The following is a 112,514-nucleotide window of genomic DNA, read 5'->3' on the forward strand; positions in this document are numbered from 1 at the left end:
CGACCGCCTCAACGCACTCATCACCCAAGCAGCCGCATGAACCCCAATGTTGCACTCACCACTTGACATCAGACGCCGAATGTGTGCGGGTAATCCACGTTCGGCGCAAGAAAGGTCAAGCGTTCAGCGGGCGGCTGAAAACGCGCGCAGCGACTCGACCTGCGCGGTATCCAGCGACGGGCGCACCGCCTCGCGTGCGGCCGCGACGTCTGCGGCGGTGACGTCGGCGGCGTCGATGGAGCGCCGCATCGCGGTCAGCGCCGCCTCCCGCAACAACGCGACGCAGTCGGCGGCGCTGTAGCCCTCGAGATCGGCCGCCAGCGCATCGAGATCGACAGCCTGCTCGCCCTCCGAGGCCAGTGGAACGGACTTACCCGCGGTACGCAGGATTTCGCGACGGGCCTCGGCGTCGGGTGGTTCGACGAAGACCAGCTTCTCCAGCCGGCCCGGACGCAGCAGTGCCGGGTCGATCAGGTCGGGTCGATTGGTCGCGCCGACCACCACCACGTCGCGCAGCGGTTCGATGCCGTCGAGTTCGGTCAGCAGCGCGGCGACGACGCGGTCGGTGACGCCGGAGTCGAAGCTCTGACCGCGCCGCGGTGCGAGCGCGTCGATCTCGTCGAGGAACACCAGCGACGGCGCCGAGTCGCGGGCGCGCCGGAACAGTTCGCGCACGGCCTTCTCCGAGGAACCGACCCATTTGTCCATCAGCTCGGCGCCCTTGACGGCGTGCACCGACAACCGACCCGAACTGGCCAGCGCCCGCACCACGAACGTCTTCCCGCAACCGGGCGGGCCGTAGAGCAGTACGCCGCGGGGCGGCGCCACGCCGAGCCGCGCGAAGGTGTCGGGGTGCTGCAGCGGCCACAGCACCGCCTCGGTGAGCGCCTGCTTGGTGTCGGCCATGTCGCCGACGTCGTCGAGCGTCACCGAGCCGACCGACACCTCTTCGGTGGCCGACCGCGACAGCGGGCGGATGACGGTGGTCGCCCCCATCAGATCGTCCTGGACGAGGGCGGGTGGCTCACCGTCGGCGCTGGCGCGCGCCGCCGCCCGCAGAGCGGCCTCGCGGACCAGTGCGGCTAGGTCGGCCACCACGAATCCCGGTGTTCGCTCAGCGATCTCGCCGATATCGAGATCCTTGGCCGGCACGTCGCGCAGCAGCACCTCGAGTAGTTGCCTGCGGATGGCGCCGTCGGGCAGGCTCAACCCGAGTTCGCGATCGCACAAATCGGGTGCGCGTAACCGGGCGTCGACGTTGTCGGGCTGCTGCGACGTCGCGACGAACGCGACGCCGCGGGTGGCGACCGCATTGCGGAGTTCGGCCAGGATCAGTGTGGCCACCGGCTCTGCGCTGGCCGGCAGCAGGGCGTCGATGTCGGTGATCAACAGGACTCCGCCTCCGTTGCGGACGGTGGCCACCGCCGACGCCACGCTCGCGATCCGGTCCTCGGCGCGCAACGAGCCCACCTCCGGTCCGTCGAGTTCGACGAGTCGGCGGTCGGCGCAGACGGCGCGCACCAGCGCCGCTTTGCCGACGCCGGCCGGGCCCGACACCAGAACACCGAGATTTGCTGTGGCTCCGAGGGTTTCAAGTAGCTCAGGCCGGTCGAGCGCCAGCTTGAGCCATTCGTCGAGGCGCTGGGCCTCGATTTGTGAACCCTTGAGGTCGTCGACGCTCAGTGCCGATTTCGACTTCTCCGGCGCGGTCACCACCACGTGACCCGCCGAAGCGTCTGATGCCGGAGCGACGGATCCCTCCGGTGAGCCGTCACCCCAGCAGACTGCTGAATTCGGTTGCACGCTCACCGGTCCGGCGGGATCGGTGGCGGTGACCGTCAGCAGTTCGGAGGTCCAGGTGATGCCGACCGACGACGCCAGCGCCGCGGTCGCGCGCGAGGACGGGATGTCGGGGCCCAACTCCCGCGGCAGCAGCGACACCGTGTCGCCGACCGTCATCACCTTGCCCAGCAACGCCTGTCGCAGCGTGGCCGGCGAAATCGACTGGCTGGCCAGCCTGGAGCCCGACAGCGTCACCGACCGCGCGCCGTAGACGGTGACGGGTGCGACGAGCACGCTGGTGTCCTCCCGCAGACCGGCATTCGACAGAGTGACGTCGTCGAGCAGCGCGGTGCCCGCGGGAACACCCGCGGATGCCTCGGCGGCCACCGCGGCGGTGGTCCGCGAACCCGTCAGCGACACGGCATCCCATTCGCGGATACCCAGCGCGGCAATGGCTTCCGGATGCAGGCGAACAACACCCCTGCGCGAGTCGAGCGCCGAGGTGTTCAACCGTGCGGTCAGTGTGAGGTGCGCCCGGGGAGCCGGGCGTTCGGACTGCAGTTCAGTCATGTCGTGAGCCGGGTCTGCGCAGGCCCAGGCGCATCACCGACCGGCGGTGCGGCTGGCCCCGGCGGATGGCCCGCCGGGCGGCGCGCTGCTGGCGTGGTTTGTCGTCCCACACCTCGGGGTGCGCGGCAAGGAATCGGCGGGTGCGGATGGCGAACGGGATGTGCAGGACGTAGGCGGCGATGATGAGCAGGATGACCAGGTAGCCGTAGAGGATCGCGGCGGCGACGCCGATCGCCACGAGCGCCAGCAGCGGCGCGACCATGTTGGGCGGCACCGAGAACGTGTGGATCTTGCGCATCGGGATCGTGCTCACCACCAGCGCCGAGACGCCGAGCATCCAGATCACGACGGCGGGTTCGGAGGTCCACCAGCCGTCGCCGAACTGCATCTTGGCGGCCAGCGGACCGATCGCGCCGATCGCCCCTGCCGGGGCCGGCATGCCGACGAAGTACTTCTTCTCGTAGTCGGGTTTGTCGACGTCGAGCATCGCGTTGAACCGGGCCAGGCGCAGCACGATGCACACCGCGTACACCAGCACCACGATCCAGCCGACCTCCGACTTCGACAGCAACGTGCCGTAGACGATGAAAGCCGGTGCGACGCCGAAGTTCACGGCGTCGGCGAGCGAATCGATCTCCTCGCCCATCCGTGAGGTCGCCCCCAGCGCGCGTGCGATGCGACCGTCGAGCGCGTCGAGTATCGCGGCGACGGCCAAAAAGGCCATCGCCTCGGTCGGCCGGTCGTCCAGCGCCATCTTGACCGCGCTCAGCCCAAGGCAGATCGCGGCGACCGTCATCGCGCTGGGCAGGATGCGCAGGCTGACGACGGAGCGCTTGATGCGGGGGCGGATCATGCCGGAGCCGCCCGGCCGGCGACATCGGGTTTCAGCTCGGCCAATACCGTCTCGCCCGCCAACGCACGCTGCCCCACGGTCACCAGGATGCGCGACCCGGCGGGCAGGTAGGTGTCCAGCCGCGACCCGTAGCGGATCAGCCCGTAGGTCTGCCCGATCGCCAGTTCGTCGCCCGCCTTGGCCTCGCACACGATGCGTCGCGCCACCAGGCCGGCGATCTGTACGGCGATCACCTCGGCGCCGTCGGGGGTGCGGATCAGCACGCTGTTGCGCTCGTTGTCCTCGCTGGCGGCTTCCAGCTCGGCCGAGCCGAACAAGCCCGGGCGGTGCTGGACCGCAACGACCTCACCGCTGATCGGGGCCCGCTGCACGTGCGCGTCGAAGACCGACAAGAAGATGCTGATGCGCGGCAATGGCGTTGGGGGCAAACCGAGTTCGGCCGGTGGCGGGGCCTCCTCGATCAGGCAGATCAAACCGTCGGCGGGGGCGACGACCAGACCTGGCCGGGTGGGAGGCACGCGCGGGGGGTGGCGGAAGAACGCCGCGTTGGCGGCGGCCGATGCCAGTCCGGCGCCGCGCAGCCACCGGTTCCTACTCCCGAGGGCGGCCAGCGCCAGGCTCGCGCCGACGAAGGGCAGCCCCGCGGAATGCATCGGGGGGATCGTGGTACGGGCCAGCGCCAAAAGCCGCGCGGGGCCGGATTTCAGGTCGGGGCGTCTGGCCATCGTCCCGCGATTCTACGGGCCGCGTCGATGCCGTGGCATTCACCGTCCGCCGCCGAAACTGAAGATGTGCGCGATGAAACGCCGCAATTTCGTGCAGAGCCTCAGCTTCGGCGCGTAAAGAGGGGAAGGAACAGCTCAGGTCAGGTCCCACACCTGAACCGTCGACCCGGCCGAGAGCGCGTCGACATCCTCGGCGATCTCCAGCAGACAGTTCGCCGAGGCCAGCCACCGCAGGTGGTGCGAGGCGGGCGGGCCGTAGCTGGTCACCGTCTGAGCGGCCGCGTCCAGCACGCCACGGCGGAATTGGCGTTTCCCGCGCGGCGAGGTGAGGTCCTCGGTCAGCACGGCGCTGCGGCGGGGCCGGGCGGGATTGGGAAGGCCCATCGCAGCGCGCAACGGCGCACGCAGGAACACCTCGAACGAGACCAGCGCGCTGACCGGGTTGCCGGGGAGTGTGACGATCGGGATGTCCCGGTCCGGCGTCGGGGGGGAGCCCGGTGCGGCGATGACGCCACAGCCCTGCGGCATGCCCGGTTGCATGGCCACCTTGACGAACTCCACGGCCCCTTTGAGCGCGTCCTTGACGACCTCGTACGCACCCGCGCTCACCCCACCCGTCGTGATGATCAGGTCGGCGTCACCGGTGTGCTCCGCGAGGGCCGCGCGGAACGATTCGACGTCATCGCCGGTCATGGGGGAGGCCACCACGTCGGCCCCGGCATCGCGCAGCGCCGCGGCGAGCATCACCGCGTTCGATTCGTAGATCTGCCCGGGCTCCAGCGGGGTGCCGGGTGCGACGAGTTCGGTGCCCGTCGACATCACCAGCACGCGCTGTCGCGGTATCACCGTCAGCTCGGCGAGACCCAGCGCGGCGGCCAATCCGAGCGCGGCCGGTGTGACGACCTGTCCCGCGCGCAGCACGGCCGTGCCGGCCGTGACGTCCTCACCGGCGCGCCGGATGTGCTGGCCGTTTTTCGCGGCCGCGCGGATCTCCACGGTGTCGGTTGCGGCGTTCGTCTTTTCCACGGGCACCACCGCCGTGGCGCCGGACGGCAACATCGCCCCGGTCATTATCCGGTGCGCCGTACCGGGTTTCAGTGTCAGGATGTCGGTGCGCCCGGCCGGGATGTCCTCGGCTACGGGCAGGTTGATCGGGCTTTCGGGCGTTGCCGATGCCACGTCGTCGGCCATCACGGCGTAGCCGTCCATCGCCGAGTTGTCGAAGCCCGGCAGCGACAACGGCGCGACCACGTCCTCGGCGAGCACGAGTCCGAGAGCGTCCGCGATGGGAACGCTGACCGGTGGGCGGGCTTTGATCAACGCGGCGACGACGCGCTGATGATCCTCGACGGTCCGCATCAGACGGGGTACGTGACGCCGGTCAGTTCCTCGGACAAACTCCACAACCGGCGTTGAATGTCTTCGTCGTGCGATTGTGCGCTCGAGGCAACGAGTTTCGGGTGACCCTTCACCTCGCCGAGCCCGTCCGGTCCGTAGTACTGCCCGCCCTGAACGTTCGGGTCCGTGGCCGCGCGAAGGGTCGGCAGCGCACCCTTGTCCGCGGGTTGGGTGAAGATCCTCCACACGACGTCCGGCACGTAAACCGGTATGTAGCGCATCAATTCGGTGTCCGAGAAGCCGGGGTGGGCGGCGGTCGCGACGGTCGGTGCACCTGCGGATGCGAGGCGCCGTTGCAGTTCGTAGGTGAACAGCAGGTTGGCCAGCTTGGACTGCCCATAGGCTTGCACCCGGTTGTAACCGGTTTCGAAGTGGGGGTCTTCGAAGCGGATTCGAGCCATGATCCGGTGGCCGACGCTGCTCACCGTCACGACGCGCGACCCGTCGACGCTGCGCAGGTTGTCGAGCAGCAGGCCCGTCAACGCGAAGTGGCCGAGGTGGTTGGTGCCGAACTGCATCTCGAAACCGTCTTCGGTGGTCTCGCGGCTCGGCACGTACATCACGCCTGCGTTGTTGATCAGCAGGTCGATGCGCGGGTGCGCGGCGCGCAGCTCGTCGGCGGCCTTGCGCACGCTGTCCAGCGAGGACAGGTCGAGCTCCTGCACGCTGACCACGGCGTTGGGGGTCGACTTCCTGATGCGCTCGACGGCCTCGTTGCCTTTGTCGAGGTTGCGCACCGCGAGCACCACCGCAGCGCCCTTGCCGGCCAGCGCGGCCGCGGTGTCATACCCGAGCCCGCTGTTCGCCCCGGTCACGATCGCGGTCCGCCCGGACTGGTCCGGAATGTCGGCCACGGTCCATTTGCTGCCCATGACGATCAACATACTCAGCGGCCGATGGACTCGCGGTTACCTAGGCTGGACGCCTGATGACCGAGCCCGTGGATTTCCTGGACCCCGCGAACAAGCCGAGCCGCAAGGCGCCACTGGTATGGGCGATCGGTGCGGCGATCCCGTGGTCGTTCCTGGTGCTCGGCCAAGTGGTGTGGTTCGCGGTGGACCCGCGCTCCTGGTGGGTGCATGCGCTCGCGGCGGTGGGCTCGCTGCTCGGCATCCTGATGTTCGTCGTGGTTGTCCCGTGGTGGCGATACCGGGTTCACCGGTGGGACATCGACCCGCGGGCGGTGTACACCCGCACCGGTTGGTTGACCCAGGAACGCCGCATCGCGCCGATCTCTCGCGTGCAAACCGTCGACACCGAACGCGGTCCGCTGGACCGGTTGTTCGGGCTCGCCAACGTGACGGTGACGACGGCGTCGTCGGCGGGTGCGGTCCGCATCATTGCGCTGGACGCCGATGTCGCCGACGCGGTCGTCGCCCGGCTCACCGACATCGCCGCGCTCGGCACCGAGGATGCGACGTGACGAGCCCGACGCCGCCCGTCTGGGGCTATTCACCGCCTGCCGAGGAGTGGCACCGCCTGAGCCCACGGATGCTTTTGGTGCACCCCGTGCACGAGGTGGTTCGCCAGATCCCCGTGCTCGCAGGCACGCTGGTGCTCGGGTCGGCGACCGGGAACCCGCTCCTGGCCGTCGCGGTGCTGGCGATCACCGTCGCCGTCGGCCTGGCGCGCTGGTTCACCACGACGTATCGCATCGGGCCGAACGACGTGCAACTGCGCACCGGCGTTCTCCAGCGCAAGGTGCTCTCGTTGCCGCGCAACAGGATTCGGTCGGTGTCGACCGATGCCCGCCTGCTGCACCGGTTGTTGGGGCTGACAGTGCTGCGGGTCAGCACCGGGCAGGAGGCCAGGGGCGACGCCGCGTTCGCGCTCGACGCCGTTCCCACCGAGCAGGTCGGACGGCTGCGGGCGCTGTTGCTGGCCGAATCCCTTGCCGTCGAGGAGGACAAGCCGTCGACGCCCGGCCGCGTGCTGGCTCGGTGGACGCCGTCCTGGTTGCGCTACAGCCCGCTGAGCCTCACCGGGCTGGCGATGATCGCCGCCGCGGTCGGCGTGGTGTATCAGGTGGGCGTCGACAGCGGCGTTCATGAATCCGGCCTGGCCGACGAGTGGCTCGACACGGCCAGAGGTCTCGGGACGGCGGCGGCAATCGCGCTCGGCGCGGCGGTCCTTCTGCTGGCCTCCGTCGTGCTCTCGGTGCTGCAGTCGTTGTTGACCTACGGCAACCTCGAACTGCGCCGGGACCTCGAGGTGCTGCACCTGAAGTACGGGCTGATCCGCGTCCGCGAACACACCTTCGACATGCGCCGCCTGCGCGGCGGCACGCTGCGGGAACCGTTGCTCGTGAGGCTGTTCGGCGGCGCCCGCCTCGACGCGGTGATGACCGGCGTCGGGGGTGAGGGCGAGTCGTCGTTGTTGTTGCCGCCGTGCCCCAAGCGCACCGCCGACGAGGTGTTGACCGGTCTGATCGAACACCCCGACGCCGTGACCGGGCCGCTCCGGGCACACGGCCCCGTCGCCTCCCGCAGGCGCTGGACCCGGGCGATGGCGCTGCCCGCGGCGGCGACGGCCGCGCTGCCGGTGGCGCCGACTCCGATGTGGGTGTGGATGCTCTGGGTTGCGCTCACCGTATGTTGCGCGCTGCTGGCGTTCGACCGCGCACGGTCGCTGGGGCACCGGGTGGGGAACGGGTGGTTGGTGGCGCGCACCGGCAGCGTGCAGCGCCGTCGCGACTGCATCGATGCCTCGGGCATCATCGGATGGACCGTGCGCCAGACGTGGATGCAGCGGCGTGCCGGGGTGGCGACACTGGTCGCCGCGACGGCCGCCGGGGTCAAGCACTATCAGGTGATCGACGTGCCCGCGGCGCTGGCGTGGTCGATCGCGGCGCAGGCATCGCCGTGGGTGACCGACACGGCATGGGCACGTCGATAGCCCGACCGCCGGTCTCGCAGCACCCGCCGGATGATCGAGGGCGAGAAGAGTTTCGTCGGCGGGTCAAGCATCCCGAGGACGCGAAGGAATCGGAGCGTGACCGCCTCGTCCGTTTCACACGCCGTCAACACCCGGTCCAGGTACGCGTTGCTCAGCCGTATCGACAGCGGCACGGTCCCTTTGACTTCGGGCAACGCCAGATCCGATCCGACAGCGGTCTGCCAGGCGATGCGGATCGGCTTGACGCTGGACCGGAAGAAGCGGCGAGCCAGATTCCTGTCGCCGCGTTGCAGGCAGTCGCGCAGCACGGTGGCCTCGACGGCCGCAACGGTCATGCCCTGCCCGTAGATCGGATTGAAGCTGCACACCGCGTCCCCGAGCACCAGCAGCCCCTCGGGTAGGCGGCCCAACTTGTCGTAGCGGCGCCAGCGGTTGGACGGCACGCGGTAATTCACCACCGGCCCAAGCGGTTCGGCGTCCGCGAGGGCCGCCAGCACGCTTGCCGGCACGAAATCGGCCACGAAGTCCCGCATTTCATCGGCCGAGTCCGGCACGGCTTGACCCGCCATGGCGCCGATCGCGAACATCGTCGCGCCGTTCTCGTAGCACGCGGTCGCGAACATCCTTGGCCTGCCGTGCTCCGGCATGAGCGCGATGAAGTGCTCCGCGATCGCGCCGGGCCTGATGCGCACGGGCTGGCAGGCGTAGGCCAACTGCACGACCACCTCGGCCACCGGCGGCCGGTCGTAGCCCAACTGCTCGAGGAACAGCGGTGTGCGGGAGCCACGCCCGGTCGCGTCGACGACGAGGTCGGCGTCGAGCATCGACACCTCGCGGGTATCACGGTCGATCACGTCGACACCCGTGACCCGGCTGCGGTCCGGGGCCGCCGCCAGGGACACCACGTCGTGGTGCTCCACGATCGTCACGTTGGGGATCTCGCGCATGCGCCGCAGCACATGCCAATCCAGAAACGGCCGACTCTGGAAGTAGAACGGCATCGAGTCGGGGGACGGGCAACGGCCCGATTGCACGAGTCGATGGCCACCGGGCGTAAAGCAGAGCCTGGAGTAGTCACCGTCCCACCTGATGGCACCGTCTTCGACGAGTTCATCGAGGATGCCCGGCAACAACTCCTCGAGCACCTGAGCCCCGCGCGCGAGCAGGGCGTGGATCAGCCTGCCCTGAGGGACTCCGCGCCTCGGCGTCGGTCCGGTCGGCAGCTCGTCCCGCTCCACCACGGTCACCGTCTGGTAGCTGTCTGCGAGCACCCTGGCGGCCAGCAGGCCTGCCATGCTCGCGCCGAGAACCACCGCTCGTTCGCCTACGACTGGCATCGCCCACCCCTCACGTCGACATCCGTGGCCGGTATCGGCCCTGGTAAGGAATAGTTTTCGACGACCGCTCGCGGCGCACTAGCGTAGTCGACTACTCGAATCCACCGAGGCTCCACGATTTGCGCTGGCGCATAGGCCGTTTACTGTCGGGCCATGGCTATCGGTGGGGTGCTGTTCGACATCGATGGCGTGTTGGTGACCTCGTGGCGCCCGATCGAAGGCGCGGCCCAGACTGTCGCGACGTTGAACGACAACCAGATCGCCTGCGCGTACCTGACCAACACGACAACCAAGACCCGGGGCCAGATCGCCGAACTGCTCTCCGAGGCGGGGATGGCGGTCCGGCCCGACGAGGTCATCACCGCCGCGGTCTTGACCGCCCAATACGTGCGCGATCGGTATCCGGATGCACGCTGCTTCCTGGTCAACAGCGGGCAGATCGCCGAGGACATGCCCGGTATCGACATCGTGTACTCCCACGAGTACAGCGGCCCGCGCGCACCGGAGACCCCAGACGTCATCCTGCTCGGCGGTGCGGGTCCGGAGTACAGCCACCTGACGCTGTCGTGGGTCTACGACTGGATGGCCCACGGGGTGCCGGTGGTCGCGATGCATCGCAGCACCGCATGGACGACGACGGACGGCTTGCGCGTGGACACCGGCATGTACCTGATCGGCATGGAGGAGACCTCTGGGCGCAAAGCCACAGCGGTCGGCAAGCCCGCCCCGGAGGGCTTCCTCGCGGCGGCCAGCCGGCTCGGGGTGGAACCCGACGAGATGTACATGATCGGCGACGATCTCAACAACGACGTGCTGGCAGCGCAGGTGGTCGGTATGACCGGCGTGTTGGTGCGTACGGGCAAGTTTCGGCAGGATACGTTGGATCGTTGGGCGGCAGACGAATTCGCGATGCAACCGAATCATGTGATCGACTCCGTGGCCGACCTGCCGCAGCTTCTCGGACTGTAGGGGCCATCGATGTGGGAGCGGGTGCAGCAGATGTTGCTGCAGCGGGGTATCAACACCTACCTCGAACTGGTGCTGTGGATCACGCTGATCTACATCGTGATCGGAGTCGTGTATGCGGCGTTTCACATCGAGCTGATCGGCCAGCTCGAGGCGGCGCTGTCCGGCGACTTCACCATCTTTGCCAACATCGCGGCCCTGGTCGTGGCCGTCGCGCTCTGGCCGCTGCTGTTGATCAGCTCTTGGGTGTGTGGGGTGGCCGGGTGCGGGGTGTTCTGACGATGACTTCTCGGGCTCGTCGCAGTCTGTATCGACATGACAGAACAACGCGTCCACGCGACCACAACCGTCCACGCCCCGATCGAGACCGTGTTCGAGGTGCTCGCCGACCCGTCGACGCACCAGGCGATCGACGGCACCGGATGGGTGCGCGAGCCGCTCGACGGTGAACCCCTGTCCGAGGTCGGCCAGGTCTTCCGGATGGGCATGTACCACGACAACCATCCCGAGAAGTACTACGAGATGGCCAATCGGGTCGAGGTTCTCGACCGGCCGCGTGCCATCGCCTGGCAGCCGGGCCAGGGTCCCGAACAGCGCGGATACCTGATGAACGGCACCGAACTCCAGTGGGGCGGGTGGATCTGGCGATACGACCTCGAAGCGGCGGGGCCGGCGCAGACGGCGGTCACGTTGACCTACGACTGGTCGAACGTGGCGCCGCACCTGCGTGACATCGAGTTCCCGCCGTTCGAGTTGCAGCACCTCGACAACTCGCTGAAGAACCTCGCCTCGATCGCCGAGTCACGCACCTAGGCCCACGCGGGCGTCAGGCCTGCAGGGAGCGGACGGCCTCGATGCGGGCGCGCAGCTGATCGGTCGTCGCCGCCGCCACCGCCGGACCACCGCAGATCCGGCGCAACTCCTTGTGGATCCAGCCGTGCGGTTTGCCGGTGCGGTGATGGGCGATGGACACCAGCGTGTTGAGTTCCTTGCGCAGTTCGCGCAGCTGGCCGTGGGTGGAGACCCGCGGCACCTCGCCCGAGGCGGTCTGACGGGTCAACTGCTCTTCCTGCCTGCGCCGCAACAGGTCCCGCATCTGGTCGGGAGCGAGCAGGCCCGGGATGCCGAGGTAGTCGGCCTCGTCCTCGCTGCCGACGGCCGCCGCGGTGCCGAACGAGGAGCCGTCGAAGATCACCTGGTCGAGTTCGGCGTCGGCCCCCAACATCTCGAAGCCGTTGTCGAGCCCGCCCGGCTCGTCCTTCTTCTTGTTGGCGTCTTCGAGGGCCGCGTCGTCCCACTCGCCTTGGGACTCGCGGTGCGGCTTGCCGAGCACGTGGTCGCGCTGTGCCTCCATCTCGCTGGCCAGGTCGAGCAGCGCGGGCACCGACGGCAGGAAGATGCTCGCGGTCTCGCCGGGGCGGCGGGACCGGACGTAGCGGCCGATCGCCTGCGCGAAGAACAGCGGGGTCGACGCCGACGTCGCGTACACGCCGACCGCCAGTCGCGGCACGTCGACACCCTCGGAGACCATGCGCACCGCCACCAGCCAACGATTCGTGCCCGCCGCGTATTCGGCGATGCGGTCCGAGGAACCGGGATCGTCGGACAAGACCAGCGTCGGCGCCTCGCCGGTCAGCGTCGTCAGCACCTTGGCGTAGGCGCGGGCGGCCTTCTGGTCCGACGCGATCACCATGGCGCCGGCATCGGGCACACCGCCGTTGCGCAACTGGGAGAGCCGGGTGTCGGCGGCCTGCAGCACCGCAGGAATCCACTCACCGTTCGGGTCGAGCACCGTGCGCCAGGCCCGCGCGGTCTGCTCGGCGTTGAGCGGTTCCCCGAGACGCGCGGAGTACTCCTCACCGGCGCTGGTACGCCAGCGGGCCTCGCCGGAATAGGCCATGAACACCACGGGCCGCACCACCCCGTCGGCGAGTGCATCGGAGTACCCGTAGACGTGGTCGGCCCGCGAGCGCAGCACCCCGGTGCCGTCGGGTTCGTAGGTGACGAACGGGATCGGGCTGTCGTCGCTGCGGAACGGTGTGCCGGTCAGCGCCAGACGGCGGGTGGCGTCGTTGAACGCCTCGCGCATGGCCTCGCCCCAGCTCTTCGCATCGCCGCCATGGTGGATCTCGTCGAAGATGACGAGGGTGCGGTAGTTCTCGGTGCGCACCCGGTGCCGGGTGGGGTGGCTGGCCACCTGGGCATAGGTGACGACGACGCCGTGATACTCCGACGAGTGGTGCGCGGCGCTGTTGGAGAACTTGGGGTCCAGCGACAGGCCGAGCCTGGCGGCGGCCAGAGCCCACTGGATCTTGAGATGCTCGGTCGGCACGACGACGGTGACGCGCTCGACGGTGCCGTCGGCCAACAGCTCGCCGGCCACGCGCAGGGCAAACGTCGTCTTACCCGCACCCGGGGTTGCCACGGCGAGGAAATCACGCGGTTTGGCGCCAAGATACCGCACCAATGCCCGACGCTGCCAGCCTCGCAAAGCCTGGGTGTCGGGCGCCGTGTCTGCCCGCACCCAAGACTCCTCACTGATCGGACAGCAGCCTAACGCAACGGATTACAGCCGCGCATCTCTGTGTGGCGTGTCGCCGGACAGCCGGTGTGTCGAGCGTGATCGTCGGACTTGATCCGCCGCGAAGCGCCCGGCGGACGACGGCGCGTCGCGATCCGGAGGGGACGTCCACAGCAAACCCGCTGCTTGTCCCGGCGCGAGGTGGGTACTCTCCGCCAACCATGTCGGCAACCCCCGTTACCCCCGGCGACGACATCGACCCGTGCGTCCGTGTCTTCGGTACCCGCGTACACAACTTACGGGGCGTCGACGTCGCCGCGCCGCGCGACGCGCTGGTGGCGTTCACCGGCATCTCGGGTTCGGGCAAATCGTCGCTGGCATTCGGCACCATCTACACCGAGGCGCAGCGAAGGTACTTCGAGTCGGTCGCTCCCTATGCGCGGCGATTGCTGCTGCCGACCGGCGCGCCCAAGGTGGACGACATCACCGGACTGCCCCCCGCCGTGGCGCTGCAGCAGCGCAGGGGGTCGGCCACCTCACGGTCCACCGTCGGCACCGTCACGACGCTGTCCAACCTGTTGAGGATGCTGTTCTCCCGTGCCGGAACGTATCCGCGCAACGCCACCGAACGACTCGACTCCGATGCGTTCTCTCCGAATACGGCCGTCGGCGCCTGCCCGAAGTGTCACGGCCTCGGCCGGATCCACGAGGTGACCGAGCAGACGCTCGTGCCGGACCCGTCGTTGACCATCCGCGAGGGCGCCGTCGCGGCGTGGCCGGGCGCCTGGCAGGGCCAGAACCTGCGCGACATCCTCATCACGCTGGGGTTCGACATCGACAAGCCGTGGCGCAAACTGCCGAAACGCCAACGTGATTGGATCTTGTTCACCGACGAGCAGCCCACCGTCGAGATCGATCCGGGTCAGCATCCGGTCACGGCGGACTACTACTACAACGGAACGTTCTCCAGCGCGGAACGTCACGTCCGGCACACGCTGGCGAACTCGCAGAGCGCGACGATGCGCCGGCGCGTCCTGCAGTTCGTCGACAGCGTCGAATGCGGCGTGTGCCGGGGATCGGGGCTGCGACCCGAGGCGCTGAAGGTGACCTTCGCGGGTCACACCATCGCCGACTACGTGGCGATGCCGCTGGTCGAACTCGCCGATGCGCTGCGACCGACCGCGTCGCGCACCGATGCCGCGCCCGCCTTCGAGTCGACCGCATCCGGTGAGCACACCGAGGTCGCCACGATGATCGCCGCCGATCTGGTCGCGCGCATCCAGGTGCTCGTCGATCTCGGGCTCGGCTATCTGACGCTGAACCGTCGCACCCCGACGGTGTCCCCCGGTGAACTGCAGCGGCTGCGGCTGGCCACGCAGTTGCGAGCCGGATTGTTCGGGGTGCTCTACGTGCTGGACGAGCCGTCGGCCGGGCTGCACCCCGCTGATGCGGAGCCGCTGCTCGATGTGCTGGATAGGCTTCGGCGAGCGGGAAATTCGCTGTTCATCGTCGAACACGACATGGACGTCGTGCGCCGGGCCGACTGGATCGTCGACGTGGGACCCGGCGCTGGTGAGTTCGGCGGGCGCGTGCTCTACAGCGGTCCCGTCGACGGCCTGGAGGACGTCGACGAGTCGATCACCCGGCGCTACCTGTTCGGCGACGAGGCGGCCGAACCGCGGACACCGCGCGAACCGTCATCGCGGCTGCGACTGCGCGGCATCTGTTTTCACAATCTGCGCGACGTGGATGTCGACGTGCCGCTGGGCGTCTACACCGCGGTCACCGGCGTTTCCGGATCGGGCAAGTCGACGCTCGTTGTGAAGGTACTCGGGGATGTGGTGAATCGTCATCTGGGCCGCGCGGTGGGCCTGGCCGAAAGCGACGGCGACAGCGACGATTCCGACGCCGAGATCGTCGACCTGGATCACGATGCCAGCATCGGGGTGACCGCCGAGGGCGTGGAGGTGATCGACCGGCTGGTCGCCGTCGACCAGCGACCGATCGGGCGCACCCCGCGCTCGACGCTGGCGACCTACACCGGCCTGTTCGACGCCGTGCGACGGGAATTCGCCGCGACGCCGGCGGCGCGTCGCCGCGGCTGGACGGCTGGCCGGTTCTCGTTCAACGTCGCCGAGGGCCGATGCGAGACCTGTCAGGGCGAGGGCTTCGTATCGGTCGAATTGCTGTTTCTGCCAGGCACTTACGCCACCTGCCCGACCTGCGGAGGCGCCCGCTACAACGAGGCCACGCTGCGGGTGCGCTACCGCGACCACACCATCGCCGACGTCCTGGCGATGACCGTCGACGAAGCCTCACAGTTCCTCGAGGACATCCCCGGTGCGTCCCGGAGCCTGGCGACGCTGCGGGAGGTAGGGCTCGGTTATCTGCGTCTGGGGCAGCCGGCCACCGAACTCTCCGGCGGGGAAGCCCAACGCATCAAGCTGGCTTCGGAACTGCAGCGACCCCGGCGTGGTCGCACGCTCTATGTACTCGACGAGCCGACGACGGGTCTGCATCCGGCGGATGTGGACCTGCTCGACGCCCAGCTGCATCGCCTCGTCGACGCGGGTAACACGGTGGTGGTGGCCGAACACGACATGCGGATGGTCGCCGGAGCGGACTGGGTGATCGACCTCGGACCGGGTGCGGGCCACGACGGCGGCCGCATCGTCGCTGCGGGCACACCGCGGCAGGTGAGTCAGGCGAAGGGCAGCCGCACGGCGCCGTACCTGGCCGCACGCCTGGTCACTCGATGAAGAAGTTGTCGTTGCGGATGAACCACTCCCGGCGCTCCTCGTCCGTCAAATCACCCAGGGCGGCGAAACCCTCGAAATAGTGCTCGCGCGGCGCCCCGGGAGCGAACAGGATCAACAGCGACGTCGGAGCGTCGGCCTCGTTGCGGAAGCCGTGAATGCCGCCGGGCGGCACATAGAAGAAGTCGTTGGGACTGCCGTCGAACCAGTCGGCGCCGTCGTAGAGCCGCACCGTTCCCGACAGCACGAAGAAGGCCTCGGAGATCGCGCGGTGAAAGTGCGGTCCCGGCCCGCCGCCGTTCGGTGCGATGTCGACGCGATACAGCCCGTAGTCGCCGCCGGTCGCTTTCTGGTCGGCGAGGTAGTGGTACTTCACGAGACCGAACGAGTCGTAGTCGGCAGGCTCGTCGCCGCGTCGCACCCAGGCACTGGCCTCCGGTTCGGGCGCGGTGTAGCGCGGAGGCGGGTAGGGCGGCACCTGCCGGGGATCGACGAGCGACATCCCTGCCCACCCTGCCACCGTCCGACCGTCGCGGGTACCGGATACGTGACGCCGGTGATGACGACCGCGGTACGCGCGGCCCGATTCCGAACGTGGGAATATACGGAACGCACGCCCCGTGTAGCTGGGATTCCCGAGGTGATGACGTGAGTGTGGCCGACCGACCGCTGCGTGCTGACGCCGCGCGAAATCGCGCCCGCGTTCTCGAGGTCGCTTACGACGCCTTCGCGACCAGCGGCCTCGCGGTGCCGATCGACGAGATCGCTCGGCGCGCGGGCGTCGGCGCGGGCACGGTGTACCGCCACTTCCCGACCAAGGTGGATTTGTACCGCGCGGTCGTCGAGAACCGGATCGAGAGCCTCATCGCCGAGGGCCGAGCCCTGATCGAGGGTGTACCTCCGGGGGAGGCGCTGTTCGTCCTGCTGCGCTCGCTGGTGCTGCGTTGGGGAGCCGCCGATCGGGGCCTGAAGGACGCCATGGCGGGCGAGGGTATCGACGTCGCGGAAGTCATCCCGGAGACCGAGCGGGCCTTACTCGAATTCCTCGGCGGGCTGCTCGAGGCGGCTCAGAATGCCGGGACCGCGCGGCGCGATGTCGATGTGCGCGACGTGAAGGCGATCCTCGCCGGCTGCTTCGCGATCCAGGACGCCGACCCCGAGCACGCCGAGCGGCTCACCGAGGTGGTGCTGGACGGCCTGCGAGCGGCCTGAACGCCTCGCATACGATCTTGCACTCGCCATGCCCGAGTGCTAGAAAGGCAATTGGCACTCGCGACCGGCGAGTGCTAGGTCGGGACGGTGAGGCAACGGGCCGCATCCGCGGAGCACACCCGAGCCGTCCGTCGCGGGCACTGCACCCGACCGCAGACGTGCCATCCCCAATCCGGAGGAACACTTCGCAATGGCCAAGACAATTGCGTATGACGAAGAGGCCCGCCGCGGCCTCGAGCGGGGCCTCAACAGCCTCGCCGACGCGGTAAAGGTGACGCTGGGCCCCAAGGGTCGCAACGTCGTCCTGGAGAAGAAGTGGGGCGCCCCCACGATCACCAACGATGGCGTGTCCATCGCCAAGGAGATCGAGCTGGAGGACCCGTACGAGAAGATCGGCGCTGAGCTGGTCAAGGAAGTCGCCAAGAAGACCGACGACGTCGCAGGCGACGGCACCACCACCGCCACGGTGCTGGCCCAGGCGCTCGTGCGCGAGGGTCTGCGCAACGTCGCGGCCGGCGCCAACCCGCTCGGCCTCAAGCGCGGCATCGAGAAGGCCGTCGAGAAGATCACCGAAACGCTGCTGAAGTCGGCCAAGGAGGTCGAGACCAAGGACCAGATCGCCGCCACCGCCGCGATCTCCGCCGGTGACACCCAGATCGGCGAGCTGATCGCCGAGGCCATGGACAAGGTCGGCAACGAGGGTGTCATCACCGTCGAGGAGAGCAACACCTTCGGCCTGCAGCTGGAGCTCACCGAGGGCATGCGCTTCGACAAGGGCTACATCTCGGGTTACTTCGTCACCGACGCCGAGCGTCAGGAAGCGGTCCTCGAGGATCCGTACATCCTGCTCGTTTCGTCGAAGGTGTCGACGGTCAAGGACCTGCTTCCGCTGCTGGAGAAGGTCATCCAGTCCGGCAAGCCGCTGCTGATCATCGCCGAGGACGTCGAGGGCGAGGCGCTGTCCACCCTGGTCGTCAACAAGATCCGCGGCACCTTCAAGTCCGTCGCCGTCAAGGCCCCGGGCTTCGGTGACCGCCGCAAGGCGATGCTGCAGGACATGGCCATCCTCACCGGTGGTCAGGTCATCAGCGAAGAGGTCGGTCTGTCGCTCGAGACCGCCGACGTCTCGCTGCTGGGCAAGGCGCGCAAGGTCGTCGTCACCAAGGACGAGACCACCATCGTCGAGGGCGCCGGTGACTCCGACGCCATCGCCGGCCGCGTGGCCCAGATCCGCGCCGAGATCGAGAACAGCGACAGCGACTACGACCGCGAGAAGCTGCAGGAGCGCCTGGCCAAGCTGGCCGGCGGTGTTGCGGTGATCAAGGCAGGCGCTGCCACCGAGGTCGAGCTCAAGGAGCGCAAGCACCGCATCGAGGACGCCGTCCGCAATGCCAAGGCGGCCGTCGAGGAGGGCATCGTCGCCGGCGGTGGCGTGGCCCTGCTGCAGGCCTCCCCGGCGCTGGACGAGCTCAAGCTGGAGGGCGACGAGTCCACCGGCGCGAACATCGTCCGCGTGGCGCTCGAGGCTCCGCTCAAGCAGATCGCCTTCAACGGCGGCCTGGAGCCCGGCGTGGTGGCCGAGAAGGTTCGCAACTCGGAGAAGGGCGTCGGCCTCAACGCCGCGACCGGCGAGTACGAGGACCTGCTCAAGGCCGGCGTCGCCGACCCGGTCAAGGTGACGCGTTCGGCGCTGCAGAACGCGGCGTCCATTGCGGCGCTGTTCCTGACCACCGAGGCTGTCGTCGCCGACAAGCCGGAGAAGGCGGCCGCTGGTCCGGCCGACCCGACCGGCGGCATGGGCGGCATGGACTTCTAAGTCCCGGTCATCAAGGAAAAGCCCGGTTCCTCTGCCGAGGGGCCGGGCTTTTTCGTGTCATCGCCTTCGTGGGTCATCGCCTTCGTGGGTCATGGCCTTCGTGGGTTATGGCCGAACGTGGGTTACCCGCACGCGTTTTCGCGCCGACCGTGACACAAGCCCACACTCGGCGGGGTGTCGGCGACGGTGGCTACTTCTTGAGCGGCACGCAATCGTGCAGACAGTCCGGGCTGGTCGACGGCGACTCCGGCGTGGCCTTGCGATGCAGAACCGCGCGCGTCGGTCGGACCGACAGCGACTCGCCCTCCCGGTGCGCCCGGCCGTCGACGATCAACGAGTATCCACCGGGCTCGCTCGGCGGCCAGACGATCGTGACGTCGCCATGGCTGGCGGTGTTCTCCCGCGTGTGCCGACCGACCGTGCCGACCTCGAGGCTGCCGTCGCGCAACACCGGGTCGACGGCGACGGTGTGTGCGCGATAGTCGTCGCCGACGGAGATCAGATAGGCGAAGCCGAAGTCGGACAGCACGTCGGTCAACCGGTCGAGATCCACCTTCACGCTCATAGGCCGAGGATACGTCCGCGCGGCGGCGCGTTAGGTTCATGTATGCCTTTACCGCCGCCTTCGCTCACCACCACCGCCGTCGTCACCGGGGCCTCCGCGGGCATCGGCGCCGACATCGCCCGCGAACTGGCCGCGCGCGGTCACGGCGTCACGCTCGTGGCCCGGCGCGAAGACCGGTTGCGCGACCTCGCCGCCGAACTCGCCGACAAGGTCCGCGCCGAGACCGTCGCATGCGACGTCGCCGACCCCGACGCCCGCTCGGTCCTGTTCGACCAGATCGCCGACCGCGGCCTCACCGTCGACATCCTCGTCAACAACGCGGGGATCGGCACGATCGGGTCGGTGACGAAATCGCCTGTGGCCGATGAGATCGCGCAGGTACGCGTCAACGTCGAGGCCGTCATCGACCTCACCACCCGCGCCGTCCAGCAGATGGTGCCGCGTGGGCGCGGCGCGATCCTCAACGTCGGGTCCACCGCCGGGTACCACCCGTTCCCCGGCCAGGCGGGTTACGCAGGAACCAAGGCGTTCGTCAAGACCTACACCGAAGGTGTGCGGGCCGAACTGGCGGGCACCGGCGTGACCGTCGCGATGCTGGCACCCGGGCCGGTGCGCACGGAGTTCCTCCAGGCGGCGGGCATGGACGAGCGCAAGTTCGCCGCGGCGTTCCCGAAGTTCATGTGGATGCCGTCGCGCGAGGTGGCCAGGATCGGCGTCGACGCGCTCGAACGCGACCGCGGCACCGTGATCGCGGGACGCCAGAACGTGCTGAGCACCCGTCTGCTGCAGGCGCTTCCGCGCCAGTTGCTGCTCAGGACGCTCAGTCGGCAGCACCCCGGGTTGCGCCGGGATCGCTCAGCGGCCTGACAACGGCCAGCGCCGCATCCACGCCTCGACCGGCAAGGCCATCCCGTTGCACAACGTGCAGATGGTGCGATACCAGCCGACCGCGACCAGCAACTCCATCCGCTGCTCGTCATCGAGCTCGTCGCCGAGGGCATTCCACGTGTGCTCCGACCAGGTGCCGGTTCCCTCCACCTCGTCCACCGCGCCGATCAGCACCCGCTCGAAGGCGCTGAAGCCGGAATCGTCGTCGAGAACCAGTGCGTCACACTCGCGTTCGCTGACGCCGACGAGGGGGCCCCAAAACGCCGCCTGGCCACCCCATTCGTATTCGCACCGCAGCAGCGCGCAGATCCGCAGGATCGCGATCGTGCGCAACCGCGGCGGCAGGCGCGCGTCGATGTAGAGCGACTCACCCAGCTTACGAAGCCGCGCAGCAAGGTTCGGGTGACGTTGCAGGCAGCGCACCAGCAGCAGCGGCTCATAGGTACGGTCGGGATGCCCCCACCCGTTGATGCCTTCGGCGTCGTCCTCGCTCCACGGGGGAGCAAGCGGCGCAACGCGACTCATGCAGTAGGCGTCGGCCGACGCCCGCGGATCAGCTTGCCGGGACGCGCGGCGGTCGGTGTGCCGTTCTCGGTGATGATCTCGCCGGACACGACGGTCGCGACGTATCCGTCGGCGCCCTGGTCCAGGCGCCGGCCGCCCGCAGGGAGGTCGTAGGTGATCACCGGCCGGTGCAGGCGCAGCGCATCGTGGTCGATGACGTTGAGGTCGGCCTTGTAGCCGACGGCGATGCGCCCGCGGTCGGCCAGGCCGGCCACCCGGGCGGGCACCGAGGTCAGCTCGCGCACCGCCTCGGCCACCGACAGCCGACCGGCCGCGCGATCGCGTGACCAGTGCGTCAGCATATACGTGGGAAAGCTTGCGTCACAGATCATTCCGTAGTGCGCGCCGCCGTCGCCGAGCCCGAGCACCACATCGTCGCGACGGATCAGGTCCGCGACCGTGTCGAGGGTGCCGTCGCGGAAGTTGGCCAGGGTCACCAGAAGGATGGCGTGACCGTCGTCGTCGAGCAGCCGGTCGTAGGCCTCCTCGAGCGGGCTGACACCGCGGGCCCGGGCACGGCTCGCGATGCTGTCGGACCGCGGCGGTTCGTAGTTCGGCGGATCGCCGAGCGGGAACATCCACTCGAACGCCTGCGCCGCGAACATCAGCGGGTGGCCCTCACCCGCCGGTTGGTCCGACAGAATCCGTTGCCGCACTTCGGGTTTGCGCATCTCTGCGACGCGTTCGGCCAACGGCAGCGAGGCAAGTTCCCGATAGCTGGGATACATCACGAACGGATTGCCCGACAGCTCGAGGCCGAGAACCAGCCCGATGGGCCGGGGAAAGATCTGCGCGGTGATCTCGCCGCCGTCGATGTTGGCCTTCTCGACCATGGTCAGCGCGTCGAGGAAGAACGGGTCACCGGCGTTGCCGATCGCCAAGGTGAACGTCACGGGGAGGCCGACCTCGGCGGCGACCTCGAACACCGTTCGCAGTACGGGCTCGTAGTCGCCGGCCACCAGGTCCGGCACGAACTGGATGAGCCCGCCGCCGGCGTCGTCGATTCCGCGGGCGATCGCCTCGATCTCGGCGCGGTCGGCGTCGTAACTGGGAATCGGCCGACCACTCTGGGTCTTGTGCAGCGTGAACCGCGACGACGCGAAGCCCAGCGCGCCGGCCTGAACGGCTTCGGCGGCCAGCTTGCGCATCATCGCCAGATCCTCGGCGGTGGCCGGTTCGCGGTCGACCCCCCGCTGCCCCATCACGTACACCCGCAGCGGCGAGTGCGGCAGCAGCGCCGCGACGTCGATGTCCCTGCGCCGTTCCTCGAGCGCGTCGAGGAACTCCGGGAACGTCTCCCAGTGCCAGGGCAGGCCGTCGACCATCACCACGCCGGGGATGTCCTCGACGCCGGCCATCACGTCGACGAGCACGTCGTGGTCCTCGGGTCGGCACGGCGCGAAGCCCACCCCGCAGTTTCCCATCACCACGGTGGTCACGCCGTGCGCCGATGACGGGGTCAGCCGGTCCGACCAGATCGCCTGGCCGTCGTAATGGGTGTGCAGGTCGACGAACCCGGGGGTGACCAGGAGGCCCGTGGCGTCGATCTCCCGCGTGCCGGGCTCGTCGACCGCCCCGACGGCGGAATCATCTGCGCGGTTCACCGCGGCGATGATGCCGTCGGAAACCGCCACGTCAGCGACGTAGGGTTCACCGCCCAGACCGTCGACGATGGTGCCGCCCCTGATGACGAGTTCATATGTCATACATCGAATCTACGATGAGCCCGTGATCGACCACTTCGGAATCAACTGTGCGGACTTCCAGAGATCGAAGGCGTTCTACGACACGGTCCTGGGCGTGCTCGGTTACACCCGCCAACTCGACTATCAGATCGCCATCGGATACGGCAGGGACGGCAAGCCCGACTTCTGGATCGCCGATATGAACGCCGGCGACGCGGCGGGTCCCAACCGCGAGGTGCACTTCGCGTTCCAGGCCGCCGACACCGACGCGGTGCAGGCGTTCTACGACGCCGCGATCCAGGCCGGCGCGGAGTCGCTGCACGCCCCGCGGCTGTGGCCGGAGTACCACCCCGGTTACTACGGCGCATTCGTCCGCGATCCGGACGGCAACAACATCGAGGCCGTCTTTCACGGGGCACGACCTGCGGACTGACGTATACCGTCGGTGGCATGGCTGACTCAGACCTGGCAGTGACCCGCGAAATTCTGCGCGACGCGTTCACGCGGCTCAGTGAGCACGTGGAGAACCTCACCGACGGGCTGACCGACGAGACCGCGTTCTTCCGTCCCACCCCGACCGCCAACAGCATCGCGTGGCTGGTGTGGCACAGCGCCCGTCAGCAAGACGTTCAGCTCGCCGACCTCGCGGGCACCGAGCAGGTCTGGTTACGCGACGGCTGGGTCGACCGGTTCGGGCTCGACCTGCCCCGCGAGGACATGGGTTACGGGCACAGCCCCGAGGAGGTGGGCCGCGTGCGCGCCCCCGCGGATCTGCTCGCCGGCTACGCGCACGCCGTGCACAAGGCGACGCTGGAGTACATCGCGTCGGTCACCGCCGAGGAACTGAGCCGCGTCGTCGACGAGAACTGGGATCCACCGGTGACGGCGAGCGTGCGGCTGGTCAGCATCATCGACGACGGCGCCCAGCACCTCGGCCAGGCGGCCTACATCCGCGGAATCACGTGAGTCGGTGGTGGCCGGCGCTCGCGCTGGTGGTGATGCTGCTGCTCGGCTGGGTGGTCGGCAAATCCTCGACGCCGGTCGACGAGTGGTTCCAGGGCTTCGTCGACACCCCCGTTCGGCGCCTGGCCGTGATCGCCGATACCCGCGTGCTGCTCGCCGTGGCCGTTGCGGTTCTGGTCGCGGCGTGCCTCAAACGCCGTTGGCGGCTGGCGCTGATGACGGTCGTCGCGCCGGTGACCGGAATCGCGGCGGTCCGGTTGCTCAAACCGATCTTCGGCCGGGAGAAGGGAGGGGGACTCGCCTATCCCAGCGGACATCTCACCGCCACCACCATCGTGTGGGGGCTGGCCGTTCTCGTCGCCGGTGCGGCGTGGTGGGTCGTGGTGACCGCGGTCGTCGCCGTGGCACTGGCGATGCTGGGGGTCGCCGTGACCTTCCACTACTTCACCGACGTGTTGGGTGGCGTCCTGCTCGGGTCGGCGGTGGTGGGGGTCGCGGCCGCCCTCGCCCGGCGTGACCGCAGGGGCGCGCGCGATCCGTCGGTGACGGCGGCTGGCTAACTCGGCGCGATGCAACAATTGGCTTATGGCGTTGTCCGATAGGCCTTTGGGTCTGCGCGAGCGAAAGAAGATCCGCACCCGCGCGACGATCCGGCGTGAGGCGTTTCGCCTGATCCGGGAGCGGGGCTACCAGGCCACCACCGTCGAGCAGATCGCTGCGGCCGCCGACATCTCGCCGCGGACCTTCTCCCGTTACTTCCCGACCAAGGAGGCGGTGCTGCTCTCCGACGATCACATCCCGCCCATCATCGATGCGTTCGTCGCCGCACCCGCGGACATGTCGGTCATCGACGCCTACCGGCACGCCGTCGTGACCACGTTCAACTCGCTGACCGCCGAGCAGCGCGAAGAGGCGATTGTGGGGCAGCAGCTGATGTACACCGTGCCCGAGGCGGCCGGCCTGATATACGCCGAATACGTCCGGCTGATCGGCCTGATCGAAGACGCGCTGACCAAACGTCCCGGTGCACCCACCGACTCCCTCGAGCGACGGGTGCTGGCCGGGGCGATCGTCGGTGTTCTGATCGGGGCCTCTCACGGCACCCCGCTGCCCGGGGACCCGATCTCGGACAGCCTGCAGGCGCTCGAGCGGATGATGACGTAGGCGCTCACAAACTTGACACGTGTCAACCCCCGTGCGATCCAGATCACACACGGCGGTTAGCATGGGATTTATGACTGCGACGTCCGACGTTGAGCTGCCCGATACCAGCACCATCCGCAATCCCGCGACCGGCGCCGTCGCGGGCACCGTGCGATGGACCGACCCCGCCGATGTGCCGCGCATCGCGGCCGGCCTGCGCGAGGCGCAGCGGCAGTGGGAGGCCCGCGGCGCGACGGGCCGGGCCAAGGTGCTGGCCCGCTACGCCGTCTGGCTCGGCGAGCACCGCGACGAGATCGAGTCGCTACTGATCAAGGAGACCGGCAAGTCGGCCGTCGACGCGGCGCAGGAAGTGCCGCTGCTGATCATGATCGCGTCGTACTACATCAAGACCATGGAAAAGGCGCTCAAGCCCGAGAAGCGCCCCGCCCCGCTGCCGTTCCTGTCGATCAAGAAGATCGAGGTGCACTACCGGCCCCGCCCCGTCGTGGGGATCATCGCGCCGTGGAACTACCCGGTCGCCAATGCGCTGATGGACGCCATCGGTGCGCTGGCGGCGGGCTGCGCGGTGTTGCTCAAACCGTCGGAGCGCACGCCCCTGACGGCCGAGCTGCTGCTGCGCGGCTGGCAGGACTCGGGGGCCCCCGAGGTGCTGGCGCTGGCGCAAGGTGCCCGCGAGGTGTCCGAAGCCGTGATCGACAACGCCGATTTCATCCAGTTCACCGGATCCAGTGCGACGGGGGCGAAGGTCATGGAGCGCGCCGCCCGCCGGCTGACCCCGGTCAGCCTCGAACTCGGTGGCAAGGACCCGATGATCGTGCTCGAGGACGCCGACATCGACCTCGCCGCGCACGCCGCGGTGTGGGGTGCGTTCTTCAACGCCGGGCAGACGTGTGTGTCGGTGGAACGGGTCTACGTGCTCGAATCCGTCTACGACAAGTTCGTCGCCGCGGTGGTGCGCGACGTCGAGAAGCTGAAGATGGGCGCGGGGGAGGGCTTCGACTTCGGCTCGCTGATCGACGAGACGCAGGTGGCCGTCACCGCCCGGCACGTCGACGATGCGCTCGCCAAGGGTGCGCGGGCGCTGACCGGCGGTGAGCGCCCCGAGGGTGAAGGCAGCTTCTACCCGCCCACGGTCCTCGTCGACGTGGACCATTCGATGCTGTGCATGACGGAGGAGACGTTCGGACCAACGCTGCCGATCATGAAGGTCGCCAGTGTGGACGAGGCGATCCGGCTGGCCAACGACAGCCCGTACGGGTTAAGCGCCGCGGTGTTCTCCAAGGACATCGAGCGGGCCAACGACGTCGCGGTCGAACTGGATTGCGGTGCGGTCAACATCAACGACGTCATCTCGAACCTGATGTGCACGACGGCGCCGATGGGCGGCTGGAAGACGTCGGGTCTCGGCTCCCGGTTCGGCGGGGCGGATGGCCTGCGCAAGTACTGCCGCCAGGAGGTCGTGGTCGCACCGCGTACGAACGTCGGGGCGGGCGGCAACTACTACAACAATTCGCCCAAGGCGCTCAAGCGGATGAACACCTTGATGACGAAGCTGGCGCTGATCACCCCGAAGCGCGCCGCCAAGTAGCGACCTTCGCGCCACCGCGTCGAGGCTACGGTTTCTGAGGCGGCTACTCGCGGTTCGTGTCAGAAACCGCGGTTTCGGGTAGGAGGATCGGCGTGCGCGCGGTGGTGACGGTCTTCTTGTGGCTTGTCACGACGGCGTTGCTGGCCGTCGCCGTCCCGGCCATGTGGGCGCAGCGCAACGTGGTCGACGAGGGCGGATACGCAGCGCTGGCGCAATCAGCCGCCGAGGACCCGCAACTGCAGAAGGCGATGGCGGGGGTACTGGCCACCGAAGTCACGTCGTACCTGGGCGACAACGGCTACGACGTGGACAGCACCGTCATCAGCGGGGTGGCCTCGGCCTACACCGCGAACCCGACGTTCCCCGAACAGTTCGCCCTGGCCAACACCGTCGGTCACCGGTGGATGTTCACCGACGCGGCCCAGCAGGTCGAGGGCACCGACCAGTGGATCCTCGACCTCGGCCCGATGCTCGCCGACGAGTCGTTCCGAAAGACGCTGGGCAACGTCGGCGTCGCCACCCCCGAATCCCTTCCGGTCCCCGTGTCGATCTCGAAGGACTGGCGGCCCGGTCAACTCGAGCGCGTGTCGACGTGGGGACCCTGGGTCGGTATCGGCGCGAGCATCCTCACCGGGGTGTTCGCACTGTTGACGCTCGCGGCGGCCCGCAGCCGCGGCAGAGCCCTTGCCGCCCTCGGTGTTTCCGCGCTCATCGTGGGTGCGGCCGGGTGGGCGGGCCTCGAGATGGCGCGGCGCTCCGTCAACGATGCGTTGAACCGACTGTCGGGCGACATACGACAGGTCGCCGACGTGATGGTGGCCCACGCCGAGGACAGCCTGCACCACTGGCTGAACCTCACCCTGGCCGCCGGCGGAGTGCTCGTGGTGTTCGGCGTGCTCGTGGCGATGCTGGGCGGGTTGCGCCGACGCGACGTTTAGCCCAGCTCGGCATTGCTACCGTCGAGCCATGCCGTTCGTCACCGACATCGTGGGTCCCCAGCGCCCCGTGAAGACGTGGCCGGCCCTCACAGTGGGCGCCCTGCGGCGGACCAGCACCATCGACACCCATGCCGATGGCGTCGCCGGTTCCGATGTCGACCTGAGGGCGCGTGACGTCGTCGTTCGGCGCGGCGCGGTGGATGTGCTCGCCGAGATCGCCGTGCGCGCCCGACTGGTCGACCGCGCCATCGACGAGATCGCGGCCGTTCCGGGCGTCGACCGGCTCGATCTCCTCATCGGAAAGCGAGTAGGTCCCGGCTTCCGGTCCACGGTCGGTGAACTGCTGCCCGAGCAGGTGCGGGGAGCAAGCCTGCTGCACCTGCTCCTCGACGACTGGGTCGGTGCGGCGCTGGTCTCCGGCTACGCGCTGCAGCACGCGACGATCGTCGCGGGTAACGAGGAGAAGCTGCCGCCCGGCACCGTCGATCGCATGGCCGGTATCTGCGCGGGTTTCGCACCCGAGGCGTCACTGGTGGGATATGCGCGACGCCTCGGCACCATCCCGTCGGTGCACGGGCCGCCGGCCCCGCCGATCGACATCGATGGTGTGCATGCCGTCGAACCCCTTCGCGCACACGGGATGCGGAGGTTACGGCGACTCGACCTGCTGCCGGAGCTCCAGGGTGTGGCCCGCTTCGATGCGCACTTCCGCGACTCCCATGTCGACGGTGACGGGGTCGAGACGATCGTGCACGAATACACGCTCGCCGGCGCTGTCGACGTTGCGACGCGCACCATCACCGCGATCAGTGCCGACGTCCGCGTCCTGCCGTGGCAGGAATGCCCGGGCGCGATCGGGAGCGCGCAACGGGCGCAAGGGATGCGACTCGTCGAGGTTCGCGACCGCGTCCGGACAGAGTTCGTCGGCACCAGCACATGCACCCATCTCAACGACACGCTGCGCGCGATCGGCGACCTAGAGACGCTGTTCGACCTGCGCTCAGGGCTCGATGACGTGTGACGGGTCGGGCCGCTTCTCCGGCGGGGCTTGGCTGTAGTCGCCCCATGGGCCGTCGCGCTGCTCAACGGCAGCCCGAACCCCCTGCGCGGCAGCGGTTTCGATGAAGGACAGCGCGTCGGGGGTATTGCGCATCAGTCCGTCGAGGATGCCGCCGAGGGTCTGGGTGGAGGCCAGGCCCATGTTCTCGTAGGCCTGGTTGACGATCAGCTTCTGCGCCTGAAGCTGCGACAGCGGAATCGTGGCCAGCCTCAGTGCGATCTCCCTGACGCGGGCCTCGAGGTTCTCGAACGGCACCGACTCGTTGATGAGTTCGACCGCGGCGGCTTCCTTTCCGGTCAGCGGCTCACCGGTCAACGAGTGCCACTTCACCTTCGCCAGGCTCAGCCGGTACAGCCACATGCCGGTGAGGTAGGCGCCCCACATGCGGGCGTACGGGGTGCCGATGACGGCGTCGTCGCTGGCGATCACGATGTCGGCACATAGCGCGTAGTCGCTCGCCCCGCCCACACACCAGCCGTGCACCTGGGCGATCACCGGCTTGGACGCCCGCCAGATCGCCATGAACTTCTGCGTGGGACCGGTTTCGCGCGCACTGACCATGGCGAAGTCCTTGCCCGGGTCCCAGCGTCCGTCGGTGTTCATCGCTGCGCCCCAGTGCGTGAAACCGCCGCCGAAGTCGTAGCCGCCGGAGAATGCCCGACCAGCGCCGCGCAGCACGATCACCTTGATGGCCCGATCCCGCTCGGCCAGGCCGATGGCCTTCTCGATCTCGTCCGGCATCGGCGGGACGATGGTGTTGAGATGATCGGGGCGGTTGAGCGTGATGGTGGCGACGGGCGGTTCGGCGGCGTAAAGCAAGGTCTCGAACTGCGGCCCGGATTCTGGCGGCGTCATGGCCCGAGTCTGGCAGAGAAGGCACCGGGTAAACGAGGACAGTGACGAAACGAGTGCTCGGTGTTCGTGTCGCCCCGACGCTGCTCGACCTCCGTGCGGCGTCCATCGCGGCCGGGGTGATTTCGCGGCGCCGACCGGTCATCCGGGTCCTGGAAGCCGTGCAGGCCGACTCTCGTACGGTGCAGCGCATGCAACAGCTACGACGCGAATCCGGGCGTGAGCCCGTGGAATTGGCGCTTCCGGGCCGGCGCATGGTGGTGATCCCTGACCCGGAGGACGTGGGAAGGGTCCTCGCGGAAGCGCCCACACCGCTTCACCCCGCGAACACCGAGAAGCGTAAGACGCTGCAGTGGTTTCAGCCGCATGGCGTGCTGATGTCACAGGGACCGATCCGCCAGCAGCGCCGTGAATTCAACGAGGCCGCGCTCGGCAGCGGAGCCGAGGTGCACCGTCTCGCGGAGCCGTTCACGCGCGTCGTCGCCGAGGAAGCGCGCGAGCTGGTCGCAGACGCCGCCGCCCGCCGGAACCGGATTCAGCGCGGTCCATGACGACGTGGTGGCGCATCGTCGCGGACTGGTGCTCGGCGACCGTGCGCGAGACGACGAGCTGATCACCGATGCGCTGATGCGATCACGAAAGGCCGGCAACTGGTCGTTCCTGTCGCCGCCGCACTACCGCGCACGCGCGAAATTCGTCGAGGGACTGTATCGCTACGTCGAAGGCCCTGAGCGGGCGCGCGCAGTCGAGGACGCAGGAGAACCCGACCGGGTTGCGGTGCGGCCTTATCTTCGCGGCTGTGTGCTCGAGTCGGTGCGGTTGTGGCCGACCACGCCGACGATCCTGCGTGACACAACCGAAGACACCCGGTGGGCTGACGGGTCGACCATCGCAAAAGGTGCTGGGCTGATGATCGTCACGCCGGCCTTCCACCGCGACGACGAACTGCTGCCGTTTGCGCATTCGTTCTCACCGCAGATCTGGCTCGACGGGACGGTGCGGAACTATCCACAGCTGGTGCCGTTCTCGGCGGGTCCGGCCGAATGCCCAGGCCGCAATCTCGTTCTGTTGGTGACGAGCACACTCCTGGCGCAGGTGTTCTCTGCATTGGAGCGCGACCTGCCCTCGGAGCCGAAGCCCGTGCCCGAGCGGCCGCTGCCGATGACGTTGAACCAGTTGACGTTACAGTTCGGCGCGCGGCGTGCGAGTCAGTCCGTGTCGTCTTCCGAGCGGTAGGTGAGCTGGAAGGATCCGCCCGCCGCCCAGTACGCCGCCAGATAGGCGAGTGGTGGCAAGAGAAAGAGCGGGATCGACGCGACAACTAGAAGGCAGAATTGAACGAATTGGCGTCGGGCGGGGGAAAAGCCCTGTCGGGCATCCATATGCCCGATGAGAGCGCACATCACCGCCGTGAACGCTCCCAGCCCGATCGTGGCGGCGGTCAGCCCGAGCGCGATGCCGGCGTATCCGACGGCGCACGTCATCACGACTAGCGTCCACCAGAGCTTCGCAGCCGTGAGGTAGTTGTAGTACGAATCGGGGGGTTCGGGTGCAGCCGGGGGCTCACTCCCGTTCTCCAGAGGATCCGGCCGACTATCGGGGATGGTGTAAGCGACGATGCGGTCACCGAGCTTCAGATAAGGGGTGCGAAGGTACGCGTACATCAACGCGAACGCCCCTGCCGCCACCGCGACTAGGCATGCAGAAGCCAACCCATCGTCCAACGTCGCCAGAGCCATAAGGGTGCCCGCCGCCAACCAACTGCACCAATAGAGGCGGCGTGCATGCCGAACCTTCCGAACGAAAGCCGTTGCGAGCATGCCGATAAGGCCGATGGCAACGCCGCCGAAGAACAATAACTCGTAGATCGTCAGTGCGGTGTCATTTGTCAAAGAGGCCTCCGAGGGCCGCGCCTCCAGATTTACCTAACGTTGATCCGACTAAACCGCCCACGATTGCGCCGACGAACGCGCCGCCCGGGCCGAGCACCCACCCGCCTGCCATGCCGCCCGCCGCGCCGACCAGAAAGCCGCCGCCAACACTCCCGGTCGCACCGCCGAAGGCTGAGCCCGCCCCCGCTCCATTACGCCAATCGGAATACGCCACAGCGAATTCCGCCACAGTCCCAAACCCACCGAAGGTCTTGCCGACATTCCCCATCGCCTTCAGATCCGCGGTCGAGTAACGTTCCCAGGGGAGGGCATGCTTCCCGTCGGAGAGCGCACCGTCGACCTGCTTGATCTCGCTGAGCGGTCCCGCTACTTCACCGGCGTGTGCCAGATCGGACATTGTCAACCCGCGAGACATGGCATCGGCAACGTCGGTGGCCGCTTCGCGTGACAATCCTTGGCTTTGCAGACCTTCAATGGTGAGGTCGATGGCCTCGGCCCGCGCTCGCGCCTCTTGTTCGTCCATCCATGACGTTGCTTCATCCGGTGTCATCGGCGGCGCCCAAGGCGAACCTTTCTCGAGTTGCCGCTGCCATTCATGGCGGACGAGGGCTCGTCGCTGTGGATCCGACCCGAGAACCGGATCGCGGGGGAGGCTACCGGGCGGTTGATGCGCTGTCTGGAAATCGTCGAGCCGCTGACCAGCTAGGCGCACAGCAGCCGGGTCGGCGTCAGGGTTGCGGATGGTGGCGTAGTCGCGAAGGCGCGCGGCGGCCGCCTCCTTCTCCGCGGTCATGGGTCCGCCGCTGTCGACGAGCGCCTGATCAGTTGCGCGCTGGCGCGCGTCGTAGTCGTCCGCCTCCCGCTGAGCGGCTCCAGCCCTGTCGACGCCGTCGCCGTCAGCTCGGTCGGTCGCATCGGGCATATAGCCTTCCGCCTGCATGCTCGTCATCGCGCGGGAGAGTTCACCGGCGTATGCGTCGCGCGTTGCGCCGATAGCGCTCAACGCGTCCCTGATCTCTTGCACCGCCATGGCTTCCATCGGCGCCAAGGCATTCTCGTCGAACGTCAGGCCGCTCTGAAGCATGGCCGCATCGATGGCGGTGTCGATCTGCCGGAGAGCTCCTTCGAGCGCACCGATGCTGCCGGCCGCCGACTGCTGGGTTTCGGCCAGGGCTGCGGATATCGACTGAAGTTCGACAGATATGCGGGCCAGATGCTCGCGGTCGAGATCCAAACCCTTGGTGGCGCGTTGCACCTCGGCTGAGTCGTTGATGGGGTGGTCGCCGCCGTCCTCGCGGTCCCACGCAGCCTCGAACCGTTTCTTTGCTTGGTGGAACTCCTCGCTGGTCTCGCCCATGCAGACACCCGCGTTGTAGAACGTGGTCGCGAGATCGCTGATCTCGCCCGGCGCCCCACTCTGAATGGTCTGGTCGAGTTTCCAAGGATCGCCACCTGCCTTGGCGATCAATTCGCCGATATCAAGGTTCCTGAGCTCCATCCGTTCAGGCGGGGACGCCGCTTTGCGCCGACTCCACGGCGATGGCGCATTGTTCATCCTGCGCAATGAAGGCTTGCGCGTCGTTGGGCGCTTTCTCCGCGAGCACCGACAAAGTCGAGGGATGTTTGCGCATCGAATGCGCGTACTTGGTCTGAGCCTGCGTGAGTACCCGGTGAAAGTGCTCGGCGTCTTCGGAATCGCCGAACACCCCCGCGGATAGGGCAGCGGAGCCCAACACATCTGCACCGGGCCGGGCGATCGCCCTCGCGCTAACGGAGAAATCAGCTCCCATCTCCAGAAACGTCGTGTCGACTCTCATCGCGTACTCCCCGTCATCCGCACAATTTTAGGTGGCGCGGGCAGGGGCTCGGCGCACCAGTCTGCGCGAGGATTCATCAAGGGCGGACTGCTCGGATCCGCGCCAGCATGGCCATCACTAGATCCGTGGCGCTACCAGCTGAGTCGGGGGTTCCGTCTGGACTTGGCTCAATGATCGGCACGGTCGCTTCGACGATGCAGTCTTTCGCGACGCCCACGGCTCGCTGGTTGCGGACCGGAACCCCCGTCGGGGAATTCGACGTCAGTTCGTCGACGGACGACAAGACATCAGCAGTCAATTCGACCTTCGTGATCCGGTGTTCCAACGTGTAGGCGACCTGATCCTTGACGACGGTCTTACCGTCGCAGCCGAGCCATCGGTCGGCGAAAGTGTTGAACACTTTCCGTGCCTCGTCCGGCGAATCGAAGGCGGCGGCACCGAAGGTCACTTTCGATTCGGCCGCGTAGGTGACCGCTCGGACCGGTGTGGTCCCATACACCTGCTCCTCGAAGGGCGATACGACTCCAAGACACTGGGTTTCGGTCATCTCACGGCTGCCCGCGACAGTGTTTCGCAGGCGGCTGCTTACAGACGGCGGTTCGCCCATTCTGACTTGGTATCCCGCCGCCCTCGTCAACTCCTGATCGCTGGGCAGCACGGCCGTCAGCCATGCGTATCTGTTTGCCGGCGGGGTGGTCGTGGCAGGCGTCGCCGTGGTCGCCCGATCGGTTCCTGGCTGAATCGTCGGTTCCACAGCGTCGCCGCATCCAGCTATCAGGCTGGCGGACACGACGGCCAAGACACCGCCCACGGCGCTCGTTCGACACCACATCGCGCCGATTATCGCGTCGAGGCGTACCGCGACCGTCGGCGCATCCGACACCGACGCCCCCGATTTAGGCTTGCCTCCCCTCTGACCAGCCAGAAGTGCTATGTTCAGCCTCTCCTAACTTCGAGGTGCTAATGAACCGGTATCTTGCCTGGGCAACCCCCATCGCCGTGGTCGGCCTGATCCTGTCCGGATGCTCGAACGAAAGCTCGTCTTCTGGCAGTGAGACGACGTCGGCCACTGGAACCGCGGCCGAGACCACGAGCGCTGCTCCCGCAGTCGATCCCGCGGTGCTCGACAAAGCCGCGGCCGACTACAAGGCCTACGCGCAGAGCAACATCGACGAACTCCAGCGCGTGGTCAGGGTCTTCACCGATGCCGTGCGCGCCGGAGACCTCAAGGCCGCCCAGGACGCGTACGCGCCGTCTCGCCTGCCGTGGGAACGCATCGAGCCCATCGCCGGCCTTGTCGAGGAGGTCGACGGCAAGATCGACGCCCGCGTGGACGACTTCGCAGGCGTGGACGACCCGAAATTCACCGGTTGGCACCGGCTCGAGTACCTGCTGTTCGAGAAGAACACCACCGAGGGCGGGGCACCGTTCGCCGACCAACTCGACAAGGATGTCGCCGATCTGAAGGCGCAGTTCCCGGCGGTCGAGGTGAAGCCGATCGACGTCTCCAACGGCGCGGCGGAGCTGATCGAGGAGGTCTCCGAAGGCAAGATCACCGGCGAGGAGGACCGCTACGCCAAGACCGATCTCTGGGACTTCGACGCCAACCTCCAGGGGGCGCGCGACGCCGTCAACACGTTGAGTGCGGCTCTGGTGCAAGCCGATCCGGCGCTGCTGGGCAAGATCGAAGCGGGACTCAACTCGGTGTTCGACACGATGCGGCCGCTGCGCCGCGGTGACGGCTGGGTGTTGTTCTGCACCGAGAACGACCCTTACCCGTCGTCGCGCTGCCCCGAGGTCACCGTGACACCTGACGTCATCGACAAGCTCAAGGCCGAACTCGCCGGGCTGTCGGAGAATCTGTCACAGGTGTCGGGAGTGCTGAAACTGAAGTGACCGAAGGCCGCTCGGGTCTATCGCGCCGGGGCTTCATCACCGGCGCGCTGGGCACGGGTGCCGCGGTGGGCGCCGGTGCGGCCCTCGCCGGGTGCTCGAAACAGGATGACGCTGGGCCGGCTGTGCCTGCGGGGGTGCTCGTTCCGTTCGAGGGAACCCACCAAACGGGCATCACCGCACTGCCCATCCCCGAACAGGGGCTGATCGCCTCGTTCAACGTGCTGTCGAAGGATCGCGACGGCCTCAAGCGCACCCTGCAAGAGCTCACCGAAGAGATTCGCGGGCTGATGGCGGGCAGACCGCCCGAAGTGCGCGACCCGGAATACCCGCCCGTCGACTCCGGCATCCTCGGCGAGCAGCCGCCCGCGGACAACCTGTCGGTCGTGGTCGGTGTGGGGGCCTCGCTGTTCGACGAACGGTTCGGGCTGGCGGACCGCAAGCCCAGGGAACTGGTCACGATGCCGTTCCTGGCCAACGACCGGCTGGATCCCAAACTGTCGCACGGTGATCTGTCGATCGTCATCGAAGCCGGGCACAACGACACGGTCATCTTCGCGCTGCGCCAGCTGATGCGTCGCACGCGCAGCGATCTGGTGATGCGGTGGATGGTCGACGGCTACGCCAGGGGGATCGGCGCCGGGAAGGCGTCGGAAGCGGCGACACCGCGAAACCTGTTGGGCTTCAAGGATGGGACGGCCAACCTCGATGTCGACGACGGTGCCGTCATGGACCGTCACGTCTGGGTAGGCCCGCAGGACGGTGAACCGGAGTGGGCGGTCGGCGGCTCGTATCAGGCGATCCGCATCATCCGCATGTTCGTCGAGTTCTGGGACCGCACCCAGCTCGTCGAGCAGGAGGCGCTGATCGGGCGCAGCAAGCTCAGCGGTGCTCCGCTCGGGCTCAGCGGCGAATTCACCGACCCCGACTATCCAGAAGACCCGGACGGCAAGCGAATTCCGCTCACGGCCCACATTCGGCTGGCCAACCCCCGAACACCGGAGACGGACGAGAACCTGATCCTGCGAAGAGGCTTCAACTACTCCCGCGGTTTCGACGGGGCGGGCCGGCTGGACCAGGGTTTGGCGTTCATCGCCTATCAGCGCAGCCTGGAGAAGGGCTTTTTGACCGTCCAGCGTCGCCTCGCCGGGGAACCGCTCGAGGAGTACATCCTTCCGGTGGGCGGCGGGTTCTTCTTCATCCTGCCGGGCGTAACCGGAGCCGACGGATTCCTCGGCGATCAGCTGTTCAGCTGAGCATCGACCATAGGAACTCGTAGATCAGCGCCGAACGGAATGCGGTCTGGGCGTTGTCGGCAGCGCCGGCATGACCGCCCTCGATGTTTTCGTAGTAGTGCACCGGATGGCCCGCATCCTCCAGGGCCGCGGTCATCTTGCGGGCGTGACCCGGATGCACGCGGTCGTCCCGCGTGGACGTGGTGACAAGGACGGGCGGGTACCGGCGATCCGCCAAAATATTCTGATATGGCGAGTATTTCGAGATGAACTCCCAATCCTCGGGATTGTCGGGATCCCCGTACTCGGCCATCCAGGAGGCCCCCGCGAGCAGCAGATGAAACCGTCGCATATCAAGTAGCGGCACACTGCACACCAGTGCGCCGAACAATTCCGGATACCGCGTCAACATCACGCCCATCAACAGACCGCCATTGCTTCCACCCTGCGCACCGAGTTGCTCGACGGTGGTGATACCGCGGGTGACCAGATCGCGTGCAACGGCGGCGAAGTCCTCGTAGACAAGATGCCGGTTCTCGCGCATCGCCTGCGTGTGCCACGTCGGCCCGTACTCACCGCCGCCGCGGATGTTCGCCAGCACATACGTGCCACCACGGCTCAGCCACAGCCGGCCCAACACACCGGCGTAGCTCGGCGTGTTGGCCACCTCGAAGCCGCCGTATCCGCTCAACAGTGTGGGGCCCGGTGCCTGGTTGTGGCGGTGCCCCACAACGAAATAGGGGATCATGGTGCCGTCGTCGGAGGGCACGAAGAACTGCTCGACCTGCAGGTCGGCCGCGTCGAAGAACGACGGCGCGCGTTTGACCTCGGTGACGGCGCCGCCGGCCACACCCCACAACAGCCGCGACGGGGTGTCAAAACCGCTGGAGTCGACGAAGATCTCGTCGCCGTACTCGTCGGCGTCGACCAACACCGTGTTGGTGTTCGGGGGAATCCCCGGAATCTCGGCTCGCTGCCAGGCCCCCGGTGTCACGACCTCGACGTGGCTGACCACATCGACGAGCGTGACGAGGATCAGGCGGTCCCGCGTCCACGCGTAATCCTCCAGGCTGGAGTGCTCATCGGGCTCGAACACCACATGCAGATCCCCTGCACCGTCCAGATATTCGAGGTAGTTCGCGGCGAGTAGGGAACCGGCGCGATAGGTCGTCGGGCCGACGGTCCAGTCTGTGCGCGGCCGGATCAACAGCCATTCGCGGTGCACGGAGATCCCGGCGTCGGTGGGCACGTCGATGGGTATCAATGTCTCGCCGCGCAATTCGTAACGCTCGCGGTTGAAGAAGTCGAACGACCGCGTGATCAGCAACCGCTCGAATCCCGGCGTCGCGTCGTAGCCGCATCCCACGCTGACGTCGGCGGCCTGCCCCTCGAACAGGGTCTGCGCCTCGGTGAGCGGTTGGCCGCGCCGCCAGCGCTTGACGATGCGGGGATAACCGGAGTCGGTCAACGATCCGGGGCCGAAGTCGGTGCCGAGAAGCACGGTGTCGCGGTCCTGCCAGGTGACGCTCGATTTGGCCTCGGGTAGCGCGAAGCCGTCTGCGACGAACTGGCGTGTGGTCATGTCGAATTCGCGAACGACGGTGGCATCGGCGCCACCGCGGGACAATTCGACGAGCGCGAGGGAGAAGTCCGGCTCGAGCACGTCGGCTCCGGCCCACACCCAGTTCTCGTCGTCCTCGTCCGCGAGCGCGTCGACATCGATCAGGACGTCCCACTCCGGCTGCTCGCCGCGGTAGCTGTCCAGCGTCGTGCGCCGCCACAGACCTCGCGGGTGATCCGCGTCGCGCCAGAAGTTGTACAGATGCTCACCCCGCCTGCGGACATAGGGGATGCGCGCGTCGGTGTCGAGTACCTCCAGCGCCTCGCGTCGCATCTGGTTGAAGCGCTCACCGCCGAAGCGCGCGATCGTCGGCTCGTTGTGCTTGCGCACCCAGTTCAGCGCGTCGTCACCGGTGATGTCCTCGAGCCACAGATAGGGGTCCTCATCCACGCGACCCATTGTCGCGGTCCGGTGTCCGAGCGATTCAGCCGGCGTTCCCGTGCCGGGTGTGACGGCCGTCTGGATGCCGACTTGCGGCGGAGTCAATTTTCTGTCCGAATGCGCCGCATCAGCGCCCGGCGTGAGTGATCATGACCGGGTCAACCTTTCGTCTTGCCGAAGGAGGTCGTCATGGCCGACCCGCAGATCGTCGACACCGATGAGGTTCGAGAAGAAGAGGTTCAGCAGGAAATCGACCTGCTGCCGTCCTGATGGCCGACGACTCATCGACCGCTCGACACGTCGGTGAGATCGAAGAACTCGGCTACACCGTCGTCAGGGGAGTCCTCGACGATGCCGCGGTCGACGGTTATCTGAGCGATACGCGTCGGCTCGAGCGTGAACTACCGACGGTGATCGCCAACTCGAACACCGTCGTCAAGGGCTTTCCTCGCCCGGGACAGAAGCCGCACAACGGCGCTGATCACGACTGGGTCCGGATCGACAACCTGCTGCTGCACGGCGCCCGATACGAAGCGCTGCCCACCAACCCGCGGTTGTTGCCGATCATCGAGGGTGTCCTCGGGCGGGACTGCCTGCTGTCGTGGTTCATGACGAGCAACCAGCTGCCGGGGGCGGTCGAGCAGCGGTTGCACTGCGACGACGAGATGTATCCGATTCCGCGGCCGCACCAGCCGCTGCTCTGCAACGCGCTGATCGCGCTGTGCGACTTCACCGATGAGAACGGCGCGACGCGCGTTGTCCCTGGCACCCACCGGCTGGCGGCGATGCCTTCGGAGCCATATCCGCCGAGCACTCCGGTGCAGATGGCGGCCGGTGACGCCCTGGTGTGGAACGGCAGCCTGTGGCACACGGCCGGCGCCAACCGAACGAATAGGCCCCGGCCCGCTCTCACCGTCAACTACTGCGCAGGGTTTTTGCGGCAGCAGATCAACCAGCAGCTGAGCATTCCTCGAGAATTGGTGCGACGGCTGGACCCGCGACTCCGCGAACTCATCGGCTACGGGTTGTTCGCGGGCAAGATGGGTCGGATCGATTGGCGTCCGCCCGCCGATTACCTGGGTTCGGAGGAGCATCCGTTCCTCGACTCGGTTCGCGACCGTTTGGAGCGGCCGCTCACGATCTGACGGTGGGCTGTTCGGGCAGCCGAAAGGCGATGATGAGCGCGACGGCCGTGATGGCGGCTGCGACGGCGATCGTCGCCTGGGCTCCTGTCGACAGTGCCGTCGCGAGCACAGAAGTGTCCGACGAAGGTGTGAGGCGCGAATGCGACGGCATGGCCGCGTCCAGCGCCGAGCGGCCGGCCACCCCGCTGAAGACCGCCGTCAGCACACCCGCGCCCAGGGCGCCGGACAGTAATCGCAGCGCACTCTGAACACCACCGGCAACCGCTGAGTCCTGTTCGGGCACTTCGTAGTACGATATGTTCACCAGGCGCGCGTAGGCGACACCCCAGGCCACTCCATAGGCCACCAGCACCGCTCCGACCGCGACCAGCGGTGTTTCTTCAGAGAGCAGCCCGATCAGCCCGATCAGCAGAAGCGGCAGCGCAGCAAGGGCGTACCTGGCCACCGTGCGGTCATCGAGCCGCTTGGCAAGCGCCGCGGCCGCCGGGCCGCTGAGCACCGCCCCTGCGCCGTAGCAGGCCAGGACGACGCCGACACCCAGTTGGCCGACCCCGAGAACGAACCCCAGGACCAGCGGCAGGGCCAGTTGGAATCCGGTGTCGCCGATGGACATGAACGCAGAACTGAACGTGGCCAACCGAAAAGACTTGTACCGGAACAACTGTGGCGGGGCGATGGTTTGCTGCCGCCGGCGAATGCGTCTGCGTTGCACTGCGACGAAGACCGCTGCGGCAGCGATCGTGACACCGAAAAGCCCGATGGCCGTTTGCACTTGGTCGTCGTAACCGCCTCCGAGGTCCACGGCCAATGCCAGGCTGCCCGCGCTTGCCGCCAGCAGGAGCGCACCGGAGACGTCGATGTCGGCAAGGCGCTTGCGGGGGTTCTCGGCCAGGGTGGCGGCGATTCCGGCGGCGGCCAGCGCGCCGAGTAGCCCCGATCCGAAAAAGGCCCAGCGCCAACTGATCGCGGTGGCTGCCGCCGCGCCACCGACAAGAGGTCCGATCACCGCCGCCAGCCCGATCGCCGCCGCCCACAAGCCGAAGGCGCGCTCGCGCTGCGGCCCGCGTTGCGAAAACAGGGTGTTGAGCACGCCGAGACCGTTCGGCAGGGTCGCCGCCAACGCCAACCCGGACAGCACCCGGCCGCCGAAGAAGGACGGTAGATCCCACGCGATGCCGCTGAGCACGCTTCCCGCGATGAACAGAGCGGTGGCGACGAGCAGCACGAAGCGTCGTCCGAGTACGTCACCGAGCCTGCCGAACAGGACCATGAACGCCGCCGCGGCGGCGAAGTATGCGGTGAACGCCAGGCCGAGATCGGCCACGGACAAACCGAGATCCCGTACCAGCGAGGGGATGACGGCGTCGGCGATCGTGAAATCGCTGATCGCCAACGTCACCGCCAGCAACACGAATCCGTAGCCTGTCGAGGGCCGCGAACCGGACGCGCGGTGCCCGACCGTCGATGACGGATCCACGCGACCATTGTGGAGGCCGCGAGCCACGGTAGGGCCACGCTGGCGCACCGATGTGATCGCGAGCACAATCGGCCATGATGCGAAAGACCGACGGCCCGCCACCCGTCGCCGTCCCCGACGGCGCCCGGCTGTCACAGGTCTCGCCAGATGTCTCAACGAGGAGGACACGATGACCGTTTACGCCCGCCCGGGTGCCGCCGATGCCCTGATGTCGTTCGAGTCGCGCTATGGCAATTTCATCGGGGGAGAGTGGGTGCCGCCGGCCTCCGGTGAGTATTTCGAGAACCCGACGCCGGTGACGGGCCAGCCGTTTTGCGAAGTGCCTCGATCGAACGAAACCGATATCGAGGCGGCGCTGGACGCCGCACACGGCGCGGCCATCGCATGGGGCAAGACAGCCGCGGGGGAGCGCGCCGTCATCCTCAACAAGATCGCCGACCGCATCGAGGCCAATCTCGAATCCCTGGCGCTCGCGGAGTCGTGGGACAACGGCAAACCCATCCGCGAGACGCTGAACGCCGACTTGCCGTTGGCCGTCGACCACTTCCGCTACTTCGCGGGAGCGATCCGCGCGCAGGAGGGTTCGCTGTCCCAGATCGACGACGACACCGTCGCCTATCACTTCCACGAACCGCTCGGCGTGGTCGGGCAGATCATCCCGTGGAACTTTCCGATCCTGATGGCGACGTGGAAGCTGGCCCCCGCGTTGGCCGCCGGCAACGCCGTCGTGCTCAAACCGGCCGAGCAGACGCCGGCGTCGATCCTGTATCTGATGAGCCTGATCGGTGACCTGCTGCCCGCCGGTGTGCTCAACGTCGTCAACGGCTTCGGGTTCGAGGCCGGCAAGCCGCTGGCGTCGAGCAACCGCATCGCCAAGATCGCGTTCACCGGCGAGACCACCACCGGCCGGCTGATCATGCAGTACGCGTCGCAGAACCTGATCCCCGTCACGCTCGAGCTCGGCGGCAAGAGCCCCAACATCTTCTTCTCCGACGTGATGGCCGCGGCCGACGACTACCAGGACAAGGCACTCGAAGGGTTCACGATGTTCGCCCTCAACCAGGGCGAGGTGTGCACGTGCCCGTCGCGCAGCCTGATCCAGGCCGACATCTACGACGAGTTCCTGGAACTGGCCGCGATCCGCACCAAGGCCGTGCGGCAGGGCGATCCGCTGGATACCGAGACCATGATCGGATCGCAGGCCTCCAACGATCAGCTCGAAAAGGTGTTGTCCTACATCGCGATCGGCAAAGACGAGGGTGCGCGTGTCGTCACCGGCGGCGAGCGCGCCGAACTCGGCGGGGACCTGTCCGGCGGCTACTACGTCCAGCCGACGATTTTCGAGGGCAACAACACGATGCGGATCTTCCAGGAGGAGATCTTCGGGCCCGTCGTCGCGGTCACCTCGTTCACCGACTACGACGACGCGATCTCCATCGCCAACGACACGTTGTACGGGTTGGGTGCCGGTGTGTGGAGCCGCGACGGCAACACCGCCTACCGCGCCGGTCGCGACATCAAGGCCGGCCGGGTGTGGACGAACTGCTACCACGCCTACCCCGCGCACGCGGCGTTCGGCGGTTACAAGCAGTCCGGCATCGGACGCGAGAACCACCGGATGATGCTCGACCACTACCAGCAGACGAAGAACCTGCTGGTGTCCTACAGCAACAAGGCGCAGGGATTCTTCTGACCATGTCCCGGCGCGAACGTGGATTACCCGCACACCAAACCGAATTTTCGCGTGCGGGTAACCCACGTTCGGCGCACTCGGCGGCACAGCACTCGTTGCCACAGCCGCCGCAACGGGCATTGATCACCACGGCCGCGGCCGAGTTGTTGGCCAGGTTGCAGGACAAGCACGGTGCGCTGATGTTTCACCAGTCCGGCGGGTGCTGCGACGGGTCGTCGCCGATGTGCTACCCCGACGGCGAGTTCATCGTGGGTGACCGCGACGTGTTGCTCGCGATCCTCGACGTCGGGGGTGGGGTGCCCGTGTGGATCTCCGGCTCGCAGTTCGAGGCGTGGAAGCACACCCAACTCGTGATCGACGTCGTCGAAGGCCGCGGCGCAGGCTTTTCCGTCGAAGCGCCGGAAGGGGTGCGGTTTCTGAGCCGAGGCCGGGCGTTCACCGAGGCAGAGGTGCAGGCGCTGGCCGCCGCGCCGCCTGTCACCGGGGCGGACTTCGAGCGCGGCGTCCGTCCGCCGGCGTCGGTGACGCACATCGTCGGTAACCCAATCGATGCCTGTCCGATACCTGACGCGCCGGGCGGGTGAGCGGGCCGAAGTCGCCGTCCGCGTAGCCTTTCAGGCGTGATACCGCTTCCCCGTGCATGGGTACTGACCAGCGCGTTGCTGGTCGGTACGGCAGTGGGGCTGATCCTGGGGGTCGCCGCCACGCTGGTGATCGACGCCCCCATCCGCCCCGACGTCGTCGTCGCGCTCGTCGTCGGCGTACCCGCCGCGCTCGGCATGCTGGCGATCCTGGTGTCGGGTCGGCGCTGGGTGACGACCGCCGGCGCCTTCCTGCTCGGCGTCGCGCCCGGCTGGTTCGGCGTGCTGGTCACGATCCAGGCGGTGCACGGTGCCTGAGACAACCGAAACGCTGCCCGGCGACCCGACGGAGCCGTACACCCCGACGTTCACCACCGGTGAGTTCCAGGCGGTGATGGGGACGACGGCCGTCGCCGAGCACCCGTCTCAACCAGTGCCGATCCCGGCGCAGCCGGTGGTGGTCCCCGGCAACTACCAGCACCTCAAACGCTGGATGTTCATGCTCGTCGTCCTGGGCGTCTGGGCGGTCGCCGCGATGGCGGGTTGGGGCCTCTACCACTGGTGGTACCACTCGATGGACAAGACGGCCCCGGTCTTCGTCGCGCTGGTCTTCGTGGTCACATCAACGGTGGCGGGCCTGCTTCTCGCGATGGTGCCGGACAGGCCCGTGGTGTCCGCGCTCGCGATCGCGGTGATGTCCGCACCGTTCGGAGCGGTCGCCGGTGCGGCGGTCCTGCACGGTCTTTACTTCTGCGAGTGGGCCGCTCGATGTTTTGCGGGGGTCATCCCCTACTGACACGCGTTTGAGCGCACGCTTCAGCGGCCGGTCGGCTCCCACGTCCGCATCGCCGCCTCCAGGCCCTGATCGTCCAACGCGGGTACCGGCAGCGGTGGGTTGTCGGCGTGGGACCGCATGCCGTCCAACAGGATTGCGACGTATCGACGCCACAGATCGGTGTCGACGTGACCGGCGAACTCGCTGACCATACCGGCGAGCAGGCTGAGCAGAGGCAGATCGGTATTGGAGATCTCGGACCGTAGACGGCCGTCGTTCTGCGCTCGCTCGACGACTCGTACGGCAACCGGGTGAAGACGTTCCTGTGCCGCCACCACGCGCTCGCCGCCATAGGCTTTGCTGAACGCGATTTCGCGCAAGCCTCGGTCGGTGGCGGTCATCGCGCACAACTGCTCGACGAACCACACGAAGCCGTCCCACGGATCGTCATGCCGCAGCGCGGCTTCGGCCAACGCGGTCATCTCATCCAGACCGTCGACGAATATCGCCTCGAGCAGTTCGTCCTTGGTGGCGAACCGCCGGTACACCGTTCCCACCCCCACCCCTGCATGTCGGGCGACGTCATTGAGATTGGGCTCCAAGCCTTTTACGGCGAACAGCTCCCGGGCGGCTTGCAGAACGCGGGTGCGGTTACGTTCAGCGTCTTTGCGCAGCGGGCGCGAGTCCAGCCGCTGCGACCCCGTCTCGCCCACATCCATCCGAACGAGTGTAATGCGCTCCACAGTAAAGCGGATTGACCTTGTCCACTTCGTTCGTTAGCTTGGCTGACTAGCACTGCGCCCCTGAGCCCGGGGTGGTCACAACGCCGGAAGGTCCGCACATTGACTCCCGTCGATCGATCTCCCGCACTACACGTGTGCACCGGTGCCGGCCCGTGGGCGCGACGGTCATGAAACTGGTCACGCGTCTCTGGCTGCCCGCCATGATCGTGATCGCCGTATCCGCGGGCGTTCTCGCTGTGTCGAACTTCCGCGGCGTCTTCGGTGCCGAGCCCGCCTTGAAGACGCCGATCGGCGCCGACACCGCGGAGAAGTTCATCCCGAAGGTCGTGGTCTACGAGGTCTTCGGTTCGGGGGCCGCTGTGGTCAACTACCTGGATCTCGACGGCAAGCCCGTGCGCGCCGGAACCGTGAGCCTGCCCTGGTCGCTGACGTTGGAGACGACAGCGCCGTCGGTGGCACCGAACATCATCGCCCAGACCGACGGGCAGTCCATCGGCTGCCGGATCACCGTGGACGACGAGATCAAGGATGAGAAGACGGCTCAGGGTGTGAACGCTCAGACCTTCTGTCTGGTGAAGTCCGCATGAGCGCACCGGTCGACGACGCGCCGACGGACCGCAACCCGATCGCCCGGCCGAAACGTCCGTGGCTTCCGCGGTTGATCCGCCTTTTCGCTCTGCCGATCATCGTGGGCTGGGTCGTCATCGTCGGCTTCCTCAACACCGCGGTGCCGCAACTGGAAGTGGTGGGCAAGCAGCGCGCGGTGTCGATGAGCCCGCAGGACGCGCCGTCGATGATCGCGATGAAGCGCGTCGGCACCACGTTCGAGGAATACGACACTAGCAGTTCGGTCATGGTGGTGCTCGAGGGCGAGGAGAAGCTGGGCGTCGAGGCGCTCGAGTTCTACGAACAGATGGTGCGGGACCTGCGCGCCGACACCGCACACGTGCAGTACGTGCAGGACCTCTGGTCTGACTCGTTCACCGCGGCGGGCGCGCAAAGCGTCGACGGCAAGGCCGCTTACACCCAGGTGTACATCGCCGGCGACCAGGGCGAGGCCTTGGCCAACGAGTCGGTGCGCGCGGTGCGGGACATCGTCGCCAGACACCCGACACCCCCCGGTGTCGGGGTCTACGTCACCGGCGCGGCGGCCACGACGACAGACCAGAACGCCGTCGGCGACAAGAGCATGCGCACTATCGAGATGCTCACCTTCGGCGTCATCGTCGTCATGCTGTTGGTGATCTACCGGTCCATCGCCACGACGCTCGTGCTGCTCAGCATGCTCGCGATGGGACTGATGGGCGCGCGCGGGTTGATCTCATTCTTGGGCTACCACAACGTCTTTGGCCTGACGACCTTCGCCACCAACCTGGTGGTCACCTTGACCATCGCCACCGCCGTCGACTACGGGATCTTCCTGGTCGGCCGGTACCAGGAGGCACGCCGATCCGGTGAAGACCGAGAATCGGCGTACTACACGATGTTTCACGGCACCGCCCACGTCGTGGCCGCGTCCGGTCTGACCATCGCGGGAGCCACCTTCTGCCTGAACTTCACCCGGCTGCCCTATTTCCAGAGCATGGGTTATCCGATGGCCGTGGCGATGGTGTTCGGCATCGTGGTGGCCCTGACGTTCAGTCCCGCGCTGATCTCGGTGGTCAGCCGGTTCGGCCGGGTGCTGGAGCCCAGGACCAAGTCGTCGACCCGGGCGTGGCGTCGGATCGGCACCTCGACCGTCCGCTGGCCCGGCGCGTTCGTGGTGGTGGCTGTCGCGGCCTGCCTGGTCGGCTTGCTCGCGCTGCCCAGCTACCACACCAGCTACAACGACCGCCTGTATCTGCCCGACGACATCTCGGCCAACGTCGGTTACGCCGCCGCGACCCGGCATTTCTCCGAGGCCCGGATGAACCCGGATGTGCTGATGGTCGAGACCGACCGCGACCTGCGAAACCCGGCGGGATTCTTGATGATCGACAAGATCGCGAAGGCCTTGGCGGACGTCGAGGGAATCGCCCAGGTGCAGGCCATCACCCGGCCCGACGGCAAACCGATCGAGCACACGACGATTCCCTACATGATCGGCCAGCAGGGCGTCGGCCAGCTCATGTCCAACGACTACCAACAGGGCGTCATCGACAACATCATGGCCCAGGCCGACGAGATGGCGCACACCATCGCGTCGATGGAGAAGATGAACGCGATCACCCGCGAACTGTCCGTGGTGTCGCGAAGTATGGCCGACAAGATGGGCGACACGTCCCTGACCCTGCAGGACGTGCGTGACAGCATGGCCGATTTTGATGACTTCTTCCGGCCGATGCGCAACTACTTCTATTGGGAGCCGCACTGTTTCAACATTCCGGTGTGCTGGTCGCTGCGTTCCATCTTCGACAGCCTCGACGGCATCTCGACAATGTCGGACGACTTCCAGGCGATGGTTCCTGATATCAACCGGATGGCCGATCTGACGCTGGAGATGACCGCGGTGATGCCGGGCATGATCCAGTCGATGAAAAACCAGCGCCAGATGATGCTGAACCAGTATCAGGTCCAGAAGGCCCAGCAGGACCAGACCATGGAACAACAGCAGGACAGCGCGGCGATGGGGGAGGCGTTCGACGAAGCCCTCAACGACGATTCCTTCTACGTCCCGCCGGAAGCGTTCACCAACGCCGACTTCATCCGCGGTATGGACCTGATGATGTCGCCGGATGGACACGCCGTCCGGTTCACGATCATCCACCAGGGCGACCCGCTGACCGAGGAAGGCATTTCGCGGATCGAACCGCTCAAGAAGGCCGCGGCCGCGGCGATCAAGGGCACACCGCTGGAAGGTTCGTGGATCTACGTCGGCGGCGCCGCTGCGATGTTCGACGACATGCAGCAGGGCGCCGATTACGACCTGCTGATCGCCGTGACGGCGGCGCTCCTGCTGATCCTCGTCATCATGATGATCATCACCCGGGCGCTGGTCGCCGCCCTGGTCATCGTCGGAACCGTGGCGCTCAGCCTGGGCACCGCATTCGGGATGTCGGTCGTGCTGTGGCAGCACATCATCGGGATCCCCCTGCACTGGATGGTCTTGCCGATGGCGATCATCGTGCTGGTGGCCGTCGGCGCGGACTACAACCTTCTGCTGGTGTCGCGGATGAAGGAGGAAGTGCACGCCGGGCTGCGCACCGGCACCATCCGCGCCATGGCAGGCAGCGGTCCCGTCGTCACCGCCGCCGGGCTGGTGTTCGCCTTCACCATGGCGACGATGGCGGTCAGCGACCTGATCGTCATCGGCCAGGTCGGCACCACCATTGCGTTGGGTCTGATGTTCGACACATTCGTGATCAGGGGATTGATGACGCCGTCGGTGGCCACGCTGCTCGGGCGATGGTTCTGGTGGCCGCTGCAGGTGCGTCAGCGTCCGCGCCCGGCGCCGTGGCCCCAGCCGATTCAACGCGATCCCGCAGGACATGGCGGGCCGTTCGCCGATGCCCATTAGTGTGGGGGCGTGACCCACTATGACGTCGTCGTTCTCGGAGCAGGTCCCGGCGGGTACGTCGCGGCCATCCGCGCCGCGCAGCTCGGACTGAACACCGCCATCGTCGAACCCAAGTACTGGGGCGGCGTCTGCCTCAACGTCGGGTGCATCCCGTCCAAGGCGCTGCTGCGCAACGCGGAGCTCGCCCACATCTTCACCAAGGAAGCCAAGCAGTTCGGCATCAACGGAGAGGCGACGTTCGACTACGGCGTCGCCTTCGACCGCAGCCGCAAGATCGCCGACGGCCGCGTCGCCGGCGTGCACTACTTGATGAAGAAGAACAAGATCACCGAGATCCACGGCTACGGCAAGTTCAAAGACGAGCACACGCTCGAGGTCGACCTGAACGAGGGCGGCACCGAAACGGTCGAGTTCGACAACATCATCATCGCCACCGGGAGCAGTACGCGCCTGGTGCCCGGCACGTCGCTGTCCGAAAACGTGGTCACCTACGAAGAACTCATCATGACGCGCGAGTTGCCGTCCTCGATCGTCATCGCCGGCGCGGGCGCCATCGGCATGGAGTTCGGCTACGTCATGAAGAACTACGGCGTCGACGTGACGATCGTCGAGTTCCTGCCCCGCGCGCTGCCCAACGAGGACGCCGAGGTCTCCAAGGAGATCGAGAAGCAGTTCAAGAAGCTGGGCGTCAAGGTGCTGACCGGAACCAAGGTCGAGTCGATCAAGGACAGCGGCGACGACGTCACCGTGAGCGTCAGCAAGGACGGCAAGTCGCAGGACATCAAAGCCGAAAAGGTGCTCCAGGCAATCGGTTTCGCGCCCAATCTCGAAGGCTACGGGTTGGACAACACGGGCGTTGGGATCACCGAGCGCAAAGCGATCGAGATCGACGACTACATGCGCACCAGCGTGCCGCACATCTACGCGATCGGCGACGTGACGGGCAAGCTGCAGTTGGCGCACGTGGCCGAGGCCCAGGGCGTCATCGCCGCCGAAACCATCGCCGGCGCAGAGACTCTGCCGCTCGGGGACTACCGGATGCTGCCGCGCGCGACGTTCTGTCAGCCGCAGGTCGCCAGCTTCGGGCTCACCGAGGAGCAGGCCCGCGAAGAGGGTTACGACGTCAAGGTCGCCAAGTTCCCGTTCACCGCCAACGCCAAGGCGCACGGGGCGGGTGACCCCAGCGGCTTCGTCAAGCTGATCGCCGACGGCAAGTACGGCGAGCTGATCGGCGGCCACCTCATCGGCCACGACGTCTCCGAGCTGCTGCCCGAGCTGACGTTGGCCCAGAAGTGGGACCTCACCGCCACCGAGCTGGCCCGCAACGTGCACACGCACCCGACCATGTCCGAGGCGTTGCAGGAGTGCTTCCACGGGCTGCTCGGCCACATGATCAACTTCTGAGCACGGGTCGACACATCAGCGTGGTTCAGACATCCAGCACGACGAGGGCGCTCTGGGTCGCCGGCATCGGCGGCTTGGTGATCGGCCATATCCTCTGGCTGGCCGGCATCTCCTTTGCCACCTCGACGTCGGACGTCAGCTCCTGGGTGCTCGTGGTGGCCGCGGTGTCGTTCCTCGTGGGCGGCGCGGTCGGCTGGCTGGGTTGGCGCGCGTATCAGCGCGGCAGCGAGGTGCGGGCGGCGTTCCTGTGTGCGCTGCCGGTCTCCCCGGTGCTGCTGTCGCTGATCGTGCTCGGTATCACGTACCTCTAGTCCGGGAAGTCCAGCGGCACTTTCAAAGTGGTGATCGTCGCTGCCAGCCCGTCGTACTGGGCGGCCAGCATGCAGAACTCGATCAGTTGCGGTTTGGTGAGGTGCCTGGCCAGCACGGCCCAGGTCTCGGGTGAGACGCCGCGGGTGACGACGAACTCGTCGGTGGCGGTGATCAACGCGCGCTGGCGGTCGGTCAACCCCTCGGCGTCGGGACCCTCGAAGATCTTCTTCTGCACGTCCGGGCCGATTCCGCGGGTACGGGCCAGGCGGCGGTGCTGCTGCAATTCGTACTCGCAGTCGCGAAGATGCCCGACGCGCAGGATGACGGTCTCGGCGTCCTGCACCGACAGCTTGCTCAGCATTCCGAGCAGCACACCGCTGTACGGCAGCCACGCCAAGAACAGAAGCCGATGTTGGCCAAGCACATTGAAGAGGCTGAACCGGGGCGCCCTGATCGCCCGGGCGCCGAGCTTGGCGATGGCCCAGTTCACCGGGCCGAGTTCCTTGAATCCACCGGGCGCGATACGGGCCGACTCGGGTGCGCTCATCACAGCGAGTCTACGTGTGGACGCACCATCAGGGTCGACGTACCAGATAGGGCGAGACGGTGCTGCGGTGCTCGTCGATGTCGAGCGCACGGCCCAGGGCGGGGAAGGCGCGCTGCGGGCAGTTGTCGCGCTCGCAGACCCGACAACCGGCACCGATCGGCGTCGACACCTCCCCGGACAGGTCGAGCCCCTCCGAGTACACCAACCGATGCGCGTGGCGCAGCTCGCACCCCAGGCCGATGGCGAACGTCTTTCCCGGCTGGCCGTAGCGCTGCGCGCGCCGCTCGACGGTGCGGGCCACCCACAGATAGTTGCGGCCGTCGGGCATCTGCGCGACCTGCACCAGGATCTTGCCGGGATTGGCGAATGTCTCGTAGACGTTCCACAGCGGGCAGGTACCGCCGCTGGACGAGAAGTGGAAACCGGTGGCGGACTGGCGCTTTGACATGTTGCCGGCGCGGTCGACCCGGACGAAGGACAGCGGCACACCGCGCATCGACGGCCGCTGCAGGGTCGAGAGCCGGTGCGCGATCGTCTCGTAGCTGACCGAGTAGAACGCCGAAAGCCGCTCGACGTCGTAGCGGAAGTTCTCCGCGACACCGTGAAACTGCGTGTACGGCAACACTATTGCGGCGGCGCAGTAGTTGGCCAGGCCCAGGCGCGCCAGCCGCCTCGACTCATCGCTGGTGAATTTGCCCTCGTCCACGAGCTTGTCGATGAGGCCGCCGAATTCCAGGTACGCCAGTTCGACGGCCATCTTGAACACCGTCTGCCCGGACGAGAGATGGTTGTTGAGCTCGAGGGTCCTGGACTCGGGCTGGTAGCGGTGCAGCACCGATTCCCCGAGGTCCATGCGGTGGATGATGCGCACGCCGTGCACCATCGTCAGCCGGTCCGACAGTTGGCGCGCGAGCTCCGAGCGCTGCATTCGCATGCGGATGGTGAGGTCTTCGGCGGCGGTATCGAGTTCGTGCAGATAGTTCTGGCGTTGGTAGAAGTAGTCGCGTACCTCCTCGTGCGGCATGGTGATCGCACCCGAACCCGAGCTGAAGCCGCCGCCTGCGGCGAACCTGTCCTCGGTGGCCGCCGCCAGCCTGGTGGTGGTCAGCTGGTAACGACGGTGCAGGTTGACCATGGCGCGGGCGAGGTTGGGATGCGCGGCCACCATGTCCGCGATCTCGGCCAGGTCGACGTCGATATCGAGGTCACGGTCGAGGGTGACCTCGCGAAGCTCCGCGACCAGACGGGTGTCGTCCTCGGAGGCGAAGAAGGTCGCGTCGACGCCGAAAACCTCGGTGATGCGCAACAAGACGGCCACGGTCAGCGGCCGCACATCGTGTTCGATCTGGTTGAGGTAGCTCGGCGAGATGTCGAGCATCTGCGCGAGCGCCGCCTGGCTGAAGCCGCGTTCGCTGCGAAGTTGCCGAACCCGTGCGCCGACAAACGTTTTCGCCACGTCAACCAGCGTAGCAACGGTGCGAAGGTGCTCTTCGCATTGTTGGCAAATCGACCAGTGTGGCAGGATCGGCGGTCGTGAGTACGAAGCAGGGATCGGGAACGGGCCCGGCGCAGGGCCTGGCCAAGACCATGATGCCCGTCCCTGACCCGCACCCCGATGTCTTCGACATCGAGTGGCCCCTCCGGGTCGCCGACGTGGACCGCGAAGGCCGGCTCAAATTCGACGCCGCGACGCGTCACATCCAGGACATCGGGTCCGACCAACTACGCGAATTGGGTTTTCAGGAGACCCATCCGCTGTGGATCGTGCGCCGCACGATGATCGACATGATCCGGCCGATCGAGTTCCAGGACATACTGCGGCTGCGCCGGTGGTGCTCGGGCACATCGAACCGGTGGTGTGAGATGCGGGTGCGCATCGACGGCCGAAAGGGCGGCCTCGTGGAGTCGGAAGCCTTCTGGATCAACATCAATCGGGAGACGCAGGGCCCGGCGCGCATATCCGACGACTTCCTCGAGGGGCTGCGGCGCACGACCGACGTCGACCGGTTGCGGTGGAAGGCCTACCTGTCGGCGGGGAGCCGTGAGGACGCCGACGAGATCCGCGAGTTCCCGATGCGGGTCAGCGACATCGACATCTTCGACCACATGAACAACGCGGTGTACTGGTCGGTGATCGAGGACTACCTGCACCACCATCCGGAGCTGGCGCGGTACCCGTTACGCGCGACGATCGAACACGACGCGGCGGTCGCGCTGGGCGACAAGATGGAGATCCTCAGCCACACCTATCCGCCGGGTTCGACGGACAAATTCGGTCCCGAGCTGACGGACCGCACTGTTACAACGCTCACATATGCGGTCGGCGACGAGGCCAAGGCCGTCGCATCGATCTTCAACCTCTGATCGCCGCCGGTTTAACAGTACGAGCGTACTGACCTGCGGATATCGGCTACTCATCGGTAACTTCTGAACCGGTCAAGCACATACCCTTCTTCGCAAAATTTGCAAACTTCGGGTGGTGCTTGGCGAAACTTGGCATCCGAAACGGCTGGACCTGCGCTAATGGACTGAGGCATCCTCGTAGTAGCGAAACCGCAAAACCGTGTGGGCGTTAACAAGCCGGGTATGCCGGCCGCGCCGCAGCGATAGTGAACAGATCGAAGGAGCGCCATGTCAACCGTCGGCAAGCCGAAGAGCGCAGAAGAAATCCAGCGCGACTGGGACACCAATCCCCGCTGGAAGAACGTGACCCGCGACTACTCCGCCGAGGACGTCGTCGCGCTGCAGGGCACCGTCGTCGAGGAGTCCACGCTGGCCAAGCGCGGGGCGGAGATCCTGTGGAATCAGCTGCACGACATGGAGTTCGTCAACGCGCTCGGCGCGCTGACCGGCAACATGGCCGTCCAGCAGGTCCGTGCCGGCCTGAAGGCCATCTACCTGTCCGGATGGCAGGTCGCCGGTGACGCGAACCTGTCCGGCCACACCTACCCCGACCAGAGCCTGTACCCGGCCAACTCGGTGCCGCAGGTGGTCCGCCGGATCAACAACGCGCTGCTGCGTGCCGATGAGATCGCCAAGGTCGAGGGCGACACCTCGGTCGAGAACTGGCTGGTGCCGATCGTCGCCGACGGTGAGGCCGGCTTCGGCGGTGCGCTCAACGTCTACGAGCTGCAGAAGGCGATGATCGCCGCCGGCGTCGCGGGCTCACACTGGGAGGACCAGCTGGCCTCGGAGAAGAAGTGCGGCCACCTCGGTGGCAAGGTGCTGATCCCGACCCAGCAGCACATCCGCACGCTGACCTCGGCACGGCTGGCCGCCGACGTCGCCGACGTCCCGACCGTCGTGATCGCCCGCACCGACGCCGAGGCCGCCACGCTGATCACCTCCGACGTCGACGAGCGCGACCAGCCGTTCATCACCGGTGAGCGGACCAAGGAAGGCTTCTACCGCGTGAAGAACGGCATCGAGCCGTGCATCGCGCGCGCGAAGGCGTACGCGCCGTACGCCGACCTGATCTGGATGGAGACCGGCACCCCCGACCTCGAGCTGGCCAAGCAGTTCGCCGAGGGCGTGCAGGCCGAGTTCCCCGACCAGATGCTGGCCTACAACTGCTCGCCGTCGTTCAACTGGAAGAAGCACCTCGACGACGCCACGATCGCGAAGTTCCAGAAGGAGCTCGGCGCGATGGGCTTCAAGTTCCAGTTCATCACGCTGGCCGGCTTCCACGCCCTGAACTACTCGATGTTCGATCTGGCTTACGGCTACGCCCGCAACCAGATGAGCGCGTACGTCGAGCTGCAGGAGCGCGAGTTCGCCGCCGAGGAGCGGGGTTACACCGCGACCAAGCACCAGCGCGAGGTCGGCGCGGGCTACTTCGACCGGATCGCCACCACGGTGGACCCGACCAGCTCGACCACCGCGCTGAAGGGTTCGACCGAAGAGGGTCAGTTCCACTGACATCTCGGTGAGTAAGCCAGGCCCAGTAGGCTCACGAGGCCCAACGGCTTGTCATCAGGCCCCGTCCTTATATTGGGCGGGGCCTGATGTTGTGGAGAGGACGCAATGAGTATCGAACGAGTGGGCGTGGTCGGCGCCGGACAGATGGGCAGCGGCATCGCCGAAGTGTCGGCGAAAGCCGGCGCGAACGTCGTCGTCTACGAGCCGTCCGAGGAACTCGTCGAGGCCGGGCGCAAGCGGATCACCGGATCGCTGGAGCGGGCGGCGAGCAAGGGCAAGCTCTCCGAAGCCGATCGCGATGCGACGCTGGCGCGGTTGAGCTACACGACCAACCTGTCGGATCTGGCCGACCGCCAGCTGGTGATCGAGGCCGTCGTCGAGGATGAGGCCGTCAAGGGCAAGATCTTCGCCCAGCTCGACGAGATCATCACCGATCCCGACGCGGTGCTGGCGTCGAACACGTCGAGCATCCCGATCATGAAAATCGCTGCGGCGACCAAGAATCCGAGCCGGGTGCTGGGGCTGCACTTCTTCAACCCGGTGCCGGTGCTGCCGCTGGTGGAACTGGTCAACACGCTGGTGACGTCGGAGGGGGCGCTCGCGCGGACCGAGCAGTTCGCCAGCGAGGTGCTGGGCAAGCAGGTGGTGCGGTGCAGCGACCGTTCGGGTTTCGTCGTCAACGCGCTGCTGGTGCCGTATCTGTTGTCGGCGATCCGGATGGTGGAGGCGGGCGTCGCCACGGTCGAGGACGTGGACAAGGCGATCGTGGCCGGGCTCTCGCATCCGATGGGGCCGCTGCGGCTTTCGGACCTGATCGGTCTGGACACCATGAAGCTGATCGCCGACTCGATGTTCGAAGAACTCAAGGATCCGCATTACGCGCCGCCGCCGCTGCTGCTGCGGATGGTCGAGGCGGGTCAGCTCGGCAAGAAGTCAGGCCAGGGCTTCTACAGCTATTAGCGCCGAGCGCCGCCCATCAAACGGGGCAGCCGCGGCTCCTGAGCGCCTCGCATACCCGGCGCACTATCTCTTCTCGTCGATACCGTAGGTGACGCGCGCTGACCCGCACGATCAGCCAGCCTTGCGCGGCCAAGAACTCCAGCCGTTCGATGTCTCCGGCGTGAATGTCGGGAGTCGTCCAATGCTGCACTCCGTCGTACTCGACGCCCACTTTCGGATGGCGCCAGCCCATATCGATTCGGCGATTGCCAACGCGAATCTGCGTGGCCGGGCGAGGCAACCCGGCACGGACGAGCAGCAGGCGAAGCTCGGTCTCCTTCGGCGATTCCGCACCGCCATCGACGAGATCCAACGTCGCGCGCAGTTCACGGATGCCTCGTGCGCCGGGATAGCGGTTCGCGATGCCCTGCACTTCGGCGATGGTGCACCCGGTCGCGTTGAGCAGGGCGTCGATTCGCATGATCCCCAGATCCCCCGGCACGCGCCGGCCTAGGTCATAAGCCGTGCGAGCGGGTGTCGTACAGTCGAAACTACCTCGCAGGCAGACCTCGTCATCGGCGAGCGTCCCACTGAAGATGGCGATTCCGCGCGGAGATCGATGGCGTATACGTGCCAGTTCCGCCGGTCTGTCGGGCGGTAGCCAGCGAGTTCCGAACATCGCCGCGGCCGAATGGCCGAATATGGTCGCTTGTCCGCGAGACCAAAGCCAAGCTGCGACGGCGCGGTCTCTCGCGTCGAGTTCCATTCCCGTCGGCGCGTATACGTTGTGGTGCACCTTGAAGTATTTGGTGCGCAGGTTGTGACGTGTCACGATGCCGGCGGCCAGCGCCTCGCTGCCCACGATGAGATGGTCCATATCCCGTTAGATGCGCCAAGCGCCCAAACGGTTCCGCGAGACTGCGGTTTATGACAGAAATCGGCCGAAATTCGTCAGAAACCGCAGTCTCGGCGCTAAGACTCCAGCAGCCGCTTGCGTTCGGCGTCGACATCGAAATCCGCAGGCGGGTAAGCCAAGTCGAGACTTTCGAGCGCACCGATCAGCAATTCGGTGACGGCGAGCCGGCCGTACCATCGGCGATCGCAGGGCACCACATGCCACGGCGCGTAGTCCGTCGACGTGCGATCCAGGACCGCCTGGTAGGCCTCCTGATACCGAGGCCACTCGAGGCGCTCGTCGATGTCACCCGGGTTGTACTTCCAGTATTTCGTCGGGTCGTCGAGCCGTTCGAGCAGCTGCTTGCGCTGCTCCTCGAGGGAGATGAACATCGCGACCTTCACCAGAGTCGTTCCACCGTCGACGAGTTCGCGCTCGAAGGCGTTGATCTCGTCGTAGCGCGCACCCCACACCTCCGGCGGTACCAGGTTGCGCACCCGAACGATGAGCACATCCTCGTAATGTGACCGGTCGAAGACGCCGATGTGGCCCGGCGGCGGCAGTGCACGCCGGATGCGCCACAGGAAGTCGTGCGCCAGCTCCTCCGGTGTCGGCTTGCCGAACGCGGTGTAGCGCACACCCATAGGATTGACCGCTCCGACAACATGCTTGACGATCCCGCCCTTGCCCGCGGCGTCCATGCCCTGCAGCACCAGCAAGACCGAGCGGGCGTCGTCGCTGCCCTTGGAACTGGCGTAGAGCATCTCCTGCAGTTCGGCCAGGCGGTTGCTGCGGGCCGCCTGCACCGGTGCCGCATCGGCCTTGGAGCCGTCGAAACCCGGTGTCGCCGAAGTGTTCAGATCGGACACCTTGTCGCCGTGCCGAAACCGCACCGCGTCGGCGATGGGTGAGGTGACCGCGTCCGAGCTCACCGGTCGTCTTGGGTCGGCGGCAGCATCGGCGACGGGTGTGGCCGGCTACGGAACGCCTCGAGCGACCCGCCCACTTCGACGATGCCGCACAACGCATTCCACGACAGCATGGTCAAGTAGTCGATCAGCTCGTCGGAGCTCATGCGCCGATTCGACATCCACGAGTGCGTCGCCAGCTGAACCCCGCCGACCGTGTGGTAAGCCCACGGCTCGACACCCCCGGTGTCCATACCGGCCTCCTGCATCCGGCGTCGCAACATCACCGCCAACATGCGGGCGATGATCTGCTCACTCGTTGCGACCGCGCGGCTCTTGCTTGCCGAGTTGTTCGCCATCACGAACTCATAGGGTTCGGGTTCGGCGGCCACCGTTTCGACGTAGACCCGGATGACTTCGCGCGTCAGCTCGTACCCGTCCAGGTTCGATGACAGCGCCGCGGCCATGTTCGGGATCAGCGTGGTCTGCGCGAACCGCATCATCACCGCGGTCGTCAGGTCGTTCTTGTCGACGAAGTAGCGGTACAGCACCGTCTTCGAGACACCGATCTCGGCCGCGATCTCGTCCATGCTGACGCCGCTGCCGAGGCGGCGGATCGCCTCCAGGGTGCCATCCACCAGCTCGTTGCGGCGCTCTACCTTGTGCTTGTGCCAACGCCGCTTGCGGCCGTCTGTCTTGACCGCGATCGCTTCGGACTGTTGTGCCACTATCCCCGTGATCCGTTCCGTAGTTCCCCTTGATAGTACGGCTGATCTTGACGTCGCGTGTTGTCGGACCAGGGTGGCGCGCGTCGTAGCGGATGATGGTGGGGTGGCACACAGACTGAGCGCCGGGCGACCCGCCGCGGCGGCTCCGCCCGCTCCGCGGAGAAGCTTCGCCGAATCGTTGGCGGGGGCCGACTCCGTCGCCGATGCGGAGCGTCGCCGTTCGCTGCGGCGCATGAAGGTCGTCGCGCTGAGTTTCCTCATCGGTGCCTCGGTCGTCTTCCTGATCTGCACCTGGGCCCAATCCACCGGTAACGCGCCGGACTGGGTCGGCTATGTGCGCGCGGCCGCCGAGGCCGGCATGGTCGGTGCGCTCGCGGACTGGTTCGCGGTCACCGCCCTGTTCAAACACCCGCTGGGCATCCCGATCCCGCACACCGCGATCATCAAGCGCAAGAAGGACCAGCTCGGTGAGGGCCTCGGCACCTTCGTCCGCGAGAACTTCCTGTCGGCTGAAGTCGTGTCGGCCAAGCTGCGCAACGCCGAGGTCGCCGGTCGGCTGGGCAAGTGGCTCTCCGACCGCTCGCACGCCGAACGCGTTGCCGCCGAAACCGCCACCGTGCTGCGAGTTCTCGTGGAGATGCTGCGCGACGAGGATGTGCAGCAGGTGCTGGACCGGATGATCGTCAAGCGCGTCGCCGAGCCGCAGTGGGGTCCTCCCATCGGTCGCGTGCTGGCCACGCTGTTGGCCGAACACCGGCAGGAGGCGCTGCTGCAACTGCTCGCCGACCGCGCCTTCCAGTGGTCCCTCAACGCCGGACCCGTGATCGACCGGGTCATCGAGCGCGATTCGCCAACCTGGTCCCCGCGCTGGGTGGACCACCTCGTCGGCGACCGCATCCACCGCGAGTTGATGGACTTCACCGACAAGGTTCGACGCAACCCGGACCACGAACTGCGGCGGTCGGCGACCCGGTTCCTGTTCGAGTTCGCCGACGACCTCCAGCACGATCAGGCCACCATCGAGCGCGCCGAGAACGTCAAGGAACAGGTCATGGCCCGCGAGGAGGTCACCCGCGCCGCGGAGACCGCCTGGACGGCGGCCAAGCGCATCCTGTTTGAGTCGGTCGACGACCCCTCATCGACGCTGCGCACGCGGATAGCCGACAGCGTGATGCTGATCGGGGAGTCCTTGCGCGACGACGCCGACCTGCGCGACAAGGTGGACAACTGGATCATCCGGGCGGCCCAGCACCTGGTCGCTCAGTACGGCGTGGAGATCACCGCGATCATCACCGAAACCATCGAACGGTGGGACGCCGACGAGGCCAGTCGCCGCATCGAGCTGCACGTCGGACGCGACCTGCAATTCATCCGGATCAACGGAACCGTGGTCGGCGCGCTGGCGGGTCTGGTCATCTATTCCGTAGCCCAACTTATATTCTGACCTGCGCTAACGAGTGCTTGCAAAAGTTAGCACTCCGTCGTACGGTAGGTGAGTCGCTTACTGGATACCCGATGCGCGGAGGGCTTCGTATGTCGCAGGATGAGAATCTTGCCGTCGTCGTGTCCAACGCTGCGCAGACCGCCGCGCAGGACATCGGCACGTTCATTCGGACGCAGCGCGAGGCCGCTCAGGTATCCGTACGACAGCTGGCCGAGAAGGCCGGAGTCAGCAATCCCTACCTCAGCCAGATCGAGCGGGGATTGCGCAAACCCTCCGCCGACGTGCTCAACCAGATCGCCAAGGCGTTGCGGTTGTCGGCGGAGGTGCTCTACGTGCGGGCCGGGATTCTCGAGCCCAGCGAGAAGAGCGAGGTGCGCGACGCCATCGTCAACGACACGGTGATCACCGAGCGGCAGAAGCAGGTGCTGCTCGACATCTACACGTCGTTCTGTCAGCAGAACGAGGCCGAAGTTGACGAGACAGGTAGCGACACAGAACAGGAGTCGTCGACTGAATAGAGACTCCACTTTCTGAACCCGAACGCAAGCCAACGACATACCTTGAGAAAGGAACACCATGGCCAAGAACACCCCCGCCAAGAACCAGCCCACCCCCGACGACCTCAAGGCGCCGTTGCTCGCCGCCGTCGGTGCCGCCGACCTCGCCCTCGAGCGGGTCAACGAGATCGTCGCCGCCCTTCGTGAGCGTGCCGACGACGCCCGCACCGATTCGCGTAGCCGCGTCGAGGGGACCCGTGCGCGGATCGACCGGTTGCAGGAGGACCTGCCGACGCAGTTCGGTGAGCTGCGCGACCGTCTGAGCTCCGACGAGCTGCGCAAGTTCGCCGAGACCTACGCCGAGGCGGCGCAGACCACCTACAACAAGCTCGTCGAGCGTGGTGAGGCCGCACTCGAGCGCCTGCGCAGCCAGCCCGGCTTCAGCGAGGCCGCCGGCCGTGTCGAGGGCTACACCGACCAGGCCGTCGAGCTGACCCAGGAGGCACTGGGCAACGTGGCCGCGCAGACCCGCGCCGTGGGTGAGCGTGCCGCCAAACTGGTCGGCGTGGAGCTGCCCAAGAAGGCGGACAAGGGTGCCGCGCCGGTGAAGAACGCCGCCAAGAAGGCTCCGGCCAAGGCCCCGGCGAAGAAGACCCCGGCCAAGAAGGCTCCGGCCAAGAAGGCTGCGGCCAAGAAGGTCACCCAGAAGTAAGGACGCGACAGCGGGTCGGAAGGCCCAAAGTCGACCGAGGGGACGTAACCCGCTTAGTCTTGAAGCGTGCAGCTCCAAGGCTTGGTGGGTTACGTCCTCTTCTTTTTGCAGATCGCCGTGCTCGCGACGACGGTGTACGCGTTCGTCCACGCGGCGATGCAACGGCCGGACGCGTATCCGGCCGCCGACAAACTGACCAAGCCGGTCTGGTTGGTCATCCTCGGGGTCGCCGGGTTGCTCGCGCTGGTCCTCGGTTCCGTGCTCGGCCCCGCCATCGCCGCCGTCGCGGCCGGTGTCTACCTGGTCGATGTGCGGCCCAAGCTGCTCGAGGTCCAGGGGAAGTCCCGGTAGTGCGTCGAGTCATCGCGGTCGTCGTCATGGCGGCCGGTTTCCTGGTGCCTGCGCTGGCCGGCCCCGTGGCGTCGGCGAATCCTGCGCCGCCTGCCGACCCGACGACGCCGGCCCCGCCGTTGGTCGATCACGTCGAATGGGCCAAGTGGGGCGATCTGTCGAGTCTGCGGGTGTATCCGACCGCGGCCGGCCGCCGGGCGTCCGGGTTGGCCACCCCGGCTCAGGGCGAGGCGGCCTGGGTCGAGGTGCTCGCGCTCGCCCCCGATGCGGACATCCCGGGTATGAAACCGCAATTCGTCTGTCACTGGGAGTTCGCCGAGTACTACCAACCCGGTAAGACCAGCTGGAATCTCGAGCCGTGGCGCCCCGAGGTCTCCTATGACCAGATGGTGGAGACCGGCTGCAACCCCGGCGGTACCGAAGAGCCGTTCTGATGACTCACAGCTACCGACGCGACGAGGTCGCCGGGCTGGTCGATCACACACTGCTCAAGCCCGAAGCGACCGAGGCCGACGTCGCCGCGGTCGCCGAGGAGGCTGGGGCGCTCGGGGTCTACGCCGTCTGCGTGTCGCCGTCGATGGTGTCGGTCGCCAGACGGTCCGGTTCGCCGTCGCAGGTGGTGTGTGCGGTGGTCGGATTCCCCTCGGGCAAACACCTTTCGGCGATCAAAGCTTCCGAGGCGCGGCTCGCGGTCGAAGCCGGCGCGGGTGAGATCGACATGGTGATCGATGTGGGGGCGGCGCTGCACGGCGACTTCGCTGCGGTGCGTGCCGACGTCGAGGCGGTGCGTACCGAGATCGGGCCCCGCGCGACGTTGAAAGTGATCGTCGAGTCCGCCGCGCTACTTCTGCTCGGCGACGAGCAGACATTGCTGGGTGCCTGCCGGGCCGCGGCGGAGGCAGGCGCCGATTTCGTCAAGACCTCCACGGGATTTCATCCCGCAGGCGGGGCGTCGGTGCGCGCCGTGGAGCTGATGACGACGGTGGGTCCGCAAGTCAAAGCCAGCGGCGGCATCCGGACCGCCGATGACGCGATCGCGATGCTGAACGCCGGCGCCACCCGATTGGGGTTGTCGGCGACCAGGGCGGTGCTCGAGGGCTTTCCGAAAGCCGACCGCCGACAGTAATTTACGCGCCTAATCGAAATTTGCCGTATAGTGACGTCCGCCCCCGACGGCTGGAACCATCACCATCTGCGTACACGGGAAACCGTGGATAGGATCCGATCATGATGACTCAAAGCGGTTTGCTTCGTCGAACGCTGGCCGGAGCGGGGGTGACCGCGGTGCTGGCGATGGGTGCGTTCACCGCCGGCTGCGCCCGGGAAGAGGAACCGGCGCCCGAGACGTCGACCACGACGACGACGACAACCACCACCACTACGGCGCCGCCTCCTCCCGCTACGCCGACGGAGAAGGCGCCGCGCATCGATCCCAATGAGCCGAACCCGTTCTCGCCCACCGTTCATGCGCCGCCGGCTCCCGGTCCGACGCCCGGTCGGCACCGCGGTCCTCACGGCCAGTAGGCCCGGGGCCGCCTTACTGTTCACCGCCGCGCTGCTCATCGCAGCGTCGGGTGCGTGTGCATCGCGCACCCCGGCGGTGATCACCGGCCCCTATGCGGCGTTGCTGGCGAGTTCGACCGACCTGGGCCCCTCACGTTCGGCGGACGCGCAACTCACCGTCACGCTCGGCGGACCGGAACGTCCAGCCGCCTTGATGGGCTGGGCGGACGCGCGCGACCTCTGGGTGCGCTGGCGGCCCGGTGACGCATGGGCGATCGTCGAGGGAACGGCCGGGGATCTCGCGCGGGCGTTCGGGATTCCGGTGCGCGACTACCGGTCTCCGAAGGGCGAGGAGTTCTACGCCTCGCCCGAACAGCCGGCGATACCGGCGGAACTCCGCGACGACGTCACCGCGGTCGGGCGGGTGATGAGCTACACCCCGTACCGCATGAAGCGGCCCGACTTCGTTCCCCTCGACGTGCCCAAGGGCGGGCTGACGCCCGACGGATTGTTGTCGGCGTACAACGCGACGCCGTTGGCGGACGCCGGTTTCACCGGTGCGGGCGCAACGATCGTCATCTTCGCGTTCGACAGCGTCGAGCAGGAGGACCTCGACCTGTTCGCCGATACGTCCGGATTACCGCGCTTCACGCCCGAGATCGTCGGCGGCAAGCCGTCCGAGGTGCACGGTGAGACGGCGATGGATCTGCAAGTGGCGCACGCGATTGCGCCCGATGCGCGGCTTGTGGTGGTCAACGCCCGGCCGACGGTGGAGGGCGACGGCAGCTACGAGAAGCTCGGGAGGCTGTTCGAACAGGTCGACCGTGACTACCCGGGCGCGGTGTGGAGTCTGTCGATCGGCTGGGGATGCGAGGCGTTCGTCACCGCGGCCGATCTGGCTCCGGTCGAGGCGGCCTTGACGGCGGCCCAGCGGCGCGGCACAACGGCCTTCGACGCCAGCGGGGACACCGCCGGTCTGGAGTGCAAAGGCGGAGACCGATGGTCGGCTCCGCCGGGACCCGACGACATCGGTGTCGACGCGGTCGCCTCCCTTCCCACGATGACGTCGGTCGGAGGCACCACGCTGTCGACCGGTGCGCGTGGGCAGTGGCTGGCCGAACACGCGTGGGTGGATTCGCCGCTGTCGCAGGGCAGTAGCGGCGGGGTGGCGAAGTTGTTCGCCCGGCCGGCGTGGCAGGACAAATTGGATGTCGAGCGTGACACCGAGCGCCGCCGGCTACTCCCCGACGTCTCGGCGGTCGCCGATCCTTTCACCGGTGTGCGGTTCATCTACGGCCAGCGCGAGGTCGTCGGCGGCGGCACGTCGCAATCGGCCCCGATCTGGGCGGCACTCACTGTGCTGATGAACCAGTACCTGGTGGCCAACGGTGGACGACCGGTCGGAAACCTCAATCCCGTGCTCTACCAGGTGGCCTCCGGGTCCCGTCTACCCGGCTTCCGTGATGTGATCAAGGGCGGCAACGCCGTCGATCTGGCGGCACCTGGATACGACCTGGTGACGGGCCTGGGCAGCCCGAACATCGAGAATCTCGCACGCAACATCCTCGACCTGCAGAAGACGTCGCGTTGACCGAAGCGTCGCCACGCCGCCGACGCCGGTGGCGAGATCCCTTGACGAGCACCCTGTTTCCGCACGTGTCGACCTCATCGAGGGTGACGCTCGGGACGGCGATGGCAGCCTTGGCGGCCATGCTCGCCGGGTTCGCGGTGCTGCGTTGGCAGGCACCGCTGATCGCGATCGGTGCCGTCGGTGTGGCGCTGGTGTTCGTCGCCTATCTGCGTCAGGCAAGTCACGACGTAGCGGTACGGCAGTTGGTCTTGACCGCAGCGCTGGCCGCGGCGCTCGGTGCCGGGTGGGCGTTGGCAACCGGCGGCATCATCGCCGAGTCTCACGATGTCGCACTCAGCGGCGGTGAGCTCGACCGCGAAAAGCTGTTGACGGGCATCGCGATACCGGTCGGTGGCGCGATCGTGATGCTGATCCCGGCGGCGGTGCTGTGGTTGCGCCGCGGCGTGCCTCGTCGGCCGTTCGACGGTTACGCGGTCGGGGCGTTGAGCGCCGTCGTCTTCACGTCGGCAGCGACGTTGATCAGACTGGTTCCGCAGTTCGCGACCGGTTTCAGGGCCGAAGACCTATGGGTCAGCGCGCTTCTCGTGCAGGCCGGTATCCAGGGGCTCACCCTGCCGTTGACCGCGCTGATGCTCGGCGGGCTCGTCGGCATCGCGCTGTGGGCGGGGCGTCGGAGGATGATCGCCGCGAGTGTGATTGTGACGCTGGCGCTCTACGCGATCATCGGTGTCACCGAGTACACCCCGGTGCCGCACACCGTGCATCTGATCGTGCACACCGCTATCGCCGTGGTCGCGCTGGCTGCGCTGCGTGGTGGGCAGCGTGCCGCGGGCGCAGAGCCGCAGCAGCCGAACCTCGCGGGGGAGGCCGGCCGCGCGCGGGTGCTCGCGACGCTGGGTATGGGCGCGGCCATCGCGGTCACGGCCGGCACGGTGGCGGCCGTGCTCGCCACCCCCGACATCCCGAAGATCGTGTGCCCGCCCGATTGTGGACGGCCCCCGATCGGCGAGCCCATCGAATCCAACCCGCGGTTCTACGCCGCCGACGGGTCGTTCTCCGTCCAATACCCGGGACCCGGTAGCGCGTACGAGGCGACGCTCCTCGACGACGGGGTCGAGCTGGAGTTCACCGGCGGGGACACCGGCATGCTCGAGCTGTTCGGTCTGCGCGCCGAGAACCGGACTCCCAAGCAGGTGGCCGAGGACCTGATCGACGAGTACTACCCGGACGCCACAACAGAATACGAGATCCCCAACGCGATGGTCGGCTATGAGCCCGGCTACGGTGTCGTCGCCGATGACTACCCGCAGGACGCCAGCGGCAGCTTCACCCGGCTCCGGCTGATCGTGATGGTCGCCGTCAAGAACGATGTCGCACTGGTCGCCTCGGCGATCGGGCCATACCGCGAATTCACGCCCGACTTCGGCACGGGCCATCCGTCGGGTGCCAACCTGCAGCTGGCAATCGATATGGGCAAGTATGTCAACAGTTTCCGCTGGACCGGTGGCACCGACTGACGGTCACAGCTCGGCGAAGCAGGGATCCTGCTGACCCTTCGGGATATCGGCGTTGCGCGTCGAGAACCTGCTCACCACACCGTCATCGGTGACCTCCACCGAATCGGCCTTGATGTTCATCGGGTAGTTCTTCGTCAGCTCGGAGGTGAACGCGTCCAACGCCGGCTGCACGGCTTCGCGGGGCAGCGTGAAGCCGAGGCCGGTCAACTCGATCACCTGCAACGAGATTCCACCGTCGACGACCGCCGGCCGGGCCCTGATCGAGCCGAGCGCGCCTTCCAGTTCGATCGTGTCGTCGGACGGGTTGGTGGTGACACCGCTGACGAACGAGCCGATGAGCGGGATCGAATCGGAGATGGTCTGCCGGATGCCCTCCGAGGACCAGTTGATGTCGGCCACCAGTGAGCCGATCGTTCCGCCCGAGGTGGCTGTGTCCTCGAGGCGGACGTCCTCGATGGTCAACTCGACCTTCATGCCCTTGGCGTCGCGGATCTGGTTACCGGCGGTCTCGATGTGGATGTTCGTGTAGTGGCCGGACATGTGCTGGATCAGGAACGGCGGCATGACGCCGAACGATGCGCTCGCCTCGTCCTCGACGACGCATGACGTGACGCCCGCGACGACATTGTTCGCGCGATTGCGTGCATACAGTTCACCGGCGAGCACGCCGGCCAGCACCAGGGCCACCACGATGACGACCACCAGCACGATCGAGAGGGGATCGCGCAGCAGGCTCCGCAGTTTCGACTCCGACGGCGGCGGCTCGCTCGGGCCCGGCTCGTTCGCTCCCCGGGGTCCGGGCGGCGGCCCCTGCGGTGCCGGCCCTTGCGGCGGGGGAGCCTGGTCCTGCTGGGGTGAGGGGACCTGGCCCTGCGGCGGCGACGGCTGGTTCGGGCGGGCCCACGGGTCAGTCACGAGCGCGATTCTGCCTTACCGCGACGAGCAAAGTCCGCGCGGTTGCGCAACACCGCGACCGTCTCGCGCGCTTTGCGTCCGCTCTCGAGGTCGATGTCGGCCACCAGCAATTGCGGGTCGTCACCCGCACCGACCAGGACCTCGCCGGTGGGGGACGCGACCAGGCTGCCTCCCACGCCGGTCGGGCCGAGCGCCGCGATGTCGGGTTCGGGACTGCCCTGGTCGACGGCGGCGACGAAGCCGGCCGTGTCGATCGCGCGGGCCCTCGCCAGCAACGTCCACTGGTCGAGCTTGCCCGGCCCGCTGCCCCACGACGCGTGCACGGTGATCAGCTGCGCACCACGTTCGGCCAGCTCGACGTAGAGCTCCGGGAAGCGGACGTCGTAGCACAGCGTCAGCCCGACGCTCACACCGTCGACCTCGATCAGCACCGGCTCCCGGCCGGGCGCGACCGTCTTGGACTCCTTGAAGCCGAACGCGTCGTAGAGGTGGATCTTCTCGTAGTGCGCGTCGACGTCGTCGCCGACGGCGATCAGCGTGTTCAGAACGCGCCCGTCACCGGACGGCACGAACATGCCCGCGACGACGACGATGCCCGCCCGCTCGGCGATGGCCCGCACACCCGTGGCCCACGGCCCGTCGAGCGGCTCGGCGACCGGTGCGAGCGGCACTCCGAACCGGCACATCGTGGCCTCGGGGAACAGCACCATCCGGGCACCGGCGTCGGCGGCGCGGCGGGTGTAGTCCTCCACGACCGCGAGGTTCGCCGACGGGTCGGTACCGCTGAGGATCTGCGCGAGGGCAATCCGCATACGGCCCAGCCTACGGCGCATCGGCGAAACTACGGTTTCTGACGGAAACAGGGCGAATTTCGTCAAATAGCGCAGTCTCGGCGAAAGGGCCGTCGGCTACGGCCCCCACGCCGGCCGGGGCAACGCGGCGGCCTTTTTGCCCAGCTTGCCGGAGCGCACCTGGGCGGCAAGGCTGTCGAGGATCACCCGCGAGCTCAACAACGCAGTCTGCTCGGCCCAGTCGTACGGCGGTGAGCATTCGACGACCTCGATACCGGCCAGCCCCGGCTCGGACACCATCTTGACCAGGTTCAGCGCCTCGCGCGGCAACAGCCCGCCGGGCTCCGGCCAGCCCGTACCCGGAACGAACCCGGCGTCGATCACATCGATGTCGAAGGACAGGTACACCGCCTTGGCGTCCTTCCACGCGATCTCCAGCGCCATCTCGGCGATCTTCTCGACACCGACCCGCTCGACGTCGCCGACCGTGATCACCGTCGACTGCCGTTCGCGCCCGACCTTGACGCCCGCCCGCGGCGCCTGCCACCCGCCGATACCGATCTGCACCAGGTTGGTGGCGGGAGCGTTCTTGATGTTGGTCGCGTGGAACCACGGTGTGGTGTGCATCCGCTCGTCGAGGTCGGTCTCCTGGGTGTCGACGTGGCGGTCGAAATGGATGATTCCGACGTTGCCGTCCAGGTACGGGGCCATCCCTCGGATGGTCGGGAAACCGATCGAATGGTCGCCGCCGAGCACGACGGGCATCACACCCTTGCTCACCACATGCGCCATGGCCTGGCTGATCTGGTCGAAGGACTTCTCCAGATTTCCGGGAATCGTGAACACGTCGCCGATGTCGACCATGTTGAGTTGCTCGCGCAGATCGACACCGGACTCGTAGTTGTAGGTGCCGAAGAGGTTGGTGGAGCGCCGGATTCCCTGCGGGCCGAAGCGGGTGCCGGGACGGTAGGTGGCGCCCGCGTCGAGCGGGACGCCGAAGATCGCGACCTCGGCGTCGTCGACCTGGTTCACGTCCTCGACGAACGGACACTTGAGGAACGTGCCCCGCTCGCCGGCGAAGTGCGGCAACTCGCCGCGCACGAACGTCGAGATGCGGCGGTCGTTGATCGTCGGGGCGGCTTCGAGGCCGAAGGTCAGGCTGCGTTCGATCTCCTCGCGTTCGCGGCGGTCGGACAAGCGGGCCTCTGCCTGCTGAGCCCAGGCGCCCTCGGCATTGAGGGGTTGGTTGCTTTCTGTCACGGGTGCTCCTGATGTGCCGTCTTGTCGCTGACCGGGTACGGCACACTCGTCCGGGGAGCCGACACGGCTCCTGCGGGCATTGTTGGTCCGAAACCGTCGATGCGCCACTTGAATCGAAACAAAGCGTTAACACGGGACGCGGTCGGCCGTAACGACGCGCGGCTTATCTGGTCGACGACTCACACTCGGCTGTGAGGCGCGCCTAGGGTTCCGCCGCGATCATGCGGGCCTGGTCCGAGAGGCGCAGGCGGACTGCGGCGTCCGTTCCACGGCGGGAGAAAAGCCCGGGAGACTCCATCGCGCATAGGAGCTCCACATGATTCTTCTCGGTGTGGCCGTCAGCATCGTCGTCGTCGTGGCCGTCGGCTTCTACGTGTCCAAACGCATCGAAGGCGACAGCTCGAATTTCCTTGTCGGCGGCCGCATGCTGCCCTACTGGCTGATCGGCGGCGCGCTGATGGGATCGGCCGTCGACACGAACGCCACGCTGGGCAATACCGACCTGGCCTACGAGTTCGGCTTCTGGGCGGGCGCGAGCCTGCCGCTCGGCCTGGCCCTGTGCCTGACCATCACCGGCGTGTTCTTCGCCAAACCGATGAACCGTATGGGGTTGACGTCGTTCCCCGATTACTACCGCCTGAGATTCGGCCGGTCGGTGGAGGTCGGCGCTTCCGCGCTGTTGGCGGTGGGCTTCTGCATGCTGGTGGCGGGCAACCTGGTTGCCGGTGGCTTCCTGTTCAACTACTTCCTGGGCATGCCGTACTGGCTGGGCGTCGTGCTCATCGCGGGAATCGCGGTGGCCTACACCGGCACCGGTGGGCTGATCGCCGACGCCTACACCGCGATCATCCAGATGTCGCTGATCCTGATCGGAGCGATCGGGATGCTGGTGTGGATGGCCTCCACGCACACCTTCGAAATCGCCGAGGGCACGGGTCCGTTGGCGCTCGGACAGTTGTCGGACCCGGCGCAGGGTGCGGTGATCAACTGGGCCACGCTGATCGCTCTCGGCATCGGCGACATCGTCGCGATCGACTTCATGCAGCGGGTGTTCGCCGCCAAGTCACCCACGAGCGCGCGTCGTGCGTGCTTCGTCGCGGCCACCGGCACTGTCGCGATCTGCGTGCCGTTCGGCCTGGTGGTGTTGGCCGCCAAGACATTTTTGCCCGAAGAGCTCGACGGCCCACCACTTTTCGTGCTTCTCGGTGAATACGCTCCGACGGTGCTGACCGTGATCGTGTTGTGCGGGCTCGTCGGCGCGTCGATGAGCACCGCCAACGGGGCGATCCTGGCGATCTCGAACGTCTGCGTTCGCAACCTCGGCGGTAGCCGCCGTGTCCACGTGCCGGGGCAGCGCGATCCGCTGTTGCGTGCGACCCGTGTCGCGATGGTCCCGATGACGGTGTTCTCGATCGCGTTCGCGATCTACGTCAAACAGACCGGCATCCTGCTCACCCTCGCGTTCGACCTGCTGCTGGCCTGTCTGGTCGTGCCCTTCATCCTCGGGTTGGTGTGGCGGCGAGGCACCACCGCCGCGGCGATCGCCGCGATGGGGGTGGGCTTGGTCGTCCGGCTCGTCCTGTTCCTGCTGACGCCGACCATCTACGGCGTCGACAACAGCATTCTCTATGTCCAAAACGACCTCGTCCCAGCAGGTTTCGACGGCTGGCCGACGTTCATCGCGTTCACCGCGGCAATCGTGACCTACGTCGCCGTATCGCTGCTGACCGCGCCGGCGCATCTGCGTGGGCTGGACATCCAGCTGGCCAAGGACGTCGACGACGCGCTCGATGTGACCGCAGAGGAGATCGAGCACGGCGTTCCGGTGCTGGCAGGCAAGCCCGGACCGGCGTAGCCGGTCTCAGATCGGCGCGACGGCCGACCAGGGTACGGTCAACACTCCGTCGCGCATCCGCCGGCGCGCCGGCACGACAGGAAAACCGTTGTCGTGCAACAGCTCCAACATCGCACGCCACCGCACCCGCGGGCCGAACACACCATGGCCCGCGACGCTGGCCCACGCGCGGTCGGCGGCGGTCAGCAACGCATGCACGGGCTGACCGTCGACGTTGTGGTGGATCAGTGCCTTCGGCAGCCGCTCGGCCAGATCGGACGGTCGTTCAATCGCGAACGGGTCGCACGCCAGCGTCAGGCTCACCGGACCGTTGTCGTCCAGCAGAATCCAGCAGGCACGCCGGCCGAGCTCGTCGCAGGTCCCGTCGACGATCAGGCCGCCGGTCGCGAGCTGTCGCTGCATCGTCGACCACGCCTCGTGCACCGCTTCGACCGGGTACTGCCGCAGCACGTTGAACGCCCGCACCAGGACGGGCCGCATCCCCGCCAACTCGAAGCCGCCGAGGCCGAACTGGACGACCCGCGACTCCGCCGCCTGCGCCGTCTGCACGCGGTCTGGATCGATCTCCAGCCCCACGACCCGAATATCGTTGCGCACCCGCCGCAATCGGGCGGCCAGCTCGAGCGTTGTCACCGGCAGGGCGCCGTAACCGAGATCGATGACCAGCGGATCTTCGGCAGCCGCCAGCGCGGCCCGGACTTGCGGCGCATGCACGAGCCAGCGGTCACTGCGGCGCAACCGGTTGTAGCCGGTGGTACCCCGTGTCAGCTGACCGATGGGTCCGCTCATGGCCCCGAGTCTATGGCCGGTCGGCCCTTCGGCTCCGATACGCGGGCGTTGCCGAGCCATGGGGGCCGATCTTTACCGATGTAAAAGTAGAATATGACTCTCGTCAAGCAATAGCGTTGCTATGATCTCACGCGTCCACTGGCCGCCATCGGCAGCAGCTGTGCTGCCACCTCAGGGGGTGCCGTCGTTGGTGCACGATCCGCCGGGTCCGCTGAATTCGCGGCCGACCCCAGCCGGATCGTGTCATGCTCGCGTCCGATATCTGCAGCCGCGTGCACCGGAAAACGAGTTCCCGCAGTGACGAGCGTATTCAACGAAGCGACCCGGGTCATCCCCGCCGACCTTCGCAGGCGCTACGAAGCCGAAGGTTGGTGGCTGCCCGAGACGCTGGGCGCATCGCTGGCGGAGGCGCTGACCGCTCACCCGGAGCTGCCGTTCCGGGTCTACTCGTCGTCCCGCCCGTACACCGGGACGTTCGGTGACGTGGAGACCGTCGCTCGGCGGCTCGCCGAGGGCTTGCGGACGCGCGGCGTGCAACCGGGTGATGTGGTGGCCTTCCAGCTGCCGAATTGGATGGAGGCGGCCGCGACGTTCTGGGCGGCCACGCTGCTCGGCGCCGTCGTGGTGCCGATCGTGCACTTCTACGGGCGCAAGGAACTCGGGCACATCCTGACCACCGCTGCGCCGAAGGTCTTCATCACGGCGACGGAGTTCGGCCGGATGACGTATCACCCCGATCTGGTCGCGGACGTTCCGGTCGTCGGTGTCGTCGGCCTCGATTTCGACGACCTGCTGTCGCCGGTCCCCATGGCGGGCGTGCTCGAGGCGGACCCTGCGGAGCCGGCGCTGATCGCGTTCACGTCGGGAACCACCCGGGACCCGAAGGGCGTTGTGCACAGCCATCAGTCGCTGGGCTTCGAGATTCGCCAACTGGCGGCCAACCACCCGCCCAACCCGGCCGGTTCGGTGATGGCGCTGCCGGTGGGGCATTTCATCGGAATGCTCGGCGGACTCCTGTGCCCGGTGCTCGAAGGAGTGCCGGTACACCTGTGCGACACGTGGGACCCCGGCCTGGTGCTGGCCCTGATGAAGCGCGACGGAGTCGGTTTCGGCGGCGGACCAACCTATTTCATCACCAGCCTGCTCGACCACCCCGAGTTCACCGAAGAGCACCTGCGGTACATGCCCTATCTGGGTCTGGGCGGCTCGGCGGTGCCGGTTGCGGTGATGCGGCGGCTCACCGATCTGGGACTGGTCGTGACACGGTCCTACGGCAGCACGGAACATCCGTCGATCACCGGGTCGCGGCCCGACGCCCCCGTTGAGAAGCGGCTCCTCACAGACGGCCCGGCGCGTCCCGGAGTCGAGATCCGCATCGCTTCCGACGGTGAAATCCTGTCTCGCGGTCCGGATTTGTGCCTGGGCTACCTCGACCCGCAGTTGTCGGCCGCGGCGTTCGACGCCGAGGGGTGGTACCACACCGGCGATGTCGGAGTCCTCGACGAGGACGGGTACCTCACCATCACCGACCGCAAGGCCGACGTGATTATCCGCGGTGGCGAGAACATCAGCGCCATCGAAGTCGAAGAGGCGCTGCTCGGACTGCCCGCGGTCGCCGAGGCCGTCGTGGTGGCCGCGCCCGACCGCGCATTCGGTGAGCGGGTCGCAGCGGTACTGCGGCTCAAGCCCGGCCGGCCCATGCCGACCCGCGACGAGGTGCGCGAGCATTTCGTAGCCGCCGGGATGGCACGTCAGAAATGGCCCGAAGAGTTGCACCAGGTCGACGACTTCCCGCGCACAGCGAGCGGCAAGGTGCAGAAGTACCTGGTACGGCAGAAAGTTCGTCGGTTTCACGGCTTGTGAGGAGGCTTCGATGACGGGACGCGTTGCGGGCAAGGTGGCCTTCGTCACCGGTGCGGCTCGCGGGCAGGGCCGCAGTCACGCGGTCCGGCTGGCCGAGGAGGGGGCCGACATCATCGCGGTCGACATCTGCACGCACATCGACAACACCCCCGAACCGGGGTCGACTCCCGCCGACCTGGCCGAGACCGCCGACATGGTCAAGGCGTTGGATCGTCGCGTTGTCACCGCGGAGGTCGACGTCTGCGACTTCGACGCGCTGAAATCCGCCCTCGACGGTGGTGTCGAGCAACTGGGTCGACTCGACATCGTGATCGCCAACGCGGGCATCGGCACCCCGGGGGCGATGCTGGATGAGATGGACGAAGCCCGCTGGCAGCAGACGATCGATGTCAACCTGTCCGGTGTCTGGAAATCGGTCAAAGCCGCTGTGCCCCACATCAAGGCGGGAGGCCGGGGCGGATCGGTGATCATGACGAGTTCGGTGGGCGGCCTCAAGGCCTATCCGCATGTTGGCCACTACGTGACCGCCAAACACGGTGTCGTAGGACTCATGCGCACCTTCGCGGTCGAATTGGGGCAGTTCAGTATTCGCGTGAACTCGGTTCACCCGACCCACGTCGGCACCGACATGTTGCTCAACGAGTCGACCTACCGCGCGTTTCGTCCCGATCTGGAGAACCCCGGTGCCGACGACATCAAACCGATCTGCCAGATGTTCCACATGCTGCCGATTCCGTGGGTCGAGGCGGTCGACATCAGCAACGCTGTGCTCTTCCTCGCCTCCGACGAGGCCCGATACATCACCGGCGTTCCGCTCCCGATCGATGCGGGCAGTTGTCTGAAATGACCGATGTCGGGGGCGCGTTCGACGGCATCCGCGTCGTCGAACTCGCGCAGTGGGTGTTCGTTCCGGTCGCCGGCGCACTGCTGGCCGATTGGGGCGCCGACGTGGTGCGCGTGGAGCGGCTGGACGGCGATCCCTACCGGGGGCTGGCCACGCAGGGCATCGGAACCGACCGCGGCGGTGTCAATCTATCGATGGCGCTTGCCAATCGGGGTAAGCGGTCGATCGCGTTGGATCTGCGCCGGCCGCGGGGCCTCGAGGTGCTCGACGATCTGCTCGCGGAGGCCGATGTGCTGCTGACGAGCCTGCGCCCGGGCGCACTCGAACGGCTGGGGCTGGCCGCCGACACCGTACGCGAACGCCATCCGCATCTGGTCTACGCCCGTGGCCACGGGTTCGGGGTCCGCGGCCCCGACGCCGATCAGCCCGGCTACGACAGCTCGGCATTCTGGGCGCGCGGCGCCGTCGGGCACATGCTGACCCCGGCCGAACGGGACTATCCGATCAGCCAGCGCGGGGCGATGGGAGACCGCAACGGTGCGATGGCGCTCGCGTTCGGCATAGCCGCCGCGCTGCTCAAACGGGCCCGCACCGGAACGGGCTCGGTGGTCGACGTCTCGCTGTTGGCCACCGCCATGTGGATGCTGTCCTCGGATCTGCTTGCCGCCCTCAACGGCGGTGAGGCGCAACCGATCCGGGGCCGCGGCCCGCTGGTGAACCCGTTGACCGCGACCTATCGGACCAAGGATGAGCGCCACGTCCAGCTGATGTTCCTGCAGGGCGACCGCTACTGGAAAGACTTCTGTCGCGCGGTCGGCCGGCCGGACCTGAGCGACGACCCGCGTTTTTCCGACCTTGCCGCCCGGCGCGTCAACGCCGCCGCGTGTATAGCCGAACTCGACGCGCTGTTCGGCGAGCGCACGCTCGAGGAGTGGAAGGCGGTGCTGGCGCCGCTGGACGCGCCGTGGTCGCCGATCCAGACCATCGGTGAGGTGATCGACGACCCACAGGTGGCGGCCAACTCCTACGTCGGCGACGTCGTCATCGATGACGATGTTGCGTACCGTTTACCCACGGTCCCAGTGCAATTCGATGAACAGCCGCCGAAATTGCGCCGTGCGCCCGAGCACGGTGAACACACCGAGGCGGTGCTGCTGGAGCTGGGATACGACTGGGACCGTATCACCGGTCTGGCCGAGGCGGGCGTCATCCCGTGACCGCGCAGCGACCGTTGCCGGTTCCCGACGAGGCTTCGGCGCCGTATTGGGCCGCTGCCGCCCGGCATGTCCTGACGGTCGCACGGTGCTCGGAGTGCGCGGCCCTCACACTGCCTCCTGACGTGTTGTGCGTGGCGTGCGGAAGCACCGACCCGCGTTACGTGTTCGCGCCGGTCAGTGGGCGGGGCGTGGTGCGGTCGTGGACCGTTGTGCGGAAGTCGTTTCTGCCCGGCTTCGAGGTGCCGTTCGTCCTGGTCGATGTGGAGCTGGCCGAACAGCCCGACTTGCGGCTGATCGGCCGCCTGCTGGGCGCCGACGAGGCGGCACTGAGCATCGGCGCGCAAGTATCGGTGGTCTTCGAGGACGTGAGCGCCGAAATCGCCGTACCGGCATTCGAGTTGGCGCCGTGACCCACCGCGACCGGGTCGCCATCGTCGGATATGCGCACAGCACGATCGAGCGCCGGGCGGCTCGTCCCTTGGGTGCGGTGGCCGTGGACACCGCACGTGCCGCGATCGCCGATGCGGGCCTGGCGGTGGAGATGGTCGACGGCTATATCGGATCGAGCATGTTGCCGAGCGCAGGCGGGCATCAGCCCGTCGACGGTGTCAGCATCGTCTCGTCGATGTGGTTGGCGCGCAGCCTCGGTGGCGAACCCCGCTACGTTGCGGGGTTCGACGGCATCGGCCAGGTCTCCGGGTCGGTGGGTATGGCGGTCAACGCGTTGGTCAGCGGAGCGGCCGACTACGTCGTCGTGCACCGCGCCCTGCACAATCCGGCCGGTAGTTATCACGGCAGCGCGATGCGCGAAGCCCGCGGTGTGCAGCAGTGGACCGCGCCGCAGGGTTTCTTCGGGCCGCTGGCGATGATTGCCCTGCCGTACAACGAATACCTGCAGCGATTCGGTGCCCGCCGCGAGTCGATGGCTGCGGTTGTCACCGAAGCCCGGAAGAACGGCGCGAAACTGCCGTGGTCGTACTGGTACGGCCGTCCGCTGACCACAGATCAGTATCTCGCCGAACCGCCACTGGTGGATCCGGTGTGCCGGCTCGACTGCGACATCCCGGTCGACGGTGTCGCCGCGTTCGTGCTGACGACGGGTGATCGTGCGGTCGATTCACCGCACCGACCGGTGTATGTGTCGGGTTTTGCGAACAGTGTCGGCGGTCCGCGGCGGCTACCGCTGCATTGGCCGCTCGACGACATCTTCGCCGGAGGGTTCGCCACGGTGGAAAGACTCTGGCGGCAAACCGGTCTGACGATCGAGGACGTGGACCTGCCGCAGGTTTACGACGGCTTCTCCCCGCTCGTGTGGTTCTGGCTGGAGGTGTTGGGCATCTGCCCCGTGGGCGAGGCACACCGGTTCGTCCAGGACGGTGGCATCGACGCCGACAGACCGGGTGCCGTGCCGGCTCTGACGAGTGGCGGCGCGCTGGGTAACGGCCGCATGCACGGGGTTCCGCAGATGCTCGAGTGCTACTTGCAGCTGTCTCGTCGGGCGGGCGAGCGGCAGCGCCCCGCGTCGATCGGCCTGGCCTGCCAAGCGGCGCCCCACTTCGGCGGCGTGGTGGCATACTCCGCGAACTGACTCAGCGCGGAAGCAGATCCTGCCACGACGAAGGCTCGCCGCCAGGGCTCAGGTCCGTCTGCTGATAGACCTGGCCGTCACCGCCGACGTAGCGCCCGGTCCGCGGGTCGTAGTTGGCCGTCGCCGCGGCGACGCCATGAGGTGCGCTGTCGGGCAACGCATTCGGTGTCGCCGGAGGCGGCGCCGGCGCGGGGGGTGGTTGTGTGACCGGGGGAGGCAGCGGCGTGCCCTCGAGCGGGGCGAAGATCCTTTCGTCCGCATCGACCCGGGAGTCGGGTGCGACGCCCTGGGCGATGAGGTTCGGGTCGAAGGGGTACGGACCCAGGACGTGCTGGCGCATCGCGGTGGGTTCGAAAGGCCGGTCACTGTTGCAGATTTCGACGGTGGGCGCCCGCTTGCCCGGGTTGGACAGGCACGGGTTGTTGCGCACGCCGCGGACCGCGATCGGGGAGTCCTGCGGCAGTTTGCAATACAGGTTGTCCGGGGTGTCGATCACGGTCTCGTCGTCGGGTGATCGCCATTCGGACGGTGGCAGAAAACCGACCGTACAGGCCGGCGGGTCACCGTTCATCAGCGAGAAGCCACCGTAGGACAGACCGAGCGGGTTGTTGAGCTGTGACAAAGACCCGAAACCCGCGACATAGGGCGGGAGTAGCACCAGCAGCTGCCGCAGCGCGGGGTTGTAGGTCACGCCTACCTCGCCGACGGTGGTGAGGTTCGCCAACAACACGGGTAGCGTCGGTTTGACCTGCTCGAGCAGGCGAGAGACCTCACCGGCGGCGTCGGAACCCGTGCCGAGCAGGGTCCGGAAGTCGGCGTCGTTGTCGACCATCTGTCCGGTGACGGCGGCCAGGCTGCGTGCCCAGTTCCGAAGCGCATCAGTGCTTTGCGCCTGTGAGTCGATCAGCGGTGCGCTGTCGTCGATCAGGATCCGGGTGCGCTCCGCGGTGGCCTTGCTGTCGGCGGCGATCCGCGATCCGGAATCCATGAGCGACCCGAGGTCATAACCCGCACCGTCGAACGCCAGGTACGACTCGTCGAGCAGATCGGACAACGCCTGCTTCGGCACGCTCTTCACCATTGCGCTCAACTCGTCGAGCACCGGACCCACCCGCAGCGGGATCGTGGTGTCCGGCTCGGCGATCACCGCGCCATCGCGAAGAAACGGCGGCCCGTCCGCACGAGGCACCAGGTCGACGTACTGTTCGCCGACGGCCGACACGCTGCGCACGCTCGCCTGCACATCGGCGGGAATCTTCGGTGCGGACCGCAGGGACAGCGTCGCGGTGGCGCCGGTCGCGGTGGGGGAGACACTTGTGACCTTGCCGATCTGCACGCCGCGGTAGGTCACGTTGCCGAATCGGTACAGCCCGCCGGTAGCCGGCAGTTCCACGGTGACGGTGATGTGACCGATGCCGAACCACGTCGGGACCCGCAGATAGCCGAAAACCATTGCGGTCATGGCGACCACCGACGCGATCGTGAACACGATCAGTTGCGTCCGCACGGCCCTGGTGAGCATCAGCCGCCCCCGCCCGGGAAGGGGCCCGCGAAAATCGATGTCTTAGGTGCGGCGTCGTCAAAGGGAGGCGGTGTGACCGGCAGCAGCGGCGGGGGCGTCTCGGCCCGCACGGGCGCCGTCATGGGTGGATCACCCGAATCACCGACTGGGGCAGGGGTGCTCAGGCCCAGGCTCAGCGGTTCGTAGGTGTAGTTCAGGTGCACCGGGTCGCCCGGCGCCGGGATCAGCGCCGCGTTCGGATCGCCCCACCGGGTTCCGAGGAACAACGATCGCTTCAGGCGGGGCACGGTGAGGTCCATCGTCGCGAAGATGTTGATGTAGTCGCCACGGATGGCGCGGTCCACGAAATTCTGAGAGAAGGGAAAGGTGGGTAGGTAGGCGATCACCGGCCCGATCTGTCCGACATCGGCCAACGCCTGCAACGTCGGATCGAGATTCGACAGGTTGCGAACCAGGTCATCCCCGGAGGTATTAACGATATCTGTTGCCGTGTCGCTGAATTCGCCGAGTTTACGCATTGCGGTGATGAGCTGGTCGCGGTCCTCCAGCAGGACGTCCATGGCCGGGGGGACAGTGCGCAGCGCTTCGGTGATGTCATCCTCCTGGGCGGCCAGGGTAGCGGTGAAGCGGTCGAGTTCGGTGATCGAGGAGTTGAACCGGTCCCGCTGCTCATCGACGGTTCCCACGAAGGTGTCCAGGCGGGTGATGAGGTCCCGGACGTCACCTTCGCGACCGGACAATGCCGTGGCAGCGCTGTGGACGAAATCGCCGATCTGCCCGAGCCCACCGCCGTTGACCACGACCGACAGCGACGAAAGCGTCTGTTCTGTCGATGGATACGTCGAGGTCCGGTCGAGTGCGATGGTCGAGCCCGGCGTCAATCGACCGGTCGGAGATTGTCCCGGCGGCGGGTCGAGCGCCACATGCATCGAGCCGAGCAAGCTGGTCTGCCCGATGGTGGCCACCGCATTCCCGGGCACCACGACATCGGGCCGGACACGCACCTCGACGTTCGCGACCCAGTCGTGCACATCGAGGGTGCCGACACTGCCGACGACGACGTCGTCGATCATCACCGGTGAATTCGATTCCAACGTCCCGATATTGGTGAACTGGACATGGTAGATCGCATTATCCGGGCCGCTGGCGACCGCCCCGGGAAGCGGAAGCGAGTTCACGCCCTCGAATCCGCACGCCGCGGCCGTCACCACGACGCAGGAAGCCGCAGCGGCGCCGCGCCACAGCTTCGCCGCGCTCACGGTGGGGTCCCATCGACCGCAGGTGGCGCTTCGGCAGGAAGCAGAAGGTCGGGCAGCGCCGGGGCCGGTCCGGGCGGCGGCGAGTGGGCCGGCGCGGGACCCGGCATGTGGACCGGGCCGGGCACACCGGCGTAGGCCGAGACCGCCGGCGGTTGTTCCGGTCCGACAGAGGCGCCACCCGGCCCGCCTGGGGCCAACGCGGGATCGGTGTAAGCCAGCTTGTCGGGGGTGATGGCGGGCATCAGGAAGGGGTTCAGTGGCGGCTGGGGCAGTGAGTTGAAGTTGAGTAGCCGCAACGCGGGCCCGAGATACTTGGCGCACACCTCCGCCGTCTCGGGGGCGGTGATGTTGGCGATGCCCCCGATCGCGCCGCAGATGAATGCGACGGGGTTGGAGAAGTTGTTGAACACGAAGGTGCCGAGAGCGCCGGGCACGTTCGGGTTGAGGATGTTGTACGCGTTGGCGAATGCGGTCGGCGCGACGTGCAGAATGTTCTCCACGTCCAGCCGATGGTCCACCAGCACTTGAGTCGCGTTGGCCAGCCGCTGGACCTGTTCGGCGGTCTTGTCCCTGGTTCCCGCCACGAACCGTCGCACCTCGCCGACGGCGACCGCCAGTTCGGACAGGGTCGCATCGAGATCGCTTCTGCTGTCGTCCAATACGGTGGAGAAGGTCGCCAGGCGGTCCTGGAACAGGACGAGGTCGTTGCCGCTGTCACGCAGCGCGGTGACGAAGGTCTGCACGTTCTCGATCGTGGCGACGATGTCGCCGCTGCCGTCGGACAGGATGCGCGCCAGCTGCGACAGCTGCGCGAACGTCTGTCGCAGCTTTTCTCCGTTGCCTTCCATGGCGTCGGCGGTGGACTCGATGAAGCGCCCCATCGACGTTGTCGACATCGCGTTGTGTGGTCCGAGTTCGGTTGCCAGCCTGGACAACTGGTCCTTGACTTCGTCCCACTCGACCGGCACCGCGGTGCGGGACCGGGGGATCACCCCGCCGTCGCCCATACGCGCTTCGCCGGTCCGGTACAGCGGGGCCAACTGGACATAACGCGCGGCGACGAGGTTCTGCGCGACGATGACGGCTTTCGCGTCGGCGGGCACCCGGATACCACGATCGACTTCCAGGACCACTTCGGCATCGGTGGCCCGCGGGGTGATGGATCGGATCGCGCCGACCTTCACCCCGGCGATGCGGACGTCGTCGCCGGGATAGAGGCCGGTCGCCGAGGAGAAGTGCGCGGTGATCCGCTGCGCGGGGAAGTAGAGTTGGCGAACCAGCATGACCGTGGCGGCGACCAGAAGGACGGCGAGCAGCGCGAGCAGGAGCCGCTTGACGGTCGACCTCATCGCGAGCCCCCCGGTATGCCGTTGCGCGGCCACGGAAACAGTGCGCGAGGCATGTTCGGATCCCCGGCCCGGAAGCCGAACGCGTAGTCGAAGAACGGCTGAAGGAACTGAGGCGGAATCAGATTCGGCACGAACGCGCTGTAATAGGCCCCGCTGGCGACGGATTCGCTGCTGGTGATCTCGAATTTCTTCAGTCCGGGCAGCGCCTTGGACAGGTTGTCGCGGTTCTTCTCGAGCATCGCGGTCACGGAGTTGAGGCGGTCGAGCGTGGGGGCCAGTTCGGCCTCGTTGTCCTTGACCAGGCCGGTCAGGTGACGGGCCACCGCCGCGGTGTTGGCCAGCAGTTCGCTGATGGCCTGCCTGCGTTCGACGAGCACAGCGAGCAGCTCGTTGGCGTTGAGGATCAGCGTGTTGACCTGCTGGCTGCGGTGCGCGAGCACCTGGGACACTGTTGCGGCGTTCTTCAACAGCGTGTCGAGCCTCTCGCTGCGGCTGTTCAGCGACCTCGACAGTCGAGTGAGGCCGTCGAACGTCGGGCCCAGCTGCGGTGCCACCTGATCGAGCGTCGCCGACAGCAGGTCCAGCGACTGGTTCAGTGTGGTCATGTCCGTGGCGGCGACGTTGGTGGTCAGGTCGTTGACGGCCTCGTTCAGCGAGTACGGCGATGCCGTTCGGGACTGCGGTATGGCCTCGCCGACCCGCATCGCGCCACCGCCCGCCGGCTCCACGGTCAGGACGCGCTCTCCCAGAAGCGAGCCGGTCCGTATATGCGCCGTGGTCTGATCGCCCAGGCGGACGGCGTCTTTGACGGTGAACGTGACCACTGCGCCACGGTCACCGAGTGCGACGTCGATCACGCTGCCCACCCTGACCCCCGAAACCTTGACGTCGTTGCCCGGGCTCAGCCCACCCGCTTCGGCGAATTCGGCTTGATAGGTGAGGGCGCTGGCCCATGCGATCAACCGCTCGGGTTGCAGCCCGATGGCGACGACGAGAACGATCAGCACTACCCCGATGAATCCTGCTCGGGTCAGGTTGGCTCCGCGGTACTTAAGCATCGGGCTCCGCGCACCTCCCGTACCGTTGTTTGACCCAGGGGAAAACCGCTGTCCTGCCCTGCAGATCGGTGACTCGGATCGTGATACCGCACAGGTAGTAGTTCACGAAGCTGCCGTACGAACCGACCCGAGCCAGCTTGCGGTAGTTCTCGGGCGCCCGCTGCAGGGCGACGTCGATCTGTCCCTTGCCCTCGTCGAGTTGTGGTGCGAGGCGATTGAGCTGATCGACCGTGGCGGCGAGCGGGGGACGTGCGCCGGACAGTAGATGCGCGACGGATGCGGTTCCGGTGGCCAGGGAGTCGATCGCGGTGCCGATCGTGTCGCGGTCTGCAGCCAGTTCCGTCGCCAAGCGCTCGAAGCGGTCGAGGGCACCGGAGAACCGGTCACCTTCCCTGCCGAGATTGGCGAGCACAGCATCGAGGTTGTCGATCAGACTCTCCAACGCTGCGTTGTTGTCTGCCAACGCGTTCGAGAACGACGACGTCCTGCTCAGCAGTGAATCCAGGGTGTCTCCCTGGCCCTGAAAGATCTGGAGCAATGCGCCGGTGAGCTGGTTGACGTCGGTGGGGTTCAAACCGCGGATCACGGGTTTGAGGCCGCCGAGCAGAAGGTCGAGATCCAGGGCCGGAAGGGTGCGCTGCACCGGGATCTGGGCGCCGGCGGACATCACGCGGGTCGACCCCGGCCCGTCGATGAGCTCGAGATACCGGTCGCCGACGAGGTTGAGGTACCGCACCGCAGCCCGGGTGCCGGTCGTCAGGACCACGTCGTCGTCGGCGTCGAACGCCACCACCACCGTGTTGTCCTGGCGCAACACCACGTCGCGTACGGTGCCCACCCGCACGCCCGCAACCCGCACGGAGTCACCGGGTTCCACGCTGGAAGCATCGGCGAAGACGGCGGAATAGCCAGACGTGGACCCGCTGCGGAACTCGCCGAACACGAGGAACAGGCTCGCCGTCAACACCGACATGACGACCGCGAAAATGCCGAATTTGGCTGCGGTGCCCGCCGTGCTCATCCCGGTTGTCCGTACTGGGCGGTGTTGCGGGGCGGCCCGTCGATGGGCCCGAACAACCACTGCTTGAGGCCGTCGGAGTTCAGCAGAAGGCCCTGGTTGCCGTACCGGGCCGGATTGGTGCCGATGTCGGCGACCACTTTCGACGGAAATTCGTTGTAGCGCAACGGCAACTGGCCCGCACACTGCGGACCGCCGGTGGCGGCCACCTTCGGCAGGTCCTGCGGATAGCGGTAGCGTTCGATGCCCAGCACCAGGGCGCCGATGTCGTTGACGCCGGGCACCGGGCTCGGAGGCTTACCCACGAAGTTCTTCAATATCCCCGTGGCCGCGCAGTTGAGCGCGTCGTGGTACTCGTTGGTGAGATCGGTGGTGGGCACCATCAGATGTAGCAGGTTGGCCAGCGCCTCCCGATTGCCGCCGATGACGTCGTTGCCGGCATCGGCGAACCCGATGGCCGACACCAGAAAGCGATCCAGGTTCGACTGCTCGTCGACGAGCGTGCGACTGATCGCGCCGGCATGCCGAAAGATCGTCATCAGGTCCGGTGCCGCATCGGCGTAGCCTGCCGCGACGTCGGGCAGCAGCTGCAGCTCCTGGTTCAACTGGGGAAGGCTCGGTTCGAGCGTGGCCAGGAAGGAGTTGAAGTCGGTCAGTGACCGGCCGAACGTCTCGCCGCGGCCGCTGAACGCCGTCGACATCGCGCCCAGGGTCTCGTTGAGCTGCACGGGGTCGATGTGCGAGAGAACGGAGTTCAGTTCGGTGAAGATCGTGTTGGTTTCGACGGTGACGTGCTCGGAATCGAGTACCTGCCCGGCCTGGATCGACACTTTGGACGGGTGCGCGGGCGGGAGGAACTCGACCGATTTCGCACCGAACACGGTGTTGGCGCCGATCTCGACGCGGACGTTGTCGGGGATGAGGCCGAGCCGCGCCGGTTCGATGGCCAGCGTGAGTTTCGCCCGGCCGTCTCGTGTTTGATCGACGGCTGCGACGGTGCCGATCTGCGCACCGTTGAGCTTGACTTTGGCGCCGCGTTCCATGAGCAGACCGGCCCGGTCGGCCAGGACGGTGACCGGCGCGGTCGGCGTGAAGGCTCCGTTGAACATCGCAACGGCGGTGCCGACCGCGGCGACGGTGCCGAGGACGGCGATCAACCCGATGACGGGACGCCGGTAGCTGCGTGCGCCGAAATCGCGCCCGGGAGCGGCGGCAACCGGGCGCGACTCGGTCGCCGCACTCCACGGCGCGCGCTTCAGGTTCGGGCGCATCCGCGCAAACTGCTAGCGGTGATCAACCCCGACCCCCTAGGATGTGACCGAAATCTCACACTTGCGGTGACGAGAAGAGTACACATCTAAAATCAGAACATCAACATGGTCTAATCACAATCTTTACTATTGGTCAAACGAGAGTTACGTTCTACTTCTACGTGCGCACAACAATCGCAGTGAGTGAGGGAGGGCGGCGTGCCGATTCTCGACGAGCACCGCACCTTCGTCGCGGGCCGCTGGGTCACGGGGCAGGAAGTCATCGGCGTGGAGAACCCGGCCGACGAAAGCCACGTCCACGACCTCACCGTCACGCCGCTCGCCGAGGTCGAGCGGGCCATCGCCGAGGCCCGGCGCAGCTTCGACGCTGGGGTGTGGGCGGACCGGCCCGTCGGCGAACGGGCCCGCACGCTGCACGAGTTCATCGATTACGTCGAGGCCAACGCCGCGACCGTGGTCCCGACTCTGGTGGCCGAGGCCGGGCAACCGACGCGGTTCGCCGACATGACTCAGATGCGGGCGGGTGTCGGGATCGCCCGCCAGACCATCGAGCTGTATTCGTCGATGCGGCACGAGGAGCCCAGCCCGGTCCCCGTCGACGACCTCGTACGAGGGCGGGTGGCACTGAGCATTCGCCGACACGAGCCCGTCGGCGTGGTCACCGCCATCACGCCGTACAACGCGGCGCTGATCATGGGGTTCCAGAAGCTCATCCCGGCGCTGATGGCCGGCAATTCGGTCATCCTGCGGCCGAGCCCGCTCACCCCGATCTCGTCGTTGATCTTCGCCAAGGCCGCCGAGGCGGCCGGCCTACCCGACGGGGTCCTCAGCGTTGTCGCCGAAACGGGCACGGCCGCAGCAGAACTACTCACCAGCCATCCCGCCGTCGACATGGTGTCGTTCACGGGTTCCACGCTCGCGGGCCGCAGGATCCTGGCCCAGGCGGCGCCGACGGTGAAACGGGTATCGCTGGAGCTCGGTGGCAAATCCGCCCAGATCTACCTGGCCGACGCTGTGGACAGGGCCGCGGTCGGGGCGGCCATGGTCGTGATGAGCACCGCCGGCCAGGCCTGTGTCGCCGCGACGCGCATGCTCGTTCCCGAGCATCAGCGCGCCGAGGTCCTCGAAGCGGTCGGCGCCGCGTATCGGAACATCAAAGTCGGCCCGCCCAGCTCGGCCGATGCCACGATGGGGCCGGTCATCAGTGCGGCGCAACGCGATCGGTGTGAACGCCTCGTGCGGGCCGCCGAGGAGAACGGCGGCAAGGTGGTCTGCGGCGGAGGCCGTCCGGCCGGCCTCGATCGCGGCTACTACTTCGAACCGACGGTCCTCGACCTACCGGACAACGCCAATCCCGCCGCACAGGAGGAGATTTTCGGGCCGGTCATCGCGGTGTTGGGCTACCGGGACATCGACCACGCCGTCGAGATCGCCAACGACACCATCTACGGACTGTCCGGTCAGGTGTACGGCGCGGATGTCAGCGCCGCCGTCGGCGTCGCACGCAGGCTGCGCACCGGCGCGGTCAACGTGAACACCGCCGTGTTCTCCGCGTACGCACCCAGCGGCGGTTACAAGCAGAGCGGACTGGGCCGCGAGCGAGGCCCCGACGGCATCCGCGAATTCCAAGAAGTCAAACACATCTCGATAGGGGAGCTTTCACGATGAGCGCGAACGGTAACGGGACGAACACCAACACCTACGACCTGAATTGGTTGATCTCGGTCGACGATCACATCCTCGAGCCACCGAACCTATGGGTCGATCGGGTCGCGTCCAAAGACCGCGACAGAGCACCCCACATGGAACCCGACGACAACGGGGTGGACATGTGGGTTTACGACGGCAAGCGCTACCCGAACTCGGGCTTGTCCGCGGTGGTGGGCAAATCGAAAGAGGAGTTCAGTCCAGAGCCCTTGTCGTACTCGGAGATGCGGCCGGGATGTTATGACGCCAAGGCCCGGGTCGAGGACATGGACCGCTCGGGTGTGCTTGCATCGCTGTGTTTTCCGACGATCACCCGGTTCTGCGGCCAACTCTTCATGGAAGCCAGCGATCGTGAGTTTGGATTCGAATGTCTTCAGCACTACAACGACTGGCTTGTCGAAGAGTGGTGTGCGGCCGCGCCCGGCAGATACATCCCGTTGATGTTGATTCCGATGTGGGATCCCAAGCTCGCGGCCACGGAGATGGAACGCATGGCGGCAAGGGGAGTGACGTCGTTTGCCTTCTCGGAGAATCCGGAACCCTTGGGGCTGCCGACCATTCACGATCCGAGCGGCTACTGGGAACCGGTCATGGCGGCGGCCAACGAGACCGGGATGGTCGCCAGCATGCACGTCGGCTCGTCCTCGCAGCTGCCCAAGATCTGCAAGGACGCGCCCTTCATGGCCAACCTGACCTGGGGCGCCTCGCGCACCTCGGGAACTATGCTGTCGTGGTTGTTCAGCGGGCTGTTCCAGCGCTATCCGAACCTGAAAATCGCGCTGTCCGAAGGGGAGATGGGGTGGATGCCATACTTCCTGGAACGCGCGGAGCAGGTGCTCGACAAACAGCGCTACTGGGTCAAGCGCGGGACGAAGTTCATGGGCCATGCGGGCAACGACGCCGATCTCGACACCCTCGACATCCGGGAGACCTTCCGCAACCACATCTTCGGCTGCATCATCGAGGACCGTCATGCGGTCAAGAGCCTGGATGAGCTCGGCGAGGACAACATCATGTGCGAGACCGACTACCCGCACTCCGACTCGACGTGGCCCAACTGCATCGACGTCGCCCGAGACACGATGAAAGACCTGCCCGAGAACGTCCAGTACAAGTTGCTCCGCGGCAATGCGGAGCGGTTGTACCGCTTCACCCCGGCCGAGCCGCCGGTCCTTGCGGGGGTGTGATCGCGTGAAACTGAACGGAAAGAGCGCCGTCGTCACCGGTGCCGGTTCCGGGGTGGGACGGGCATCGGCGGTGCTCTTCGCGCGGGAGGGGGCTCGCGTCGTCGTCGCGGACATCGATCTCGAGCGCGCGAAAGGGACGGTGAACCAGATCGAGGCCGGTGGCGGCACGGCCGTGCCGATCGGCGTCGACGTGGCCGACGAAGACCAGGTGCGTCAGATGATCACCACGGCAGTCGACTGGTTCGGCCGCCTCGACATCATGTTCAACAATGTCGGGATCCCCACCCCGCGGCTGGGCATGTCGTTCGAGGACCACACGCTCGACGACTTCAACCGGCTCGTCGCGGTGAACCTCGGCGGCGTGTTCCTGGGCTGCAAACACGCGGTGGTTCAGTTCAAGAAGCAGGACGACGGCGGGGTCATCCTCAACACCGGCTCGGTGGCCGGCCTGGTCGCCTGGGGCGGCACCGTCTACGGCGCGACGAAGGGCGGCGTACTGCAATTGACCCGCGCCGTGGCCGTCGAGGCGGCACCGTTCGGGATCCGAGTCAACGCGATCTGTCCCGCGGCGATGCCGCTGACGGGATTCATGGCCGCGGGCGGCCTGCAGGTGGACGAGCAGCATCAGGCCCAGATCGCGGAAAAGGTTGGTGCGCAACACCCGCTGGGACGAGCGATCACTGCCGAGGACTGCGCCGAAGCCGCGCTCTACCTCGTCTCGGACGCCGCGCGCAACATCACCGGGGTGGCGCTCCCCGTCGACGGTGGGTATGTGGCGCGATGACGGCGACACCCACGCTCGACCGGGGACGGCTGCGGGAGCTCTTCGACCTTCGCAGCTCGTACAACGAGCTGAGCGGCGGCGCGTATCAGGGCGATCCGTATCCGGTCTGGCACCAGCTGCGCGAACAAGGCCCCGTGCTGCCGGGCATCCTTCATGAACTGACCGGATGCACCGGGCCGATGTACTTTCACGGCCTGCCGTATCCGGACCGACCGCACTTCACCATCTTCGACTACGAGAACGGCTTTGTGGCGCATCGTGATCCCGCGGTGTTCGCATCGTCGGCGGAGCCGGTGGACCTGGACAACGGGCCCCTGGCGATCACCAACAGCATGCTGTCCATGGACGGCGCCCAGCACCGGCGCTACCGCGCCCTGGTCCAACCGTCGTTCTTGTCCTCGAACAGCAGGTGGTGGATCGACAACTGGATCGCCGAGACCGTCGACATGCTGATCGACGGGTTCGCCGCCGACGGACGCGCCGAGCTCAACGTGGATTTCTGCGCGGCGATTCCGATTCTCACCATCACCGGCAGCTTCGGACTCCCGCTCGAGCAGGCGCTCGAGATCCGGGCATCGCTGGCGCACGACCCGCAGCGGGTCGTCGACCTGATCCGGCCGGTGATCGCCGCCAGGCGTCAGCACCCCGACGACGACCTGATCAGCGTGCTCGTCGAGGCGCAGATCGCCGACGAGGACGGCAACACCACCCGGCTGACCGAGCGTGAGATCGACTCATTCGTCTTGCTGTTGCTCGGCGCGGGGTCCGGTACCACGTGGAAGCAGATGGGCACGACGCTCACCGCGCTGCTGCAACGTCCGGACATGCTCGACGCGGTGCGCCAGGACCGTGCCCTGCTACGCCCGGCGATCGAGGAGTCGGTGCGGTGGATGCCCACCGACCCGATGTTCTCCCGATGGGTCACCCGCGACACCGAACTCGGTGGTGTCGAGATACCGGCCGGCTCGGTGGTCCACATCAATATCGGTGCGGCCAACCGTGATCCGCAGCGGTGGGACCATCCGGACGACTATGACATCCACCGACCGATGCGGCCGAACCTGGGATTCGGTCAGGGCGCCCACATCTGCCTGGGCATGCACCTCGCGCGGGCCGAGATGGCGGTCGCCATCTCGGCGTTGCTCGACCGGTTGCCGAATCTGCGCCTGGACCCCGACGCCGAACCTCCACGTTTTGTGGGCCTCTACGAACGAGGCGCCACCGCGATACCCGTGCTCTTCGACCCCTCCTGAGGACACCATGAGCGAAACCGACTACAGCGCACCCGATCTGACCCTCGTCGGTGCCGACCATGTGGTCGCCTACCGCGACACCGGGGGCGAGGTCGGATACCTGTGGAACGGTGTTCCGACGCTCCTGCTAACGGTGACCGGCAGGCGCAGCGGCCGGCCTCGGACGTCGGCGCTGATATTCGGTCGGCGCGGCGAGGACTATCTCGTGGTCGCCTCGATGGGCGGTGCGCCCACGCATCCGAAGTGGTACCTCAACCTGCAGGCGTGTCCGGCCGCCGAGATCCAGGTGCGCGATCGCCGGATGCCTGTGAGGGCGCGGACCGTCACACCGCAGGAGAAGCCCGAGCTCTGGCGCATCATGGCCGGGCTGTGGCCGAATTACGATGCCTATCAGGCGCGTACCGAACGCGAGATTCCCGTCGTCGTGCTGACACCGACATGACCACTCCGGAGGTACCCGCGGTGGCATGGGTCGAACGCGCCGTCGAGCGGTCGGCCGCGGTGCAGCGGTCCCGGCTGCGGATCGCCAAACAGGTCAGGCAGATGCTCGATGCGGCGCGCAGGCTGATCGCCAACACCGGTGACGAGTTCACGACTCAGGAACTGGTCGCCGAGGCCGGGGTGGCCCTGCAGACGTTCTACCGCTACTTCGAAAGCAAGGACGAGCTGCTGCTGGCGGTCATCGGCGATGCGATGACCGACGCCTGCGAGCGCTGGACGCGCGCGACCGAGGACTTACCGGACCCGCTGGCGCGGTTGCGGTTCTACCTCGGCGCGACGCTCGAACGCCTCAACGGCGACAGCCGCAACGCCGCGATGTCGCGGTTCGTGGTGTCGACACGGTGGCGGCTGCATCGACAGTTCCCCGAGGAGCTCGCCGAGGCGGAGAAGCCGTTTGTCGACCTGCTGCGCGGCGTGGTCTCGGACGCGGTGGCGGCCGGTCAGCTACATCCGACGGATCCGAAATGGGATCCGTGGTTCCTCGGTGAGCTGGTTCGATCGGTGTACCACCACTACGCGTTCGTCGGGCACGACGAGACCGAACTCGAACTCGCCAAACAACGGCTTTGGCGCTTCAGCTTGGCGGCACTCGGCGGGGCCGCCCACACCCAGGAAGGTGAGCAGTGACCGACATCGAGACCGATTTCGCGTCGATCGACTTCTTCACAAGCCCCACATTCGTGCCGGATCCGCAACCGTACTTCGAGTACCTGCGCCGGCAGGGGCCGGTGGTCAAGGAGCCGCATCACAACGTGGTCGCGGTGACGGGGTACCTCGACACGCTCGAGGTGTTCAAGGATGCCAGCCTGTGGTCGAACTGCGTCGCCGTCGGTGGCCCGTTTCCGCCATTGCCGTTCACGCCCGAAGGTGACGACATCAGCGCACAGATCGACGCGCATCGCACCCAGATGCCACTACACGAACACATGGTGGCGATGGATCCGCCGAACCACACGCGGGCACGGTCCCTGCTGAGCCGGTTGCTGACCCCGAGCCGGCTCAAGGCCAATCAGGACTTCCTCTGGGAGCTGGCCGACGACCAGCTCGACGAGTTCGTCCAGGACGGGGAATGCGAGTTCCTCACCGCATACTCGAAACCGTTCTCGCTGTTGGCCATAGCCGACCTCCTCGGCGTCCCGCGAGAGGATCACAGGGAATTCCGCGACGCGCTCGCAAACCCGCACCTGATGGGCAACATCGAAGGCGAAGCCGCCGCGATAAACCCGTTGGAGTTCCTCGATGAGAAGTTCAGCGCGTACATCGAGGAGCGGCGCACCCAATCGCGCGATGACGTGCTCAGCGAACTCGCCAACGCGACATACCCCGACGGCTCACAGCCCGCGGTCACCGACGTCGTGCGCACCGCGAGCTTCTTGTTCGGGGCGGGCCAGGAGACCACCGCCAAGCTGCTGGGTGCCGCGCTGAAGATCTTGTGCGAGCGCCCGGAACTGCAGGACGCATTGCGGGACGACCCCAGCCTGGTACCGACGTTCATCGAAGAGACGCTGCGGTTGGAAAGTCCGGTGAAAACCGAGTTCCGGCTAGCGGTCCGGTCGACCGAGCTCGCGGGGGTCAAGATTCCGGCGGGCACGACCGTGATGATCTCGGCAGCCGCGGCCAACCGTGATCCGGACCGGTTCGAATGCCCGCACGAGTTCCGGCTCGACCGCAAGAACGTCCGAGAACAGATCGCCTTTGCCCGCGGCGTGCACTCCTGTCCCGGCGCGCCGCTCGCACGGGTCGAGGGCCGGGTGTCGTTGGAGCGAATCCTGGCACGGATGAGCGATATTCGCGTCGACGAGCGTTTCCACGGGTCGGCCGAGCAACCCGAGTTCACCTACGAGCCGACCTACATCCTGCGCGGACTGACCGAACTGCACCTGCGTTTCACCCCGTTGGGCTGATGCGAACGGTCGGCGCAGCGTGGGTGGTGGCGGCAATCGTCGGTGTGGCGATGGCCGTGATGGCCCCGCGTGCTCATGCCGCCGATGCCGCGCTCAACGGCCGGTATCTGGCGACGTCGAACGGGGACTGGGCCATGACCAACGACGTCTACCGCGACCTGCCGAGCGTACGGAGCACCTGGACGATCGCGATGACGTGTACCGACGACGTCAACTGCAGCGGCACGGTTTCCAGCGATGCCGGCTGGACAGCGGACATCGTCACCACCAACGGCGAGTACATTGTCAAGCGGGACCTGCCGCACTGGCAGCACTGCGCGGACGGCACCGGTCGGACGGTGACCGGGCGTCAGAGCTATCGCTTCTTTCCCGTCGGCGACGACGGCTTCCTGCTCCCCGGTTCGCGCGTCTTGGCCGGGTTCGACAAGACCTCCGGGGAGAGTGGTGCCTGCAGCCTCAACGAGACGGCCGAGATCGAGATGCCGTTCCGCCTCGACAAACTGGACTGACAACGCAAGGAGAACACCCATGCCGGTGAGCAGGCTCGCCGATTTACCCGTCGGTGGCGACGGCCGATGGCCGTTGTGCGGCAGCGGATTCAGATCGGCGCAGTGGGGTGACATGGAGGTCGGATTCACGACCACCGGCCCCGGGGACCACACGGCGCTGTACCAGGGCCTGCCGGGCGGCGTGTGCCCGTGCCCACACTACGGCTACGTCTTCAAGGGTCGCATCAGATGTCGCTTCCCCGGAACCGATCGTGCCGACGAGGTCGCCGCCGCGGGCCAGGCGTACTTCTTCCCCTCCGGCCACGTGCTGATCTACGAGGAGGACACCGAGGCATTCGAGCTCAACCCGGCCGCGGCCCTGCAGACACTGATGGACCACATCGAATCGGTCGCGCGTCAGCACGTCGGGTCTCAATAAAGGTAGATGGCCAGCACGCCGCCCCACAGTGCGACCAACCAGCCGTCGGTGGCGAACCGGAGCCAGCGGGGCGCGGTGTTGACCTCCATGAAGTAGCGGATGATCAACCGGCACTTGATGAATCCCAGTGCGATCACGGCCAGTGTGATCGGGAGGCTCGGCGCCGGGGCAGCACCCTGGTGCGCAGGTGACAGCCACCACGACGCAATGGTGATGATGCACAGCACCGCCCAGGCAATGACGATGGCGCGCTCACTGGAGCCGGTGATCCGCTTCTGAGTCGTCGCTGTCATTTCACCTCATCACGTAGAGCAGGCCGAAGATCACGATCCAGAGCAGGTCGACCATGTGCCAATACGTGGCACCCTGCTCCACCAGGGACACCCTGCGGCGCGCGACGGCGCGCAACTCGCGGATGCTGACACCCAGGATGATCAGGCCGAGCACGACGTGCAAAGCGTGAACTCCGGTGAGCACGTAGTAGAACGAGAAGAACTCGTTGCTCACCGTGAGACCGCGACCCAGCTCGACCGACCACTCGTAGGCCTTGACGGCCAGGAACAGCACCCCGCAGGCACCCGCAGCGTACGTCAGTCTCATCGCCCGAATCGGCCGATTGCCGCGCGCCGCATACACGCTGCGGGCGACCAGAAGTGAACTCGTCAACAACAGGCCGGTGTTGACGACTCCCAGGGTGACATCGAGATGCTGTTGGGCGGCGAGGAAGTCATCGGGCCTCATCGCTCGGTGCACCATGTAGATCAGGAAGTAGGCCCCGAAGATCGCGAGGTCGCCGAGGACCATGACCCACATGTGGCTGTCACCGGGCAGGTGGGTGGACTCGGTGCGGATTGCGGGACGATCGGCCAGGGAGGTCTGCTCAGGGATGCTCATCGGTAGCCTTCTTCAGCATCAGGAACTGGCAGTTGAGCCATGCGCCGAACACGATGACCGCCAGCCAGAACGCAATGGACCCGTTCCAGGCGAATGGACCGGAGGTCTGCTGCCACATCTGGGTTGCGATCACCTCGGTGATGATCTGCCAAACCGTAAGGTAGGCAAGCCATTTGGGGAAGATGTGGTTCTTGTCGACGAGGATCGCGATCGCGAAGGCAAGGTACGCGACGGCGAAGCACCCCAGTGAACCGTTGAAGGACAGCATGCCGAGGTCGTAGAGCAAGGCGATGATGCGGGGCTCACGGTCGGGGCGCATCGCGGCCGCGCCCCAACACACCGCGACCAGCAGCATGCCGGGCAGGGTGCCGACCGCCAAGCCGGCCATGTAGAGGTAGGCGAACGTCGGGCCGCTGGACATCCGCCGCATGTGATAGGTGACAAAGCCGTTCGCCACCGCGTGCCCGCCGAAGATCAGGCACAGCAACCCCAGTCCCACGAGAATGGTGGTGCGGTGCGTGTCGAAATACTGCGTGATGTACTCGTAGCCGACGTCGGGCCGCGGCGGCGGAATCACCCTGAGCAACAGCACGAAGACCACCCCGAACAGGCCGAAGAAGCCCGGGAAGATCCACAGCACGATCGACAGTGAGCGCTTGTCGCGTGCGGGCCCCGCATCCCGGGTGCGGGAGGGGCCGTCGGAAACAGGCGCGGGCACACTCACCGGGTGAGTCCCTCGACCGCGGCCTGCCGGTGGACCGCGCGCCAGGTGGCTACGAGCAGGACCACCAGGTAGACGCCAAAGGCGATGTTGCGCAACCAGAATGAGACCGCGCCGTTCCATGCCAACGGCCCGGATGTCACCGTGACCGAAAATGCGGCCGGCGCCATCGCGAGGACGACGACGAGCGATGAGTGCGCCACCCACCGGGGGTACACCGGGCGCGATCGGTCGTCGAAATAGATCGCCATCGCCAGCATGACGTTCTGGACGAGGATCATCCCGACGGGGGCCACGAAGACGATCCAACCGAGATCGTTGAGTACCAGGATGAGGTCCGCATCGCGGGAGGGCCGAAACACGGCTGCGGCGAAGAAGATCGCCGACAGAGCGAAGATCGTCGCGCCGGCCACGGTGGCCATCAGGTAGCAGTAGGCGAACGCCTGGCTTTGCGCGGCCATCCGTTTGATCTGGGCGGCCACTACGCAGAAAGGCGGTAGCAGCATCATTCCGCACAGATTGAAGGTCACCATGCTGAATCGCATCCAGCTCGCGTTGTCGCGGTAGAACGCGGCGACCGCGTCGGCCGACATCTCCGGCGACAGCGGGGGCCAGAAGCCGGGAAAGGCCACGTAGGCGACCAACAAGATCGCCATCGACACGGCGGTGACCCACAGTGCCATCAGTTGCGTGCGGACGTTCGACGTCCGAGGCAGGTCTTCGATCCCATCGAGCAGCTGCACGTCGACTCCATTTCTGACATATCTCAGAACTATGTCGACTTAATCCAAGCATGTCGTGCTTTTAGCGGTGAAGTTTTCTGACTAATATCAGTTTTTATGCCGGACCGGATCGAGGTGACCGGCCGCTCCAAGGGCGAGCGGACGCGGGAGCGACTGTTGGGTGCGGCGATAGGGGAGTTTCAGCGCGTCGGTGTGGCCAAGGCGGACGTCCGGGCAATCGCGTCGGCCGCCGGCGTCGCGCCGGCCACGTTCTACTTCCACTTCCCGACCAAGGAGCATGTGCTGGTCGAATTGGAACGCCGTGAGGAGTTGCGCATCGCGGCCGACCTGACCCGGTTTCTGGCGCGAGGTCCGGATTTACCCGCGGTGCTGACGAAGGTCGTTGCGGCGGTTGCGGGTTTGGAGCAGCGGCTGGGGCCGCTGTTGTTCAGGGACTTTCTCGCCCTGCACTTCTCGGCGGCGCGCGCGCCCGAAGAGGTGTGGATCGACCACCCGGTGATCGTGGTTGTCGTCGACGAGCTGCGGCGCGCACACGCCGCAGGCGTCATCCCCGACGAATTGGACCCGCTCTACATCGGTGTCTTCTTCCTCGTCGGGCTCTATTCCCTGTTGATCACATTGCCCGGCCTGGAGCCGATGCGCGGACAGGTTCTCGCGCAGTACGTCGACACGCAGGTTCACGGAATGCGGGTACGGGCCGTCAGCTCGTAAGACGCGGTCCGGCCGAGGGCGGGGCGAAGCGCTAGCATTTCCCGGTGTCCTGGGTCGAGCGAGCGGTCGAGCGGTCGGCGGCCGTACAGCGCTCACGGGAACGCATCGCCCAGCAAGTCCGCCAGATGCTCGACGCCGCCAGGGCGTTGATCGGCGCCAAGGGCGACGACTTCACCACCCAGGAATTGGCCGCCGAGGCCGGGGTCGCGCTGCAGACCTTCTACCGCTACTTCGCCAGCAAGGACGAGCTGATCCTCGCCGTGATCGGCGACGCGATGACCGAGGCGGTCCAGCGCTGGAGGCAGGCCGCCGACGAGCTTCCCGATCCGCTGGCACGCCTGCGGTACTTCATCACCTCGACGTTGGAGCGCCTCGACGGCGACACTCACGACGCCGCCATGTCGCGGTTCGTCGTGTCCACCCGGTGGCGGCTGCACCGCCAGTTCCCCAAGGAACTCGCCGAGGCGGAGAAGCCCTTCGTCGACCTCGTGCGCGCCGAGGTCACCGCGGCTCGAGAGGCGGGATTACTCAATCCCGGTGATCCGGAATGGGATTCGTGGTTCATGACCGAACTGGTCCGCTCGGTGTACCACTACTACGCATTCGCCGACCACGCCGAAGGCGAACTCGACACCGTCAAGGAGCAGCTGTGGCGGTTCTGCGTCACCGCACTTGGCGGTACCACTTCTCGGCGTTGAGCCTCAAGCGTTTTCGGCGATCCACAGCGTCGTGAAGTGCTGTTCGGCGATCAGCAGGTCGACGAGCTGGCCGCCGATGAAGTTCTCGATCTTGCCGCCCACCAACGGAACTCGCACCTCCACCTCGACGGTGAACTGCAGCCGCGAACCGCCGCCAGCCGGTGCCAGCACCGCCGTGCCCGTCAGGCTTGCCGGCGCCCCGGGGATCGACCCCTTGACCGTCGCGGTGGCCTTCCCGTCGAGCACCGGGCTCCACGTCTCCTCACGCACGAAGCTCAGGTCCCCGCGGTGGAACTGGGTCACCACACCGGGCAGCCGGTCGGCACGCAACGTCTGCGTCGTGACGACGTCGATACCGCCCTGGTCGTCGACGGTCATCGAGTCCAGCGAATACATGTCGGCGCCGGAATCGGTCAGCCGCGCGAGCCAGTAACGCTCGTCGCCGAACGCCCGGTGGACCTGCTCGACGGTTCCCCCGTATTCGGCGGCCATGTCGAATGAGCGCGGCATAGCTGGTCAGGCTACCGTTACCGCCCGTGGTCGGTTCGCAGCTAGGGGGTGCCTCCGTCGAGGAGCGGGTGCCGCTCGCGCCGTTGACCACGCTGCGAATCGGGCCGGTCGCGCGACGGCTGATCACCTGCGACACCACGCAGAAGGTCATCGACGTGGTCCGGACGCTGGGCCCCGGCGATGACGCGCTCGTTCTCGCGGGTGGCTCGAATGTCGTGTTGTCAGACGAACTGACCGACCTGTCGGTGATCCACCTGGCCAATACCGAGATCACCGTCGAAGGCGATGTGCTGCGCGCTGAGGCCGGTGCGGTGTGGGACGACGTCGTGGTCACCTCGCTGGCGCACGGTCTCGGTGGTCTGGAGTGCCTCTCGGGGATACCGGGATCGGCCGGGGCCACACCGGTGCAAAACGTCGGCGCGTACGGCGCCGAGGTGGCCGACACCATCCGGCGGGTGCGGCTGCTGGACCGGCGTACCGGCGACGACCGCTGGGTCGCACCCGAGGCGCTGCGGTTCGGTTACCGCACCAGCGTCCTCAAGCATGCGAACGACAAGATCGTGCTCGAGGTGGAGTTCGCGTTGGACCCGAGCGGGCGCAGCGCGCCGCTGCGCTATCGGGAACTGGCCACCGCCCTGGGCGCCGAACAGGGGGCACGCGCCGATCCCCTCGAGGTTCGCGAGGCGGTGTTGGCGTTGCGGTCGAGTAAGGGCATGGTGCTGGACGCGGGCGACCACGACACCTGGAGCGTGGGCTCGTTCTTCACCAACCCCGTCGTCACGACCGCGCAGTTCGATCGGCTCCGCGCCTCGGTCGACGGACCGGTGCCCAACTATCCGGCCCCCGACGGGGTCAAACTGGCCGCTGGGTGGCTGGTCGAGCGGGCCGGCTTCGGCAAAGGCCATCCGGGAGAAGGCGCCGCCGCCCGGCTGTCGACCAAGCACGCGCTGGCGCTGACCAACCGCGGCGGGGCCACCACCGCCGATGTGATCGCGCTGGCTGTGACGGTACGCGACGGTGTCCGAACGAAATTCGGGATCGAGCTCACAGCCGAGCCTGTCCTGATCGGGTGCGCGCTGTAGGTACGCTCGATTCACGTGAGTACTGCAGAACCCCTACCGCCGGGGTTCAACCGGCGGCGCGCCCTGGCCGCACTGGCGGTCGGTGTCGTCGCGCCGGGCGTGCTGGCCGCCTGTAGCACCAGAAACGACGGGTCGCGGGCCTCGCAGGACGAGGAAACCCCCGCAGGCCCCTCGCTCAACTTCGAGCCGGCAAACGACGCGACCGACATCTCGCCGACCGAGCGCGTGGGTGTCCAGGTCGCCGACGGCTGGTTTCAGCGGATCTCGCTGACCAACCCCGAAGGCAAGGTCGTGGCCGGGGCGCTGCACCGCGACCGCACCGAGTTCACGATCACCGAACCGCTGGGCTACGGCGTGGAGTACACGTGGGAGGGCTCGGTCGTCGGCCGCGACGGCAAGGCGGTCCCCGTCGAGGGTTCGTTTTCCACGATCAACCCCAGCACCCAGGTGAGCGGCCGCTTCCAACTCGCCGACGGTCAGGTCGTCGGCGTGGCGGCGCCGGTCATCATCCAGTTCGACGCCCCGATCAGCGACAAGGCCGCGGTCGAAAAGGCGCTCAAGGTCTCCACCGATCCGCAGGTCGAAGGAAGCTGGGCGTGGCTGCCCGACGAAGTCGGCGGCTCGCGTGTGCACTACCGCACCCGCGACTATTACCCGGCGGGCACCAAGGTGAACGTCGACGCGAAGCTCTACGGCGTGCCGTTCGGCGACGGCGCCTACGGCGCGCAGGACATCTCGCTGCACTTCGAGATCGGCCGCCGCCAGGTGGTCAAGGCCGAGGCGTCCTCGCACCGCATCCAAGTGCTCGACGCCGCGGGCGCGGTGATCATGGACTTCCCCTGCAGCTACGGCGAAGGCGACCTGGACCGCAACGTCACCCGCAGCGGCATCCACGTCGTGACCGAGAAGTACGAGGATTTCTACATGACCAATCCCGCGGCCGGTTACGCCAACGTTCGCGAGCGGTTCGCCGTGCGGATCTCCAACAATGGCGAATTCATCCACGCCAACCCTGCCAGCCTCGGTTCGCAGGGCAATTCGAACGTCACCAACGGGTGCATCAATCTGTCGGAGTCCGATGCCCAGCAGTACTTCAACAGCGCGATCTACGGCGATCCCGTCGAGGTCACCGGCACGCGTATCCAGCTGTCCTACGCCGACGGCGACATCTGGGACTGGGCCGTGCCGTGGGAGGAGTGGAAGTCGATGTCCGCGCTGTCGGACGCGAACGCTCCGGACATGCCGAGCACCGCGCCCGCAACGCCATCGGGTGCACCGGAGCCGGTGAGCGGCCGTCCGGGCAGGTGATCACATCGTTGGCCAAACGTGGGTTACCCGCACGCTTCGCGGCGCGCGGCGTGACACGAGCCCACACTGGGCGACGGCCAGGACGCTACTTTCGGTTGAACCGTGATCCGCTGGCCCCGCTGACCTGATCGCACGCCCGGCGGCCGACCTGCCTATCGAGCGTCGGTGCTGAACAGGTACCAGCCGCCGTCGCCCGGGGCGCAGAACCAATACGGGTAGGCCCGGTCGAAGTTGGGATCGTTCCAGACGATGGGGGCGTCCGACTGGCATTCGGCCTCGGTGGGCCAGAACCACGGGTTCCCGTTGGCGTCGGTCTCCAGGTAATCAGTGGCATGGGCCGTTCCCGCTGCGCCCATCAAGCCCGCGAACGCCAGTGCAGCGGTCCCGATTGCCTTCTTCATGTGATCCCACCCTGTTTAGTTGGACTGAATTTGTCGATTGCAAGATAACGTCCCGCGGCCCGATAATTCGCGAACGTCAACGCGGATTTTCAGACGCGTCGGTTGAACCGCGATCCGCTGGCCCCGCTGACCTGATCGCGCGGCCGCACCACGATCAGGTCGAGGTCGACGTGTGACGGGCGGCCGGCGACGAAGCCGATGATCTCGGCGATGTCCTCGGCCACCAGCGGAGTGACGCCTTCGTAGACCTTGGCCGCGCGGTCCTCGTCGCCTTCGAACCGGTTCAGCGAGAAGTCGGTCTTGACCATGCCGGGCGCAACTTCGGTGAAGCGCACCGGTTTTCCGAGCAGCTCGCTGCGCAGCGTGCGGTGCAACACGCCCTGCGCGTGCTTGGCGGAGGTGTACCCGCCGCCGTTGTCGTAGATCTCCACCGCCGCGATCGACGTGACGGTCACGATCAGCCCGTCCCCGGACGCGATCAGCTTCGGCAGCAGCGCCCGGGTGACCAGCAGCGTGCCGAGCACATTGACCTCCCACATCCAGCGCCAGTGCTCGGCGTTCGCCTCGGCGACCGGATCGAGCCCGCGCGCCCCGCCGGCGTTGTTGACCAGCACATCCACCCGGTCCACCGCGGCCGCCAACGCCGACACCGCCTCCTCGGATGTGACGTCGGCCACAATCGCGGTGCCGCCGATGTCGTCGGCCAGGGACTTGAGCGGGCCCTCGCGCCGGGCCACGCAAACCACGTGAAAGCCTTGTGCGGCAAGAGTTCTCGCGGTTGCCTCGCCGATGCCGGCACTGGCGCCGGTGACCACAGCGACACGGCCGTCGGCCTGGGGAGTCGTCATCTACCCAACCTTAATCGGCGTGCTAAATTCACCGGGTGTTGTCCAGTCAGGCCTGTTCGCGGCGTGCGTGTTGTTGTTGCACGCCTCGCCGCGCCTGACTGTTTCGTAGACGACATCGCTGTCCTGCTGAATCGCCGGGTGTGGCCCCGAATCCCCCGCCGGCCGAATTCACCCCAAGGACAAGCAGATGCGCACTTCCGTCACCACCACCCTCTCCGCGAAAAGCCCAGTGCGCAGCGCGCAGCACGCCAAGCTCACGCTGTCGCCTGCGGGCGGTCGGTACTCCCAGACCCGAACGCGGATCGTCGCCCCGTCGCTCAAGGTCGCCGACGCGGCCGCCGCCTCGGTGTTCAGCGCCGCCCGCCTGCGCGGCCCCATCGCCCGTGATGTCATCGCCCAGGTCACCGGCCTGAGCATCGCGACGGTCAACCGTCAGGTCACCGCGCTGCTGGAGGCCGGCGTGCTGCGGGAACGCGCCGACCTCGCGGTCTCCGGGGCCATCGGCAGGCCCCGGGTGCCCGTCGAGTTGAACCACGAGCCGTACCTCACGCTCGGCGTCCACATCGGCGCGAAGACCACCAGCATCGTCGCCACCGACCTCTTCGGCCGCACGCTCGACGTGGTGGAGACACCGACCCCGCGGGGCTCGCAGGCCGCGGCGCTGACGTCGCTTGCCGACAGCGCCCGCCGCTACCTCAGCCGCTGGCATCGCCGACGCCCCCTGTGGGTCGGTGTGGCGGCCGGCGGCGTCGTCGACAGTACGACGGGCTACCTGGACCACCCGCGGCTCGGATGGTCGGACGCGCCCGTCGGGCCCGTGCTCGCCGAGACGATCGGGCTTCCGGTGTCGGTCGCCTCCCATGTCGACGCGATGGCGGGCGCCGAACTCCTGTTGGGGGTGCGCAGGCAACCGTCGCCCGCATGGCCCGAAACGCGTCTGGCCCCCGCGGGAACGAGCCTGTACGTCTACGCCCGCGAGACCGTCGGCTATGCGCTGTCCATCGACGGGCGCGTGCACTCCCCGGCCAGCGGTCCGGGCACCATCGCCGCGCTGCCGGTACAGTCCGAATTGCTCGGTGGCACCGGCCAATTGGAGTCGACCGTCAGTGACGAGGCGGTGCTGATCGCCGCTCGTAAGGCGCGCATCATCGCCCTTGACGGACCGGGTTCGACGATGCAGGCGCTGCTCAAGACCGCGCGCCAGGGCAGTCAACCGGCACGGGAACTGCTGGCCGAGCGCGCCCGGGTGCTGGGTGAGGCCGTCGCGCTGCTGCGCGACATGCTCAACCCCGACGATCTCATCGTCGGTGGTCAAGCGTTCACCGAATATCCCGAGGGCATGGCCACCGTGGAGGCCGCGTTCGCGCGGCGATCGGTGATGCCCGCTCGCGAGATCCGACTCACGGTGTTCGGCAACCGCGTTCAGGAGGCCGGCGCCGGGGTGGTGTCACTGGGCGGGTTGTATGCCGACCCGATCGGTGCCATGCGGCGTGCGCAACCGCGCGTGCCCGAAGTCAGGCCCGAGGTCCCTGCGTGACGGGTCGCTTCGAGCCGACGGTGTAGACATGTCTGTGTGCGCCTAGCAACGGACCCGTCCCGTTCTGATGCCGCCGGACTTCCGGTCCCCAGGCGCGTCGCCGTGCTGTCGGTGCACACGTCGCCGTTGGCCCAGCCCGGCACCGGCGACGCGGGCGGGATGAACGTCTACGTGCTCCAGAGCGCCCTGCAGATGGCTCGCCGCGGCGTCGAAGTGGAGATCTTCACGCGTGCGACCTCCTCGGGCGACCAGCCGACCGTGCGGGTCGCTCCCGGTGTGCTGGTGCGCAACGTGGTCGCGGGCCCGTTCGAAGGCCTCGACAAGTACGACCTGCCCACCCAGCTGTGCGCGTTCACCGCGGGGGTGCTGCGCGCGGAGGCCACGCACGAGCCGGGCTACTACGACATCGTCCATTCGCACTATTGGCTGTCCGGTCAGGTCGGCTGGCTCGCCCGCGACCGCTGGGCGGTGCCGCTCGTGCACACCGCGCACACGCTGGCCGCGGTCAAGAACGCCGCGCTGGCCGAGGGTGACTCACCGGAACCGCCGCTGCGCGCGGTCGGGGAGCAGCAGGTCGTCGATGAGGCTGACCGGTTGATCGTCAACACCGAACACGAAGCGCGGCAACTAGTTTCGGTGCACAACGCCGATCCGAAGAGGATCGACGTGGTGCATCCCGGCGTCGACCTCGAGACGTTCTCGCCCGGGGACCGAAACGCCGCGCGGGCCGCGCTGGGGCTCGACCTCGACGAGCAGGTGGTCGCGTTCGTCGGGCGCATCCAGCCGCTGAAGGCGCCCGACGTCGCATTGCGCGCCGCCGCCAAACTGCCCGGCGTTCGCGTGCTGGTGGCCGGCGGCCCATCCGGCAGCGGATTACAGGCCCCCGACGGCCTGGTTCGGCTGGCCGCCGATCTGGGTATCTCGGACCGGGTGACGTTCCTGCCGCCCCAGTCGCGCGAACAGCTGGTCAACGTGTACCGGGCCGCCGACCTGGTGGCCGTGCCCAGCTACTCGGAGTCGTTCGGCCTGGTCGCGGTCGAAGCCCAGGCGTGTGGAACGCCGGTGGTGGCCGCCGCGGTCGGCGGGTTGCCGGTCGCGGTGCGCGACGGAGTCACCGGGACACTGGTCGACGGCCACGACGACGGCGACTGGGCGCACGCCGTCGGGGATCTGCTGAACCGTGCCGACACTCTGAGGCCCGCGGCGGCGGCCCACGCGGCGACGTTCTCGTGGGAGCACACGGTCGACGCGCTGCTGGCCAGCTACGGGCGCGCGATCGCCGACTTTCGGGCCCGTCATCAGCCCGTCGCACGCCGCACCGGCCGACGGTTCGCGCGGCGGCGGGGGGTGCGGGCGTGAGCTCGAACGCGGCGACGGTCATCGAGGCGGCGTGCAAGGAGAACGGCCTGGTCTGCACGTATCACGACGGCGCACACGGCGGGTTGTCCGGCATCATCGTCGAACTGCCCGGCGAGCGCCGCCTCAAGACCAACACGATCCTGTCGATCGGCGAGCACTCGGTGCGCATCGAGGCGTTCGTCTGCCGCAAACCCGACGAGAACCACGAGGGCGTCTACCGGTTCCTGCTCAAGCGCAACCGCCGCCTCTACGGGGTGGCGTACACGCTCGACAACGTCGGTGACATCTATCTCGTTGGTCGGATGGCACTGGAATCGGTGACTTCCGACGAGGTCGACCGGATCCTCGGCCAGGTGCTCGAAGCCGTCGACAACGACTTCAACACGTTGTTGGAGTTGGGATTTCGCTCGTCGATCCAGAAAGAGTGGGAGTGGCGGGTGTCGCGCGGCGAGTCGTTGAAGAACCTGCAGGCATTCGCCCACCTCATCGACGACGAGGACGACTGACCCTCGCCCAAACCTGCGTTCGGGCGGGTTTTTCCGGCCGGATACCGCCATTTCGTCGGTCTCGGTGCGGGGCGTGGGCGATCGGTCAGCCGTGAGAGGATTCCACCATGTCTGATTCCCGGGGTGACTGCACGCTGATCCTGCTCCGCCACGGCGAGAGTGAATGGAACGAGAAGAATCTGTTCACCGGCTGGGTCGACGTCGACCTCACCGAGAAGGGCCGCGCCGAGGCGGTGCGCGCCGGCGAACTGATCAAGGAACTCGATCGCCGGCCCGACGTCCTCTACACCTCGCTGTTGCGCCGCGCGATCACGACCGCCAACCTGGCCCTGGACAAGGCCGACCGGCACTGGATCCCGGTGCACCGCGACTGGCGGCTCAACGAGCGCCACTACGGCGCGCTGCAGGGCCTGAACAAGGCCGAGACCAAGGAGAAGTACGGCGACGAGCAGTTCATGGCGTGGCGGCGCAGCTACGACACCCCGCCGCCGCCGATCGAGGCGGGCAGCACCTACAGCCAGGACGGCGACCCGCGCTACGCCGACGTGCCCGGTGGTCCGCCGCGCACCGAATGCCTCAAGGACGTCGTCGAACGGTTCGTGCCGTACTACACCTCGACGATCGAACCCGACCTGCGGGCGGGCAAGACCGTGCTGATCGCAGCGCACGGCAACTCGCTGCGCGCACTGGTCAAGCATCTCGACGGCATGTCCGACGAGGACATCGTCGGCCTCAACATCCCGACCGGCATCCCGCTGCGCTACGACCTGGACTCCGATCTGAAGCCGACGGTCATCGGCGGCACCTACCTGGATCCCGAGGCCGCCGCCGCCGGCGCGGCAGCGGTCGCCTCGCAGGGCGCCAAGTAGTCCGTCAACCGTCCCAAGCGAACGGACGGTGAACAGCGGGGGTCGGGCGCCCGAATTTCGGTGTTTCGGTGTGTGAGTTGTCCCGTTTTGGCCGCACGCTGCTGGGATGACGTTCACCGGGTGCGTACGATTTCGGCGTGAGTGTCGTTTGGGCACTGCTGCTGGCAGCGGTGGTCGCACTGCTCGCTCTGGCGGCCGGTGTCGCGCTCGGGGCGCGCTCGGGCCCCCGTCTCACGGATCGCAGGCGACGTCGCGCCACCGTCCAGACCGGGATCACCGTCTCGCAGATGCTCTCCCACATCGCGACGCGGGCGCCCACGGGAATCGTGGTGGTCGACCACTTCCGTGACGTCGTGTACGCCAACGACCGGGCCCGCGAGCTGGGACTGGTCCGCGACCGGCTGCTCGACGAGCGGGCCTGGCGGGCCGCCGAGCGCACACTTTCCACCGGCGAGCCCGGCGATGTCGACCTCACGGCACACAAGCAGGCCAACCCCGGCCGATCCGGCCTGTCGGTGCGCGGACACGTTCAGCTGCTCACCGACCAGGACCGCCGCTTCGCCGTCGTCTACGTCGACGACCACTCCGAATACGCCCGCATGGAAGCCACCCGCAGGGACTTCGTGGCCAACGTCAGCCACGAGCTCAAGACGCCGGTCGGGGCGATGGGGCTGCTGGCCGAGGCGCTGCTCGCATCGGCCGACGACCCCGATACCGTGCGCCGATTCGCCGAGAAGATGGTCGCCGAGTCCAACCGGCTGGCCAACATGATCGGCGAGCTGATCGAGCTGTCGCGGTTGCAGGGCGCCGAGCGCCTGCCCGACCTCACGGCCGTCGACGTCGACACCGTGGTGTCCGAGGCGCTGTCGCGTCACAAGGTGCCCGCCGACAACGCAGACATCAAGATCACCACCGATGCGCCGACCGGGTTCCGCGCCCTGGGCGACCAGGCGTTGCTGGTCACCGCCATAGCGAACCTCGTCTCCAACGCGATCGCCTACTCACCGCACGGTTCCTCGGTGTCGATCAGCCGCAGGCGGCGCGGGAACGACATCGAGATCGCCGTCACCGACCGCGGCATCGGCATCGCCCGCGAGGACCAGGAGCGGGTTTTCGAGCGATTCTTCCGCGTCGACAAGGCGCGGTCCCGGGCCACCGGCGGCACCGGGCTCGGGTTGGCCATCGTCAAACACGTGGCGGCCAACCACAACGGAACCATCCGGCTGTGGAGTCAGCCGGGAACGGGATCGACTTTCACCCTGTCGATTCCGGCCTATCCCGATCACGAATCGGACGAACGAGAGGACCAGCGAAACCAATGACCAGTGTGCTGATCGTGGAGGACGAGGAGTCCTTGGCCGATCCCCTGGCCTTTCTTCTTCGCAAAGAGGGCTTCGAGGCCACCGTCGTCACCGACGGGCCCGCCGCCTTGGCCGAGTTCGAGCGCTCCGGCGCGGACATCGTGCTGCTCGACCTGATGCTGCCCGGCATGAGCGGTACGGATGTGTGCCGCCAATTACGTTCGCGCTCAAGCGTTCCGGTGATCATGGTGACCGCTCGCGACAGCGAGATCGACAAAGTCGTCGGGCTCGAACTCGGTGCCGACGACTACGTCACCAAGCCGTACTCGGCCCGCGAGCTGATCGCACGTATCCGTGCGGTGCTGCGGCGCGGCGCCGAGAACGACGACACCGGTATCGGCGACGGCGTGCTCGAGGCCGGGCCGGTCCGGATGGACGTTGAACGCCATGTGGTTTCGGTGAACGGGCAACCGGTCACGATGCCGCTCAAGGAGTTCGACCTGCTCGAGTACCTGATGCGCAACAGCGGCCGGGTGCTGACCCGCGGTCAGCTCATCGACCGCGTGTGGGGCGCCGACTACGTCGGCGACACCAAAACCCTTGACGTCCACGTGAAGCGGCTGCGGTCCAAGATCGAGGCCGATCCGGCCAACCCCGTGCATCTGGTCACCGTCCGCGGCCTGGGCTACAAACTCGAGGGCTAGTTCGCGACGGGAGTCACTTTCGTGAGCGCCGGGATCATCCCGTGGTGCCGCCCATGATCTCGAGGACGTCGAACGTGTTGACACCGGCGGTGACCGACGGGTCGCGCTCGGCGATCGCGAGCACCTCGGCGCGATCGCCTGCGCGCAGCACGCCCATTCCCCACACGCCTTCGGGATCGGCGACCGGCCCGTAGACGACGACGCGGCCCTCGGCGAGCAGTTGCTCCCAGTACTCCTGATGCGCCGCCATCGCCTCGTGTTCGGCGGGTGTCATGGTCTGGGCGAAATCCGCCCGCGGCGGGATGAGCCGGAACAGAAAGAGCTTCATCCGGCCAGGCGGGTCGCGGGGTGCACCGCGATGAGCCCTAAGCCGCTGCGCCGCTTGCACATCGCGGCGAGCTCCGCGTACGCCTTCTCGCCGAGCAGTTCGGTCAGTTCGGGGCCGTAGGACTCCCACACCTGCCTGCTACCGACGTGCGCGTTGGGATCGCCGGTGCAGTACCAGTGCAGGTCGGCGCCACCTTCGCCCCAGCCGCGACGGTCGTACTCGGTGATCCACGTCTTGAGGATCTCGGTCCCGTCGGGCCGCTCCACCCACTCCTGTGTGCGGCGGATCGGCAGCTGCCAGCACACGTCGGGTTTCATGGTCAGCGGTTCGACGCCGAGCTTGAGCGCCTTGCTGTGCAATGCACATCCGATGCCGCCGGCGAAACCGGGCCGGTTCAGGAAGATGCAGGCGCCCTTGTACTTCCGGGTGCGCAGGTTGGGCTTGTCGTCGTACTCGTCCATCTCGAGGTAGCCCTTTTTGCCGAGCCCCTTCTCGCGGAACTGCCAGTCCTCGGCGGTCAGCGTTTTCACCGCGTCGTCGAGGCGCGCGATGTCGTCGTCGTCGGACATGAACGCGCCGTGCGAACAACACCCGTCGTCCGGGCGTCCCTCCACCGTGCCCTTGCACGCCGGGGTACCGAACACGCACGTCCACCGCGAAAGCAACCACGTCAGATCGGCCGCGATCAAGTGCTCGGGATTGTCAGGGTCGTAGAACTCGACCCACTCACGGGCGAAATCGAGTTCGACCTCTCCACGGTGCGGTGCAGTCACAATTGCCAACGGTAGACCCATTAAGTTGGACGAGTGCGATTAGGCGTGCTCGACGTGGGCAGCAATACCGTTCACCTTCTGGTGGTGGACGCGCGACGCGGTGGCCACCCGACGCCGATGAGTTCGACCAAGGCCTCGCTGCGCCTCGCCGAGGCCATCGACAGTGACGGCAAGATCACCCGCAGGGGTGCTGACAAACTGATCGGCACCATCGACGAATTCGCCAAGATCGCCACGAGTTCCGGCTGTGCCGAGCTGATGGCGTTCGCCACCTCCGCGGTGCGCGACGCGAAGAACTCCGAGGAACTGCTCGCGCGGGTGCTCGCCGAGACGGGGGTGGCGCTGCGTGTGCTTGCCGGTGTCGACGAGTCGCGGCTGACGTTTCTGGCGGTGCGACGGTGGTACGGCTGGAGCGCCGGACGCATCATCAACATCGACATCGGTGGCGGCTCGCTCGAACTGTCCAACGGCGTGGACGAGGAGCCCGAGGTTGCGCTGTCCCTTCCGCTGGGGGCGGGCCGGCTCACCCGCGAGTGGCTTCCCGACGATCCACCGGGCAGGCGGCGGGTGGGGATGCTGCGCGACTGGCTGGCCACCGAGTTGGCCGACGCCGGAGCCCAGATGCTCAAGCCCGGTGCCCCCGACCTCGCGGTCGCGTCGTCGAAGACCTTCCGTTCGCTGGCCAGGCTGACCGGCGCGGCGCCCTCCGGGGCGGGTCCGCGGGTCAAACGGACGCTGACCGCCACCGGATTAAGGCAGCTCATAAATTTCATCTCTAGGATGACCGCGGCTGACCGTGCCGAACTGGAAGGGGTGAGTGCCGATCGGGCGCCACAGATCGTGGCCGGAGCGTTGGTGGCTGAGGCGAGCATGAATGCCCTCGGCGTCGAGAGCGTCGACATCTGCCCCTGGGCGTTGCGGGAGGGGCTGATTCTGCGGAGACTCGACAGCGAAGCCGATGGCAGCGGTTTCGCCGGCGGTGCCGACAATCCGGCCTCAGCGCAGACGTTTGTGCGTAATGCTGGACGATAGATGACGAGGCCCGAAGGCAACACACGATGACAGGACCAGAAGACGACCACAGCAACACGCGACCCATCTCGGTCGCGGAGTTGCTGGCGCGCAACGGCACGATCGGTGCCCCGCCGGTCGGCGGGCGGCGCCGTCGTCGCCGCGGCGCCGACTCCATCACCGTCGCCGAACTGACCGGCGAGATCCCGATCATCCGTGACGACGACGCACCCGCCACGGGGCGTTCGGCCGCAGCGGTGGTAGCGGCCCCCGCCGACGCCGAACCCGTCGCTCCCGCCGAAACCGCGGACACCGAACCCGCCGCGACCGAGACAGCGGAGGCCGCCGCCGCCGAGGCCCCCGAGGCCGCGGCCACCAACGGTGCCGTCGATCACGTCGAGGAGACGGTCGGACAGGTCGAGACCGACGCCGAAGAGACCGACGCCGACGAGCTCGACGCCGAAGCGCTCGAGGTGCCTGAATCCGAGACCCTCGAGGCCCCCGACGACCAGACCTCCGAGGTCGAGGCCGTCGAGGTCGAGGAGCGGGCCGACGAGGCCGACGCGGACGAAGGCGACGACTACGCAGATGCCGTCGCCGACTACCAGACCCACATCGAGCAGCGCGACGCCGACGAGGACCTCGACTTCTTCGCCCCGCCTCGGCGCTCGAGCTTCGCGCGCCGGCGCTTCGGCATGCTCGGTCGCAGCGCATCGGCAGAGCGCAGCGAGGCCCAGGTCGGCGCCGAGGAGATGAGCCCGGATCCACTCGACTGGGCCGACCCGGAGGCCGACGAGGACGAGGTCGCCGACGCGGCGGTCGCCGTGGCCGAGCCGGAGCACGACGATGAGCGCGAGGATCGGCCGTCCTACCTGAAGTCCCGCGACGATGCCCTGTTCGGCGGCCCCGACATCGACGACGACGTCGCTCGCCGCGACAACGGGTCGAGCCCGGCCGACGTCGACCTCGACGAGGAGGAGGACACCGCGCGCTCGGGTGCGATGTCGTCGTTCCTGCGCGGGGCCATGGTCGTCGGGCAGTGCGTGGTCGCGGTCGCGTTCGGCGCCGGGTTGTTCATCGCGTTCGACCAGCTGTGGAAGTGGAACAGCATTGTCGCGCTGGTGCTCGGCGTGCTGGTGATCCTGGGGTTGGTGGTCGGCGTGCGCGTGGTCCGCAAGACCGAGGACATCGGCAGCACACTGATCGCCGTCGCGGTCGGCGCGATGGTGACCTTCGGGCCGCTGGCACTCATGCAGGCGGCTTGAGGCGCCCAATCACCCGTGCGTCCAGCCATCAAGGTCGGTCTGTCGACGGCCTCGGTCTACCCGCTGAGAACCGAGGCGGCCTTCGAATACGCGGCCAAGCTCGGATACGACGGTGTCGAGCTCATGGTGTGGGCCGAGACGGTCAGCCAGGACATCGGGGCCATCGAAGAGCTGTCGAAGCGTTACGACATGCCGGTGCTCTCGGTGCACGCACCGTGCCTGCTGATCTCGCAGCGCGTGTGGGGCGCGAACCCGATCCCGAAACTCGAACGCAGCGTGCGCGCGGCCGAGCAACTGGGCGCCCAGACCGTCGTCGTGCACCCGCCGTTCCGGTGGCAGCGCCGCTACGCCGAAGGCTTCTCCGAGCAGGTTGCCGAGCTCGAAGCGTCCAGCGAGGTGATGGTCGCCGTGGAGAACATGTTCCCGTTCCGTGCCGACCGCTTCTTCGGCGCGGGTCAGACCTCGATCGAGCGCATGCGCAAACGCGGCGGCAGGCCCGGACCGGGCATCTCGGCGTTCGCACCGTCCTACGATCCGCTCGACGGCGACCACGCCCACTACACACTCGACCTGTCGCACACCGCGACCGCCGGCTCCGACGCACTCGAGATGGCGCACCGCATGGGTGAGGGGCTGGTGCACCTGCACCTGTGCGACGGCAGCGGCGCGTCGACCGACGAGCATCTGGTGCCCGGGCGCGGAACCCAGCCGACGGTGGAGGTCTGCGAGATGCTGGCCGCAAGCGACTTCAACGGCCATGTGATCCTCGAGGTGACCACATCGGGTGCGCGCACCGCCGCCGAACGCGAAGCGCTGCTGGTCGAGTCGTTGCAGTTCGCCCGCAGGCACCTGCTGCGCTGACACACCCTGACCGCTTTCTCCGAACTCGCTTCCAGAAGGATTCACCAGATGGCCGGCTCCACCCTGTTCACCGACGCCATGGCGCTCACTCACGCCGGTGACGGCGTGTATCACGGTGAGCTGAACGAACATTGGACGATCGGGCCGAAGGTGCACGGTGGTGCGATGCTCGCGCTGTGCGCGAACGCCGCGCGGACCGAGCACTGGGCCCACGCGCGTAGCGCAGGGGACGGGGACGTCCAACCGATCGCGGTGTCGGGAAACTTCCTGTGGGCGCCCGACCCCGGCCCGATGCAGGTGGTCACCACGGTGCGCAAGCGCGGACGTCGGGTCAGCCTGATCGACGTCGAACTCAACCAGGGTGACCGCACGGCGCTTCGGGCCGCGATCACGCTCGGCGAGCCGGAACACCATGTGGCCCCGCTGCTCTCGGTCAATCCCGTGATCCCGTTGATGCAACCGGATCCGCCGCCCGGCCTGGAGCCGATAGGCGAAGGACACCCGATGGCCGACATCGTCCACCTCGCGCACGGCTGCGATATCCGGCCCTCGCTGACCACGATGGAACCGCGCTCCGACGGCGGACCGCCGGTGATCGAGTACTGGGTGCGCCCCAAAGGCTGCGCCCCGGACGTGCTTTTCGCGCTGCTGTGCGGCGACGTGTCGGCCCCGGTGACCTTCGGTGTCAACCGGTTCGGCTGGGCGCCCACCGTCCAGCTGACGGCCTATCTGCGGACCCTGCCCGCCGACGGGTGGCTGCGCGTGCTCTGCACCACCGTGCAGATCGGCCAGGACTGGTTCGACGAGGACCACATCGTCGTCGACTGTGAGGGCCACATCGTCGTGCAGTCCCGCCAACTGGCGCTGGTGCCGCAGGCCTGATCGGTCACCCCGCGGTGGGTGGCCGGCACCCGCGGTGCTCAACCGTCTGCAATGCTTCCGGCATGGCCAGAATCGCGATCGTCGGCGGTGGAAGTATCGGTGAGGCGCTGCTGTCCGGGCTGCTGCGGGCCGGGCGGCAGGTCAAGGACCTCGTGGTGGCGGAGAAGGATCCGGACCGGGCACAGTACCTGGCCGACACCTATTCGGTGTTGGTGACGACGGTGGCCAACGCCGTGGACCACGCGAGCTACGTGATCGTGGCGGTCAAACCCGCCGACGTGGCCGGACTCGTCGACGAGATCGTCGATGCCGCGACCAACGCCGAAAGTGACACGGCCGAACAGGTTTTCGTGACGGTTGCGGCCGGTGTCACCACCGAGTACTACGAGAACAAGCTGCCCGCCGGAGCGCCGGTGATCCGGGTCATGCCCAACGCGCCGATGGTCGTCGGCGGCGGGGTGAGCGCGCTGTCGGCCGGGCGCTTCGCCACCGCCGAACAGATGAAAGAGGTCTCGGCGATCTTCGATGCGGTCGGCGGCGTACTGACGGTGCCCGAGGCCCAACTCGACGCGGTCACCGCGATCTCCGGGTCCGGGCCGGCCTATTTCTTCTTGATGGTCGAGGCGCTCGTCGACGCCGGCGTCGACGCCGGGCTGTCGCGATCGGCGGCCACCGATCTGGTCGCGCAGACCATGGCGGGGTCGGCCGCGATGTTGCTGGATCGCCTCGACCGGACCGCGGCGGCGGGAGGCGCCGCGGGCGGTCCGTCGGGTGCCGGAATGGACACCACGCCCGCTCAGCTGCGCGCGACGGTCACCTCCCCGGGTGGCACCACCGCCGCCGGTCTGCGCGAGCTCGAGAGGGGCGGCCTGCGGGCGGCGGTAGCCAGAGCGGTCGAGGCCGCGAAAAGGCGCTCTGAGCAGCTCGGAATTACATCTGAGTAATTCTTTAAATTGCCCACACCCGTCGCAGTAACACCATCTGCCACGCTATTCTCCTCGTGTAAGCACGGGTTGGTGCCAGCGGTGGGGAAGCCGCTGGAACTGCCCGTGCCTGAATGATTGGGTTGCGATGACGTCTATGAACGGGCCATCCTCGCGGGACTCGGCCAGTGGGAAGTCGGCTCGGGACTCCGGATCCGACGGTCAACAGCCACGGGCGCAATTCCTCACCGTCGCCGAGGTGGCGAGCCTGATGCGGGTCAGCAAGATGACCGTGTACCGGCTG

114 protein-coding genes, 1 pseudogene and 2 riboswitches (1 of these 117 running past the window's edge) are annotated in these 112,514 nt (G+C 67.2%); of the genes and pseudogenes, 72 read left to right on the forward strand and 43 right to left on the reverse strand.

From position 1 onward, the window contains the following. Nucleotides 1-123 precede the first annotated feature (123 nt). The 5 genes from AU197_RS03775 to AU197_RS03795 all read right to left on the reverse strand — a co-directional run bounded on the left by AU197_RS03775 (nucleotide 124) and on the right by AU197_RS03795 (nucleotide 6,200). The gene (locus AU197_RS03775) at nucleotides 124-2,352 is read right to left on the reverse strand and encodes an AAA family ATPase (RefSeq protein WP_064401197.1); all 2,229 of its coding nucleotides are present in this window, start codon (nucleotides 2,350-2,352) and stop codon (nucleotides 124-126) included. Next, nucleotides 2,345-3,205 carry a CDP-alcohol phosphatidyltransferase family protein gene (locus AU197_RS03780; RefSeq protein WP_064401198.1) on the reverse strand — a complete coding sequence of 287 codons (861 nt, stop codon included), beginning with the start codon at nucleotides 3,203-3,205 and terminating at the stop codon, nucleotides 2,345-2,347. The genes AU197_RS03775 and AU197_RS03780 overlap by 8 nt, the downstream gene beginning before the upstream one ends. Next, the gene (locus AU197_RS03785) at nucleotides 3,202-3,930 is read right to left on the reverse strand and encodes a phosphatidylserine decarboxylase (protein ID WP_064401199.1); all 729 of its coding nucleotides are present in this window, start codon (nucleotides 3,928-3,930) and stop codon (nucleotides 3,202-3,204) included. The genes AU197_RS03780 and AU197_RS03785 overlap by 4 nt, the downstream gene beginning before the upstream one ends. Nucleotides 3,931-4,065: 135 nt before the next feature. After that, nucleotides 4,066-5,289 (reverse strand): molybdopterin molybdotransferase MoeA, encoded by a 1,224-nt coding sequence (gene moeA / locus AU197_RS03790; RefSeq protein WP_064401200.1) that lies wholly within the window; start codon nucleotides 5,287-5,289, stop codon nucleotides 4,066-4,068. Further along, nucleotides 5,289-6,200 (reverse strand): SDR family NAD(P)-dependent oxidoreductase, encoded by a 912-nt coding sequence (locus tag AU197_RS03795; RefSeq protein WP_064401380.1) that lies wholly within the window; start codon nucleotides 6,198-6,200, stop codon nucleotides 5,289-5,291. Before AU197_RS03795 ends, moeA begins: the two co-directional genes overlap by 1 nt. Nucleotides 6,201-6,256: 56 nt before the next feature. On the opposite strand from AU197_RS03795, the gene AU197_RS03800 reads away from it, so the two are divergent. Next, nucleotides 6,257-6,751, forward strand: a complete 495-nt coding sequence (locus AU197_RS03800) for a PH domain-containing protein (protein WP_064401201.1) — start codon at nucleotides 6,257-6,259, stop codon at nucleotides 6,749-6,751. 68 nt (nucleotides 6,752-6,819) lie between these two features. Then, nucleotides 6,820-8,223 (forward strand): PH domain-containing protein, encoded by a 1,404-nt coding sequence (locus AU197_RS03805; RefSeq protein ID WP_082696488.1) that lies wholly within the window; start codon nucleotides 6,820-6,822, stop codon nucleotides 8,221-8,223. On the opposite strand, the gene AU197_RS03810 is transcribed toward AU197_RS03805, so the two are convergent. Beyond that, nucleotides 8,133-9,560: an FAD-dependent oxidoreductase gene (locus AU197_RS03810; RefSeq protein WP_156434296.1), complete on the reverse strand. Its 1,428-nt coding sequence runs from the start codon at nucleotides 9,558-9,560 to the stop codon at nucleotides 8,133-8,135. The two genes, AU197_RS03805 and AU197_RS03810, sit on opposite strands and share 91 nt — an antisense overlap. A gap of 153 nt (nucleotides 9,561-9,713) precedes the next feature. On the opposite strand from AU197_RS03810, the gene AU197_RS03815 reads away from it, so the two are divergent. The 3 genes from AU197_RS03815 to AU197_RS03825 are packed head-to-tail and all read left to right on the forward strand — an operon-like array spanning nucleotide 9,714 to nucleotide 11,339. Beyond that, complete coding sequence (locus AU197_RS03815) at nucleotides 9,714-10,529, forward strand: HAD-IIA family hydrolase (RefSeq protein ID WP_064401203.1); 816 nt, start codon at nucleotides 9,714-9,716, stop codon at nucleotides 10,527-10,529. Between the two features lie 9 nt (nucleotides 10,530-10,538). Beyond that, nucleotides 10,539-10,805: a hypothetical protein gene (locus AU197_RS03820; RefSeq protein WP_064401204.1), complete on the forward strand. Its 267-nt coding sequence runs from the start codon at nucleotides 10,539-10,541 to the stop codon at nucleotides 10,803-10,805. A gap of 36 nt (nucleotides 10,806-10,841) precedes the next feature. Beyond that, nucleotides 10,842-11,339: an SRPBCC family protein gene (locus tag AU197_RS03825; protein WP_064401205.1), complete on the forward strand. Its 498-nt coding sequence runs from the start codon at nucleotides 10,842-10,844 to the stop codon at nucleotides 11,337-11,339. Between the two features lie 13 nt (nucleotides 11,340-11,352). Here the strand turns inward: AU197_RS03825 and AU197_RS03830 are convergent, their stop codons facing one another. After that, complete coding sequence (locus AU197_RS03830) at nucleotides 11,353-13,050, reverse strand: DEAD/DEAH box helicase (RefSeq protein WP_064401206.1); 1,698 nt, start codon at nucleotides 13,048-13,050, stop codon at nucleotides 11,353-11,355. Between the two features lie 218 nt (nucleotides 13,051-13,268). Here AU197_RS03830 and AU197_RS03835 point away from each other — a divergent pair, with 218 nt between their 5' ends. Beyond that, entirely contained in the window at nucleotides 13,269-15,806 is a 2,538-nt protein-coding gene (locus AU197_RS03835) for an excinuclease ABC subunit UvrA (protein ID WP_064401207.1), read from the forward strand. Here the strand turns inward: AU197_RS03835 and AU197_RS03840 are convergent. Further along, on the reverse strand, nucleotides 15,796-16,305 hold the full coding sequence (locus AU197_RS03840) for a cupin domain-containing protein (RefSeq protein ID WP_064401208.1): 510 nt from the start codon (nucleotides 16,303-16,305) through the stop codon (nucleotides 15,796-15,798). The genes AU197_RS03835 and AU197_RS03840 overlap by 11 nt on opposite strands. A gap of 146 nt (nucleotides 16,306-16,451) precedes the next feature. Between AU197_RS03840 and AU197_RS03845 the strand changes: the two genes are divergently transcribed. Together AU197_RS03845 and groL are read left to right on the forward strand one after the other, a co-directional pair. Next, a complete protein-coding gene (locus tag AU197_RS03845; RefSeq protein ID WP_064401209.1) occupies nucleotides 16,452-17,015 on the forward strand; it encodes a TetR/AcrR family transcriptional regulator in 564 nt (187 codons plus the stop codon). Nucleotides 17,016-17,205: 190 nt separating this feature from the next. Then, entirely contained in the window at nucleotides 17,206-18,831 is a 1,626-nt protein-coding gene (groL, locus tag AU197_RS03850; RefSeq protein ID WP_064351252.1) for a chaperonin GroEL, read from the forward strand. A 190-nt stretch (nucleotides 18,832-19,021) separates the two neighbouring features. Here groL and AU197_RS03855 read toward each other — a convergent pair whose 3' ends face one another. After that, entirely contained in the window at nucleotides 19,022-19,396 is a 375-nt protein-coding gene (locus AU197_RS03855; RefSeq protein WP_064401210.1) for a hypothetical protein, read from the reverse strand. A gap of 42 nt (nucleotides 19,397-19,438) precedes the next feature. Between AU197_RS03855 and AU197_RS03860 the strand changes: the two genes are divergently transcribed. Further along, nucleotides 19,439-20,263 (forward strand): SDR family NAD(P)-dependent oxidoreductase, encoded by an 825-nt coding sequence (locus AU197_RS03860; RefSeq protein WP_064401211.1) that lies wholly within the window; start codon nucleotides 19,439-19,441, stop codon nucleotides 20,261-20,263. Here the strand turns inward: AU197_RS03860 and AU197_RS03865 are convergent. After that, nucleotides 20,252-20,809, reverse strand: coding sequence for a carboxymuconolactone decarboxylase family protein (locus tag AU197_RS03865; protein WP_064401212.1), 558 nt, complete (start codon nucleotides 20,807-20,809; stop codon nucleotides 20,252-20,254). The genes AU197_RS03860 and AU197_RS03865 overlap by 12 nt on opposite strands. Then, complete coding sequence (locus AU197_RS03870) at nucleotides 20,806-22,554, reverse strand: N-acyl-D-amino-acid deacylase family protein (protein ID WP_064401213.1); 1,749 nt, start codon at nucleotides 22,552-22,554, stop codon at nucleotides 20,806-20,808. The genes AU197_RS03865 and AU197_RS03870 overlap by 4 nt, the downstream gene beginning before the upstream one ends. 22 nt (nucleotides 22,555-22,576) lie before the next feature. On the opposite strand from AU197_RS03870, the gene AU197_RS03875 reads away from it, so the two are divergent. The 7 genes from AU197_RS03875 to AU197_RS03905 all read left to right on the forward strand — a co-directional run bounded on the left by AU197_RS03875 (nucleotide 22,577) and on the right by AU197_RS03905 (nucleotide 28,207). Next, nucleotides 22,577-22,966 carry a VOC family protein gene (locus AU197_RS03875; RefSeq protein ID WP_064401214.1) on the forward strand — a complete coding sequence of 130 codons (390 nt, stop codon included), beginning with the start codon at nucleotides 22,577-22,579 and terminating at the stop codon, nucleotides 22,964-22,966. Nucleotides 22,967-22,983: 17 nt separating this feature from the next. Next, nucleotides 22,984-23,499, forward strand: coding sequence for a mycothiol transferase (locus AU197_RS03880; protein WP_064401215.1), 516 nt, complete (start codon nucleotides 22,984-22,986; stop codon nucleotides 23,497-23,499). After that, nucleotides 23,496-24,056: a phosphatase PAP2 family protein gene (locus AU197_RS03885; protein ID WP_082696489.1), complete on the forward strand. Its 561-nt coding sequence runs from the start codon at nucleotides 23,496-23,498 to the stop codon at nucleotides 24,054-24,056. Before AU197_RS03880 ends, AU197_RS03885 begins: the two co-directional genes overlap by 4 nt. Nucleotides 24,057-24,081: 25 nt before the next feature. Continuing rightward, on the forward strand, nucleotides 24,082-24,660 hold the full coding sequence (locus AU197_RS03890; RefSeq protein ID WP_064401216.1) for a TetR family transcriptional regulator: 579 nt from the start codon (nucleotides 24,082-24,084) through the stop codon (nucleotides 24,658-24,660). A gap of 70 nt (nucleotides 24,661-24,730) precedes the next feature. Next, the gene (locus AU197_RS03895; protein ID WP_064401217.1) at nucleotides 24,731-26,248 is read left to right on the forward strand and encodes an aldehyde dehydrogenase family protein; all 1,518 of its coding nucleotides are present in this window, start codon (nucleotides 24,731-24,733) and stop codon (nucleotides 26,246-26,248) included. 92 nt (nucleotides 26,249-26,340) lie between these two features. Beyond that, nucleotides 26,341-27,186, forward strand: coding sequence for a hypothetical protein (locus AU197_RS03900; protein WP_064401218.1), 846 nt, complete (start codon nucleotides 26,341-26,343; stop codon nucleotides 27,184-27,186). A gap of 28 nt (nucleotides 27,187-27,214) precedes the next feature. After that, nucleotides 27,215-28,207, forward strand: a complete 993-nt coding sequence (locus AU197_RS03905; protein WP_064401219.1) for a DUF2889 domain-containing protein — start codon at nucleotides 27,215-27,217, stop codon at nucleotides 28,205-28,207. Here AU197_RS03905 and AU197_RS03910 read toward each other — a convergent pair. Continuing rightward, nucleotides 28,187-29,101 (reverse strand): crotonase/enoyl-CoA hydratase family protein, encoded by a 915-nt coding sequence (locus AU197_RS03910; RefSeq protein WP_064401220.1) that lies wholly within the window; start codon nucleotides 29,099-29,101, stop codon nucleotides 28,187-28,189. The two genes, AU197_RS03905 and AU197_RS03910, sit on opposite strands and share 21 nt — an antisense overlap. 41 nt (nucleotides 29,102-29,142) lie before the next feature. Between AU197_RS03910 and AU197_RS26575 the strand changes: the two genes are divergently transcribed. Then, a complete protein-coding gene (locus tag AU197_RS26575) occupies nucleotides 29,143-29,649 on the forward strand; it encodes a cytochrome P450 family protein (RefSeq protein WP_231744814.1) in 507 nt (168 codons plus the stop codon). 7 nt (nucleotides 29,650-29,656) lie between these two features. After that, nucleotides 29,657-30,334, forward strand: coding sequence for a cytochrome P450 (locus tag AU197_RS26580; protein WP_231744815.1), 678 nt, complete (start codon nucleotides 29,657-29,659; stop codon nucleotides 30,332-30,334). Here the strand turns inward: AU197_RS26580 and AU197_RS03920 are convergent. From AU197_RS03920 to AU197_RS03935, 4 genes are all read right to left on the reverse strand, one after another. Beyond that, on the reverse strand, nucleotides 30,307-30,990 hold the full coding sequence (locus AU197_RS03920; RefSeq protein WP_156434297.1) for a hypothetical protein: 684 nt from the start codon (nucleotides 30,988-30,990) through the stop codon (nucleotides 30,307-30,309). The genes AU197_RS26580 and AU197_RS03920 overlap by 28 nt on opposite strands. Beyond that, the gene (locus AU197_RS03925) at nucleotides 30,980-32,488 is read right to left on the reverse strand and encodes a putative alpha/beta hydrolase (RefSeq protein ID WP_064401222.1); all 1,509 of its coding nucleotides are present in this window, start codon (nucleotides 32,486-32,488) and stop codon (nucleotides 30,980-30,982) included. The genes AU197_RS03920 and AU197_RS03925 overlap by 11 nt, the downstream gene beginning before the upstream one ends. A 4-nt stretch (nucleotides 32,489-32,492) precedes the next feature. Continuing rightward, on the reverse strand, nucleotides 32,493-32,807 hold the full coding sequence (locus tag AU197_RS03930) for a DUF2563 family protein (RefSeq protein ID WP_064401223.1): 315 nt from the start codon (nucleotides 32,805-32,807) through the stop codon (nucleotides 32,493-32,495). A 76-nt stretch (nucleotides 32,808-32,883) separates the two neighbouring features. Then, complete coding sequence (locus tag AU197_RS03935) at nucleotides 32,884-33,639, reverse strand: sensor domain-containing protein (protein WP_286145549.1); 756 nt, start codon at nucleotides 33,637-33,639, stop codon at nucleotides 32,884-32,886. A 131-nt stretch (nucleotides 33,640-33,770) separates the two neighbouring features. On the opposite strand from AU197_RS03935, the gene AU197_RS03940 reads away from it, so the two are divergent. Further along, nucleotides 33,771-34,703 carry an EfeM/EfeO family lipoprotein gene (locus tag AU197_RS03940; RefSeq protein WP_064401225.1) on the forward strand — a complete coding sequence of 311 codons (933 nt, stop codon included), beginning with the start codon at nucleotides 33,771-33,773 and terminating at the stop codon, nucleotides 34,701-34,703. Next, the gene (locus AU197_RS03945; RefSeq protein ID WP_064401226.1) at nucleotides 34,700-35,956 is read left to right on the forward strand and encodes a Dyp-type peroxidase; all 1,257 of its coding nucleotides are present in this window, start codon (nucleotides 34,700-34,702) and stop codon (nucleotides 35,954-35,956) included. Before AU197_RS03940 ends, AU197_RS03945 begins: the two co-directional genes overlap by 4 nt. Here the strand turns inward: AU197_RS03945 and AU197_RS03950 are convergent. Further along, nucleotides 35,949-37,955: a prolyl oligopeptidase family serine peptidase gene (locus AU197_RS03950; RefSeq protein ID WP_064401227.1), complete on the reverse strand. Its 2,007-nt coding sequence runs from the start codon at nucleotides 37,953-37,955 to the stop codon at nucleotides 35,949-35,951. The two genes, AU197_RS03945 and AU197_RS03950, sit on opposite strands and share 8 nt — an antisense overlap. A gap of 251 nt (nucleotides 37,956-38,206) precedes the next feature. Here AU197_RS03950 and AU197_RS03955 point away from each other — a divergent pair, with 251 nt between their 5' ends. Further along, complete coding sequence (locus AU197_RS03955) at nucleotides 38,207-39,082, forward strand: phytanoyl-CoA dioxygenase family protein (RefSeq protein WP_064401228.1); 876 nt, start codon at nucleotides 38,207-38,209, stop codon at nucleotides 39,080-39,082. On the opposite strand, the gene AU197_RS03960 is transcribed toward AU197_RS03955, so the two are convergent. Beyond that, the gene (locus tag AU197_RS03960) at nucleotides 39,072-40,559 is read right to left on the reverse strand and encodes an MFS transporter (RefSeq protein WP_064401229.1); all 1,488 of its coding nucleotides are present in this window, start codon (nucleotides 40,557-40,559) and stop codon (nucleotides 39,072-39,074) included. The genes AU197_RS03955 and AU197_RS03960 overlap by 11 nt on opposite strands. A 169-nt stretch (nucleotides 40,560-40,728) precedes the next feature. On the opposite strand from AU197_RS03960, the gene adh reads away from it, so the two are divergent. The 4 genes from adh to AU197_RS03980 all read left to right on the forward strand — a co-directional run bounded on the left by adh (nucleotide 40,729) and on the right by AU197_RS03980 (nucleotide 43,629). Then, entirely contained in the window at nucleotides 40,729-42,252 is a 1,524-nt protein-coding gene (gene adh, locus AU197_RS03965; RefSeq protein WP_064401230.1) for an aldehyde dehydrogenase, read from the forward strand. A 95-nt stretch (nucleotides 42,253-42,347) separates the two neighbouring features. Next, on the forward strand, nucleotides 42,348-42,836 hold the full coding sequence (locus AU197_RS03970) for a DUF779 domain-containing protein (RefSeq protein WP_064401382.1): 489 nt from the start codon (nucleotides 42,348-42,350) through the stop codon (nucleotides 42,834-42,836). A 36-nt stretch (nucleotides 42,837-42,872) separates the two neighbouring features. Next, nucleotides 42,873-43,151 (forward strand): putative holin, encoded by a 279-nt coding sequence (locus AU197_RS03975; RefSeq protein WP_064401231.1) that lies wholly within the window; start codon nucleotides 42,873-42,875, stop codon nucleotides 43,149-43,151. Then, nucleotides 43,144-43,629 carry a hypothetical protein gene (locus AU197_RS03980; RefSeq protein WP_064401232.1) on the forward strand — a complete coding sequence of 162 codons (486 nt, stop codon included), beginning with the start codon at nucleotides 43,144-43,146 and terminating at the stop codon, nucleotides 43,627-43,629. Before AU197_RS03975 ends, AU197_RS03980 begins: the two co-directional genes overlap by 8 nt. A 20-nt stretch (nucleotides 43,630-43,649) precedes the next feature. Here AU197_RS03980 and AU197_RS03985 read toward each other — a convergent pair whose 3' ends face one another. Beyond that, nucleotides 43,650-44,327 (reverse strand): TetR/AcrR family transcriptional regulator, encoded by a 678-nt coding sequence (locus AU197_RS03985; protein ID WP_064401233.1) that lies wholly within the window; start codon nucleotides 44,325-44,327, stop codon nucleotides 43,650-43,652. A 191-nt stretch (nucleotides 44,328-44,518) separates the two neighbouring features. Between AU197_RS03985 and AU197_RS03990 the strand changes: the two genes are divergently transcribed. Genes AU197_RS03990 through AU197_RS04005 form a run of 4 tightly spaced genes read left to right on the forward strand, consistent with a single transcriptional unit; the run spans nucleotide 44,519 to nucleotide 49,562 of the window. Next, nucleotides 44,519-44,938, forward strand: coding sequence for an MmpS family transport accessory protein (locus AU197_RS03990; RefSeq protein WP_064401383.1), 420 nt, complete (start codon nucleotides 44,519-44,521; stop codon nucleotides 44,936-44,938). Continuing rightward, nucleotides 44,935-47,847, forward strand: a complete 2,913-nt coding sequence (locus AU197_RS03995) for an MMPL/RND family transporter (RefSeq protein WP_064401234.1) — start codon at nucleotides 44,935-44,937, stop codon at nucleotides 47,845-47,847. The genes AU197_RS03990 and AU197_RS03995 overlap by 4 nt, the downstream gene beginning before the upstream one ends. Before the next feature lie 9 nt (nucleotides 47,848-47,856). Beyond that, nucleotides 47,857-49,251, forward strand: coding sequence for a dihydrolipoyl dehydrogenase (gene lpdA / locus AU197_RS04000; RefSeq protein ID WP_064401235.1), 1,395 nt, complete (start codon nucleotides 47,857-47,859; stop codon nucleotides 49,249-49,251). A 20-nt stretch (nucleotides 49,252-49,271) separates the two neighbouring features. Continuing rightward, the gene (locus AU197_RS04005) at nucleotides 49,272-49,562 is read left to right on the forward strand and encodes a hypothetical protein (RefSeq protein WP_064401236.1); all 291 of its coding nucleotides are present in this window, start codon (nucleotides 49,272-49,274) and stop codon (nucleotides 49,560-49,562) included. Here AU197_RS04005 and AU197_RS04010 read toward each other — a convergent pair. Together AU197_RS04010 and ramB are read right to left on the reverse strand one after the other, a co-directional pair. Beyond that, complete coding sequence (locus tag AU197_RS04010) at nucleotides 49,559-50,110, reverse strand: carboxymuconolactone decarboxylase family protein (protein ID WP_064401237.1); 552 nt, start codon at nucleotides 50,108-50,110, stop codon at nucleotides 49,559-49,561. The two genes, AU197_RS04005 and AU197_RS04010, sit on opposite strands and share 4 nt — an antisense overlap. Before the next feature lie 28 nt (nucleotides 50,111-50,138). Beyond that, nucleotides 50,139-51,566, reverse strand: a complete 1,428-nt coding sequence (gene ramB / locus AU197_RS04015; protein ID WP_064401238.1) for an acetate metabolism transcriptional regulator RamB — start codon at nucleotides 51,564-51,566, stop codon at nucleotides 50,139-50,141. A gap of 131 nt (nucleotides 51,567-51,697) precedes the next feature. Here ramB and AU197_RS04020 point away from each other — a divergent pair, with 131 nt between their 5' ends. The 3 genes from AU197_RS04020 (at nucleotide 51,698) to AU197_RS04030 (ending at nucleotide 54,988) form a co-directional block, all read left to right on the forward strand. Further along, a complete protein-coding gene (locus AU197_RS04020; RefSeq protein WP_064401384.1) occupies nucleotides 51,698-52,474 on the forward strand; it encodes an acyl-[acyl-carrier-protein] thioesterase in 777 nt (258 codons plus the stop codon). Nucleotides 52,475-52,741: 267 nt separating this feature from the next. Next, nucleotides 52,742-54,028 (forward strand): isocitrate lyase, encoded by a 1,287-nt coding sequence (gene aceA / locus AU197_RS04025; RefSeq protein WP_064401239.1) that lies wholly within the window; start codon nucleotides 52,742-52,744, stop codon nucleotides 54,026-54,028. A gap of 105 nt (nucleotides 54,029-54,133) precedes the next feature. After that, nucleotides 54,134-54,988, forward strand: a complete 855-nt coding sequence (locus AU197_RS04030) for a 3-hydroxybutyryl-CoA dehydrogenase (RefSeq protein WP_064401240.1) — start codon at nucleotides 54,134-54,136, stop codon at nucleotides 54,986-54,988. A 16-nt stretch (nucleotides 54,989-55,004) separates the two neighbouring features. Here the strand turns inward: AU197_RS04030 and AU197_RS04035 are convergent, their stop codons facing one another. From AU197_RS04035 to AU197_RS04045, 3 genes are all read right to left on the reverse strand, one after another. Next, nucleotides 55,005-55,844: an endonuclease domain-containing protein gene (locus AU197_RS04035; protein WP_064401241.1), complete on the reverse strand. Its 840-nt coding sequence runs from the start codon at nucleotides 55,842-55,844 to the stop codon at nucleotides 55,005-55,007. A 95-nt stretch (nucleotides 55,845-55,939) separates the two neighbouring features. Further along, nucleotides 55,940-56,794 (reverse strand): polyphosphate kinase 2 family protein, encoded by an 855-nt coding sequence (locus AU197_RS04040; protein WP_064401242.1) that lies wholly within the window; start codon nucleotides 56,792-56,794, stop codon nucleotides 55,940-55,942. Further along, nucleotides 56,791-57,498 carry a TetR/AcrR family transcriptional regulator gene (locus tag AU197_RS04045; protein ID WP_064401243.1) on the reverse strand — a complete coding sequence of 236 codons (708 nt, stop codon included), beginning with the start codon at nucleotides 57,496-57,498 and terminating at the stop codon, nucleotides 56,791-56,793. Before AU197_RS04045 ends, AU197_RS04040 begins: the two co-directional genes overlap by 4 nt. Before the next feature lie 73 nt (nucleotides 57,499-57,571). On the opposite strand from AU197_RS04045, the gene AU197_RS04050 reads away from it, so the two are divergent. The 9 genes and pseudogenes from AU197_RS04050 to AU197_RS25885 all read left to right on the forward strand — a co-directional run bounded on the left by AU197_RS04050 (nucleotide 57,572) and on the right by AU197_RS25885 (nucleotide 65,113). Then, on the forward strand, nucleotides 57,572-58,942 hold the full coding sequence (locus AU197_RS04050) for a DUF445 domain-containing protein (protein WP_197415453.1): 1,371 nt from the start codon (nucleotides 57,572-57,574) through the stop codon (nucleotides 58,940-58,942). Nucleotides 58,943-59,031: 89 nt separating this feature from the next. Beyond that, complete coding sequence (locus AU197_RS04055; RefSeq protein ID WP_064401245.1) at nucleotides 59,032-59,460, forward strand: helix-turn-helix domain-containing protein; 429 nt, start codon at nucleotides 59,032-59,034, stop codon at nucleotides 59,458-59,460. A 535-nt stretch (nucleotides 59,461-59,995) separates the two neighbouring features. Then, nucleotides 59,996-60,133 (forward strand): annotated as a pseudogene (locus AU197_RS26865) (hypothetical protein); the annotation flags it as partial. Nucleotides 60,134-60,217: 84 nt separating this feature from the next. Beyond that, nucleotides 60,218-60,502: a DUF2516 family protein gene (locus tag AU197_RS04065; protein WP_064351279.1), complete on the forward strand. Its 285-nt coding sequence runs from the start codon at nucleotides 60,218-60,220 to the stop codon at nucleotides 60,500-60,502. A 26-nt stretch (nucleotides 60,503-60,528) separates the two neighbouring features. Further along, nucleotides 60,529-60,936, forward strand: coding sequence for a DUF2599 domain-containing protein (locus tag AU197_RS04070; RefSeq protein ID WP_082696503.1), 408 nt, complete (start codon nucleotides 60,529-60,531; stop codon nucleotides 60,934-60,936). After that, nucleotides 60,936-61,628 (forward strand): deoxyribose-phosphate aldolase, encoded by a 693-nt coding sequence (gene deoC, locus AU197_RS04075; RefSeq protein ID WP_064401248.1) that lies wholly within the window; start codon nucleotides 60,936-60,938, stop codon nucleotides 61,626-61,628. Before AU197_RS04070 ends, deoC begins: the two co-directional genes overlap by 1 nt. Nucleotides 61,629-61,729: 101 nt before the next feature. Then, on the forward strand, nucleotides 61,730-62,026 hold the full coding sequence (locus AU197_RS25880; RefSeq protein WP_502687853.1) for a hypothetical protein: 297 nt from the start codon (nucleotides 61,730-61,732) through the stop codon (nucleotides 62,024-62,026). Further along, nucleotides 61,968-63,596, forward strand: coding sequence for a S53 family peptidase (locus tag AU197_RS04085; protein WP_064401250.1), 1,629 nt, complete (start codon nucleotides 61,968-61,970; stop codon nucleotides 63,594-63,596). The genes AU197_RS25880 and AU197_RS04085 overlap by 59 nt, the downstream gene beginning before the upstream one ends. A 41-nt stretch (nucleotides 63,597-63,637) precedes the next feature. After that, nucleotides 63,638-65,113 carry a zinc ribbon domain-containing protein gene (locus tag AU197_RS25885; protein ID WP_231744818.1) on the forward strand — a complete coding sequence of 492 codons (1,476 nt, stop codon included), beginning with the start codon at nucleotides 63,638-63,640 and terminating at the stop codon, nucleotides 65,111-65,113. Between the two features lie 3 nt (nucleotides 65,114-65,116). Here AU197_RS25885 and AU197_RS04095 read toward each other — a convergent pair whose 3' ends face one another. From AU197_RS04095 to AU197_RS04105, 3 genes are all read right to left on the reverse strand, one after another. After that, the gene (locus AU197_RS04095) at nucleotides 65,117-66,028 is read right to left on the reverse strand and encodes an LmeA family phospholipid-binding protein (protein ID WP_064401251.1); all 912 of its coding nucleotides are present in this window, start codon (nucleotides 66,026-66,028) and stop codon (nucleotides 65,117-65,119) included. After that, nucleotides 66,025-66,840, reverse strand: a complete 816-nt coding sequence (locus AU197_RS04100; protein ID WP_064401252.1) for a carbon-nitrogen hydrolase family protein — start codon at nucleotides 66,838-66,840, stop codon at nucleotides 66,025-66,027. Before AU197_RS04100 ends, AU197_RS04095 begins: the two co-directional genes overlap by 4 nt. A gap of 96 nt (nucleotides 66,841-66,936) precedes the next feature. Further along, the gene (locus AU197_RS04105) at nucleotides 66,937-68,079 is read right to left on the reverse strand and encodes an agmatinase family protein (protein ID WP_064401253.1); all 1,143 of its coding nucleotides are present in this window, start codon (nucleotides 68,077-68,079) and stop codon (nucleotides 66,937-66,939) included. A 10-nt stretch (nucleotides 68,080-68,089) separates the two neighbouring features. Continuing rightward, nucleotides 68,090-68,153, reverse strand: a riboswitch (guanidine-III (ykkC-III) riboswitch). 117 nt (nucleotides 68,154-68,270) lie between these two features. Beyond that, nucleotides 68,271-68,372: riboswitch (guanidine-I (ykkC/yxkD leader) on the forward strand. Nucleotides 68,373-68,395: 23 nt separating this feature from the next. Here AU197_RS04105 and AU197_RS04110 point away from each other — a divergent pair. After that, the gene (locus AU197_RS04110) at nucleotides 68,396-69,934 is read left to right on the forward strand and encodes a high affinity choline transporter 1 (RefSeq protein WP_064401254.1); all 1,539 of its coding nucleotides are present in this window, start codon (nucleotides 68,396-68,398) and stop codon (nucleotides 69,932-69,934) included. A gap of 6 nt (nucleotides 69,935-69,940) precedes the next feature. Here AU197_RS04110 and AU197_RS04115 read toward each other — a convergent pair whose 3' ends face one another. Beyond that, nucleotides 69,941-70,723 (reverse strand): hypothetical protein, encoded by a 783-nt coding sequence (locus AU197_RS04115; protein WP_064401255.1) that lies wholly within the window; start codon nucleotides 70,721-70,723, stop codon nucleotides 69,941-69,943. A 297-nt stretch (nucleotides 70,724-71,020) separates the two neighbouring features. On the opposite strand from AU197_RS04115, the gene AU197_RS04120 reads away from it, so the two are divergent. Genes AU197_RS04120 through AU197_RS04140 form a run of 5 tightly spaced genes read left to right on the forward strand, consistent with a single transcriptional unit; the run spans nucleotide 71,021 to nucleotide 76,235 of the window. Beyond that, a complete protein-coding gene (locus tag AU197_RS04120; RefSeq protein WP_064401256.1) occupies nucleotides 71,021-72,586 on the forward strand; it encodes an AMP-binding protein in 1,566 nt (521 codons plus the stop codon). 10 nt (nucleotides 72,587-72,596) lie between these two features. Continuing rightward, nucleotides 72,597-73,433: a mycofactocin-coupled SDR family oxidoreductase gene (locus tag AU197_RS04125; protein WP_064401257.1), complete on the forward strand. Its 837-nt coding sequence runs from the start codon at nucleotides 72,597-72,599 to the stop codon at nucleotides 73,431-73,433. Then, nucleotides 73,430-74,647, forward strand: coding sequence for a CaiB/BaiF CoA transferase family protein (locus tag AU197_RS04130; RefSeq protein WP_064401258.1), 1,218 nt, complete (start codon nucleotides 73,430-73,432; stop codon nucleotides 74,645-74,647). The genes AU197_RS04125 and AU197_RS04130 overlap by 4 nt, the downstream gene beginning before the upstream one ends. After that, the gene (locus tag AU197_RS04135) at nucleotides 74,644-75,057 is read left to right on the forward strand and encodes a Zn-ribbon domain-containing OB-fold protein (RefSeq protein WP_064401259.1); all 414 of its coding nucleotides are present in this window, start codon (nucleotides 74,644-74,646) and stop codon (nucleotides 75,055-75,057) included. Before AU197_RS04130 ends, AU197_RS04135 begins: the two co-directional genes overlap by 4 nt. After that, nucleotides 75,054-76,235: a thiolase family protein gene (locus tag AU197_RS04140; RefSeq protein WP_231744819.1), complete on the forward strand. Its 1,182-nt coding sequence runs from the start codon at nucleotides 75,054-75,056 to the stop codon at nucleotides 76,233-76,235. Before AU197_RS04135 ends, AU197_RS04140 begins: the two co-directional genes overlap by 4 nt. Before the next feature lies 1 nt (nucleotide 76,236). On the opposite strand, the gene AU197_RS04145 is transcribed toward AU197_RS04140, so the two are convergent. The 6 genes from AU197_RS04145 to AU197_RS04170 are packed head-to-tail and all read right to left on the reverse strand — an operon-like array spanning nucleotide 76,237 to nucleotide 83,712. Next, nucleotides 76,237-77,757, reverse strand: coding sequence for an MCE family protein (locus tag AU197_RS04145; protein WP_064401260.1), 1,521 nt, complete (start codon nucleotides 77,755-77,757; stop codon nucleotides 76,237-76,239). Next, the gene (locus AU197_RS04150; protein ID WP_064401261.1) at nucleotides 77,757-79,016 is read right to left on the reverse strand and encodes an MCE family protein; all 1,260 of its coding nucleotides are present in this window, start codon (nucleotides 79,014-79,016) and stop codon (nucleotides 77,757-77,759) included. Before AU197_RS04150 ends, AU197_RS04145 begins: the two co-directional genes overlap by 1 nt. Next, on the reverse strand, nucleotides 79,013-80,365 hold the full coding sequence (locus tag AU197_RS04155; RefSeq protein WP_064401387.1) for an MCE family protein: 1,353 nt from the start codon (nucleotides 80,363-80,365) through the stop codon (nucleotides 79,013-79,015). The genes AU197_RS04150 and AU197_RS04155 overlap by 4 nt, the downstream gene beginning before the upstream one ends. Then, a complete protein-coding gene (locus tag AU197_RS04160) occupies nucleotides 80,362-81,423 on the reverse strand; it encodes an MCE family protein (protein WP_064401262.1) in 1,062 nt (353 codons plus the stop codon). The genes AU197_RS04155 and AU197_RS04160 overlap by 4 nt, the downstream gene beginning before the upstream one ends. After that, nucleotides 81,416-82,444 carry an MCE family protein gene (locus tag AU197_RS04165; protein ID WP_064401263.1) on the reverse strand — a complete coding sequence of 343 codons (1,029 nt, stop codon included), beginning with the start codon at nucleotides 82,442-82,444 and terminating at the stop codon, nucleotides 81,416-81,418. The genes AU197_RS04160 and AU197_RS04165 overlap by 8 nt, the downstream gene beginning before the upstream one ends. Continuing rightward, nucleotides 82,441-83,712 (reverse strand): MCE family protein, encoded by a 1,272-nt coding sequence (locus AU197_RS04170; RefSeq protein WP_064401264.1) that lies wholly within the window; start codon nucleotides 83,710-83,712, stop codon nucleotides 82,441-82,443. The genes AU197_RS04165 and AU197_RS04170 overlap by 4 nt, the downstream gene beginning before the upstream one ends. 198 nt (nucleotides 83,713-83,910) lie before the next feature. Between AU197_RS04170 and AU197_RS04175 the strand changes: the two genes are divergently transcribed. Genes AU197_RS04175 through AU197_RS04215 form a run of 9 tightly spaced genes read left to right on the forward strand, consistent with a single transcriptional unit; the run spans nucleotide 83,911 to nucleotide 91,975 of the window. Further along, the gene (locus AU197_RS04175; RefSeq protein ID WP_064401265.1) at nucleotides 83,911-85,380 is read left to right on the forward strand and encodes an aldehyde dehydrogenase family protein; all 1,470 of its coding nucleotides are present in this window, start codon (nucleotides 83,911-83,913) and stop codon (nucleotides 85,378-85,380) included. Then, complete coding sequence (locus AU197_RS04180; protein WP_064401266.1) at nucleotides 85,377-86,606, forward strand: amidohydrolase family protein; 1,230 nt, start codon at nucleotides 85,377-85,379, stop codon at nucleotides 86,604-86,606. Before AU197_RS04175 ends, AU197_RS04180 begins: the two co-directional genes overlap by 4 nt. Before the next feature lie 4 nt (nucleotides 86,607-86,610). After that, the gene (locus AU197_RS04185; RefSeq protein ID WP_064401267.1) at nucleotides 86,611-87,390 is read left to right on the forward strand and encodes an SDR family NAD(P)-dependent oxidoreductase; all 780 of its coding nucleotides are present in this window, start codon (nucleotides 86,611-86,613) and stop codon (nucleotides 87,388-87,390) included. Continuing rightward, nucleotides 87,387-88,643 carry a cytochrome P450 gene (locus AU197_RS04190; RefSeq protein ID WP_064401268.1) on the forward strand — a complete coding sequence of 419 codons (1,257 nt, stop codon included), beginning with the start codon at nucleotides 87,387-87,389 and terminating at the stop codon, nucleotides 88,641-88,643. The genes AU197_RS04185 and AU197_RS04190 overlap by 4 nt, the downstream gene beginning before the upstream one ends. A gap of 7 nt (nucleotides 88,644-88,650) precedes the next feature. Further along, entirely contained in the window at nucleotides 88,651-89,085 is a 435-nt protein-coding gene (locus tag AU197_RS04195; protein WP_064401269.1) for a nitroreductase family deazaflavin-dependent oxidoreductase, read from the forward strand. Between the two features lie 59 nt (nucleotides 89,086-89,144). Beyond that, nucleotides 89,145-89,771, forward strand: coding sequence for a TetR/AcrR family transcriptional regulator (locus tag AU197_RS04200; protein ID WP_064401388.1), 627 nt, complete (start codon nucleotides 89,145-89,147; stop codon nucleotides 89,769-89,771). Beyond that, nucleotides 89,768-91,048 (forward strand): cytochrome P450, encoded by a 1,281-nt coding sequence (locus AU197_RS04205; RefSeq protein ID WP_064401270.1) that lies wholly within the window; start codon nucleotides 89,768-89,770, stop codon nucleotides 91,046-91,048. Before AU197_RS04200 ends, AU197_RS04205 begins: the two co-directional genes overlap by 4 nt. Then, nucleotides 91,048-91,557: an Rv2253/PknI dimerization domain-containing protein gene (locus AU197_RS04210; protein WP_064401271.1), complete on the forward strand. Its 510-nt coding sequence runs from the start codon at nucleotides 91,048-91,050 to the stop codon at nucleotides 91,555-91,557. Before AU197_RS04205 ends, AU197_RS04210 begins: the two co-directional genes overlap by 1 nt. A 19-nt stretch (nucleotides 91,558-91,576) precedes the next feature. After that, nucleotides 91,577-91,975, forward strand: a complete 399-nt coding sequence (locus AU197_RS04215; RefSeq protein WP_082696494.1) for a cupin domain-containing protein — start codon at nucleotides 91,577-91,579, stop codon at nucleotides 91,973-91,975. Here AU197_RS04215 and AU197_RS04220 read toward each other — a convergent pair. From AU197_RS04220 to AU197_RS04235, 4 genes are read right to left on the reverse strand one after another with little or no spacing between them, the layout of a single operon-like run. After that, nucleotides 91,969-92,268, reverse strand: a complete 300-nt coding sequence (locus AU197_RS04220; protein WP_064401272.1) for a cytochrome C oxidase subunit IV family protein — start codon at nucleotides 92,266-92,268, stop codon at nucleotides 91,969-91,971. The two genes, AU197_RS04215 and AU197_RS04220, sit on opposite strands and share 7 nt — an antisense overlap. A gap of 1 nt (nucleotide 92,269) precedes the next feature. Then, nucleotides 92,270-92,869, reverse strand: coding sequence for a cytochrome c oxidase subunit 3 (locus AU197_RS04225; RefSeq protein WP_064401273.1), 600 nt, complete (start codon nucleotides 92,867-92,869; stop codon nucleotides 92,270-92,272). Then, on the reverse strand, nucleotides 92,856-93,587 hold the full coding sequence (locus tag AU197_RS04230; protein ID WP_064401274.1) for a hypothetical protein: 732 nt from the start codon (nucleotides 93,585-93,587) through the stop codon (nucleotides 92,856-92,858). Before AU197_RS04230 ends, AU197_RS04225 begins: the two co-directional genes overlap by 14 nt. Nucleotides 93,588-93,589: 2 nt before the next feature. Then, nucleotides 93,590-94,333 (reverse strand): hypothetical protein, encoded by a 744-nt coding sequence (locus AU197_RS04235; RefSeq protein ID WP_064401275.1) that lies wholly within the window; start codon nucleotides 94,331-94,333, stop codon nucleotides 93,590-93,592. A gap of 96 nt (nucleotides 94,334-94,429) precedes the next feature. Here AU197_RS04235 and AU197_RS04240 point away from each other — a divergent pair, with 96 nt between their 5' ends. Beyond that, nucleotides 94,430-95,044, forward strand: a complete 615-nt coding sequence (locus AU197_RS04240; protein WP_064401276.1) for a TetR/AcrR family transcriptional regulator — start codon at nucleotides 94,430-94,432, stop codon at nucleotides 95,042-95,044. 125 nt (nucleotides 95,045-95,169) lie between these two features. Beyond that, nucleotides 95,170-95,742 carry a TetR/AcrR family transcriptional regulator gene (locus AU197_RS04245; protein WP_064401390.1) on the forward strand — a complete coding sequence of 191 codons (573 nt, stop codon included), beginning with the start codon at nucleotides 95,170-95,172 and terminating at the stop codon, nucleotides 95,740-95,742. Between the two features lie 3 nt (nucleotides 95,743-95,745). Here the strand turns inward: AU197_RS04245 and AU197_RS04250 are convergent, their stop codons facing one another. Further along, entirely contained in the window at nucleotides 95,746-96,252 is a 507-nt protein-coding gene (locus tag AU197_RS04250; RefSeq protein WP_064401277.1) for a DUF2505 domain-containing protein, read from the reverse strand. A 26-nt stretch (nucleotides 96,253-96,278) separates the two neighbouring features. Between AU197_RS04250 and AU197_RS04255 the strand changes: the two genes are divergently transcribed. Further along, a complete protein-coding gene (locus AU197_RS04255; protein ID WP_064401278.1) occupies nucleotides 96,279-97,334 on the forward strand; it encodes a UDP-N-acetylmuramate dehydrogenase in 1,056 nt (351 codons plus the stop codon). A gap of 15 nt (nucleotides 97,335-97,349) precedes the next feature. Then, nucleotides 97,350-98,642, forward strand: coding sequence for a L,D-transpeptidase (locus AU197_RS04260; RefSeq protein ID WP_064401279.1), 1,293 nt, complete (start codon nucleotides 97,350-97,352; stop codon nucleotides 98,640-98,642). 152 nt (nucleotides 98,643-98,794) lie between these two features. Here AU197_RS04260 and AU197_RS04265 read toward each other — a convergent pair whose 3' ends face one another. Together AU197_RS04265 and AU197_RS04270 are read right to left on the reverse strand one after the other, a co-directional pair. After that, nucleotides 98,795-99,043, reverse strand: coding sequence for a hypothetical protein (locus AU197_RS04265; RefSeq protein ID WP_064401280.1), 249 nt, complete (start codon nucleotides 99,041-99,043; stop codon nucleotides 98,795-98,797). Between the two features lie 89 nt (nucleotides 99,044-99,132). Further along, entirely contained in the window at nucleotides 99,133-99,891 is a 759-nt protein-coding gene (locus AU197_RS04270; RefSeq protein WP_064401281.1) for an SDR family oxidoreductase, read from the reverse strand. A gap of 187 nt (nucleotides 99,892-100,078) precedes the next feature. On the opposite strand from AU197_RS04270, the gene AU197_RS04275 reads away from it, so the two are divergent. From AU197_RS04275 to regX, 6 genes are all read left to right on the forward strand, one after another. Next, the gene (locus AU197_RS04275; protein WP_064401282.1) at nucleotides 100,079-101,428 is read left to right on the forward strand and encodes an ROK family protein; all 1,350 of its coding nucleotides are present in this window, start codon (nucleotides 100,079-100,081) and stop codon (nucleotides 101,426-101,428) included. A gap of 36 nt (nucleotides 101,429-101,464) precedes the next feature. After that, a complete protein-coding gene (mshA, locus tag AU197_RS04280) occupies nucleotides 101,465-102,787 on the forward strand; it encodes a D-inositol-3-phosphate glycosyltransferase (protein WP_064401283.1) in 1,323 nt (440 codons plus the stop codon). After that, a complete protein-coding gene (locus AU197_RS04285) occupies nucleotides 102,784-103,293 on the forward strand; it encodes a type III secretion system chaperone family protein (RefSeq protein WP_064401284.1) in 510 nt (169 codons plus the stop codon). The genes mshA and AU197_RS04285 overlap by 4 nt, the downstream gene beginning before the upstream one ends. Before the next feature lie 107 nt (nucleotides 103,294-103,400). Continuing rightward, nucleotides 103,401-104,162, forward strand: coding sequence for a phosphoglyceromutase (locus tag AU197_RS04290; RefSeq protein WP_064401285.1), 762 nt, complete (start codon nucleotides 103,401-103,403; stop codon nucleotides 104,160-104,162). Between the two features lie 137 nt (nucleotides 104,163-104,299). Continuing rightward, nucleotides 104,300-105,484 carry a sensor histidine kinase gene (locus AU197_RS04295; RefSeq protein ID WP_064401286.1) on the forward strand — a complete coding sequence of 395 codons (1,185 nt, stop codon included), beginning with the start codon at nucleotides 104,300-104,302 and terminating at the stop codon, nucleotides 105,482-105,484. Then, nucleotides 105,481-106,167, forward strand: coding sequence for a two-component sensory transduction protein RegX (regX, locus tag AU197_RS04300; protein WP_064351297.1), 687 nt, complete (start codon nucleotides 105,481-105,483; stop codon nucleotides 106,165-106,167). The genes AU197_RS04295 and regX overlap by 4 nt, the downstream gene beginning before the upstream one ends. Before the next feature lie 34 nt (nucleotides 106,168-106,201). Here the strand turns inward: regX and AU197_RS04305 are convergent, their stop codons facing one another. Together AU197_RS04305 and AU197_RS04310 are read right to left on the reverse strand one after the other, a co-directional pair. Further along, a complete protein-coding gene (locus AU197_RS04305; protein ID WP_064401287.1) occupies nucleotides 106,202-106,495 on the reverse strand; it encodes a YciI family protein in 294 nt (97 codons plus the stop codon). Then, nucleotides 106,492-107,289, reverse strand: coding sequence for a DUF3109 family protein (locus tag AU197_RS04310; protein WP_082696495.1), 798 nt, complete (start codon nucleotides 107,287-107,289; stop codon nucleotides 106,492-106,494). The genes AU197_RS04305 and AU197_RS04310 overlap by 4 nt, the downstream gene beginning before the upstream one ends. A 12-nt stretch (nucleotides 107,290-107,301) precedes the next feature. Here AU197_RS04310 and AU197_RS04315 point away from each other — a divergent pair, with 12 nt between their 5' ends. From AU197_RS04315 to AU197_RS04340, 6 genes are all read left to right on the forward strand, one after another. Next, complete coding sequence (locus AU197_RS04315) at nucleotides 107,302-108,300, forward strand: Ppx/GppA family phosphatase (protein WP_064401289.1); 999 nt, start codon at nucleotides 107,302-107,304, stop codon at nucleotides 108,298-108,300. Nucleotides 108,301-108,326: 26 nt separating this feature from the next. Further along, the gene (locus AU197_RS04320; RefSeq protein WP_064401290.1) at nucleotides 108,327-109,544 is read left to right on the forward strand and encodes an Rv0497 family membrane protein; all 1,218 of its coding nucleotides are present in this window, start codon (nucleotides 108,327-108,329) and stop codon (nucleotides 109,542-109,544) included. A 15-nt stretch (nucleotides 109,545-109,559) separates the two neighbouring features. After that, nucleotides 109,560-110,405, forward strand: coding sequence for a sugar phosphate isomerase/epimerase family protein (locus AU197_RS04325; RefSeq protein WP_064401291.1), 846 nt, complete (start codon nucleotides 109,560-109,562; stop codon nucleotides 110,403-110,405). 48 nt (nucleotides 110,406-110,453) lie between these two features. After that, entirely contained in the window at nucleotides 110,454-111,287 is an 834-nt protein-coding gene (locus tag AU197_RS04330) for a thioesterase family protein (protein ID WP_064401292.1), read from the forward strand. 62 nt (nucleotides 111,288-111,349) lie between these two features. Continuing rightward, on the forward strand, nucleotides 111,350-112,231 hold the full coding sequence (proC, locus tag AU197_RS04335; RefSeq protein ID WP_064401293.1) for a pyrroline-5-carboxylate reductase: 882 nt from the start codon (nucleotides 111,350-111,352) through the stop codon (nucleotides 112,229-112,231). 127 nt (nucleotides 112,232-112,358) lie between these two features. Then, nucleotides 112,359-112,514, forward strand: partial view of a helix-turn-helix domain-containing protein gene (locus AU197_RS04340; RefSeq protein WP_064351303.1) — the 5' portion only. It continues 105 nt past the right edge of the window; 156 of the gene's 261 nt are visible here — the first part of the coding sequence; the start codon lies at nucleotides 112,359-112,361; its stop codon lies off the right edge, out of view.

It is taken from the genome of Mycobacterium sp. IS-1590, assembly GCF_001500025.1.
Classification (GTDB): domain Bacteria; phylum Actinomycetota; class Actinomycetes; order Mycobacteriales; family Mycobacteriaceae; genus Mycobacterium.

Excerpts from the sequence above, each read along its gene's own strand:
- AU197_RS03870 (WP_064401213.1), bottom strand. The coding sequence starts at position 22,554 with ATGACATATGAACTCGTCATCAGGGGCGGCACCATCGTCGACGGTCTG.
- AU197_RS04305 (WP_064401287.1), bottom strand. The coding sequence starts at position 106,495 with ATGAAGCTCTTTCTGTTCCGGCTCATCCCGCCGCGGGCGGATTTCGCC.
- groL (WP_064351252.1), top strand. The coding sequence starts at position 17,206 with ATGGCCAAGACAATTGCGTATGACGAAGAGGCCCGCCGCGGCCTCGAG.
- AU197_RS04085 (WP_064401250.1), top strand. The coding sequence starts at position 61,968 with ATGCGCCGCCGGCTCCCGGTCCGACGCCCGGTCGGCACCGCGGTCCTC.
- AU197_RS03985 (WP_064401233.1), bottom strand. The coding sequence starts at position 44,327 with ATGGATGTGGGCGAGACGGGGTCGCAGCGGCTGGACTCGCGCCCGCTG.
- AU197_RS04055 (WP_064401245.1), top strand. The coding sequence starts at position 59,032 with ATGTCGCAGGATGAGAATCTTGCCGTCGTCGTGTCCAACGCTGCGCAG.
- AU197_RS04100 (WP_064401252.1), bottom strand. The coding sequence starts at position 66,840 with ATGCGGATTGCCCTCGCGCAGATCCTCAGCGGTACCGACCCGTCGGCG.
- AU197_RS04035 (WP_064401241.1), bottom strand. The coding sequence starts at position 55,844 with ATGGACCATCTCATCGTGGGCAGCGAGGCGCTGGCCGCCGGCATCGTG.
- AU197_RS04130 (WP_064401258.1), top strand. The coding sequence starts at position 73,430 with ATGACCGATGTCGGGGGCGCGTTCGACGGCATCCGCGTCGTCGAACTC.
- AU197_RS04220 (WP_064401272.1), bottom strand. The coding sequence starts at position 92,268 with ATGACAGCGACGACTCAGAAGCGGATCACCGGCTCCAGTGAGCGCGCC.
- moeA (WP_064401200.1), bottom strand. The coding sequence starts at position 5,289 with ATGCGGACCGTCGAGGATCATCAGCGCGTCGTCGCCGCGTTGATCAAA.
- AU197_RS04270 (WP_064401281.1), bottom strand. The coding sequence starts at position 99,891 with ATGACGACTCCCCAGGCCGACGGCCGTGTCGCTGTGGTCACCGGCGCC.
- AU197_RS03855 (WP_064401210.1), bottom strand. The coding sequence starts at position 19,396 with ATGAGCGTGAAGGTGGATCTCGACCGGTTGACCGACGTGCTGTCCGAC.
- AU197_RS04070 (WP_082696503.1), top strand. The coding sequence starts at position 60,529 with ATGGCGGCCGGTTTCCTGGTGCCTGCGCTGGCCGGCCCCGTGGCGTCG.
- adh (WP_064401230.1), top strand. The coding sequence starts at position 40,729 with ATGACCGTTTACGCCCGCCCGGGTGCCGCCGATGCCCTGATGTCGTTC.
- AU197_RS04165 (WP_064401263.1), bottom strand. The coding sequence starts at position 82,444 with ATGAGCACGGCGGGCACCGCAGCCAAATTCGGCATTTTCGCGGTCGTC.
- AU197_RS04190 (WP_064401268.1), top strand. The coding sequence starts at position 87,387 with ATGACGGCGACACCCACGCTCGACCGGGGACGGCTGCGGGAGCTCTTC.
- AU197_RS03780 (WP_064401198.1), bottom strand. The coding sequence starts at position 3,205 with ATGATCCGCCCCCGCATCAAGCGCTCCGTCGTCAGCCTGCGCATCCTG.
- AU197_RS03940 (WP_064401225.1), top strand. The coding sequence starts at position 33,771 with ATGAACCGGTATCTTGCCTGGGCAACCCCCATCGCCGTGGTCGGCCTG.
- aceA (WP_064401239.1), top strand. The coding sequence starts at position 52,742 with ATGTCAACCGTCGGCAAGCCGAAGAGCGCAGAAGAAATCCAGCGCGAC.
- AU197_RS03930 (WP_064401223.1), bottom strand. The coding sequence starts at position 32,807 with ATGAGAGTCGACACGACGTTTCTGGAGATGGGAGCTGATTTCTCCGTT.
- AU197_RS03935 (WP_286145549.1), bottom strand. The coding sequence starts at position 33,639 with ATGTGGTGTCGAACGAGCGCCGTGGGCGGTGTCTTGGCCGTCGTGTCC.
- AU197_RS03950 (WP_064401227.1), bottom strand. The coding sequence starts at position 37,955 with ATGGGTCGCGTGGATGAGGACCCCTATCTGTGGCTCGAGGACATCACC.
- AU197_RS04145 (WP_064401260.1), bottom strand. The coding sequence starts at position 77,757 with ATGCTCACCAGGGCCGTGCGGACGCAACTGATCGTGTTCACGATCGCG.
- AU197_RS04330 (WP_064401292.1), top strand. The coding sequence starts at position 110,454 with ATGGCCGGCTCCACCCTGTTCACCGACGCCATGGCGCTCACTCACGCC.
- AU197_RS04320 (WP_064401290.1), top strand. The coding sequence starts at position 108,327 with ATGACAGGACCAGAAGACGACCACAGCAACACGCGACCCATCTCGGTC.
- AU197_RS03840 (WP_064401208.1), bottom strand. The coding sequence starts at position 16,305 with ATGTCGCTCGTCGATCCCCGGCAGGTGCCGCCCTACCCGCCTCCGCGC.
- AU197_RS04020 (WP_064401384.1), top strand. The coding sequence starts at position 51,698 with ATGATGCCCGTCCCTGACCCGCACCCCGATGTCTTCGACATCGAGTGG.
- AU197_RS04170 (WP_064401264.1), bottom strand. The coding sequence starts at position 83,712 with ATGCGCCCGAACCTGAAGCGCGCGCCGTGGAGTGCGGCGACCGAGTCG.
- AU197_RS03910 (WP_064401220.1), bottom strand. The coding sequence starts at position 29,101 with ATGACGCCGCCAGAATCCGGGCCGCAGTTCGAGACCTTGCTTTACGCC.
- AU197_RS03890 (WP_064401216.1), top strand. The coding sequence starts at position 24,082 with ATGGCGTTGTCCGATAGGCCTTTGGGTCTGCGCGAGCGAAAGAAGATC.
- AU197_RS04250 (WP_064401277.1), bottom strand. The coding sequence starts at position 96,252 with ATGCCGCGCTCATTCGACATGGCCGCCGAATACGGGGGAACCGTCGAG.
- AU197_RS04275 (WP_064401282.1), top strand. The coding sequence starts at position 100,079 with ATGCGCACTTCCGTCACCACCACCCTCTCCGCGAAAAGCCCAGTGCGC.
- AU197_RS03800 (WP_064401201.1), top strand. The coding sequence starts at position 6,257 with ATGACCGAGCCCGTGGATTTCCTGGACCCCGCGAACAAGCCGAGCCGC.
- AU197_RS04210 (WP_064401271.1), top strand. The coding sequence starts at position 91,048 with ATGCGAACGGTCGGCGCAGCGTGGGTGGTGGCGGCAATCGTCGGTGTG.
- AU197_RS04215 (WP_082696494.1), top strand. The coding sequence starts at position 91,577 with ATGCCGGTGAGCAGGCTCGCCGATTTACCCGTCGGTGGCGACGGCCGA.
- regX (WP_064351297.1), top strand. The coding sequence starts at position 105,481 with ATGACCAGTGTGCTGATCGTGGAGGACGAGGAGTCCTTGGCCGATCCC.
- AU197_RS04110 (WP_064401254.1), top strand. The coding sequence starts at position 68,396 with ATGATTCTTCTCGGTGTGGCCGTCAGCATCGTCGTCGTCGTGGCCGTC.
- AU197_RS04010 (WP_064401237.1), bottom strand. The coding sequence starts at position 50,110 with ATGAGCGCACCCGAGTCGGCCCGTATCGCGCCCGGTGGATTCAAGGAA.
- AU197_RS03785 (WP_064401199.1), bottom strand. The coding sequence starts at position 3,930 with ATGGCCAGACGCCCCGACCTGAAATCCGGCCCCGCGCGGCTTTTGGCG.
- AU197_RS03990 (WP_064401383.1), top strand. The coding sequence starts at position 44,519 with ATGAAACTGGTCACGCGTCTCTGGCTGCCCGCCATGATCGTGATCGCC.
- AU197_RS04310 (WP_082696495.1), bottom strand. The coding sequence starts at position 107,289 with ATGGGTCTACCGTTGGCAATTGTGACTGCACCGCACCGTGGAGAGGTC.
- AU197_RS04115 (WP_064401255.1), bottom strand. The coding sequence starts at position 70,723 with ATGAGCGGACCCATCGGTCAGCTGACACGGGGTACCACCGGCTACAAC.
- AU197_RS04195 (WP_064401269.1), top strand. The coding sequence starts at position 88,651 with ATGAGCGAAACCGACTACAGCGCACCCGATCTGACCCTCGTCGGTGCC.
- AU197_RS03860 (WP_064401211.1), top strand. The coding sequence starts at position 19,439 with ATGCCTTTACCGCCGCCTTCGCTCACCACCACCGCCGTCGTCACCGGG.
- AU197_RS04245 (WP_064401390.1), top strand. The coding sequence starts at position 95,170 with ATGCTCGACGCCGCCAGGGCGTTGATCGGCGCCAAGGGCGACGACTTC.
- AU197_RS03775 (WP_064401197.1), bottom strand. The coding sequence starts at position 2,352 with ATGACTGAACTGCAGTCCGAACGCCCGGCTCCCCGGGCGCACCTCACA.
- deoC (WP_064401248.1), top strand. The coding sequence starts at position 60,936 with ATGACTCACAGCTACCGACGCGACGAGGTCGCCGGGCTGGTCGATCAC.
- AU197_RS04225 (WP_064401273.1), bottom strand. The coding sequence starts at position 92,869 with ATGAGCATCCCTGAGCAGACCTCCCTGGCCGATCGTCCCGCAATCCGC.
- AU197_RS03925 (WP_064401222.1), bottom strand. The coding sequence starts at position 32,488 with ATGGAGCTCAGGAACCTTGATATCGGCGAATTGATCGCCAAGGCAGGT.
- AU197_RS03895 (WP_064401217.1), top strand. The coding sequence starts at position 24,731 with ATGACTGCGACGTCCGACGTTGAGCTGCCCGATACCAGCACCATCCGC.
- AU197_RS03905 (WP_064401219.1), top strand. The coding sequence starts at position 27,215 with ATGCCGTTCGTCACCGACATCGTGGGTCCCCAGCGCCCCGTGAAGACG.
- AU197_RS04125 (WP_064401257.1), top strand. The coding sequence starts at position 72,597 with ATGACGGGACGCGTTGCGGGCAAGGTGGCCTTCGTCACCGGTGCGGCT.
- AU197_RS04240 (WP_064401276.1), top strand. The coding sequence starts at position 94,430 with ATGCCGGACCGGATCGAGGTGACCGGCCGCTCCAAGGGCGAGCGGACG.
- AU197_RS04180 (WP_064401266.1), top strand. The coding sequence starts at position 85,377 with ATGAGCGCGAACGGTAACGGGACGAACACCAACACCTACGACCTGAAT.
- AU197_RS03795 (WP_064401380.1), bottom strand. The coding sequence starts at position 6,200 with ATGGGCAGCAAATGGACCGTGGCCGACATTCCGGACCAGTCCGGGCGG.
- AU197_RS03805 (WP_082696488.1), top strand. The coding sequence starts at position 6,820 with ATGCTTTTGGTGCACCCCGTGCACGAGGTGGTTCGCCAGATCCCCGTG.
- AU197_RS03820 (WP_064401204.1), top strand. The coding sequence starts at position 10,539 with ATGTGGGAGCGGGTGCAGCAGATGTTGCTGCAGCGGGGTATCAACACC.
- AU197_RS03810 (WP_156434296.1), bottom strand. The coding sequence starts at position 9,560 with ATGCCAGTCGTAGGCGAACGAGCGGTGGTTCTCGGCGCGAGCATGGCA.
- AU197_RS03825 (WP_064401205.1), top strand. The coding sequence starts at position 10,842 with ATGACAGAACAACGCGTCCACGCGACCACAACCGTCCACGCCCCGATC.
- AU197_RS03865 (WP_064401212.1), bottom strand. The coding sequence starts at position 20,809 with ATGAGTCGCGTTGCGCCGCTTGCTCCCCCGTGGAGCGAGGACGACGCC.
- AU197_RS03835 (WP_064401207.1), top strand. The coding sequence starts at position 13,269 with ATGTCGGCAACCCCCGTTACCCCCGGCGACGACATCGACCCGTGCGTC.
- AU197_RS03955 (WP_064401228.1), top strand. The coding sequence starts at position 38,207 with ATGGCCGACGACTCATCGACCGCTCGACACGTCGGTGAGATCGAAGAA.
- AU197_RS04155 (WP_064401387.1), bottom strand. The coding sequence starts at position 80,365 with ATGAGGTCGACCGTCAAGCGGCTCCTGCTCGCGCTGCTCGCCGTCCTT.
- AU197_RS03880 (WP_064401215.1), top strand. The coding sequence starts at position 22,984 with ATGGCTGACTCAGACCTGGCAGTGACCCGCGAAATTCTGCGCGACGCG.
- AU197_RS25880 (WP_502687853.1), top strand. The coding sequence starts at position 61,730 with ATGATGACTCAAAGCGGTTTGCTTCGTCGAACGCTGGCCGGAGCGGGG.
- AU197_RS03815 (WP_064401203.1), top strand. The coding sequence starts at position 9,714 with ATGGCTATCGGTGGGGTGCTGTTCGACATCGATGGCGTGTTGGTGACC.
- AU197_RS04160 (WP_064401262.1), bottom strand. The coding sequence starts at position 81,423 with ATGCTTAAGTACCGCGGAGCCAACCTGACCCGAGCAGGATTCATCGGG.
- proC (WP_064401293.1), top strand. The coding sequence starts at position 111,350 with ATGGCCAGAATCGCGATCGTCGGCGGTGGAAGTATCGGTGAGGCGCTG.
- AU197_RS04290 (WP_064401285.1), top strand. The coding sequence starts at position 103,401 with ATGTCTGATTCCCGGGGTGACTGCACGCTGATCCTGCTCCGCCACGGC.
- AU197_RS04030 (WP_064401240.1), top strand. The coding sequence starts at position 54,134 with ATGAGTATCGAACGAGTGGGCGTGGTCGGCGCCGGACAGATGGGCAGC.
- AU197_RS04265 (WP_064401280.1), bottom strand. The coding sequence starts at position 99,043 with ATGAAGAAGGCAATCGGGACCGCTGCACTGGCGTTCGCGGGCTTGATG.
- AU197_RS03995 (WP_064401234.1), top strand. The coding sequence starts at position 44,935 with ATGAGCGCACCGGTCGACGACGCGCCGACGGACCGCAACCCGATCGCC.